Origin of the sequence: Pseudonocardia halophobica, assembly GCF_050948485.1 — a bacterium.
Lineage (GTDB): Bacteria > Actinomycetota > Actinomycetes > Mycobacteriales > Pseudonocardiaceae > Pseudonocardia > Pseudonocardia halophobica.
In genome coordinates this window covers 2,271,827-2,380,885 of sequence record NZ_CP192046.1, presented here as the reverse complement: position 1 = coordinate 2,380,885, position 109,059 = coordinate 2,271,827, and the positions used below count along the sequence as shown (strand labels likewise).

General features: G+C 75.2%; 117 protein-coding genes, 1 tRNA gene, 2 pseudogenes and 1 riboswitch (2 of these 121 only partly in view). Of the genes and pseudogenes, 51 read left to right on the top strand and 69 right to left on the bottom strand.

All coding sequences use genetic code 11. From position 1 onward, the window contains the following. On the bottom strand, positions 1-277 hold the 5' portion of the coding sequence (locus ACQP04_RS11475; protein ID WP_433507032.1) for a MarR family winged helix-turn-helix transcriptional regulator. 167 nt of this gene lie to the left of the window's left edge; only the first 277 of its 444 coding nucleotides appear in the window; it begins with the start codon at positions 275-277; the stop codon falls past the left edge of the window. 80 nt (positions 278-357) lie between these two features. Between ACQP04_RS11475 and ACQP04_RS11470 the strand changes: the two genes are divergently transcribed. The 3 genes and pseudogenes from ACQP04_RS11470 to ACQP04_RS11460 all read left to right on the top strand — a co-directional run. Next, positions 358-984 carry an FMN-dependent NADH-azoreductase gene (locus ACQP04_RS11470; RefSeq protein WP_433507031.1) on the top strand — a complete coding sequence of 209 codons (627 nt, stop codon included), beginning with the start codon at positions 358-360 and terminating at the stop codon, positions 982-984. Between the two features lie 74 nt (positions 985-1,058). Continuing rightward, positions 1,059-1,673, top strand: coding sequence for an NAD(P)/FAD-dependent oxidoreductase (locus tag ACQP04_RS11465; protein ID WP_433507030.1), 615 nt, complete (start codon positions 1,059-1,061; stop codon positions 1,671-1,673). Beyond that, a pseudogene (locus ACQP04_RS11460) lies at positions 1,622-2,260 on the top strand (NAD(P)/FAD-dependent oxidoreductase); the annotation flags it as partial. The gene ACQP04_RS11465 and the pseudogene ACQP04_RS11460, both read left to right, overlap by 52 nt. A gap of 51 nt (positions 2,261-2,311) precedes the next feature. On the opposite strand, the gene ACQP04_RS11455 reads toward ACQP04_RS11460, so the two are convergent. Further along, positions 2,312-3,547, bottom strand: coding sequence for an MFS transporter (locus tag ACQP04_RS11455; RefSeq protein WP_433507029.1), 1,236 nt, complete (start codon positions 3,545-3,547; stop codon positions 2,312-2,314). Positions 3,548-3,614: 67 nt separating this feature from the next. On the opposite strand from ACQP04_RS11455, the gene ACQP04_RS11450 reads away from it, so the two are divergent. From ACQP04_RS11450 to ACQP04_RS11430, 5 genes are all read left to right on the top strand, one after another. Continuing rightward, positions 3,615-4,532: a LysR family transcriptional regulator gene (locus tag ACQP04_RS11450; protein WP_433507028.1), complete on the top strand. Its 918-nt coding sequence runs from the start codon at positions 3,615-3,617 to the stop codon at positions 4,530-4,532. Between the two features lie 95 nt (positions 4,533-4,627). Next, positions 4,628-5,665 carry a DctP family TRAP transporter solute-binding subunit gene (locus ACQP04_RS11445; RefSeq protein ID WP_433507027.1) on the top strand — a complete coding sequence of 346 codons (1,038 nt, stop codon included), beginning with the start codon at positions 4,628-4,630 and terminating at the stop codon, positions 5,663-5,665. Then, positions 5,665-6,267 carry a TRAP transporter small permease gene (locus tag ACQP04_RS11440; RefSeq protein ID WP_433507026.1) on the top strand — a complete coding sequence of 201 codons (603 nt, stop codon included), beginning with the start codon at positions 5,665-5,667 and terminating at the stop codon, positions 6,265-6,267. The genes ACQP04_RS11445 and ACQP04_RS11440 overlap by 1 nt, the downstream gene beginning before the upstream one ends. Further along, positions 6,264-7,547, top strand: coding sequence for a TRAP transporter large permease (locus tag ACQP04_RS11435; RefSeq protein WP_433507025.1), 1,284 nt, complete (start codon positions 6,264-6,266; stop codon positions 7,545-7,547). Before ACQP04_RS11440 ends, ACQP04_RS11435 begins: the two co-directional genes overlap by 4 nt. 13 nt (positions 7,548-7,560) lie before the next feature. Then, complete coding sequence (locus tag ACQP04_RS11430) at positions 7,561-8,313, top strand: helical backbone metal receptor (RefSeq protein ID WP_433507024.1); 753 nt, start codon at positions 7,561-7,563, stop codon at positions 8,311-8,313. Here ACQP04_RS11430 and ACQP04_RS11425 read toward each other — a convergent pair. Continuing rightward, positions 8,310-9,770 (bottom strand): AMP-binding protein, encoded by a 1,461-nt coding sequence (locus ACQP04_RS11425; RefSeq protein WP_433507023.1) that lies wholly within the window; start codon positions 9,768-9,770, stop codon positions 8,310-8,312. The two genes, ACQP04_RS11430 and ACQP04_RS11425, sit on opposite strands and share 4 nt — an antisense overlap. A gap of 349 nt (positions 9,771-10,119) precedes the next feature. Between ACQP04_RS11425 and ACQP04_RS11420 the strand changes: the two genes are divergently transcribed. Beyond that, positions 10,120-10,536 (top strand): ester cyclase, encoded by a 417-nt coding sequence (locus tag ACQP04_RS11420; protein ID WP_433507022.1) that lies wholly within the window; start codon positions 10,120-10,122, stop codon positions 10,534-10,536. A gap of 69 nt (positions 10,537-10,605) precedes the next feature. On the opposite strand, the gene ACQP04_RS11415 is transcribed toward ACQP04_RS11420, so the two are convergent. The 3 genes from ACQP04_RS11415 to ACQP04_RS11405 are packed head-to-tail and all read right to left on the bottom strand — an operon-like array spanning position 10,606 to position 15,224. Beyond that, positions 10,606-12,198: a GMC family oxidoreductase gene (locus tag ACQP04_RS11415; RefSeq protein ID WP_433507021.1), complete on the bottom strand. Its 1,593-nt coding sequence runs from the start codon at positions 12,196-12,198 to the stop codon at positions 10,606-10,608. Beyond that, on the bottom strand, positions 12,195-13,733 hold the full coding sequence (locus tag ACQP04_RS11410; RefSeq protein WP_433507020.1) for an APC family permease: 1,539 nt from the start codon (positions 13,731-13,733) through the stop codon (positions 12,195-12,197). Before ACQP04_RS11410 ends, ACQP04_RS11415 begins: the two co-directional genes overlap by 4 nt. An 18-nt stretch (positions 13,734-13,751) precedes the next feature. Beyond that, entirely contained in the window at positions 13,752-15,224 is a 1,473-nt protein-coding gene (locus ACQP04_RS11405) for an aldehyde dehydrogenase family protein (protein WP_433507019.1), read from the bottom strand. A gap of 70 nt (positions 15,225-15,294) precedes the next feature. Here ACQP04_RS11405 and ACQP04_RS11400 point away from each other — a divergent pair, with 70 nt between their 5' ends. Genes ACQP04_RS11400 through ACQP04_RS11390 form a run of 3 tightly spaced genes read left to right on the top strand, consistent with a single transcriptional unit; the run spans position 15,295 to position 16,744 of the window. Further along, the gene (locus tag ACQP04_RS11400) at positions 15,295-16,086 is read left to right on the top strand and encodes an IclR family transcriptional regulator (protein WP_433507018.1); all 792 of its coding nucleotides are present in this window, start codon (positions 15,295-15,297) and stop codon (positions 16,084-16,086) included. 14 nt (positions 16,087-16,100) lie between these two features. Next, positions 16,101-16,370, top strand: coding sequence for a ribbon-helix-helix protein, CopG family (locus tag ACQP04_RS11395; protein WP_433507017.1), 270 nt, complete (start codon positions 16,101-16,103; stop codon positions 16,368-16,370). After that, a complete protein-coding gene (locus ACQP04_RS11390; RefSeq protein ID WP_433507016.1) occupies positions 16,358-16,744 on the top strand; it encodes a PIN domain-containing protein in 387 nt (128 codons plus the stop codon). Before ACQP04_RS11395 ends, ACQP04_RS11390 begins: the two co-directional genes overlap by 13 nt. A gap of 45 nt (positions 16,745-16,789) precedes the next feature. On the opposite strand, the gene ACQP04_RS11385 is transcribed toward ACQP04_RS11390, so the two are convergent. The 3 genes and pseudogenes from ACQP04_RS11385 to ACQP04_RS11375 form a co-directional block, all read right to left on the bottom strand. Beyond that, on the bottom strand, positions 16,790-17,959 hold the full coding sequence (locus ACQP04_RS11385) for an aromatic ring-hydroxylating oxygenase subunit alpha (RefSeq protein ID WP_433507015.1): 1,170 nt from the start codon (positions 17,957-17,959) through the stop codon (positions 16,790-16,792). Further along, positions 17,956-20,364: pseudogene (locus ACQP04_RS11380) on the bottom strand (GcvT family protein). The gene ACQP04_RS11385 and the pseudogene ACQP04_RS11380 overlap by 4 nt, the downstream one beginning before the upstream one ends. Further along, positions 20,361-20,720 carry a bifunctional 3-phenylpropionate/cinnamic acid dioxygenase ferredoxin subunit gene (locus ACQP04_RS11375; RefSeq protein ID WP_433507014.1) on the bottom strand — a complete coding sequence of 120 codons (360 nt, stop codon included), beginning with the start codon at positions 20,718-20,720 and terminating at the stop codon, positions 20,361-20,363. The pseudogene ACQP04_RS11380 and the gene ACQP04_RS11375 overlap by 4 nt, the downstream one beginning before the upstream one ends. A 794-nt stretch (positions 20,721-21,514) precedes the next feature. On the opposite strand from ACQP04_RS11375, the gene ACQP04_RS11370 reads away from it, so the two are divergent. Both ACQP04_RS11370 and ACQP04_RS11365 read left to right on the top strand, forming a co-directional pair. Then, positions 21,515-22,012: an NADPH-dependent FMN reductase gene (locus ACQP04_RS11370; protein ID WP_433507013.1), complete on the top strand. Its 498-nt coding sequence runs from the start codon at positions 21,515-21,517 to the stop codon at positions 22,010-22,012. Continuing rightward, the gene (locus ACQP04_RS11365) at positions 22,009-22,383 is read left to right on the top strand and encodes a hypothetical protein (protein WP_433507012.1); all 375 of its coding nucleotides are present in this window, start codon (positions 22,009-22,011) and stop codon (positions 22,381-22,383) included. The genes ACQP04_RS11370 and ACQP04_RS11365 overlap by 4 nt, the downstream gene beginning before the upstream one ends. Here ACQP04_RS11365 and ACQP04_RS11360 read toward each other — a convergent pair. Beyond that, entirely contained in the window at positions 22,367-23,044 is a 678-nt protein-coding gene (locus ACQP04_RS11360; RefSeq protein ID WP_433507011.1) for a pentapeptide repeat-containing protein, read from the bottom strand. The genes ACQP04_RS11365 and ACQP04_RS11360 overlap by 17 nt on opposite strands. A gap of 1,701 nt (positions 23,045-24,745) precedes the next feature. On the opposite strand from ACQP04_RS11360, the gene ACQP04_RS11355 reads away from it, so the two are divergent. Further along, positions 24,746-25,162 carry an ester cyclase gene (locus ACQP04_RS11355; protein ID WP_433507010.1) on the top strand — a complete coding sequence of 139 codons (417 nt, stop codon included), beginning with the start codon at positions 24,746-24,748 and terminating at the stop codon, positions 25,160-25,162. Positions 25,163-25,259: 97 nt separating this feature from the next. Here the strand turns inward: ACQP04_RS11355 and ACQP04_RS11350 are convergent, their stop codons facing one another. From ACQP04_RS11350 to ACQP04_RS11340, 3 genes are all read right to left on the bottom strand, one after another. Next, the gene (locus tag ACQP04_RS11350; protein WP_433507009.1) at positions 25,260-25,541 is read right to left on the bottom strand and encodes a hypothetical protein; all 282 of its coding nucleotides are present in this window, start codon (positions 25,539-25,541) and stop codon (positions 25,260-25,262) included. A 63-nt stretch (positions 25,542-25,604) separates the two neighbouring features. After that, positions 25,605-26,897: a D-arabinono-1,4-lactone oxidase gene (locus ACQP04_RS11345; protein WP_433507008.1), complete on the bottom strand. Its 1,293-nt coding sequence runs from the start codon at positions 26,895-26,897 to the stop codon at positions 25,605-25,607. Between the two features lie 7 nt (positions 26,898-26,904). After that, complete coding sequence (locus ACQP04_RS11340) at positions 26,905-28,512, bottom strand: peptide chain release factor 3 (RefSeq protein WP_433508346.1); 1,608 nt, start codon at positions 28,510-28,512, stop codon at positions 26,905-26,907. Between the two features lie 169 nt (positions 28,513-28,681). Between ACQP04_RS11340 and ACQP04_RS11335 the strand changes: the two genes are divergently transcribed. Further along, positions 28,682-31,288, top strand: a complete 2,607-nt coding sequence (locus tag ACQP04_RS11335; protein WP_433507007.1) for an ATP-binding protein — start codon at positions 28,682-28,684, stop codon at positions 31,286-31,288. Here the strand turns inward: ACQP04_RS11335 and ACQP04_RS11330 are convergent. Both ACQP04_RS11330 and ACQP04_RS11325 read right to left on the bottom strand, forming a co-directional pair. Next, positions 31,237-32,433: an LLM class flavin-dependent oxidoreductase gene (locus ACQP04_RS11330; RefSeq protein WP_433507006.1), complete on the bottom strand. Its 1,197-nt coding sequence runs from the start codon at positions 32,431-32,433 to the stop codon at positions 31,237-31,239. The two genes, ACQP04_RS11335 and ACQP04_RS11330, sit on opposite strands and share 52 nt — an antisense overlap. A gap of 26 nt (positions 32,434-32,459) precedes the next feature. After that, positions 32,460-35,048, bottom strand: a complete 2,589-nt coding sequence (locus ACQP04_RS11325; RefSeq protein ID WP_433507005.1) for an ATP-binding protein — start codon at positions 35,046-35,048, stop codon at positions 32,460-32,462. A gap of 203 nt (positions 35,049-35,251) precedes the next feature. On the opposite strand from ACQP04_RS11325, the gene ACQP04_RS11320 reads away from it, so the two are divergent. Both ACQP04_RS11320 and ACQP04_RS11315 read left to right on the top strand, forming a co-directional pair. After that, the gene (locus tag ACQP04_RS11320; protein ID WP_433507004.1) at positions 35,252-35,716 is read left to right on the top strand and encodes a VOC family protein; all 465 of its coding nucleotides are present in this window, start codon (positions 35,252-35,254) and stop codon (positions 35,714-35,716) included. A 129-nt stretch (positions 35,717-35,845) separates the two neighbouring features. Then, positions 35,846-37,090, top strand: coding sequence for an MFS transporter (locus ACQP04_RS11315; RefSeq protein ID WP_433507003.1), 1,245 nt, complete (start codon positions 35,846-35,848; stop codon positions 37,088-37,090). Positions 37,091-37,095: 5 nt separating this feature from the next. On the opposite strand, the gene ACQP04_RS11310 is transcribed toward ACQP04_RS11315, so the two are convergent. After that, positions 37,096-37,944: a uroporphyrinogen-III synthase gene (locus ACQP04_RS11310; protein ID WP_433507002.1), complete on the bottom strand. Its 849-nt coding sequence runs from the start codon at positions 37,942-37,944 to the stop codon at positions 37,096-37,098. Between the two features lie 112 nt (positions 37,945-38,056). On the opposite strand from ACQP04_RS11310, the gene ACQP04_RS11305 reads away from it, so the two are divergent. The 5 genes from ACQP04_RS11305 (at position 38,057) to ACQP04_RS11285 (ending at position 42,329) form a co-directional block, all read left to right on the top strand. Further along, complete coding sequence (locus tag ACQP04_RS11305; protein ID WP_433507001.1) at positions 38,057-38,275, top strand: hypothetical protein; 219 nt, start codon at positions 38,057-38,059, stop codon at positions 38,273-38,275. 66 nt (positions 38,276-38,341) lie between these two features. Beyond that, a complete protein-coding gene (locus ACQP04_RS11300) occupies positions 38,342-39,712 on the top strand; it encodes a cytochrome P450 (protein WP_433507000.1) in 1,371 nt (456 codons plus the stop codon). 42 nt (positions 39,713-39,754) lie between these two features. Next, entirely contained in the window at positions 39,755-40,192 is a 438-nt protein-coding gene (locus tag ACQP04_RS11295; RefSeq protein WP_433506999.1) for a phage holin family protein, read from the top strand. Continuing rightward, positions 40,189-40,590 (top strand): DUF3618 domain-containing protein, encoded by a 402-nt coding sequence (locus ACQP04_RS11290; protein WP_433506998.1) that lies wholly within the window; start codon positions 40,189-40,191, stop codon positions 40,588-40,590. The genes ACQP04_RS11295 and ACQP04_RS11290 overlap by 4 nt, the downstream gene beginning before the upstream one ends. A gap of 395 nt (positions 40,591-40,985) precedes the next feature. After that, on the top strand, positions 40,986-42,329 hold the full coding sequence (locus ACQP04_RS11285) for a DUF222 domain-containing protein (RefSeq protein WP_433506997.1): 1,344 nt from the start codon (positions 40,986-40,988) through the stop codon (positions 42,327-42,329). A 447-nt stretch (positions 42,330-42,776) separates the two neighbouring features. Here the strand turns inward: ACQP04_RS11285 and ACQP04_RS11280 are convergent, their stop codons facing one another. Both ACQP04_RS11280 and ACQP04_RS11275 read right to left on the bottom strand, forming a co-directional pair. Next, a complete protein-coding gene (locus ACQP04_RS11280) occupies positions 42,777-42,944 on the bottom strand; it encodes a hypothetical protein (RefSeq protein ID WP_433506996.1) in 168 nt (55 codons plus the stop codon). Further along, a complete protein-coding gene (locus ACQP04_RS11275; RefSeq protein WP_433506995.1) occupies positions 42,941-44,056 on the bottom strand; it encodes a glycosyltransferase family 9 protein in 1,116 nt (371 codons plus the stop codon). Before ACQP04_RS11275 ends, ACQP04_RS11280 begins: the two co-directional genes overlap by 4 nt. Positions 44,057-44,204: 148 nt before the next feature. Here ACQP04_RS11275 and ACQP04_RS11270 point away from each other — a divergent pair, with 148 nt between their 5' ends. Together ACQP04_RS11270 and ACQP04_RS11265 are read left to right on the top strand one after the other, a co-directional pair. Then, on the top strand, positions 44,205-45,320 hold the full coding sequence (locus ACQP04_RS11270; protein WP_433506994.1) for a glycosyltransferase: 1,116 nt from the start codon (positions 44,205-44,207) through the stop codon (positions 45,318-45,320). Continuing rightward, positions 45,313-46,269, top strand: coding sequence for a glycosyltransferase family 9 protein (locus ACQP04_RS11265; protein ID WP_433506993.1), 957 nt, complete (start codon positions 45,313-45,315; stop codon positions 46,267-46,269). Before ACQP04_RS11270 ends, ACQP04_RS11265 begins: the two co-directional genes overlap by 8 nt. On the opposite strand, the gene ACQP04_RS11260 is transcribed toward ACQP04_RS11265, so the two are convergent. Together ACQP04_RS11260 and ACQP04_RS11255 are read right to left on the bottom strand one after the other, a co-directional pair. Continuing rightward, a complete protein-coding gene (locus tag ACQP04_RS11260) occupies positions 46,259-47,119 on the bottom strand; it encodes a glycosyltransferase (protein WP_433506992.1) in 861 nt (286 codons plus the stop codon). The genes ACQP04_RS11265 and ACQP04_RS11260 overlap by 11 nt on opposite strands. Next, positions 47,116-47,709, bottom strand: a complete 594-nt coding sequence (locus tag ACQP04_RS11255; RefSeq protein WP_433506991.1) for an alcohol dehydrogenase catalytic domain-containing protein — start codon at positions 47,707-47,709, stop codon at positions 47,116-47,118. Before ACQP04_RS11255 ends, ACQP04_RS11260 begins: the two co-directional genes overlap by 4 nt. 171 nt (positions 47,710-47,880) lie before the next feature. Here ACQP04_RS11255 and ACQP04_RS11250 point away from each other — a divergent pair, with 171 nt between their 5' ends. The 7 genes from ACQP04_RS11250 to ACQP04_RS11220 all read left to right on the top strand — a co-directional run bounded on the left by ACQP04_RS11250 (position 47,881) and on the right by ACQP04_RS11220 (position 53,435). Beyond that, entirely contained in the window at positions 47,881-48,612 is a 732-nt protein-coding gene (locus ACQP04_RS11250; RefSeq protein ID WP_433506990.1) for a PIG-L family deacetylase, read from the top strand. Positions 48,613-48,674: 62 nt separating this feature from the next. Next, positions 48,675-49,676 (top strand): SDR family NAD(P)-dependent oxidoreductase, encoded by a 1,002-nt coding sequence (locus ACQP04_RS11245; protein ID WP_433506989.1) that lies wholly within the window; start codon positions 48,675-48,677, stop codon positions 49,674-49,676. Continuing rightward, complete coding sequence (surE, locus tag ACQP04_RS11240; RefSeq protein ID WP_433506988.1) at positions 49,673-50,473, top strand: 5'/3'-nucleotidase SurE; 801 nt, start codon at positions 49,673-49,675, stop codon at positions 50,471-50,473. Before ACQP04_RS11245 ends, surE begins: the two co-directional genes overlap by 4 nt. Then, positions 50,470-50,850 (top strand): TraR/DksA family transcriptional regulator, encoded by a 381-nt coding sequence (locus tag ACQP04_RS11235; protein ID WP_433506987.1) that lies wholly within the window; start codon positions 50,470-50,472, stop codon positions 50,848-50,850. The genes surE and ACQP04_RS11235 overlap by 4 nt, the downstream gene beginning before the upstream one ends. Before the next feature lie 95 nt (positions 50,851-50,945). After that, a complete protein-coding gene (locus ACQP04_RS11230) occupies positions 50,946-51,890 on the top strand; it encodes a 1-phosphofructokinase family hexose kinase (protein WP_433506986.1) in 945 nt (314 codons plus the stop codon). Positions 51,891-52,239: 349 nt separating this feature from the next. After that, on the top strand, positions 52,240-53,214 hold the full coding sequence (locus ACQP04_RS11225; RefSeq protein WP_433506985.1) for a glycosyltransferase family 9 protein: 975 nt from the start codon (positions 52,240-52,242) through the stop codon (positions 53,212-53,214). Beyond that, entirely contained in the window at positions 53,211-53,435 is a 225-nt protein-coding gene (locus tag ACQP04_RS11220; protein WP_433506984.1) for a hypothetical protein, read from the top strand. Before ACQP04_RS11225 ends, ACQP04_RS11220 begins: the two co-directional genes overlap by 4 nt. 371 nt (positions 53,436-53,806) lie before the next feature. Here ACQP04_RS11220 and ACQP04_RS11215 read toward each other — a convergent pair whose 3' ends face one another. The 8 genes from ACQP04_RS11215 to ACQP04_RS11180 are packed head-to-tail and all read right to left on the bottom strand — an operon-like array spanning position 53,807 to position 61,480. Beyond that, positions 53,807-54,736: a bifunctional heptose 7-phosphate kinase/heptose 1-phosphate adenyltransferase gene (locus ACQP04_RS11215; RefSeq protein WP_433506983.1), complete on the bottom strand. Its 930-nt coding sequence runs from the start codon at positions 54,734-54,736 to the stop codon at positions 53,807-53,809. Then, a complete protein-coding gene (locus ACQP04_RS11210) occupies positions 54,733-56,241 on the bottom strand; it encodes a PfkB family carbohydrate kinase (protein WP_433506982.1) in 1,509 nt (502 codons plus the stop codon). The genes ACQP04_RS11215 and ACQP04_RS11210 overlap by 4 nt, the downstream gene beginning before the upstream one ends. Then, positions 56,232-56,999: an SDR family oxidoreductase gene (locus tag ACQP04_RS11205; protein WP_081924685.1), complete on the bottom strand. Its 768-nt coding sequence runs from the start codon at positions 56,997-56,999 to the stop codon at positions 56,232-56,234. The genes ACQP04_RS11210 and ACQP04_RS11205 overlap by 10 nt, the downstream gene beginning before the upstream one ends. Next, positions 56,996-57,676, bottom strand: coding sequence for a D-sedoheptulose-7-phosphate isomerase (locus ACQP04_RS11200; protein ID WP_433506981.1), 681 nt, complete (start codon positions 57,674-57,676; stop codon positions 56,996-56,998). Before ACQP04_RS11200 ends, ACQP04_RS11205 begins: the two co-directional genes overlap by 4 nt. Further along, a complete protein-coding gene (locus tag ACQP04_RS11195) occupies positions 57,676-58,911 on the bottom strand; it encodes a glycosyltransferase (RefSeq protein WP_433506980.1) in 1,236 nt (411 codons plus the stop codon). Before ACQP04_RS11195 ends, ACQP04_RS11200 begins: the two co-directional genes overlap by 1 nt. A gap of 3 nt (positions 58,912-58,914) precedes the next feature. Continuing rightward, positions 58,915-59,901, bottom strand: a complete 987-nt coding sequence (locus tag ACQP04_RS11190; protein ID WP_433506979.1) for a glycosyltransferase — start codon at positions 59,899-59,901, stop codon at positions 58,915-58,917. Further along, positions 59,898-60,935: a glycosyltransferase family 9 protein gene (locus tag ACQP04_RS11185; RefSeq protein WP_433506978.1), complete on the bottom strand. Its 1,038-nt coding sequence runs from the start codon at positions 60,933-60,935 to the stop codon at positions 59,898-59,900. The genes ACQP04_RS11190 and ACQP04_RS11185 overlap by 4 nt, the downstream gene beginning before the upstream one ends. Next, on the bottom strand, positions 60,932-61,480 hold the full coding sequence (locus ACQP04_RS11180; RefSeq protein WP_433506977.1) for a D-glycero-alpha-D-manno-heptose-1,7-bisphosphate 7-phosphatase: 549 nt from the start codon (positions 61,478-61,480) through the stop codon (positions 60,932-60,934). Before ACQP04_RS11180 ends, ACQP04_RS11185 begins: the two co-directional genes overlap by 4 nt. Positions 61,481-61,603: 123 nt before the next feature. Here ACQP04_RS11180 and ACQP04_RS11175 point away from each other — a divergent pair, with 123 nt between their 5' ends. Then, the gene (locus tag ACQP04_RS11175; RefSeq protein ID WP_037052739.1) at positions 61,604-61,834 is read left to right on the top strand and encodes a hypothetical protein; all 231 of its coding nucleotides are present in this window, start codon (positions 61,604-61,606) and stop codon (positions 61,832-61,834) included. Between the two features lies 1 nt (position 61,835). Here the strand turns inward: ACQP04_RS11175 and ACQP04_RS11170 are convergent, their stop codons facing one another. Genes ACQP04_RS11170 through ACQP04_RS11160 form a run of 3 tightly spaced genes read right to left on the bottom strand, consistent with a single transcriptional unit; the run spans position 61,836 to position 63,287 of the window. After that, complete coding sequence (locus ACQP04_RS11170; RefSeq protein ID WP_433506976.1) at positions 61,836-62,822, bottom strand: hypothetical protein; 987 nt, start codon at positions 62,820-62,822, stop codon at positions 61,836-61,838. Between the two features lie 40 nt (positions 62,823-62,862). Further along, complete coding sequence (locus tag ACQP04_RS11165; protein ID WP_433506975.1) at positions 62,863-63,030, bottom strand: hypothetical protein; 168 nt, start codon at positions 63,028-63,030, stop codon at positions 62,863-62,865. A 17-nt stretch (positions 63,031-63,047) separates the two neighbouring features. Further along, positions 63,048-63,287: an acyl carrier protein gene (locus tag ACQP04_RS11160; RefSeq protein ID WP_433506974.1), complete on the bottom strand. Its 240-nt coding sequence runs from the start codon at positions 63,285-63,287 to the stop codon at positions 63,048-63,050. A gap of 421 nt (positions 63,288-63,708) precedes the next feature. Between ACQP04_RS11160 and ACQP04_RS11155 the strand changes: the two genes are divergently transcribed. Continuing rightward, positions 63,709-64,254: a dihydrofolate reductase family protein gene (locus ACQP04_RS11155; RefSeq protein WP_433506973.1), complete on the top strand. Its 546-nt coding sequence runs from the start codon at positions 63,709-63,711 to the stop codon at positions 64,252-64,254. Between the two features lie 21 nt (positions 64,255-64,275). Here the strand turns inward: ACQP04_RS11155 and ACQP04_RS11150 are convergent, their stop codons facing one another. Together ACQP04_RS11150 and ACQP04_RS11145 are read right to left on the bottom strand one after the other, a co-directional pair. Beyond that, the gene (locus ACQP04_RS11150) at positions 64,276-64,539 is read right to left on the bottom strand and encodes a hypothetical protein (protein WP_037052748.1); all 264 of its coding nucleotides are present in this window, start codon (positions 64,537-64,539) and stop codon (positions 64,276-64,278) included. Positions 64,540-64,654: 115 nt separating this feature from the next. Beyond that, entirely contained in the window at positions 64,655-65,263 is a 609-nt protein-coding gene (locus ACQP04_RS11145; protein ID WP_433506972.1) for an alpha/beta fold hydrolase, read from the bottom strand. A 218-nt stretch (positions 65,264-65,481) separates the two neighbouring features. On the opposite strand from ACQP04_RS11145, the gene ACQP04_RS11140 reads away from it, so the two are divergent. From ACQP04_RS11140 to ACQP04_RS11130, 3 genes are all read left to right on the top strand, one after another. After that, entirely contained in the window at positions 65,482-65,745 is a 264-nt protein-coding gene (locus tag ACQP04_RS11140; RefSeq protein ID WP_433506971.1) for a hypothetical protein, read from the top strand. Between the two features lie 114 nt (positions 65,746-65,859). Continuing rightward, on the top strand, positions 65,860-67,200 hold the full coding sequence (locus ACQP04_RS11135) for a cytochrome P450 (protein WP_433506970.1): 1,341 nt from the start codon (positions 65,860-65,862) through the stop codon (positions 67,198-67,200). Positions 67,201-67,297: 97 nt separating this feature from the next. Further along, entirely contained in the window at positions 67,298-67,999 is a 702-nt protein-coding gene (locus ACQP04_RS11130) for a TetR/AcrR family transcriptional regulator (protein WP_433506969.1), read from the top strand. Positions 68,000-68,018: 19 nt separating this feature from the next. Here the strand turns inward: ACQP04_RS11130 and ACQP04_RS11125 are convergent, their stop codons facing one another. The 9 genes from ACQP04_RS11125 to ACQP04_RS11085 form a co-directional block, all read right to left on the bottom strand. After that, entirely contained in the window at positions 68,019-68,342 is a 324-nt protein-coding gene (locus ACQP04_RS11125; RefSeq protein ID WP_433506968.1) for an STAS domain-containing protein, read from the bottom strand. Between the two features lie 227 nt (positions 68,343-68,569). Then, positions 68,570-68,866 carry a hypothetical protein gene (locus tag ACQP04_RS11120; protein ID WP_433506967.1) on the bottom strand — a complete coding sequence of 99 codons (297 nt, stop codon included), beginning with the start codon at positions 68,864-68,866 and terminating at the stop codon, positions 68,570-68,572. 67 nt (positions 68,867-68,933) lie between these two features. Next, positions 68,934-69,602, bottom strand: coding sequence for a hypothetical protein (locus ACQP04_RS11115; RefSeq protein ID WP_433506966.1), 669 nt, complete (start codon positions 69,600-69,602; stop codon positions 68,934-68,936). Positions 69,603-69,738: 136 nt separating this feature from the next. Next, the gene (locus ACQP04_RS11110; protein WP_433506965.1) at positions 69,739-70,032 is read right to left on the bottom strand and encodes a DUF3040 domain-containing protein; all 294 of its coding nucleotides are present in this window, start codon (positions 70,030-70,032) and stop codon (positions 69,739-69,741) included. 192 nt (positions 70,033-70,224) lie between these two features. After that, positions 70,225-70,289: riboswitch (Fluoride riboswitch) on the bottom strand. 192 nt (positions 70,290-70,481) lie between these two features. Further along, entirely contained in the window at positions 70,482-70,700 is a 219-nt protein-coding gene (locus tag ACQP04_RS11105) for a hypothetical protein (RefSeq protein ID WP_433506964.1), read from the bottom strand. Positions 70,701-70,921: 221 nt separating this feature from the next. Continuing rightward, the gene (locus ACQP04_RS11100) at positions 70,922-71,161 is read right to left on the bottom strand and encodes a DUF6186 family protein (RefSeq protein WP_037052787.1); all 240 of its coding nucleotides are present in this window, start codon (positions 71,159-71,161) and stop codon (positions 70,922-70,924) included. Next, positions 71,158-71,598 (bottom strand): hypothetical protein, encoded by a 441-nt coding sequence (locus ACQP04_RS11095; RefSeq protein ID WP_433506963.1) that lies wholly within the window; start codon positions 71,596-71,598, stop codon positions 71,158-71,160. The genes ACQP04_RS11100 and ACQP04_RS11095 overlap by 4 nt, the downstream gene beginning before the upstream one ends. A gap of 56 nt (positions 71,599-71,654) precedes the next feature. Beyond that, complete coding sequence (locus ACQP04_RS11090) at positions 71,655-72,656, bottom strand: MerR family transcriptional regulator (protein ID WP_433506962.1); 1,002 nt, start codon at positions 72,654-72,656, stop codon at positions 71,655-71,657. Beyond that, positions 72,650-73,330, bottom strand: a complete 681-nt coding sequence (locus tag ACQP04_RS11085; protein ID WP_433506961.1) for a HEAT repeat domain-containing protein — start codon at positions 73,328-73,330, stop codon at positions 72,650-72,652. The genes ACQP04_RS11090 and ACQP04_RS11085 overlap by 7 nt, the downstream gene beginning before the upstream one ends. A gap of 113 nt (positions 73,331-73,443) precedes the next feature. Between ACQP04_RS11085 and cmtR the strand changes: the two genes are divergently transcribed. Next, positions 73,444-73,797: a Cd(II)/Pb(II)-sensing metalloregulatory transcriptional regulator CmtR gene (gene cmtR / locus ACQP04_RS11080; protein ID WP_037052797.1), complete on the top strand. Its 354-nt coding sequence runs from the start codon at positions 73,444-73,446 to the stop codon at positions 73,795-73,797. Continuing rightward, on the top strand, positions 73,794-74,483 hold the full coding sequence (locus ACQP04_RS11075; RefSeq protein WP_433506960.1) for a cation transporter: 690 nt from the start codon (positions 73,794-73,796) through the stop codon (positions 74,481-74,483). The genes cmtR and ACQP04_RS11075 overlap by 4 nt, the downstream gene beginning before the upstream one ends. Positions 74,484-74,510: 27 nt before the next feature. Here the strand turns inward: ACQP04_RS11075 and ACQP04_RS11070 are convergent, their stop codons facing one another. After that, complete coding sequence (locus ACQP04_RS11070; protein ID WP_433506959.1) at positions 74,511-75,845, bottom strand: MFS transporter; 1,335 nt, start codon at positions 75,843-75,845, stop codon at positions 74,511-74,513. Next, positions 75,842-76,510: an ArsR/SmtB family transcription factor gene (locus ACQP04_RS11065; protein WP_433506958.1), complete on the bottom strand. Its 669-nt coding sequence runs from the start codon at positions 76,508-76,510 to the stop codon at positions 75,842-75,844. The genes ACQP04_RS11070 and ACQP04_RS11065 overlap by 4 nt, the downstream gene beginning before the upstream one ends. 79 nt (positions 76,511-76,589) lie before the next feature. Here ACQP04_RS11065 and ACQP04_RS11060 point away from each other — a divergent pair, with 79 nt between their 5' ends. Both ACQP04_RS11060 and ACQP04_RS11055 read left to right on the top strand, forming a co-directional pair. Then, positions 76,590-78,020 (top strand): MBL fold metallo-hydrolase, encoded by a 1,431-nt coding sequence (locus ACQP04_RS11060; protein ID WP_433506957.1) that lies wholly within the window; start codon positions 76,590-76,592, stop codon positions 78,018-78,020. Further along, on the top strand, positions 78,020-79,315 hold the full coding sequence (locus ACQP04_RS11055; protein WP_433506956.1) for an MFS transporter: 1,296 nt from the start codon (positions 78,020-78,022) through the stop codon (positions 79,313-79,315). The genes ACQP04_RS11060 and ACQP04_RS11055 overlap by 1 nt, the downstream gene beginning before the upstream one ends. 11 nt (positions 79,316-79,326) lie before the next feature. Here the strand turns inward: ACQP04_RS11055 and ACQP04_RS11050 are convergent, their stop codons facing one another. From ACQP04_RS11050 to ACQP04_RS11010, 9 genes are all read right to left on the bottom strand, one after another. After that, on the bottom strand, positions 79,327-79,953 hold the full coding sequence (locus ACQP04_RS11050) for a maleylpyruvate isomerase family mycothiol-dependent enzyme (RefSeq protein WP_433506955.1): 627 nt from the start codon (positions 79,951-79,953) through the stop codon (positions 79,327-79,329). A 7-nt stretch (positions 79,954-79,960) separates the two neighbouring features. Then, the gene (locus tag ACQP04_RS11045; RefSeq protein ID WP_433505467.1) at positions 79,961-80,443 is read right to left on the bottom strand and encodes an SRPBCC family protein; all 483 of its coding nucleotides are present in this window, start codon (positions 80,441-80,443) and stop codon (positions 79,961-79,963) included. Then, the gene (locus ACQP04_RS11040; protein WP_433505466.1) at positions 80,440-80,790 is read right to left on the bottom strand and encodes an ArsR/SmtB family transcription factor; all 351 of its coding nucleotides are present in this window, start codon (positions 80,788-80,790) and stop codon (positions 80,440-80,442) included. The genes ACQP04_RS11045 and ACQP04_RS11040 overlap by 4 nt, the downstream gene beginning before the upstream one ends. A 159-nt stretch (positions 80,791-80,949) precedes the next feature. Beyond that, entirely contained in the window at positions 80,950-81,366 is a 417-nt protein-coding gene (locus ACQP04_RS11035; RefSeq protein WP_433506954.1) for an arsenate reductase ArsC, read from the bottom strand. Further along, on the bottom strand, positions 81,363-82,499 hold the full coding sequence (arsB, locus tag ACQP04_RS11030; RefSeq protein WP_433506953.1) for an ACR3 family arsenite efflux transporter: 1,137 nt from the start codon (positions 82,497-82,499) through the stop codon (positions 81,363-81,365). The genes ACQP04_RS11035 and arsB overlap by 4 nt, the downstream gene beginning before the upstream one ends. Continuing rightward, entirely contained in the window at positions 82,496-82,879 is a 384-nt protein-coding gene (locus ACQP04_RS11025) for an ArsR/SmtB family transcription factor (RefSeq protein ID WP_433506952.1), read from the bottom strand. Before ACQP04_RS11025 ends, arsB begins: the two co-directional genes overlap by 4 nt. Before the next feature lie 199 nt (positions 82,880-83,078). Continuing rightward, a complete protein-coding gene (arsM, locus tag ACQP04_RS11020; RefSeq protein WP_433506951.1) occupies positions 83,079-83,903 on the bottom strand; it encodes an arsenite methyltransferase in 825 nt (274 codons plus the stop codon). Positions 83,904-83,924: 21 nt separating this feature from the next. Further along, on the bottom strand, positions 83,925-85,235 hold the full coding sequence (locus ACQP04_RS11015) for an MFS transporter (protein ID WP_433506950.1): 1,311 nt from the start codon (positions 85,233-85,235) through the stop codon (positions 83,925-83,927). Positions 85,236-85,338: 103 nt separating this feature from the next. Next, positions 85,339-86,718, bottom strand: coding sequence for an FAD-dependent oxidoreductase (locus ACQP04_RS11010; RefSeq protein WP_433506949.1), 1,380 nt, complete (start codon positions 86,716-86,718; stop codon positions 85,339-85,341). 138 nt (positions 86,719-86,856) lie between these two features. Between ACQP04_RS11010 and ACQP04_RS11005 the strand changes: the two genes are divergently transcribed. After that, entirely contained in the window at positions 86,857-87,720 is an 864-nt protein-coding gene (locus ACQP04_RS11005) for a helix-turn-helix domain-containing GNAT family N-acetyltransferase (protein ID WP_433508345.1), read from the top strand. 172 nt (positions 87,721-87,892) lie between these two features. Here the strand turns inward: ACQP04_RS11005 and ACQP04_RS11000 are convergent, their stop codons facing one another. The 3 genes from ACQP04_RS11000 to ACQP04_RS10990 all read right to left on the bottom strand — a co-directional run bounded on the left by ACQP04_RS11000 (position 87,893) and on the right by ACQP04_RS10990 (position 89,372). Continuing rightward, positions 87,893-88,603 carry a hypothetical protein gene (locus tag ACQP04_RS11000; RefSeq protein WP_433506948.1) on the bottom strand — a complete coding sequence of 237 codons (711 nt, stop codon included), beginning with the start codon at positions 88,601-88,603 and terminating at the stop codon, positions 87,893-87,895. A gap of 146 nt (positions 88,604-88,749) precedes the next feature. Next, positions 88,750-89,151, bottom strand: coding sequence for a hypothetical protein (locus tag ACQP04_RS10995; RefSeq protein WP_433506947.1), 402 nt, complete (start codon positions 89,149-89,151; stop codon positions 88,750-88,752). 148 nt (positions 89,152-89,299) lie between these two features. Further along, positions 89,300-89,372, bottom strand: a tRNA-Asn gene (locus tag ACQP04_RS10990). 161 nt (positions 89,373-89,533) lie between these two features. Between ACQP04_RS10990 and ACQP04_RS10985 the strand changes: the two genes are divergently transcribed. Together ACQP04_RS10985 and ACQP04_RS10980 are read left to right on the top strand one after the other, a co-directional pair. Continuing rightward, positions 89,534-89,740 (top strand): hypothetical protein, encoded by a 207-nt coding sequence (locus tag ACQP04_RS10985; RefSeq protein WP_037043979.1) that lies wholly within the window; start codon positions 89,534-89,536, stop codon positions 89,738-89,740. 98 nt (positions 89,741-89,838) lie between these two features. Next, complete coding sequence (locus ACQP04_RS10980) at positions 89,839-90,507, top strand: AAA family ATPase (RefSeq protein WP_433506946.1); 669 nt, start codon at positions 89,839-89,841, stop codon at positions 90,505-90,507. On the opposite strand, the gene ACQP04_RS10975 is transcribed toward ACQP04_RS10980, so the two are convergent. Next, entirely contained in the window at positions 90,492-91,496 is a 1,005-nt protein-coding gene (locus tag ACQP04_RS10975) for a GlxA family transcriptional regulator (protein ID WP_433506945.1), read from the bottom strand. The genes ACQP04_RS10980 and ACQP04_RS10975 overlap by 16 nt on opposite strands. 43 nt (positions 91,497-91,539) lie before the next feature. Between ACQP04_RS10975 and ACQP04_RS10970 the strand changes: the two genes are divergently transcribed. Next, positions 91,540-92,331 carry an NAD(P)H-dependent oxidoreductase gene (locus tag ACQP04_RS10970; RefSeq protein ID WP_433506944.1) on the top strand — a complete coding sequence of 264 codons (792 nt, stop codon included), beginning with the start codon at positions 91,540-91,542 and terminating at the stop codon, positions 92,329-92,331. On the opposite strand, the gene ACQP04_RS10965 is transcribed toward ACQP04_RS10970, so the two are convergent. The 8 genes from ACQP04_RS10965 to ACQP04_RS10930 all read right to left on the bottom strand — a co-directional run bounded on the left by ACQP04_RS10965 (position 92,328) and on the right by ACQP04_RS10930 (position 100,056). Continuing rightward, positions 92,328-94,013: an EAL domain-containing protein gene (locus ACQP04_RS10965; protein ID WP_433506943.1), complete on the bottom strand. Its 1,686-nt coding sequence runs from the start codon at positions 94,011-94,013 to the stop codon at positions 92,328-92,330. The genes ACQP04_RS10970 and ACQP04_RS10965 overlap by 4 nt on opposite strands. A gap of 190 nt (positions 94,014-94,203) precedes the next feature. After that, the gene (locus ACQP04_RS10960; RefSeq protein ID WP_433506942.1) at positions 94,204-94,962 is read right to left on the bottom strand and encodes a trans-aconitate 2-methyltransferase; all 759 of its coding nucleotides are present in this window, start codon (positions 94,960-94,962) and stop codon (positions 94,204-94,206) included. Between the two features lie 61 nt (positions 94,963-95,023). Further along, a complete protein-coding gene (locus ACQP04_RS10955) occupies positions 95,024-95,476 on the bottom strand; it encodes a hypothetical protein (protein WP_433506941.1) in 453 nt (150 codons plus the stop codon). After that, a complete protein-coding gene (gene dnaG, locus ACQP04_RS10950) occupies positions 95,473-97,338 on the bottom strand; it encodes a DNA primase (RefSeq protein WP_433506940.1) in 1,866 nt (621 codons plus the stop codon). The genes ACQP04_RS10955 and dnaG overlap by 4 nt, the downstream gene beginning before the upstream one ends. Positions 97,339-97,437: 99 nt before the next feature. After that, positions 97,438-97,857, bottom strand: a complete 420-nt coding sequence (locus ACQP04_RS10945) for a hypothetical protein (RefSeq protein WP_433506939.1) — start codon at positions 97,855-97,857, stop codon at positions 97,438-97,440. Positions 97,858-97,936: 79 nt separating this feature from the next. Continuing rightward, entirely contained in the window at positions 97,937-98,377 is a 441-nt protein-coding gene (locus ACQP04_RS10940; protein ID WP_433506938.1) for a hypothetical protein, read from the bottom strand. Next, complete coding sequence (locus ACQP04_RS10935) at positions 98,374-99,120, bottom strand: SDR family oxidoreductase (RefSeq protein ID WP_433506937.1); 747 nt, start codon at positions 99,118-99,120, stop codon at positions 98,374-98,376. Before ACQP04_RS10935 ends, ACQP04_RS10940 begins: the two co-directional genes overlap by 4 nt. A gap of 15 nt (positions 99,121-99,135) precedes the next feature. Further along, the gene (locus ACQP04_RS10930) at positions 99,136-100,056 is read right to left on the bottom strand and encodes an RNA polymerase sigma-70 factor (protein ID WP_433506936.1); all 921 of its coding nucleotides are present in this window, start codon (positions 100,054-100,056) and stop codon (positions 99,136-99,138) included. 80 nt (positions 100,057-100,136) lie between these two features. On the opposite strand from ACQP04_RS10930, the gene ACQP04_RS10925 reads away from it, so the two are divergent. The 4 genes from ACQP04_RS10925 to ACQP04_RS10910 all read left to right on the top strand — a co-directional run bounded on the left by ACQP04_RS10925 (position 100,137) and on the right by ACQP04_RS10910 (position 103,589). Further along, positions 100,137-101,213 (top strand): serine hydrolase domain-containing protein, encoded by a 1,077-nt coding sequence (locus ACQP04_RS10925; RefSeq protein ID WP_433506935.1) that lies wholly within the window; start codon positions 100,137-100,139, stop codon positions 101,211-101,213. A 4-nt stretch (positions 101,214-101,217) separates the two neighbouring features. Beyond that, positions 101,218-102,096, top strand: coding sequence for an RNA polymerase sigma factor SigJ (sigJ, locus tag ACQP04_RS10920; RefSeq protein WP_433506934.1), 879 nt, complete (start codon positions 101,218-101,220; stop codon positions 102,094-102,096). A gap of 73 nt (positions 102,097-102,169) precedes the next feature. Next, on the top strand, positions 102,170-102,895 hold the full coding sequence (locus ACQP04_RS10915; protein ID WP_433506933.1) for an HNH endonuclease family protein: 726 nt from the start codon (positions 102,170-102,172) through the stop codon (positions 102,893-102,895). Between the two features lie 151 nt (positions 102,896-103,046). Beyond that, positions 103,047-103,589: a DUF732 domain-containing protein gene (locus ACQP04_RS10910; protein ID WP_433506932.1), complete on the top strand. Its 543-nt coding sequence runs from the start codon at positions 103,047-103,049 to the stop codon at positions 103,587-103,589. On the opposite strand, the gene ACQP04_RS10905 is transcribed toward ACQP04_RS10910, so the two are convergent. The 4 genes from ACQP04_RS10905 to ACQP04_RS10890 all read right to left on the bottom strand — a co-directional run bounded on the left by ACQP04_RS10905 (position 103,571) and on the right by ACQP04_RS10890 (position 107,483). After that, on the bottom strand, positions 103,571-104,161 hold the full coding sequence (locus tag ACQP04_RS10905) for a carboxymuconolactone decarboxylase family protein (protein WP_433506931.1): 591 nt from the start codon (positions 104,159-104,161) through the stop codon (positions 103,571-103,573). The genes ACQP04_RS10910 and ACQP04_RS10905 overlap by 19 nt on opposite strands. 153 nt (positions 104,162-104,314) lie before the next feature. Further along, positions 104,315-105,655 carry a deoxyguanosinetriphosphate triphosphohydrolase gene (locus tag ACQP04_RS10900; protein WP_433506930.1) on the bottom strand — a complete coding sequence of 447 codons (1,341 nt, stop codon included), beginning with the start codon at positions 105,653-105,655 and terminating at the stop codon, positions 104,315-104,317. A gap of 11 nt (positions 105,656-105,666) precedes the next feature. Then, positions 105,667-106,218 carry a YdcF family protein gene (locus ACQP04_RS10895; protein ID WP_081924007.1) on the bottom strand — a complete coding sequence of 184 codons (552 nt, stop codon included), beginning with the start codon at positions 106,216-106,218 and terminating at the stop codon, positions 105,667-105,669. A gap of 227 nt (positions 106,219-106,445) precedes the next feature. Then, the gene (locus ACQP04_RS10890; protein WP_433506929.1) at positions 106,446-107,483 is read right to left on the bottom strand and encodes an XdhC family protein; all 1,038 of its coding nucleotides are present in this window, start codon (positions 107,481-107,483) and stop codon (positions 106,446-106,448) included. A 217-nt stretch (positions 107,484-107,700) separates the two neighbouring features. Here ACQP04_RS10890 and ACQP04_RS10885 point away from each other — a divergent pair, with 217 nt between their 5' ends. Both ACQP04_RS10885 and ACQP04_RS10880 read left to right on the top strand, forming a co-directional pair. Then, positions 107,701-109,047, top strand: a complete 1,347-nt coding sequence (locus ACQP04_RS10885; protein ID WP_433506928.1) for a hemolysin family protein — start codon at positions 107,701-107,703, stop codon at positions 109,045-109,047. Continuing rightward, positions 109,044-109,059, top strand: partial view of a CNNM domain-containing protein gene (locus ACQP04_RS10880; protein WP_433506927.1) — the beginning only. The gene runs 971 nt beyond the window's last position; the window shows 16 of its 987 coding nt (coding positions 1-16); the start codon lies at positions 109,044-109,046; its stop codon lies beyond the right edge, outside the window. The genes ACQP04_RS10885 and ACQP04_RS10880 overlap by 4 nt, the downstream gene beginning before the upstream one ends.

Sequence of the window (109,059 nt, the reverse complement as noted above, 5' to 3'; positions counted from 1 at the left end):
GCCGGTCGGCCGGGTCCTGCTCGCGCACGACGAGACCCGCCCGTGCCAGTTCGTCGACGATCCGGCTCACCCGGGAGCGCGACACCACCGCCCGCTCCCCCAGCTCCTGCATCCGCAGCCGGCGCTCGGGTGCCGAGTTGAGCTCGAGCAGCACGTCGTACCAGGTCAGCGGCATGCCCTGGGCGCGTTCCAGGTCGCGTTCCAGCTCGCGGAGCACCGCCGCGTGGGTCCGCAGCAGCGCGGCCCAGGCCGCCACGCCCGCGTCGTCGGGTTCCATCCGGGCAGCATAGCTTGTGCGTGCGCACACATCGTGCTTATTATGTGCGTGCGCACACACTGCTATCGAAGGAGTTCCCCATGACCCGCCTGCTGCACGTCGCCGCCTCGCCCCGCGGTGCCGCCTCCGAGTCCCTGGCGATCGCGAGCACGTTCCTCGAGGTCTACGCCGAGACCCATCCCGACGTCGAGATCGCCCACCGCGACCTGTGGGACGGCACGCTGCCCGCCTTCGGTCCCCCGGCGGCCGAGGCCAAGATGGCCGTCTTCGCCGGGCAGCAGCCGAGCGGCGAGGGCGCCGCCGCGTGGGCGGCCGCGACCGCGGAGTTCCGCCGGTTCGACGCGGCCGACCGCTACCTGTTCAGCGTCCCGATGTGGAACGCCGGCGTGCCCTACGTGCTCAAACAGCTGGTCGACGTGATCAGCCAACCCGGCCTGGTGTTCGGCTTCGACCCGGAACGGGGGTACACCGGGCTGCTGCAGGGGAAGAAGGCCGCCGTGGTCTACACCAGCGCGGTCTACGGCCCCGGCCGCGGACCGGCCTTCGGCCGCGACTTCCAGTCCACCTTCTTCACCGACTGGCTGCACTGGGCCGGGATCGAGGAGGTCGAGGAGATCCACTTCCGCCCGAACCTCGTCACCGACGACGCCGCGACCGCCCGCGACGCCGCCCACGCGCGGGCCCGGGAGGTCGCCAAGACCTGGTGACCCCGTGAGCGAGCGGCGCTCTCGCCCACTAGGTCCGAGCGACAGCGCCGTTCGCTCATCGAGGGTGTGACGGCATGCCCCCGCCCCCCGCCGGGTGCGCGAGAGCGAGCGACTCGAAGGGGGAGTACATGGCGCGGCCGAAGGTCGTGGTGGTCGGCGGCGGGTTCGGCGGGGTCTACGCGGCCCGTCGGCTCGCCCGCGCGGACGCGGACGTCACTCTGCTCGACCGGACCACGACCTCGTTGTTCCAGCCGCTGCTCTACCAGTGCGCCACCGGACTGCTGTCCGAGGGACAGATCACGACCCCGCTGCGCACGCTCATGCGCCGGCACCGGAACGTGCGCGTGGTCCTCGGCGAGGCCTGCGATCTCGACGCGACCGAGCGGGTCCTCACCGCCCGCCGCCCGGACGACACGACCTTCGACCTGCCCTACGACCAGCTGATCGTCGCCGCGGGAATGCGCCAGTCCTACCTCGGCCACCCCGAGTTCGCGGTGCACGCGCCGGGCATGAAGACCATCGACGACGCGCTCGCCATCCGTCGCCGCGTGCCGGGGGCGTTCGAGATGGCGGAGACCCGTTCGGGCGCAACCTCACCGAGAAGGCACAGCAGGCTCTCGACCGGCTCGGCGTCGAGACGGTGTTCGGGGTGCACGTCACGGACGTCGACGAGCGCGGGGTGGTCATGACCGCGAAGAAGCCGGGGCCCGACGGCCGGCGGGAACAGCGGCGGTACGACGCGCGCACGGTGCTGTGGACCGCGGGCGTCGAGGCCGTTCCGTTCCTGCAGAACGTGGCGAAGGAGACCGGCGCGGTGCAGGACCGGCAGGGCCGGCTCCCCGTCGAGCCGGACCTCACCGTCGCGGGGCATCCGGAGATCCGCGTGGTCGGCGACGTCATGAGCCTCGACGACCTGCCCGGCGTCGCCGAGGTGGCGATGCAGTCCGGGCGGCACGCGGGCGAGGACGTCCGGCGGGTGCCGGCCGGGGAGCCGACGCGGCCGTTCCGGTACCTCGACCTCGGCAACGCGGCCTACATCTCCCGGCGGCACGCGCTGCTGGAGAAGGGTCCGGTGCGGGTCGACGGGTTCGTCGGCTGGCTGCTGTGGGGCGTGATCCACATCGCCTTCCTGGCGGGCGTGCACAACCGGTTCACCACGCTGCTGAACTGGGCGACCGCGCTCGCCGCGAACCGGCGCGGGGAGCGGGCCTACCCGCTCGGCGAGCCGACGACCGCCGAGCGCCCGTACACCGCGGAGTACGTCCGGCAGAGGTGAGCGAACGACGCTCCCGCTCGCTGCACATGAGCGAGAGCGCCGTTACCGGGATCAAGCGGGGGCGGGGATCCGGCGCAGGGTGAGGGCCAGGGCGAGCGCGCCGGCGAGCAGCACGGTGAGGTAGCCGACGACCCCGGTCCAGCCGGCGACGTCGAACACGACCCCGCCGACGGTGCCGCCGACGCTGCTGCCCGCGTAGTAGCCGAACAGGTACAGCGACGAGGCGATGCCCGGCGAACCCTCGGACAGCATCGACGAGCGGCGGCCCACCCAGCTGCTGGCCAGCGAGTGCCCGGCGAAGAACCCGACCGTGACCAGCAGCAGCCCGGCAAGGACCGTCGGCAGCCAGGCCGGCGTGGTGACCCACGCCCCGGCGACCGCGACCACGATGCCGATCCACATGACCTTCCGGCGACCGAAGCGGTCCCCGAGCCGGCCCGCCGCCGTCGACGCGTAGGACCCGGCCAGGTACCCGAGGAAGATCAGCGCGACCAGCGCCGCGGGCAGCCCGAACGGGGCGCGCAGCAGCCGGAAGCCCAGGTAGTTGTAGACGGTCACGAACGAGCCCATCAGCAGGAAGCCGATGCCGAACAGGCACAGCAGGCCCGGGTCGCGCAGGTGCCGCAGGATCGGCCCGCCGAGCTCGCCGAGACGCACCCGCGGGGCGGCCGGCGCGACCGACGGCGGCAGCAGCAGCCGGAACGCCACGGTGCAGGCCAGCGACACGAGCCCGACGGCGAGCAGCGCGAGCCGCCAGCCCGCGACGTCGGCGACCGCGCTGGCGATCAGCCGCCCGGAGAGCCCGCCGATGGTGTTGCCGGCGATGAGCATCCCGACCGCGCCGCCGAGGTGCCGCGGGGTCACCTCTCGGGTCACGTGCGACATCGCCAGCGCCGGCAGGGCGGCCAGCGCGATCCCCTGCAGCGCCCGTATCCCGACGAGCACCTCGAAGGTCGGCGCGAGCGGAGCGAGCAGGCCGAGGACCGCCGACGCGGCCAGTGCGACGGTCATCACGCGGGCGCGGCCCCAGGCCTCGGCCACCGCGGACAGCGGCACGATGGCGAGCGCGAGGGTCAGGGTGGTCGCCGACAGCGCCAGGCTGGAGGTCCCCGACGAGACGCCGAACTCGTCGGCGAGCGTGGGCAACAGCCCCTGCACGGCGTAGACCAGCACGAACGTCGCCAGCCCCGTGCACCACATCGCCAGCCCGAGGCGGCGGTAGCCCGGGCTGCCGCGCTCGTGGCCGAGTGCGGCGGACGAGGCCGGAGCAGGGGCGGTCGTTGTCATGGCTACCGACCGTACGACCAGGGCCAGCATGCGTCCAATGCATCTGGTCGGGTGCGATGATGCAGTAATGGATGAGTCGGTGGTCCTGACCGCGCTCGCACCCCGGTTGCGCTGGTTCGTCGCCGTCGGGCGGGCCGAGCACGTCACGCAGGCCGCGGACGAGCTGGGTGTGCCGCAGTCCACACTCTCGCGCGGCATCGCCCGCCTGGAGCGGGAGCTGGGGACGTCGCTGTTCGTCCGCAGCGGCCGCACGGTGCGGCTCACCCGCGAGGGCCGGCTGCTGCTGCGCTACGCCGAGCGCTCCCTCGCCGAGCTGGCCACCGGCGCCCGCGAGCTGGCCGGCGAGGTCGACAGCGTGCAGGGACGGATCACGCTGGCCTTCCTGCCCACACTGGGCACCGAGGTCGTCCCGCGGCTGGTCGGCGGGTTCCGGGCGGTGCAGCCGGGGATCCGGTTCGACCTGCTCCAGGCCCCGCACCACACGTTGCTGCAGTGGATCCGCGAGGGCGCCGCCGATCTCGCGCTCACCTCTCCCCTGCCCGAGGAGGCCGCGTTCGCCGCGGAGCCCCTCGGCGAGGAGGAGCTGCGGCTCGCGGTCCCCGCCGACCATCCGCTGGCGGAGCGCCGCGACGGGCTCCCCCTCGCCGATGCCGCGGGCGAGCGGTTCATCGGTTTCCTGCCCGGCAACGGCCTGCGCGCCGCGGTCGACCGCTGGTGCCGCGACGCGGGCTTCACGCCGCGGCTGGCGTTCGAGTCCGGGGACTCGGCGACGGTCCGGGGGTTCGTCCGGGCGGGCCTGGGGGTCGCGCTGGTGCCGGTGTCGCACCACGGGCCACCACCGGGCGTCGTGGAGCTGCCGGTGGCGAGCCCCCGCACGATCCGCGTGATCGGGCTCGTCCGATCCCGGGAGCGGCGGGCGAGCGCGCCCGCCCGGGCCTTCCGCGACTTCGTCCGCCGCCACACGCCGCTGTTCGCCAGCATTTGACACCCTTCGCACCGATTCCTACCGTCCGACCCGAATGGGCGACGGTGCCGCATTCCGGCGCCGCCCCGTCCTCGGCTCGAGGAGGGACCGGCGGTATGCGACGGCGAACGGTCTGGGCGCTCCTCGCGGTGCTGTGCGTGCTCCTCGCCGGCTGCGGGCTCCGCGGTGCCGGCCAGGCGGGCGGCAGCGACACGTACGTGCTCCGCTTCTCCCACGTGGTCACGGCCAAGACGCCGAAGGGCAAGGCGGCGCAGCGGTTCGAGGAGATCGTCGAACAGCGCTCCGGCGGCCGGATCGCGGTCGAGATCTACCCCAACTCGGAGCTGTTCGGCGACGAGGACGAGCTGCAGGCCCTCCAGTCCGGGGCGGTGCAGATGCTGGCCCCGGCCAGCGCGAAGTTCACCACGATCGCCCCCGCCCTGCAGGTCCTCGACCTGCCGTTCCTGTTCCGGGACGTCGAGGACATCCCGCGGGTCGCCTCCCCGGACACCGCCGTGGGACGCGCGATCTTCGGCAATCCCGAGCTGGCCCGCCGCGACATCGTCGTGCTCGAGCTCTGGGACAACGGGCTCAAGCAGCTGTCCTCGAACACCCGGATGACCGCGGCCGAGGACCTCGCGGGGCTCCGCTTCCGCATCCAGCCGTCGGACGTCCTGCGCGCCCAGTTCGCGGCGTGGGGCGCCCAGACCACGCCGCTCGCCTTCGCCGAGGTCTACAACGCGCTGCAGCAGGGGCTGATCGACGGCCAGGAGAACCCCTGGTCGAACATCGAGTCGCAGAACATGCACACGGTGCAGCGGTACATCACCGAGTCGGACCACGGCTACGTCGGCTACGTCCTCACGATCAACCGGCCGTTCTTCGAGGGGCTCCCGCCGGACCTGCAGCAGGTGGTCCGCGAGGCCGCCACGGAGTCCGCCCGCTACAACCGCGAGGTCGCCGCCCAGCTCAACGAGGAGGCGAAGAAGACGATCGCCGAGGCCGGCACCACGGAGATCGTGCAGCTGACCCCCGAGCAGCGGGCCGCGTTCGAGGCCTCGGTCGTGCCGAAGGTGTGGGACGAGCAGGCGGACGTCATCGGCCGGGACGTCGTCGACGAGTTGCTGGCCCAGCGGCGGGCGGGTGGTGCGTGATGGCCGCGTTCGACCGCGTCCTCACCCGGGTGGAGAACGTGCTGGCGGCCGGGTCGCTGGGGCTCGCCGCGCTGATCGCGATCGTCGCCGTGCTGCTCCGCACGATCACCGGGCAGATCCTGTTCTGGTCGGAGGAGGCCGTGATCCTCCTCGTGATCACGTCGACCTTCCTCGGCGCCGTGGTGACCCTGCGCTACGACGAGCACGTCAACGTCGACCTGGTCGCGCTGTTCCTCGGCGAGCGCGGCAAGCGGGTCCTCGCCCTGGTCGGGATCGCCGTCACGCTGGTCTACCTCGGGATCGTCGGTGCCTTCGCCTGGCTCGTCCTGGCGGAGCCGTACGCCCGGCTGACCCTGACCCCGGCGTTGAAGCTCCCCCTCTGGCTCGCGACCCTCCCGGTTCCGGTGGGGTTCACGCTGATGTTCGTGCGGGCCTGCGAGATCGCCTCCCGGATGCTCCGGGGCCGTGACCCGTATCCCGAGAAGACGGCCGAACGGGAGGCGGAGCAGGCCGCGGAGCGGGAGGCCGAGGGCGCGGCCGCGCGGGACGACGAAACGGGCCCCCGGCGCCCGGACGAGACCGACGGGGAGGCCGGCCGATGAGCGCCGCAGCGATCGCCCTGCTGGTCACCCTGCTGGTCCTGCTGCTGTCGTCGGCGCCGATCGCCGTGGCCCTCGGGCTCACGACCTTCCTCTACTTCTTCTACTTCACGACCATCCCGCTCACCCAGGTCCCGGAGACCCTGACCAACGCCCTCAACAGCTTCCCGCTCGTCGCGATCCCGTTCTTCGTGCTCGCCGCCACGATCATGAGCCGGGGCGGGATCAGCAGACGGCTCACCGAGGCCGGGCTCGCGGCGGTCGGCGGCTACCGCGGCGGCCTGGCGATGACGGCCGTGCTGTCCTGCGTCTTCTTCGCCGCGATCTCGGGCTCGAGCCCGGCCACCGTCGTCGCCGTCGGCACCCTGCTCATCCCCGCAATGATCCGGGCCGGCTACGGCCGGGACTTCTCCACCGGGCTCATCGCCACGTCCGGGTCGCTGGGCATCCTCATCCCGCCGTCCATCCCGCTGATCGTGTACGGCATCGCGACCGAGACCTCGATCGGCGACCTCTTCCTCGCCGGGATCCTGCCCGGCCTGCTCGCCGGCGCGCTGCTGCTGGCCATGGTCGTGGTCGTCTCCCGGCGGCGCGGCTACGGAACCGGGGCGACGGCCATCGACATGACCCGGGCGGAGAAGGTCCGCGCCTTCCGGGACGCGATCCTGTCGCTGCTGCTGCCGGTGTTCGTGCTGGGCGGCATCTACGGCGGCTTCTTCACCCCGACCGAGGCCGCGGCCATGGCCGTGGCCTACGCGCTGCTGGTCAGCCTGCTCGTCTACCGGGAGCTGTCGTGGCGCGACATCGGGCCGATCCTGCTGCGGTCGGCCCGGACCTCGGCGATGGTCATGTTCATCATCGCCAACGGCATCCTGTTCTCCTTCGTGCTCACCTACGAGCGCATCCCCGCCGAGGTCACCGGCGCGCTGCTCGCCCTGAACCTGCAGCCCTGGCAGTTCCTGCTGCTCGTCACCGTGCTGCTGCTGATCGTGGGCTGCTTCATGGAGACGTCGAGCGCCATCCTCATCCTCGCGCCCATCCTCTTCCCCATCGCCACCGAGCTCGGCGTGAACCCGATCCACCTCGGCATCATCATCGTGATGAACCTGGAGATCGGCATGATCACGCCGCCGCTCGGGCTGAACCTGTTCGTGGCCAGCGGGATCTCGCGGATGAGCGTGCTGCGCGTGGCGCGGGCGGCCGTGCCCAGCGCCGGGGTCCTGCTGATCGCCCTGCTGATCGTCACCTTCGTCCCGGTGATCAGCCTGGCGCTGGTGGAGTGACTAGCCTGGCCGCATGCCGACGGTGATCGACGACGAGGGCCGCGAGGTCGAGGTACCGGCGAAGGTCGAACGGATCGCGTCGATCGTGCCCTCGCTGACCGAGGCGGTCGGGGCCACGGACGTCTCGCGGCTCGTCGCCGCCACCGACTGGTGCACCCACCCGACCGACCTCGACGTGCCGCGGGTGCGCGGCACCAAGAACCCGGACGTCGAGGCGATCGTCGCCCTCGAGCCGGACCTGGTGCTGGCCAACCAGGAGGAGAACAAGCCCGGCGACCTGCAGCGGCTGCGCGACGCGGGGCTCGCCGTCTACGTCACCGACATCCGGACCGTCGACGGCGGCCTGGACTCGCTCGGCCGCATGCTCGCCGCCTGCGGGTTCGACGAGCCGGAGTGGCTCGCCGAGGCCCGCCGCCTGTGGGTCGCCCTCCCGGAGCCGGCCGAGCGGCGCCGCGCCGTGGTGCCGATCTGGCGCAGGCCGTGGATGGCCTGCGGCTCGGACACCTTCACCGGCGCGGTGCTCGCCCGGCTCGGCGTGGACAACGTCCTGGCCGACTCCCCCGAGCGCTACCCGCGGTTCGACCCGGCCGACCTGCCCGCGCACGACCTCGTGGTGCTGCCGGACGAGCCGTACCTCTTCACCGCCGACGACGGCCCCGAGGCCTTCATCACCCCGTCCGTGCTGGTCAGCGGGCGGCTGCTGACCTGGTACGGGCCGAGCCTGGTGGAGGCGGCACAGGTGCTGCCCGCGGCACTGCGCGGTTAGGAGGCCTGCGGGAGGCGGGCCTCCCGCAGGGCGCTGCGGCGGACCTTGCCGGCGTCGTCCCGCAGAGGGTCGGCGGTGAGCTCGACGGTCCGCGGCACCTTGTACGGGGCGAGCCGGCCGCGCACGAACTCGCGCAGCTCCTCCCCCGTGACGTCGCCGTCGTGGTTGCCGCCGACCTGCACGATCCCGTGGACCACGCTGCCGTAGTCCTCGTCCGGGAGCCCGATCACGGCGGCCGAGAGCACCGCGGGGTGCTCGCACAGCGCGGACTCGACCTCGGCCGGGTACACGTTGGCCCCGCCGACCAGGATCATGTCGGTCTGCCGGTCGGCGAGGAAGAGGTAGCCGTCGGCGTCGAAGGAGCCCATGTCCCCCAACGACTCCCACCCGTCGCGCTCGCGCGCCTCGGCGCCGATGTACCGGTAGGTCGTCGCCTCCCCGTCCGGCCGCATCCAGATCTCGCCGACCTCGCCCGGCGGCAGCTCGCGGAAGTCCTCGCCGCGCACGCTCATCCGGCCGCGCTGCACGCGCCCGACCGAGCCCGGGCGCTCCAGCCACTCCCGGCCGTCGATCATGCAGTTGGCCTGCGCCTCGGTCCCCGAGTACAGCTCGATCACCGTCTCCGGTGTCCTCACCCAGTCCAACCAGCCCCGCTTCACGTGCGGCGGGCAGGGCGCGCCGACATGCAGCACGGTCCGCAGCGACGACAGGTCCGCCGCCTCGCGGACCGCCGTGGGCAGCCGCAGCATCCGGCCCATCATCGTGGGCACCACGTAGAGCCAGGTCGCGCGGTGCCGGGCCACGAGGTCGAGCGCGCGGGCGGCGTCGAACCGTCCCATGAGGACGACGTGGTGCCCCTGCAGCAGCGCCATCAGCGAGAACATGTACGGCGCGTTGTGGTAGAGCGGCGCGGTCGACAGGAACACCCCGTCCCGGTCGATCCGCAGCAGCGGGGCGCGCGCGAGCACGGCCTCCACGCTCGCCACCTGCCCCGCCACGATCAGCTTGGGGCGGCCGGTGCTGCCCCCCGAGGTGGGCGCCTTCCACGAGGGTCCGACGACGTCGGGCAGCGGCGTCGCGTCGCCGGTCGCGAGGTCCTCGTCGCCGGTCAGCCAGGGCCGGCCGTCGCCCGGGTCGAGGCCCACGACCAGCGCCGGGTCCGCGATGTCCACCAGCGCGGTGAGCTCCGCGGGCGGCAGCCGGTGGGACAGCGGCTGCGGCACCGCGCCGAGCTTCCACGCGGCCAGCGAGCACTCGACGTGCCGGATCCCGTTGGGCAGCGCGATCGAGACGAAGTCGCCGTACCCGACCCCGAGCTCGGCGAACCGGCGGGCCAGCCGGGTGGAGCGCTCGTCGAGCTCGCGGCGGGTCACTGCGCCGTGCTCGTCGGTCAACGCGGGGCGGTCCGGCCCGGCGGCGGCGAGCTCGCGCAGGCGGACGGCGAGGGCCGTGCTCATGCGCGGGCCTCCCCCACCGCGGGGCCGGTGACCGGTTCGCCGGGGGGCGTCCCGGTGAGAGCGTCGGCGCGGGAGTTCGCCGGGTAGCGCATGTGGGGCCGGAGAGCGTGAGCAGACATCTCCGCGAGCATCGCCCACCGCCTCGTGTGCGGCAAGGTCGCCGAGGGCGTGCCGAACCCCGACCACACTGCCGACCCGCGTCCCCTTCCGGTACCGATCGTGCCGCGACGCCCTCCTCGGGGCTTCCGCCCCGCCCGATCGGCCGGCCGGCACAGTCCGTCGGCCCTGTCGGCCGCCGGCGCAGGGTCCCTAGCGTGGGCGCCCCGTCCGGATCCCAGAGGAGGCGACGATGGACCTGAGGAAGACGTTCGACCGCCTGACCGACGCCTGGAACGCCCACGACGTAGACGGGTTCGTGGCTCCGTTCGCCGAGGACTGCGAGCTCACGCTGCCCGGTTTCGATGCCAAGGGCCGCCAGGGACTGCGCGACTTCTGGGCCGAGAACGAGAAGGCCTTCCCCGACAACCAGGTCGTCGTGCACCGCACCTACGTGGACGGCGACACGGTCGTCGAGGAGTCGCTGTTCCGGGGGACGAACACCGGACCGCTGGGCAACCCCGACGGCACGGAGACCCCGCCGACCGGCGCCCGCATCGAGGTCCCGTTCGCGGCCGTCTACACGGTCCGGGGCCACGAGATCGTCCGTGTCCGGATGTACTGGGACCAGCTGGACATGCTGGCCCAGCTCGGCCTGCTGCCGGAGTAGAGGGTCGTGCCGCGCGCCGCCGAGGAGCCCAGTGGGCCACCGCGGGCTCCCCCACGGCGCGCGGCGGCCCTACCGGCTCGCCTTCAGCAGGTCGGCGCACTTCTCGCCGACCATCATCGTGGTGATGTTGGGGTTGATCGCGGGCAGGAAGGGCAGCACCGACGCGTCGGCCACCCGCAGGTTCTCCACCCCGCGCACCCGCAGCTGCGGGTCCAGCGGCGCCTTCGGGTCCGTCGCGGGACCCATCTTCACCGTGCACGCCGGGTGGTAGACGGTGTTGTGCGTCTTGACGATGTAGTCCTCGATCTCGTCGTCCCGCACCGCCTCCGGCCCCGGTGCCAGCTCCCGCGCCACCCACTCCTTCAGCGCCGGCTGCTCGGCGACGCGCCGGGCCAGCCGGATCCCCTCCGTCATGACCCGCATGTCGTGGCCCTCCGGGTCCGTGAAGTACCGCGGGTCCACGCGGGCGCGGTCGCGGAAGTCCCGGCTGCGCAGCCGCACCGTGCCCCGCGACCGGCCGCGGGTGACGTTCGGGGTGAGGCAGAAGCCGTTGTCCGTGGTCGGGTAGCCCCAGCGCACGGTGTTCAGGTCGAACGGCACCGACCCGTAGTGCATCATCAGGTCCGGCCGGTCCAGCCCCGGCTGCGTGCAGTGGAACAGCCCGATCTCCCACCACTGCGTGGAGCGCTCGACCATCGGCCGCGCGGCGTCCCACATGACCAGGCCCTCGACGTGGTCGTCGAGGTTGGCCCCGACGCCCGGGGCGTCGACCAGGACCTCCACGCCGAAGTCCCGCAGGTGCTCGGCGGGCCCGATCCCGGAGAGCATCAGCAGCTTCGGGGTGTCGATCGCGCCGGTGGAGAGGATCACCTCGCGGTTCGCGCGCACGACCTGGCGCCCGGGCCCGATGCCGCGCTGGTACTCGACGCCCGTCGCGCGCGTGCCGTCGAACAGGACCCGCGAGGCCCACGAGTCGGTGCGGACCACCAGGTTCGGGCGTGTGCCCATGACCGGGTGCAGGTAGCTGACCGACGCGGACGACCGGGTGCCGTCCGGGAACGAGTTGATCTGGAAGAAGCCGGCGCCCTCGGTGATCGTGACGCCCTCGTTGAACCGCACGGTCGGCATCCCGACGGCCGCGCACGCCTCGAGCACCGCGACGCCGCACGGGTCGTCCGGCGGGACCTGCATGAGGTTCACCGGGCCGGAGCGGCCGTGGCCCTCCCACGGGCCGTCGTTCGTCTCCAGCCGGCGGATCAGCGGCCAGCACTCGTCGGCCGACCAGCCGTCACAGCCCAGGGACGCCCACTCGTCGAGGTCCTCGCGCGGGGTCCAGAACGCGATGCAGGAGTTGTGCGAGGAGCAGCCGCCGAGCACCCGGGCGCGGGCGTGCCGCAGGAAGGAGTTGCCGTTCTCCTGGGGTTCGACGAGGTAGTCCCAGTCGTAGCCGGAGTCGAGGAGGTACATCCAGTCCTCGAGGCGCAGGATCGCCGGGTCCCCGACGTCGGACGGGCCCGCCTCCAGCAGGCACACCGTGACCGACGGATCCTCGGACAGCCGGGCCGCGAGCGCGCAGCCCGCGGAACCGCCCCCCACGACCACGTAGTCGAACGTGTCGCCGTCGGCGGTGCCCGGCGCCTCCCCGATGTGCGCTCCCGTCACGGCAGCTCCCCCTCCATCTGCTCCATCTGCCGGGCCATGTGCTCGGGCAGCGTGCCGAGCCGGTGGCGACCCTTGAGCCGGAACCACAGCAGCCCGATCAGCGCCACCGCGCCGATGAAGATGAACGCGATCCAGCGCAGGACGCCCTCGCCGTAGACGTCCGCGCGCGGCCAGGCCAGGTTCAGCGCCATCGCCGCGCCCCAGAGCACGGCCAGGATGTTGATCGGCAGCCCCAGCCTGCCGAGCGAGAAGTAGCCGCTCGTGGCCGCCTCGGGCCCCGGCCACTGCCCGCGGAGCCGCTTGAGCAGCATCGGTCCCGTGACCAGCAGGTACGCCAGGTAGATCATGATGATCGCGACGCTCGTGACGGCCGTGAAGATCGCCGGCGAGCCGATGTTGACCACCAGGATCAGCACGGACGCGACGCCGATCAGGACCGCCGGGACGACCGGCGTCTTGCGCTTCGGGTCGATCTTGGCCAGGCGCGCGCCGCCCGGCAGCGCGTTGTCGCGGGCCATGGCGAACATCAGCCGGATCGCCGCGGTGTGGACCGCGAGTGCGCAGACGGTGATCGCGATGATGATCGTGACGAGGAAGATCTTGCCCAGGGTCGTGCCCAGTGCCTGGATGACGATCAGCTGCAGGCCGCCGCTGCTCTCGCCCAGCGCGGGATCGGCCAGGTTGGGTGCCGCGAGGATGCCGAACAGCAGGATGAGGCCGCCGATGACGAAGGAGGCGATCACCGCGCGCAGGATCGCCGTGGGCGCCGTGCGCCGCGGGTCGACGGTCTCCTCCCCCAGCGAGCTGGCGGTGTCGAAGCCGTACATCACGTATGCGCTGGCGAGCGAGGCGACGAGGAACGCCGCGAAGTAGCCGCCCGGCAGGCCCGCGCCGATCCCGTTCGTGTCGAGCAGCACCGACGGCGGGTTGACGATGTTGACGCCCAGCAGGATCACCAGGAGCACGGCCGCGATCAGCTCGATGAACACGCCGGTGCTGTTGATCCGCGCCATCAGCTTCACGCCGAACGCGTTCACCAGCGTGGTGAAGAGGATGAGGATCGCACCCCAGATCACCGCGCTGACCGCGAAGTCGGTGGCCCCGGTGCCGTCGCCCACGAGCTGGAAGCCGGACCAGATCTGCGGCAGCGTGACCTGGTAGGCCAGCACCACGGCGGTCAGGGTGACCACGGAGGCGGTGAACATCATCCAGCCGGCGAGCCACGACGTCGTCGGACCGGCCAGGCGCTTGGACCAGTTGTAGACCGAGCCGGCCACGGGGTAGCGGCCCGCGAGCTCGGCGAAGCACAGCGCCACCATGATCTGGCCGGCGAACACCATCGGCCAGGACCACCAGTACATCGGGCCGCCGAACCCGAAGCCGAAGTAGAACAGCTGGAAGGTGCCGGTGAGGATCGAGATGTAGCTGACGCCGGCGGCGAAGCTGGCGAACTTGCCGATGCTGCGGTCGAGCGACTGGCTGTAGCCGAACTCGGAGAGTCCGTGGTCGTGCTGCTCGTTCTCGGTGGTGCTCACACAGGCCTCCGACGAGGATCAGCCCTTGAACCACCCCTGCGGCGCGGGGGCGGTGTTGTGCCACACGTGCTTGGCCTCCTGGTACTCGTGGAGGCCGGCGTGCCCGAGCTCGCGGCCGTTGCCGGACCGCTTCATCCCGCCCCACTCCGCACCGGGCACGTACGGGTGGTAGTCGTTGATCCACACGGTGCCGTGCCGCAACGCCGAGGCGACCCGGTGCGCGCGGCCCATGTCCCGGGTGAACACCGCACCGGCCAGGCCGTACTCGGTGTCGTTGCCCAGCTCGATCGCCTGCTCCTCGGTGCTGAAGCGCTCTACCGTGAGGATCGGCCCGAAGGTCTCCTCCCGGATCACCCGCATGTCGCGGGTGACGTCGGTGATCACCGTGGGCAGGTAGAAGAAGCCCTTGGCCAGCGCGGGGTCGTCCGGGCGGGCGCCGCCGCACACCACCGTCGCGCCCTCCTCCCGCGCCGCGGCCACGAAGCCCTCGATCTTGGCCCGGTGCGCCTCGGACACCAGCGGCCCGACCTCGACGCCCTCCTCCAGACCGTTGCCCAGCCGGATCCGGCCGGCGCGCCGGGCGATCTCGGCGACCAGGTCGTCGTGCAGGGAGTCCTCCACGATCAGCCGCGCCCCCGCCGAGCACACCTGCCCGGAGTGCAGGAACACCGCGAGCATCGCGTAGTCCACGGCCAGCTCGAAGTCGGTGTCGGCGAAGACGATGTTCGGGTTCTTGCCGCCGAGCTCCACGGCGGTGCGCTTGATCGTCTCGGCCGAGGCGCGGATGATCGCGCGGCCGGTGGCGAGGCCGCCGGTGAAGCTGACCATGTCGACGTCGGGGTGGCCCGTCAGCGGGGCGCCGACGGTGGGCCCGTCGCCCAGCACGATGTTGACGACGCCGGCCGGGACCCCGGCCTCCTCGCACAGCTTCACGAGGTGGATCGAGGTGAGCGGGGTGACCTCGCTGGGCTTGATGACCATCGTGTTGCCCGCCGCGAGCGCGGGCGCGACCTTCCACGACAGCTGCAGCAGCGGGTAGTTCCACGGCGTGACCAGCGCGCACACGCCGACCGGCTCGTGCACCACCCGGCTGACGACGGCCGGGATCCCCGTCTCGACCAGGCGTCCGGCGTCCTTGTCGGCCAGGTCGGCGTAGAAGCGGAAGACCGCGGTGACGTCGTCGACGTCGATCCGGCTCTCGGGCAGCGTCTTGCCGGTGTCGAGGGTCTCGGTGTGCGCGATCTCCTCCTTGTCGCGCACGAGGAGGTCGGCGATGCGGCGGAGCAGTGCGCCGCGCTCAGGGGCCTCGGTGGTCCGCCAGGGCCCCGCGGTGTCGTCGAAGGCCCGGCGCGCGGCGGCCACCGCACGGTCCACATCGGCCGCCGAGGCCTGGTCCACCGACCGCACCGCCGAGGCGTCGAAGGGGTTCACCACCTGGGCGGAACCACCCGACCCGGAGGTCCACCCGCCGTCGACGAAGAGGTCTGGCACGGCGGTGAGAGTGCTCCGATCACCCTGCATGGTCAAGCAGATCGGGCGACACGACGACTATAGTTCCGCCATGAGCAACACGGAGCGCCCGCGCGACGGGGGCGTGCAGTCCGTGGACCGCGCCATCACCGTCCTCGAGATCCTGGCCCGCCGCGGGGAGGCCGGGGTCAGCGAGGTGGCCGCCGAGCTCGACGTCCACAAGTCCACCGCCTTCCGACTGCTCGGTGCGCTGGAGGACCGGGGACTCGTCGAGCAGGCCACGGACCGCGGCAAGTACACCCTCGGGTTCGGACTGATCCCGCTGGCCGGCGCCGTCTCCGGGCGGCTCGACGTCACGCGGCTGGGCCGGGAGGCCTGCGAGCGGCTGGCCCAGGAGTTCGGCGAGACCGTCAACATCGCCGTGCTGCAGGACCGGCACGCCGTCAACGTGCACCAGGCCCGCGGCCCCTCGACCGTGCTGACCTACAACTGGATCGGCCGCATCACCCCGTTGCACTGCACGTCCAGCGGCAAGGCGCTGATCGCCTGGCTCGAGCCCGCCGACCTGAACCCGCTGCTCAAGGACGTGCTCGACCATCCGGAGCGGTTCACGGAGAGCACCCTGACCACCCGCGACGAGGTGGTCGCCGACCTGGGGCGGGTCCGGGCGACGGGGTACGCGGTCGTCGTCGAGGAGTACGAGATCGGGCTCAACGCCGTGGCCGCGCCCATCCGGGACCAGACCGGCGGGGTCGCCGCGGCGCTGTCCCTCTCCGGCCCGGCCTACCGCCTCCCGCCGGAGCGCCTCGAGGACCTCGCCCCGACGGTCGTCACCGCCGCCCGGGACATCAGCCGCAGGTTGGGCTGGTGGGACCAGGAGTGATGTAGCCTTACATCATGCACCGCACCCAGGTCCTGCTCGAGGACGAGCAGTACCTGCGCCTGCGCGAGGAGTCGGCGCGCACCGGCCGGTCCATCGGCGACCTCGTGCGCGATGCGGTGGAGAAGCGGTACGGCACGTCGCGGGCGGCCCTGCGCGCCGCTCTCGACGGGGCGTTCGGCGCGGCGGACGAGGGCGAGTTCGACGACCTGGCCGGCGAGGAGTACGTCGAGCGCGCCCGGGGTGCCTGGGCCGATCGCGACGCCCGGCTGGGGTGGACCCGCTGATCCTGCTCGACACGTCCGTACTGGTCGACCTGCTGCGCGGCCACGAAGGCTGCCGGACGGCGCTCGACCGCGCCTACGACGAGGGCGCGCAGCTCGCCGCGGCCACGCTGACGAAGGTCGAGCTGCTGCGCGGCATGCGCAGCCCGGAGAAGGCCGCGCTCCGCGGGCTGCTCGACGCCCTGCTGCTCGTCCCGCTCGACGACGCCGTGGCCGAGCGGGCCGGTGCCTACGCCCGCCGGTACCGGGCGTCGCACCGCGGCGTCGACGTCCCGGACTTCATCGTCGCGGCCACGGCCGCCCACCTCGACGCATCCTTGTGGACCCGGAACGTGAAGCACTTCCCGATGTTCGAGGGCCTCACCGCGCCGTACTGAGCGCGGTCGGTGGCGCTCCGGCACCACCGGCCGCACACGGGCGGGTCAGCGCAGGCGGTCCTGCACCCAGTGGTGGAACTCTGCGATGTGGTGCTCGCTGGGGACCAGCGCGCCGCCGTGGGCGTAGACGCGGCTGGACATCGCGGGCTGGGTGCGCTCGCAGGCGGCGAAGTCCTGCTCGTTGACCCGGTGGAACAGCTCCACGGAACGGTCCAGGTCCACACCGGACTCCACGACTTCCGGCAGGAACAGCCAGTCGCACTCGACCAGCGTGCGGTCCGCCGCGAGCGGGGTCATCCGGTGCACGATGACGTGGTCGGGCACGAGGTTCACGAACACGCCCGGGCGGATTGTGATGGCGTAGTACTTCCGGTCCTGGTCCTCGGCGATCCCGGGGATGCGGGCGTGCCCGGCCGAGCCGTCGACCGTGAAGCCCTGCACCTGCTCGCCGAACTCGGCGCCGTGCCCCACGTAGTACTGCGCGGCGTACCCTTCGGCGAACTCCGGGAGCACCTCGGTGAGCTCCGGGTGGATCGTCGCGCAGTGGTAGCACTCCATGAAGTTCTCGACGATCAGCTTCCAGTTCGCCTGCACGTCGTAGCTGATCCGTCGAGCGAGCTTCAGGTTCTCCACGCCGTAGTGGTCGATCGACTCGACGTCGCCGAGCCGGGTGATCACCGCGCCGATCACCTCGTCCTCGAACGACGGCGGCTGCTCGGCCACGCAGACCCAGACATGGCCGAGCCACTCCCGGACCGCGACGGGCGCGAGGCCGTTGGCGAACCGGTCGACGTCCGGCATCTGCGTGAGGTTCGGGGCGGCGATCAGCTTGCCGGTGAGGTCGTAGGTCCAGGCGTGGTACGGGCACTGCAGCTTGTTCCGCACCTGCCCCGCGGGCTCGACGCACAGCTGCGCGCCGCGGTGCCGGCAGACATTGAAGAAGGCGCGGATCTGCTCGTCCCGCCCCTTCACGACGACGACGGACTCCCGCCCCACCTGCACCGTGCGGTACGCGCCGGGGGCGTCGAGGTCCGCGGCGAGGGCCACGCACACCCACCCCGCCTCGACGATGCGCGCCTGCTCGGCCGCGAAGATCGCGGGATCGGTGTACCAGTGCCCCGGGAGGGTGGGCACGAGGCTGCCGGCGGCGGAGCTCGCAGAGCTCGCGGGGCCGACCGTCGGGGCGGTGACCGGGGGTTGCTCGAGTGCGGTCATGGGCGGAGGCGCTTCCCCTCGGGGTCGAACAGGGGCTCGGCGGCGACGATGCCGGGCAGGCGGGCACCGAAGTACTCGACGGCCACCGGGGTGCCCGGGGCGGCGAGGTCGGCCGGCAGCCAGGCGTAGGCGATGCCGGCGTCGATCGTCGGCCCGTAGGCCGCGCTGGTGACGTACCCGACGGCCGTGTCGCCGGAGTAGACCGGCTCTGCGCCCATGACGACGTCTTCCGGGTCGTCCATCACGACGGGGACCAGCCGGCGGCGCGGCTCGGCCGACACCGCCGCGGCACCCGGGTACTCCCCCGGCTTGACGGCGAACGCGAGCCCGGCCTCGGCGGGCAGGTCCTCGCTGGTCATGTCCACGCCGCTGGCCCGGTAGCCCTTCTCCAGCCGCAGGCTCGTGAACGCGTGCCGGCCCGCGGCGACCATGCCGTGCTCGGCGCCGGCGGCCCACAGCGCGTCCCAGAGCGCCAGGCCCTGGTCGGCGGAGGTGTAGAGCTCCCAGCCCAGCTCGCCGACGTAGGACACGCGCAGGGCGAGCACCGGGACCGCGCCGATGTGGATCTTCTTCGCGCGGAAGTAGCCGAAGGAGAGGTCGTCGGCGCTCACCGACGAGAGGACGTCGAGGGCCCGCGGTCCCCAGAGCCCGACGCCGCAGGTCCCGGCGGTGACGTCCCGGACCGCGACGCCCGCGGGCGCGAGCCGGCGCAGCCGGTCGACGTCCACCTCGCCGTTGGCGCCGACCTGGAAGAGCTCCTCGCCCAGGCGGGTCACGGTGAGGTCGGACAGCACGCCGCCGGTCGCGGTCAGCATCAGGGTGTAGACGACCCGGCCCACGGCGACGTCGACCTTGTTACTGGTCAGGCCGTCGAGGAAGGCGCAGGCGCCGGGCCCGGAGACCTCGACGCGGGTCAGCGGGGTCATGTCGTAGAGACCCACCCGGTCCCGCGTCGCGAGCGCCTCGGCCCCCGCCACCGGCGACCAGTGCCGCGCGGCCCAGCCCTCGCGGGTGGGGATCCGGCCGACCTCGGGCAGGTCCGCGTTGGACTCGAACCACAGCGGCCGCTCCCACCCGCCGATCTCGGTGAACACCGCGCCGAGCTCCTGCTGGCGCAGGTGGAAGGGGCTGGTGCGCATCGGGCGCGGCCCGGCCGGCGGGTCCAGCGGGTGGAGGATGTCGTAGACCTCGGCGAAGTTGCGGGACGCACGCTGCTCCACGTACGCCGGGCTCCGCTGCGCCTCGGTGAAGCGGTTGAGGTCGCAGGCGTGGACGTCGAGCGACGGGTGCCCGTCGACGAGCCACTCCGCCAGCGCCCGGGCGACGCCGCAGGAGTGCGTGACCCACACGGCCTCGGCGACCCAGTAGCCCTGCAGGTCGGGGTGCTCGCCGAGCAGCGGCATGCCGTCGGCGGTGAAGGAGAACACGCCGTTGAACCCGTGCTCGATCTCGACGCCCTCCAGCGCGGGCAGCAGCGCCTGCGCGTCGGCGTAGGCCGGCGCCCAGTCCTCCGGCGTGAAGTCGAACGACGACGGCATCTCGGTGTGCGTCGGCAGGTTCGCCGGGTCGACCGGGATCGGCCGGTGGGCGTAGGAGCCGATGCCGAGGCGCTCGCCGTGCTCGCGGAAGTACAGGTCGCGGTCCTGGTGGCGCAGGATCGGCGCGACGGCCTCCCGCGTCCCCCGGTCGCGCAGCCCCGGCACCGGCGCGGTGCGGGCGTACTGGTGCGCCATCGGCAGCAGCGGGGTGGGCAGGTCGACCAGCGCGCCGGTCAGCGGACCCCAGAACCCGGTGCACTGCACGACGACGTCGGCCGGGAAGGTGTCCTGTTCGGTCCGGACGCCGGTCACCCGGCCCTTGTCGCGGAGGACCTCCACGACCCGCTGCTCGCCGAGGAACCGCGCGCCGCGGGCGATCGCCCGCCGGGCCTGGGCCTCGACCGCCCGGGGAGCCTTGGCCAGGCCGTCCGTCGGGATGTGCAGGCCGGCCAGCACGCGGTCGGCCGGCACCAGCGGGTGCAGCGCCGCGCACTCGTCCGGCCCGACGAGCGCCGACTCCACGCCCACCGAGCTCAGGAACCCGTGCCGGCGCCACAGCTCGTCGACGCGCGCGGGTTCGGTCGCGACCTCCAGGCCGCCGACCGGGTTGAAGCACCACCGGCCGTCGAGGTCGAGGGAGCTCATCTTCTCGACGGTGTACGTCGCGAACCGTGCGAGGGTGCGCGAGGGGCTCGCCTGGAACACCAGCCCGGGCGCGTGCGAGGAGGACCCCCCGGGCAGGGACAGGGCGCCCCGGTCCAGCACGGTGACGTCCGTCTAGCCCCGCTCGGTCAGCTCGTCGGCCACGGCGGCCCCGACGACGCCGGAGCCGATCACCACGACGCGGGGAGAGGTCGTGCCGCTCATGAGGCCACGTACCGGCGCGCGCCCGCGGGCAGGTGCGGGATCTTCTCCGAGAGCTTGACGTACACCGCCCCGTCCTCGATCACCACGGTGTGCGTGCGGACCGGGTACCGGGCGACGAGCCCGTCGGCCTCGCCCGTGCGCAGGTCGAAGATCGCCGCGTGCAGCGGGCACTCGACGGCGCAGTCCTCCACGAACCCGTCGGCGAGGGAGGCGTCGGCGTGGGTGCAGGTGTCGTCGACGGCGAAGAGCTCGCCGTCGTCGGTGTGGAAGAGGGCGACGGGCGGACTTCCGGGGAGGTCCGTGAGTCGCAGGGCGGCGCCGCGCGGGAGATCGGCGAGCTGGCAGGCGTAGTTCATGTGCCGCGTCCTCGAAGGCCGGTGTGACAGGCTCTGTGCGTACTGCGGAACACGCAGCATCACGCGCAACACGTTGAGGCCAGGCGCCACCCACTGTCAAGGTGAGGAGGACAACCGGTAACAGGATGCCCGGAATTGATCCGGGGCGGAAAAGAGCCGGTAACAGGCACTACGCCGGACGGCCGCGCAACACCGGGTGGCGGGGGTGGCCGGCGGTCTCGAGGACACCGGCGGTGTGAGGGGTTCCGCGTTCGGGGGCGCGGGAGTGGCTTCCGCGCTCGGGGGGCGCGGAGCGGAGCCGGGTTCCGCGTTCGGGGGCGCGGGAGGAGTTCCGGGCTCGGGGGGCGCGGGGGACCGGCCGGGTGGGCCCGCCCGACCGTCGAGGGGCCGGGCGGGCGGCCGCGGTCAGCGGGCGCGGCGGCCCCGGTTCCAGCCGCCCAGGATGCCCAGGGCGTCGAGGAGGCCGGCGCTGAACTTGCCGAGTGCGCGTCCGAGGTTCTTCACGTGCGTCTCCCGAGATGCGTGCGGACTGGGGGCGGACACCCAGACGGTCTCAAAAGGGTGACGGCCGTGCACGCCTGGGGGCCACGGGTGGGTGAAGGTCGTGACCCGGGGTCCCCGGAACGACACCGCTGGTCCCCGGCCGTGCCGCGGGCGAGCGCGCCTTCGGGCGGGGTGCCGGGACGGTGCGGCCCGCTGCGGTGGACGTACGCCACGGATCGGTGGGCGGCGCGGAGGGGGGCCGGGATGGGATGCTGGCCCCCGACCCCCGGAGATCGAGAGCAGGAGCGCACGTGACCGTCACCGTCGTCGTCGGCAACCCGAAGCCCGCCAGCCGCACCCTCCAGGCCGGCAGCGCGCTGGCCGAGAAGCTCACCGGCGCCGCGCCCGACCACGTGATCGACCTCGTCGAGCTGGGCCCGGGCCTGCTCGGCTGGGGTGACGAGGCCGTGGCGGCCGCCGTCAAGACGGTGCAGGAGTCCTCCCTGGTCGTGTTCGCCAGTCCGACCTTCAAGGCGACCTACACCGGGCTGCTCAAGCTCTTCCTGGACCAGTTCGCGGGCGGCACCGGGCTGCAGGACGTCGTGGCCGTGCCGCTGATGCTGGGCGCCGGGCCGGGCCACGCGATGGCGCCCGACCTGACCCTCAAGCCGGTGCTCTCCGAGCTGGGCGGCACCTGCGCACTCCCGGGCCTCTACCTCATCGACGCGACCTGGTCCGAGGCGCCGGAGCTCGACGCCTACGCCGAGCGCTGGAAGCCGGTGGCCACCGCCCTGATGGCCCTGCGGTGACCGGACCGGCCGATCCCGCGGTGACCGCCCTGCGCGAGCTCGGCTCGCAGCTCGACCGCACGCTCGACGACCTCGCCGAGGCCCGCCGGCGCGTCGACCAGCTCGAGCGACTGCGCGCCGACGGCATGAGCTGGCACGAAATCGTCACGCAGGAGGAGCGGCCGCTCGTCGTCGAGGCGGTCACCCGCGCGCTCGACGACCTCGGCAGCGTCGGCGGGCGGTTCCGCCGCGAGGAGGCGCGGGCGCTGCACCGCGAGGAGGTGTCGATCACCCGGATCGGCAAGCTGTTCGGGGTGAGCCGGCAGCGGGTGTCGGCGATCCTGCAGGAGCCGCTGCGCCCGCGGGGCGGGGGCGTCAGCGCCGGTCGGTGATCTCGACGCCCAGCGCCGCGAGGAGCAGGGCCCCGACCGGCACGAGCTGGTCGGGGCCGATCCGGCAGCCGCGCAGGGCGAGCGGACCGCGCAGGTCGTCGACCGTCGAGCCGTGCAGGTCCGTGCCGGCCAGCCGGGCGTCCTCCAGCGAGGCCTCGCCGAGGTCGCAGCGCAGGAACGCGCAGTCCTGGGCCGTGAAGCGGTAGAGGTCGGCGCCGCGCAGGGAGGTGTCCTCGACGTGCAGGAACGCGCCCTTCGCCATCCGGAGCCGGGCCAGGTCGGCGCGGCAGCCGGAGATCCGGACGTCGTTCAGTCCGGCGCCGTTCAGCTCGGTGCCGGTGAACCGGCAGTCCGTGAAGGTCACGCGCGTGAACACGGCGTCGTCGAGCACCGCGCCGGAGAAGTCGCAGCGGTGGAACTCGGTGTCGCGGCAGTGCAGCCCGCTGAGCGTCCGGCCGGCGAGATCGGCCCCGGAGAACCGGCACTCGTGCAGCCGCAGATCCGCGACGTGCTCCGGGAAGAGCACGTCCGGCCCCGCCTCGACCCCGTCCCACAGCTCCCCGTCCTCGGGCGCCCCGGTCGCCGGGTCGTACGACGACGGCAGGTCGGGCGGGTCCGGGTGGGTCTTGGTCGTGCGGGTCGTGCGGGTACGGCGAGCCACGTCGCGACGCTACCGGGCCCCTCGCACGGACCGGGCGCCCCCGGCTGCAGGTCCGGCTGAGCGGATCTGCTCTCCGCTGTCACCCCCCGCGGCGCCCACACCCCCGCGGGGTCTGCCCACCCCGCGGGACGTGGCCCACCCCGCGGGTCGCGCACCCCCCGCGGGTCGCGGCACAGCCCGCGGGTCGCGGCCCACCCCGCAGGTCGCGGCACCCCCCGCGGGTCGCGGCGCCCCCCGCGGGTCGCGGCGCCCCCGGCGGGTCGCGGCAGACCCCGCGGTCGCCTCACACCGCGCGGGTCGCGCCACACCCCGCGGGTCGCGCCACACCCCGCGGGTCGGCGCTCACCCGCTGGGACCGGCCCTCGCCCGGTTCAGCGCGCACACCCGCTCGGGCTCCCTCACACACCCGCGACTAGCACGGCACACCCCGTCGACGGGGTGTGCGCCGCCCGGGCAGGCGTGGGAGGCGACGAAACCCGCGACCGCGTGCGGGCCCGGAGCGGCAGCGACACCGCGTGCTGGCCCTGGGAGCGGCAGCGACTTCATTTGGTCCCGGCACCCGCGCTCTCACATCCGCCGAGGCGTCGCACAGGCCGTCGACAGGGTGTGCGGCGACTGCCACGGGTGTGAAGCCGCCCCCGAGCGAGGAAGGCGACACACCCCGTCGACGGCCTGTGCGACGCCCGGGCAGGTGTGGGAGGCGACGGAACCCTTGGCCTGCGTGCTGGCCCCGGGACCGGCCGCGACCTCAGGCGGCGCCGGGACCCGCGCTCTCACAACCGTCGTGACGCCGCACAACCGGTCGACGGGGTGTGCGGCGACCGCCGTGGGTGTGAAGCCGCGCCCGAGCGGATGTGGAGCGCCCGAGCGGGTGTAGATGGCGACCTGGCGGGTGTGCGCGCCCTCCGGGCCGAGCGCGAGCCGCGGCCCGACGGCCGCCCCGCGAATGCGCTGGCATCGTGGGTCGATCCGACACACCCGCTCGGGCTGCTTCCACACGCGCTGCGGCGCGCCACATCCGCCCGGGCTCCCTTTCACATCCGCAAGTAGCGCGGCACACCCCGTCGACGGGGTGTGCGACGCCCGGGCGGGTGTGAGAGCCGGCGGGAGTCGGGACCGCCTACCTGAACTCCGGACGGCGACAGCGGCATCCGGGCAGGAGTGGCCTCCGACGGGACGCGGTACCGGCGCTTTCACAGCCGGTGTGTCGCCCCGCAACCGGTCGAGAGGGTGTGGGGCGAAAGCTGCGGGTGTGGGGAGCCCGCTCCGGCGGGTGTGCGCCATCCTCCGTCCATCCGACGCAATTCGAGGCGTCCGGCCGCGGGCGACGCGCGTCATGCCGCACGTCGCGTGCGACCCGACCGGCTCCTTGACCGCCTCGACCGGCGCGAGGACGGTGGACGGCCCGGCGGGCCACCGGCCGGCGACCACGGCCCGGGGGACCCACCATCCCGCACCACGACTCCACCGCCTCGCTCCACCACACGCCCCACCGCCGCGCGACCCACCACCGCACGACCCACCCCCGCACGACCACCGCCGCACGGCCCACCACCGCACGACCACCGCCGCACGACCCACAGCCGCACGGCTCCGGCGCACGGCTCCGGCGCACGGCTCCGGCGCACGGGCTCCACCATCCGGCTCCACGATCACGGCCCCACCGCCCGCGCCCCACCCCCCGACCCACAGGGAGTGTTCATGTCCTCGCAGACCGGCTTCTTCTCCCGCTTCGGCGACGTGTGGTGCACGGGGAAGGTCGACGTCGTCGACGAGCTCTTCCCCGCCGATGTCGCCTACCACCTCCCGCCCTTCCCCGACATGGACCGGGAGGGCCTGAAGCAGCTCATCACCGGCTTCCACCAGGCGTTCCCGGACTTCTCGCTGACCATCCACGAGGAGACGCGGGACGGCGACACGACCACCGCCCGGTGGAGCTGCACCGCGACCTTCACCGGTGCGTCGCCGTTGCTGCCGTTGGCACCCACCGGGCTCGCCACGGAGGGCTCCGGAGCGCACGTCATCCACTGGTACCGCGACACGCCGATCGAGGTGTGGCACTTCGGGGACTGGCTCGGCTGGCTGCAGCGCTGCGGCGTGATGCCGCCGCTCGGGTAGCCCTTCAGCGAGCGAACCGTCAGCGAGGAAAGCCCTCAGCGAGAGAACCGTCAGCGAGGAAAGCCCCCAGCGAGAGAGCCGTCAGCGAGGGAAGCCCTCAGCGGCGGCCGGCGGTGCGGCGGTGGCGGAGAACCGCGAGCGGCCGGACGAGCAGGGCGGCGACGCAGAGGCCCAGCACGAGGGCGGCCGGGGCGCCGGCCGGGACGGCGGCGAGGAGGCCGGCGGCGAGCACGACCATCACCGCCGCGGCGACCACCGCGAGCCGGACGGAGGGCTCGGCGACGCGGCGCCGCACCCGTCGGACGGGGCGGGCGGACGGTGCCAGGCAGGCCCGGCGGAGCACCCGGAACTCCCGGACCGCCGGCCTCGCGTTAGCCATGTCTAACTGCTACCCCTCGGCACCCCTACAAAACAAGGGAAATCTCAATTTCGGACGCACGCCTCACGCGCCGGGAACCCCCAGCACACGGTCCAGATGGGCGTTGCGGAAGCGGCCCTCGGGGTCGAGCCGGTCCCGGAGGGCGACGAAGGCGTCGAAACCGGGATAGAGCGGGCGCAGCTCGGCGGCCGTGCGGCTGTGCAGCTTGCCCCAGTGCGGCCGGCCGGCGAGCGCCGTCATGACCGACTCGACGGCCCCGAAGTACGCCTCGTGCGGCCGGCCCCGCGGGACGTGCACGGCGAGGTAGGCGGTGTCGCGGCCCGACGCCGTGGACAGCGGGACGTCGTCGGCCGCGGTGACCCGCACCTCCACCGGCACCGTCACGTCCCCACCGTGTCGCGCCGCGGCGGCCCGCAGCCCGGCGAACGCCTCCCCCAGCGCCTCGCGCGGCACCGCGTACTCCATCTCGAGGAAGCGCACGCGCCGCGGGCTGCAGAACACGCGGTAGGAACGGTCGACGTACTCCGGTGCGGCCATCCGCCCCGCCATCAGCCGGTTCAGCCGGGGCACCAGCGTCGGGACCCGCGCGCCCAGCCCGCAGACGGCCGCGAACCCGGCGTTGCCGAGCAGCTCGTCGCCGACCCACTCGGTGGCCCGCCCGCGTCGGGGCCCGTCCGCCACCGTGCGGTTGTTCCGCTTCAGCACGGCGAGCTCGGTGTGCGGGAACCAGTAGAACTCGACGTGGTCGTTCGCGGCGGCGAGCTCGTCCAGGTCGTCGAGGACCTCGGCCAGCGGCAGCGCCCGCTCCACGGCGTGCAGCCGGAACGCGGGCACGGTCTCCAGGGTCACCGCGGTGAGCACGCCCAGCGCGCCCAGCCCGACGCGGGCGGCGTGGAGGACCTCCGGGTTCTCGTCCGGCGTGCAGCGCAGCACCGACCCGTCGGCCAGGACCATCTCCAGGCCCCGGACCTGCGCGGCGATGCCCCGGTACGTCGAGCCGGTGCCGTGCGTGCCGGTGGAGATCGCACCCGAGATCGTCTGCGCGTCGATGTCGCCCAGGTTCGGCAGCGCCCGGCCCTGCTCCCAGAGCAGCGCGTTGAGCGCGCGCAACGTCATGCCGGCGGGCACGGTCGCGAGGTGGCCGTCGAGCGTCAGCCCGGGACCGGTAGGCGGCCGCACCGCGACGCCGTCGGGCACGCCGATCCCGGTGAACGAGTGGCCGCTGCCCAGCGCCTTGACCCGCAGCCCCTCCCGCGCGGCGGCCTTGACGGCCGAGGCGAGCTCGCCGGCGTCGTGCGCCTCGACGACCCGGACGGGCCGGGTCCGCTGGTTGCCCGCCCAGTTCCGCCAGGTCACGACGCGCTCAGTCGACGGTGCCGGCGAGCAGCGGCTCGAACCTGACGTCCGGGAACTTCCGGATCACGACGTCCATCCGCCACTTGTTGCTGAACACCGCCAGCCGCACCCCGTCGCTGCGCACGAGCACCTCGCACTCGGACTGGCGGGCCAGCGCGATCTCGCCCTCCTCGTCCGTGACCCGGGCGACCTGGTAGGGCAGGTGCTCGAGGGTGATCGGGGCGGAGAACTCGGACGCCATCCGGGCGGCCACGACGTCGAACTGCAGGGGTCCGACGGCGGCGAGCACCGGAGCCTGGTCGCCGCGGCGGTCGGACCGCAGCACCTGGATCACGCCCTCGCCGTCGAGCTGCTCGATGCCGCGGCGGAACTGCTTGCTCTTGCCGGCGTCGGCGCAGCGGGCGACCGAGAAGTGCTCGGGCGCGAAGCTGGGGATGGCCGGGTAGTGCACCGGGTCGGCGGCGTAGAGGGTGTCGCCGGGGCGCAGGGCGTTGGCGTTGACCAGGCCCACGATGTCGCCGGGGAACGCCTCCTCGACGGTGGTGCGCTGGTTGCCGAACACGGACTGCGCGTACTTCGTGGCGAACGGCTTGCCGGTGGCGGCGTGGGTGAGCACCATGCCGCGCTCGAACCGGCCGGAGTGGATCCGCAGGAACGCCATCCGGTCCCGGTGCGCCTTGTCCATGCCCGCCTGGACCTTGAAGACCAGCCCGGCCAGCGGGGCGTCGAGCGCGCGCGGACGGCCCTCGGCGTCCTCGCGCTCCGACGGCGGCGGGGCCAGCTCGACCAGCGCGTCGAGCAGCCGGGCGACGCCGATGTTCGACAGCGCCGCGCCGAACAGGACCGGGGTGGCGGTGCCGGCCAGGAAGTCCTTCTCGTCGAACTGCGCGCCGATCTCGTCGAGCAGGGCCAGCTCGTCCTGCGCGGTCGACCAGAACTGCGGCTCCTCGGCCGCGATCACCTCGGCGGGCACCGCCTCGGCCGCGGCCCGGGTGGCCCCGCCGGCGGCGCGGGTGAAGCGGGTGAACTCGCCGGTGGCGACCTCGATCAGCCCGCGCAGCTCCCCCGCGACGCCGAGCGGCCAGGTGACGGGCATCGGCCGCAGCCCGATCGTCTGCTCCACCTCGTCGAGCAGCTCGAGGGCCTCGCGGCCGGGCCGGTCCCACTTGTTCACGAAGGTGAGGACGGGGATCTTGCGCGAGCGGCAGACGTCGAACAGCTTCAACGTCTGCGGTTCGAGGCCCTTCGCGGCGTCGAGCAGCATGACCGCGGCGTCGACGGCCGCGAGCACGCGGTAGGTGTCCTCGGAGAAGTCGCCGTGGCCCGGGGTGTCGAGCAGGTTGATCACGGCGCCGCCGTACTCGAACTGCAGCACCGCACTGGACACCGAGATGCCGCGCTGGCGCTCCATCTCCATCCAGTCCGAGGTGACGCCCTTGCGGCCGGACTTGCCGTGCACCGCGCCGGCCGAGTCGATGACCTCGGCGTGCAGCGCGAGCGCCTCGGTGAGCGTGGACTTGCCGGCGTCGGGGTGGCTGATGACCGCGAACGACCGCCGCCGCCCGGCCTCCGCGAGCACGTCGCCCGCCACCCGCTCGGCCGATCCGACCTGCACCACCTGCGCACTCCCTCCGCCGCGGCCCCGTGGCACGCGTCGTGATCCAGCGTAACCACCGGTCGGGGGTGCCCGGCGGCTGCGGGTGCCGGGCGGATCGTGTCGTCGCGCACCCGTCGGTCCCCCGCGGGTCTTCCGCTCCGGTCGTCCGGGCTGTCACGATCGCCGGGTGGGGACGCTCCTCGAGCGCGCGGCGGAGCTCGAGGCGCTGGAGGAGGCGGTCGCGGGGGCGGCCTCCGGCGCCGGCTCGGTCGTGCTCGTGGCCGGCGAGGCCGGCATCGGCAAGACCAGCCTGGTCCGTGCGTTCGCGGCCCGGGTCTCCGCGCGCGCCCGGGTGCTGGCCGGGGCCTGCGACGACCTGTTCTCCCCGCGTCCGCTCGGCCCGCTGCGGGACGCGGCGCGACACCCCGGCGCGGGTCCGCTCGCCGCGGCGGCGCGGACGGGCGACCGGGAGGCCGTGATGGGGGCCGTCGTCGAGGAGCTGGCCGGGCCGGGCCCGCCGACGGTGCTGGTGGTCGAGGACGTGCACTGGGCGGACGAGGGGACCCTCGACGTGCTGCGGCACGCCGGGCGCCGGGTGCCCGACCTGCCCGCGGTGCTCGTCCTCACCTACCGCGACGGCGAGGCACCGCCGGGCCACGCCCTGCCGACCCTGCTCGGCGCACTCACCGGGCCGGCGGTCCGCCGCCTGACCCCGCGGCCGCTGTCGCCGGCGGCCGTGGCGCGGCTCAGCGCGGGCACGGGCGCCGACCCGGCGGCGCTGCACCGCTCCACCGGCGGCAACCCCTTCTTCCTCACCGAGGTGATCGCGTCCGGGACCCCGGCGGACACCCCGCCCGCCACGGTCGTCGACGCCGTGCTGGCCCGGATCCGGACGCTCGACGACCCCGCCCGGGAGGCCCTGGACCGGCTCGCCGTGGTGCCCGGGGAGGTCGAGCTGTCGCTGGCCAGGGCGGTGGTCGACGACCTCACGGTGGTCGCCGAGGCGGAGCGCCGCGGGATCCTCGAGGTCCGTCCGACGGCCGTCGCGTTCCGTCACGAGCTGGCCCGCCGGGCCGTCGAGGACGCCCAGCCGGTGCTGGGCCGCATGCGGCACCACGCCCGGGTAGTCGCCGCGCTGCTCGCCGCGCCCGGGCCCGACCTCGTGCGCGTCGTGCACCACGCGGTGGCCGCGGGCGACGAGCGCGCCGTGGCCGAGCACGGCCCGGAGGCGGCCGCGCAGGCCTGCCGGGCCGGGGCGCAGACGGAGGGCGCGCGGCTCTACGCGGAGGTGCTGCGCGTCGCGCACCTGCTCGACGAGCCGACCCGGATGGCCGTGCAGGACGCCTACTCGTGGGCCCTGTTCCACGCCGGCGCCGGGGAGGGGGTGCGGGCGGCGGCCGAGGCCGTCCGGCTGCGCGAGGACGGCGATCCCCGGGCGCTCGCGCACGCGCTGGCCGTCCTGTCCGTACAGCAGTGGTCGGACCAGCAGCCGGCCGCGGCCCTGGAATCGGCGACGCGGGCGGCCGGGCTCACCGAGGCCGGCGACAGCCCGGAACGGGTCTTCGCCCTCACCCACCTGGGCACCCTGCTGGTCAACCTGGACCGGGAGGCCGAGGCGCTCCCGCCGCTGGAGGAGGCGGTCGCCGTGGCGCGGCGGGCGGACGGGCGCACACCGCCGGTGCCGCTGGTGTTCCGCGGCCGGGCGCGGATGGCGCTCGGCGACGAGGACGGGTACGCCGAGGCGCGCCGCGGCCTCGCCCTCGCCCGGGGGGCGGGCGACCAGGACGCCGCGATGATGGGCTACCTCAACACCGCGATCGCGCTGTGGCAACGGGGCCGGTACGACGAGATGGACGCGCTGCTGGCCGAGCGGGAGGAGTTCGGGCGCGGCCGGGACTTCCCGTTCTTCGACCACTCCTGCCGCTCCTACCGGTTGCGGCTGCGGGCCCTGCGGGGCGAGTGGGACGCGGCGGAGGCCGGGTACCGGGCGATCCTGGAGCGGTCCGGCGGCCGCGGGGTGCTGCTGCGCTACTGCCTGCCCGGGCTCGCCCTGCTCGCCGTCCGTCGCGGCGACGACGACGCCCCGCGGCTGCTGGCCGACGCCCTCGCCTACGCCGAGGACTCCGGCAGCGCCTTCCAACTGCTCCCGGTGCTCGCCGCGGCCCTGGAGCACGCCTGGCTCACCGGCCGGCCCGCCCCGGCGCACGTCGCCGCCGCTCGCGACCTCCTCGCCCGCACCGACCGGCCGGGCCGGGAGCGGGAACGCGCCGAGGTGCTGCGCGCCCTCGCCCGGCTGGGCGAGCCCGTCGTCCCCTTCCGGGGCTGCCCGCCCGAGACCCTGGCCGCCCTGCGCGGGGACCGGCTCGAGGCCGCGGAGGGCTGGGCGGCGATCGGCGCGCCCTACGAGCGGGCGCTGGAGCTGGCCGCGACGGGGGACCCCGCGCGGGCGGCCGAGGCGCTCGAGATCCTCGACGGCCTCGGCGCCCGACCGGCGGCGGCGCGGGTGCGCGGCGCGCTGCGCGAGCTCGGGGTGCGGCAGGTCCGGCGGGGCGCGCGGGCGGCGACCCGGGCGCACCCGGCCGGGCTGACCCCGCGCCAGGCCGAGATCCTCGCGCTGGTCGCCGAGGGCCGCACCAACACCGAGATCGCCGAACGGCTCGTGCTCTCGATCCGCACCGTCGACCACCACGTCTCGGCCGTCCTCGCCAAGCTCGGGGTCGGGAGCCGCCGCGAGGCCGCCGACTACGTGGCCGCCGCCCGCGCCGGCGCGGATCCCGACGCCGACGCGAGCTGATCCGCCGCGTGCCGGGCCGTCGCCGCGGCGATGGCGTCGGCGTGCCGGCGGTCGAGCTCCCCGTGCCGCGACCGGGCGTGCCGCGCGGCCTCGACCAGGCGCGCGCCCGTCCCCTGGAAGCGGGGCACGACGTACCGGGCGAACAGCTCGTAGCTGCGGGTCGTCGCCGCGGGGCGCGCCCACTCGTGGTGCATCAGCAGATAGGTGCCGAACCCGCCGGACTGCTCCTGCAGCCGCTCGATCTGCGCGATCGCGTCGTCCGGGGTGCCGATCACACCGAGTCCGGTCTCGTTGACCCACGCCAGGCGCTCGTCGAAGGTCGTGCCGACCGCGCGGAAATGCGGCGCGGCCAGGACGTCCTGCGTGTAGTCGGCCCAGTCGTCGAGCCCGAAGCGGACGTCCTCGACGGCCTGCTCGCGCGTCTCCGCCAGGTGCATGGGCCCCACCAGCCGCCACCGGTCGCGCCGCGGCGGCCGGCCGTACCGCGCGCCCTGCTCCTCCATCACGTCCCAGTGCCGGGCCAGCGCGTCGAACCCGGCCCTGGTCGTCGCCCCGAGGGACAGCAGCCCGAGGCCGTGCCGCGCCGCTACCCGGGCCCCGGTCGGCGAGGCGACCGCGGCGGCCGCGACCTCGAGCCCGTCACCGTACGGGGCGAGCTGACTGCGGGCGTCGACGAGCGAGTAGCGGCGCGTGCGGTGGCTGACGGTCTCGCCCCGCAACAGCCGGACCAGCACGGCGACGTCCTCCTCGAAGGCCTCGCGCTGGTCCTCCGGGGCTATCCCGATCATGGTGGCGTCGGTCGGCAGGGCGCCGGGACCGACCCCGAGCAGGAACCGGCCGCGGGCCAGGTGGTCGAGGAACAGCGCGCGGTCGGCCGTCCACAGCGGGTTGTGGTAAGGCAGCGAGACGACGCCGGTGCCGAGCCGCAGGTGCCGCGTCCGGTGCAGGGCGTGCGCGATGAACAGGAACGGGTCGGGGATCAGCTCGCTGCCGCAGGAGTGGTGCTCGCCGATCCACGCCTCGTCGAAGCCGAGCCGGTCGACGAGCTCCAGGACGTCGAGGTCGGCGGCGTAGGCGGCGGTCGGGTTCTGCCCGGCGGGGCAGTGGTACGGGGCGAGGAACAGGCCGAACGACGTGCGGGACACGGGGTTCTCCCTCCGGGTCGGGGTGGTCAGCGGCCGGCGGGGGCGGGTTCCGCGGCGGCCTGCCGCGCCAGGCGCGCGGCCGCCCGCCGGCTCGGCACGCCGAGCTTCTGCAGGATCGCCGAGACGTGGTGGTCGACGGTTCGCACGGACACCACGAGCCGGGCGGCGATCTCGGCGTTGGTCAGGCCCTCCCCCAGCAGCTCGAGCACCTCGCCCTGGCGGGCGGTCAGGCCGGCGGGGTGCGCCCGGGTGTCCGGGCGGGGCCCGCGGGGCACCCGGTCGACGCCCAGGTCGCGCAGCCGGGTGCGGACGAGCCGGGCGGCGGGTCCGGCGCCGAGCTCGTCGAGCACGGTGAGGGCCTCCAGCGTCGGCCCGGGCTCGCCCGACTCGGCGAGCTCGAGCGCCCGCTCGTACGGGTCGCCGATGCGGGCCCACTCCTCCGCGGCGCCGTGCCGGTCGCCGCGCAGGCCGAGCTGGTGCTCGGGGCGGGCGCCGGCGTGGTCGAGCGTGAGCCCGCACCGCCGGGCGTAGCGGAGGACCTCGCCGCGCTGCCGTTCGACGCCCGGCCGGTCCAGCCGCCGCAGCAGCAGCGCGACCCGCTCCTGCTCGGCCCCCGGATCGCCGGCGAGCCACGCCCGCTCCAGCAACGCCAGGCCGGCCGGCACCAGCACCGGCAGGATGTCGGTGCGCTCGGCCAGCGCCCAGGCCCGCTCGAGCAGCCCCTCGGCCTCCGGGTCGCCGCGCCGCACGAGCAGCCGCCCCAGGTGCGGCAGCGTCTCCCGGTGCAGGATGCCCGCCTGCGGCGCCGCCTCCAGCAGCTCGCGGAACCCCTCCTCCGCCTCGTCCCAGCGGCCCTCCTGGGCGCGCAGCTGGCAGAGGTGCGCCTCCAGCGTGTAGCCGTGGGCCCGCAGCTCGATGCCCGACGTCCGCGCGGCACCCAGCTCGGCGTACCGGCGGACCGCGTCGTCACGGCCGAGCCGGCGGGCGGACTTGACCAGGGCCGTGTAGCCCAGCGCCACGAACTCGCGCTGGTCCTCGGCCGACGCGTCGGCCACCCCCCGCTCGAGCAGGTCGAGGCCTGCGGGATCGCCGAGGAACGCGGTCGCGAGGCCGCGGTAGATCGCGCGGACGGAGGCCAGGGGGCCGGACCCGCCCAGCGCGTCGAGCTCCGCGAGCCCCTCCCGCTCGCGGTCGGCCAGGACCAGCAGGAAACCGCGGTAGGACCGGGCGAGCTCGACCACCTCCGCGTCGTCGGCGGCGCGGGCGACCTGCACGGCCTCCTCGATCGTCGCCGCCGCTCCTGCGACGTCGGCCGCGAGGTAGCGGTGCCACGCGAGGCCGACGAGGGCGCGGGCCAGCGGCGCGGCGTCGTCGAGCCCGCGCCGCAGGGCGACCGCCTCCTCGGAGAGCGCGACGGCCTCGTCGAACCGCAGCGCGTTGTACAGCTCCCAGGCGTGCTCCTCGGTGACCGCCGCCCGCTCCTCCGCGCCGAGCAGCCCGGCGTAGGGGCGCAGCTGCTCGTAACGGGACAGCGCCTGCTGGTGGGCGCCCGCCCGGGCGGCCCGGCGCGCCGCGTCCGGGCCGTGGGCGGCGACGGCGCCGGCGTCGCCGCAGAGCACGGCGTGGTGGAGGATCCGCGCCTCGTCCCGCGGTTCCTGCGCGAGCAGCGCGGCCAGGACCGCGGCACCCAGGCCGAGCCGGCGGGCCCCGGGCAGCACGTCGGCGACGGCCATCCGGGACAGGTCGTGCCGGAAGTCCAGCCCGCCGTCCGCGAGCTCGACGATCCCGCGCCGCTCGGCCGGCTCGGCGTCGCTCGCCCAGTCCGGGTGGACGGCGTCGAGCAGGGCCCGGTCGACGCGCGCGGGGACGACCGCGAGCAGGTCGAGCAACGTGCGGGTGCGCTCGGGCAGCGTCGCCACGCGCTCCAGGACGACGTCGCGGACCGAGGCGGGCACGCCCTCGTCCTCGGCCGCGAGCATCTCGGTCACGAAGAACGGATTGCCCTTGGTCACGGCGTGCAGCCGCAGGCCGAGGCCCGACCCGCCGGCCAGTGCGGACACCGCCCGGGCCGAGAGCGGGGCCAGGGCAAGCCGGAGCCCGCCGGGCGGCCGGACCAGCGCGAGCAGCCGGCGCAGCGGTGAGCCGGGCAGCACCTCGTCGTCGCGGCAGGTCAGGACCACGAGCGCGGGCAGGGTCTCGACGCGGCGGGCGAGGAAGGCCAGCGCGTCGACGGTCGCCTCGTCGGCCCAGTGCACGTCCTCGATCACGAGCACGGTGGTGGGGACCGAGACCTCGGCCAGCAGGAGGTCGCGCACCTCGTCCGCGGAGCCCGCGGCCAGCGCGGCGGCCAGGTCCGTCCGCGCCTGCCGCGCGACGTCGTGGAACGGGCCGTGCTCGCGGGCCGTCAGCAGGTGGTCGCACGAGCCGTGCAGGACGCGCACGGCCCCGTCGGCGGCCGCCGCGGCCGTGAAGGCCCGCACCAGGCTCGTCTTGCCGATGCCCGCCTCGCCTGCCACGAGCACCACGCGGCCCTCGCCGCCCTGCGCGTCGTTCAGGGCCGTGCGCAGCGTCGCCAGCGCCGCCTCGCGTTCGAGCAGGTCCCGCCGTCCCACCACCGTGCCTCCCCCGCATCGCCGCCGGGCACCGAGTCTCGCAGCGGGGCGGCGGACCGGACATGGGTGACCGACCACCTAGGTACCGCCCACAGGTGCCCATCTCCCGCCGCTACGCAGAACTCCGTATGGAGCCGGGGCGGTCGCCGGACCACGGTCACCTCGTGGCCGCGACGGGGCGGCCCGCCCGGGTGAGGAGCACCGCCATGACCGACACCGCACCAGCCGACACCGCACCGTCCGGCTCCGCACGGCCCGCCCTCGGCGGCTTCCACCACTTCTCCGCGACGGTGAACGACGTGGAGGACAGCGCGGCCTGGTACGAGCGTGTCCTGGGCCTGCAGCGGATCCCGGCCTCGTTCCCGCACGCCGACGAGGCCCGCTCCGGCTACGGCGTGGTCCTCCTCGACGCGCAGAGCGGGGTCATCCTGGGTCTGCATCATCACGAGGGCCACGAGCGCGCCCCCGCGGACGAACGGCGGACCGGCCTGGACCACATCGCCTTCGCGGTGCCGGAGCGGGCCGACCTCGACCGCTGGGCCGAGTGGCTCGACGGGCTCGGGATCGCGCACCGCGGGGTCGTGGACGAGACCGATCCCATGCCGTACTCCGTGCTGGTCTTCCGCGATCCGGACAACATCCAGCTCGAGCTCGCCCACATGCCCGGCTGACGCGCGACCGCGGCCGAGATGGGTGGCCGTCGCGCCGGGATGGGTGGCCGGCACCGATGAGCCGCGGCACCCCGGCGCCCGATCCTCGTCCCGGGGCCGCCACCGGGGAGGCCACGGGAGGGCGGGGCCATGACGACGACCACCATCACGGCGACGCGGACGCACGAGGCCGGGCTCGCCCGCGTGCAGCGGCGCACCCTGGCCGTGCTGGTCGCGGCGCAGGTCGTCGGCGGGGCGGCGGTGAGCACCGGGGTCGCGATCGCGGCGCTGACCGCGGCCCGGCTGTCGGGCTCCGACGTGGTCGGGGGCCTCGCGCTGACCTGCACGGTGCTGGGCGCGGCGCTGGCCGCGGTGCCGCTCGCCCGGACGGCGTCGTGTCTCGGGCGGCGCGCCGCGCTCGTCGGCGGCTGGGCGACGGCGACCGTCGGCGCCGCGGGCGGGGCGCTCGCGGTGGTCCTCGGGAGCTGGCCGCTGCTGCTGCTGGCGTGCGTGCCGTTCGGGACGGGGACTGCGACCGGCCTGGCCGCCCGGTTCGCGGGCACCGACCTCGCCGCCCCGGACCGGCGGGCCCGCGCGCTCGCCGTGGTCCTCGCGGCGACGACCGTCGGCGCCGTCGGCGGGCCGCTCCTCGCCGCTCCGGCGCAGCGCGCGGCCGCCGCGGCCGGCCTGGTCCCCGGCGCCGGGCCCTACCTGCTCTGCACGGTGCTGTTCGCGTCGGCCGCGACCACCGTCGCCGCCGGCCTGCGCCCGGATCCGCTGCGGCTCGCCCGCACGCACCACCGTGCCGCGGAACCGGGGCCCGAGGAGCCGGGGGCGGGTGCGCCGATCGCGCCCCTCTCCCTGGCCCTCGCCGTGGTGGTCGTCGCCCAGCTGGTGATGATCGCCGTGATGTCGATGGCGCCCGTCCACCTGGAGCACGGCGGCGCCGGGCTGGGGGTCGTGGGGCTCGCGATCGGCGCGCACTCGGCCGGGATGTACGCCCTGAGCCCGGTCTTCGGCTGGGCCACGGACCGGTTCGGTCGGCTCCCCGTTCTCGCGATCGGGGCGGGCCTGCTGGTGGCCGCCGGCGTCGTCGCAGGCACGGCCGAACCGCACGACCACCTCCGCCTGACGGCCGGGCTCGTGCTGCTCGGGCTCGGCTGGTCCGCGGCGCTGGTCGCCGGGTCGGCGCTGCTCGTCGACGCGGTGCCGCCGGCCGATCGGCCGAGGTGGCAGGGCCGGGCGGACATCGTGGTGAACCTCAGCGGCGCGCTCGGCGGGTCGGTCGCGGGCCTCACCGTGGCCGCGACCTCGTACGAGGTGCTGGCCCTGGGCTGCGCCGGGCTGGCGGGCGGGGTCCTGCTCGCCGTGCTGCGCCGGGCCCGCCCCGCCTGACGTCGTCAGGCCCGGGCGGCCACCGCGGCCTCGAGCGCGCGGACCATCGGCCCGAGCCGGGCGCGCTCGGGCTGGACGGTGGGCACGCCGTGGGCCTCCAGCGGGGCCGCGGTCACCGGCCCGACGCAGACCACGAGGGTGCGCCGCAGAGCCCCGACCACCTGCTCCCGCAGGTCCCGCTCGTCGGCCCGGCGCAGCAGGCCGCCCACCGCGGGCGCGCTGGTGAAGGTCACGGCGTCGAGCCCGCCCGCCAGCAGCCGGTCGGTGAGGTGGTCCACGGGGCCGAGGTCCGCGGGCAGCTCCCAGCGGTACACCGGCACGGTGACGACCTCGGCGCCGGCGGCCGACAGCGCGTCGACCAGGTCGGTCAGCGGGTCCCCGTGCAGCTGCAGGGCGATGCGCAGGCCGGCGACCCCGCGGTCCAGCAGGTGCTCCAGCACCTCGGCGGACGACTCGGTGGCCGGGGACCAGGCGTCGGTCAGGCCCGCGCCGCGGATCGCCCCGCGCGCCTTCGGCCCGCGGGCCAGGATCTCCGCGCGGCCCAGGGCCGCGACCAGCTCCTCCCGCAACCCCCACCGCTCGGCCGCGGCCAGCCAGCCACGGAACCCGACCCCGGTCGTCGCCACGACGACGTCCGGCGGCGCCGCGAGCAGCCCCCGGGTGACGTCGACGATCCGCTCGTCGTCCTCGACCTGGACGATCCGCACCGCCGCGCCGTGCAGCACGCGGGCGCCGCGCCGCTCGAGGAGCCCGGCGAGCTCCTCCGCCTTGCGCTCGGCCGTCACCCCGACGGTGAGGCCGTGCAGGGGCGCGGCCTGCGGGGAGGCCGTGTCCGTTCCCGACGCTGCTGCCATCGGAGCATGGTGACGGGCCGGGGGCCCCGACGACGAATCGGGCACCGCATCGTCACGCGACGGTCACACCGGCGCCGCGAGTGGATATCCGCGCGTCGGGTAGCACCCCCGTATGAGCCGTGACGAGGACCCGCGCCCCGAGCGGGTGCGCACCCTGCACGACACGACGACCGAGGAGCGGTCGCCGGCCGCACCGCCCGGGTCGGAGCCCGACGACCAGGCCGAGGGCGTGGAGCCCATGGCCGAGGTGCCGGGCGGCCCGCAGGTCGACGTGCCCGCCGCGCAGGGCCACATGCCCGAGGACGACTCCACCGAACGGGGCCGCGGCTGACGGTCCGGCCGTCCCGAAGTGCCCCGGGCCACGTGAGAACGGCGGGGCACCGGGTACGGGCCTGCCATGACCACGCAGCAGACCCCGCTCGACAGCCCGCTCGGCCGCACCGGCGAGCCCGGCCTGCCGCTCGCCTCCGGCCGCGACACCCTGCGCGTCGCGGGGGCGATCCTGCCGATCGTGGCGCAGGGGGTGATCGCGCGGCGCCGCAGCGTCGTCGCGCTGGCCGGCAAGCTCGACACCGACGGCCGCGGCGTCCGGACAATGCAGGACCTCGCGACCCGCTACGGGTCCGGCCCGGTGCGGCTGCGGCTGCCCGCGCGGCGGGCCGCGCTCGTGCTCGACGGCGAGGGCGTCCGGCGGGTGCTCGACGGGACGCCGGACCCCTTCGCACCGGACACCTGGGAGAAGCGCAAGGCGCTCGGCCAGTTCCAGCCGCACGGCGTGCTCGTCTCGCACGGCGAGGTCCGCGCCGAGCGGCGCCGGTTCAACGAGGCCGTCCTCGACAGCGGCCACCCGCTGCACCACAACGCCTCGGTGATGGCCCGCGCCGTCGCCCAGGAGGCCGAGCAGCTCGGCCGCGAGGTCGACCGCAGCGGCGAGCTGGACTGGGACGCCTTCATCCGCGCCTGGTGGCGGGTCGTGCGCCGGGTCGTGCTCGGCGACGGCGCCCGGGACGACCACGACCTCACCGACCAACTGACCCGGCTGCGCAACGCCGGCAACTGGTCCTTCCTGCTGCCGCGGCAGCGGGCCCGCCGGGAGCGGTTCCGCGACCGGGTGCGCGCGCACCTGGAGCGCGCCGAGCCCGGCAGCCTGGCCGAGATGATCGCCCGCACCCCGGCCGACCCCGAGGTCGATCCCGTCGACCAGGTGCCGCAGTGGCTCTTCGCCTACGACCCCGCGGGTGCGGCGGCGCTGCGGGCCCTGGCCGCGCTCGTCGCCCACCCCGCGGAGCTCGCCGCGGCCCGCGAGGAGATCCACGACCGCGACCTCGCCCTGCCGCAGGACCTGCCCCGGCTGCGTGCCGCCGTCCTCGAGTCGGTGCGGCTGTGGCCGACGACGCCGTTGCTGCTGCGCGAGACCACCCGTTCGGTCCGGTGGGACGACGGCGAGCTGGCGGGGCGGACGGTGTTGATCATCCCGACCTGGTTCCTGCACCGCGACGGCCGCACGCGTGCCGACGCGAACCGCTTCGACCCCCAGCAGTGGCTCGACGGCGCCGCGCAGGAGGACCCGGCCCTGGTCCCGTTCAGCGCCGGTCCGGGCCGCTGCCCCGGCCGTGAGCTGGTCCTGTTCACGACGTCGTTGTTCCTGGCGCACCTGCTGCGCGGCCGGGAGCTGGAGCTCGCGGTCCCGGAGCTGGACCCGCAGGCGCCGTTGCCGGCCGGGGTGGACCCCTTCGCCGTGCGACTGCGGGTGCGACCGACCGGGTGACCTGCGGTGTGTACCGCCGGGCGCCGGGGGTAGCCGAGGGCCATGACCAGCTCACTCCATCCAGACCAGCGGGGCGGGCCCGCCCGACCGGACCCGGCCGAGCTGTCCACCGCCGACCTCCTCCGGCAGCTGTCCGACCAGGTCCGGACCCTCGTCACCGACGAGGTCCAGCTGGCGAAGGCGGAGGTGACGGCCAAGGGCAAGGCGGTCGGCATCGGGGCCGGGCTGGCCGGCGCGGGCACGATGCTCGCGCTCGCCGGCGGTCTGGCGTTCGTCGCCGCCGCGATCGCCGCGCTGGCCCTCGTGCTGCCGGTGTGGGCGTCGGCGCTGATCGTCGGCGCGGTGCTCGTGGCGCTCGGCGGCGTGCTCGCGCTCGTGGCCAAGAAGGAGATCAGCCGGGCGACCCCGCCGCTGCCCGAGCAGGCCATCGACAGCACCAAGAAGGACGTCGAGACGATCAAGCGGGAGGTCCACCGGTGAGCGACCCGACCCCCGAGGAGCTGCGGGACCGGATCGCCGCCGAGCGCGCCGAGCTCGGCCGCACGGCCTCGGCGCTGGCGGACCGCGTCGACGTCGGCTCCCGGGCCCGCGCCGCCCGCGACCAGGCGACCGACCAGGTCAAAGCAGGTGTCGGGCAGGCGACCGAGCAGGTCAAGGCGGGCGTGGGCCAGGCGACCGAGCAGCTCAAGGCGGGTGTCGGTCAGGCGCAGGTGGTCGGGCGCGAGGTCCTGACCCGGACCGCCGGGACGGCGAAGCAGGCCGTGGGCAGCCTCGACTCGGCGCTCGGGGGCCGGGACCGCACGTCGGCCGTGGCCGCCGGAGCCGGAGCCGCCCTCCTCGCCGTGCTCCTGGTCGTGCTGCGCAGGCGGCGGCGGTGAGGGTGTCGTCCGGGACGGGATGAGGGGCGCGGTCCGTGGGGATCGCGCCCCTTCGTCTGTGCGGGGCATGGGCGCGGTGTGGGGCTGCGTGGCGCGTTCGGGGTCGACGGTCGGGCGGTCGGGTGCTCGCATCCGGCCGGGTGTGCAACGACGGCAGCGTCGACTGCACTGCCGACTTCGATCATCTCGACCTCGGCGGCGGCGGTCCTGTTCCCGCGACATCTGCGGGGGCCGCTGTCGGCATGACGGCGGCGAGGTGGAGGCCCCGCCGCGGCATTGCTCGGCCACCCAGGTCATCTGAGCTTGTTCGTGGGGAGCGGTGAGGGAGACGCGACGAGCGGTCGAGGCTCTGCGACACCTGCTCGTGGCGCGCCTCCAGTCGCGCCGAATGGCCGTTGAGCTGCGACGATGAGCCACGATTCGAACATAGGTTCGAGTATGATCAGGGCATGGACGCAGGGCCCGTCGGCACCGCGCGCGACCGCCTCCAGCAGGCCATCGCGCAGCTGACCGACGCCTGCGGCCCGGCCGCCTCCGCGGACGAGGTCATCGACGTGCTGCGCGTCTGCGAGGAAGCCCGGCGCGCCCTCGATCGAGCCGTGGTCGACGCGACCGCGGACCTGCAGCGCCGCGGCACCTTCGCCGAGCGCGGGTACCGCTCGCCCACCCGCGCGCTGTCCGATCTGCTCGGCTGGGAGCGCTTCGAAGCCCGCCGCCGCGTGCTCGCCGCGGAGCACGTCTGTGAGCAGATCGGGCTCGACGGGACGCCCCTGCCGGCCCGGCTGCCCGCGACCGCAACCCTGTTCGCCTCCGGCGCGGCCGGGCTGCGGCACGTCGAGGTCATCGCCCGGCTGCTCGACAGCGGCCCCGCCCGCCGGCTCCCGCCCGAGACCTGGGCCGGCGCCGAAGTCCAGCTCGCCGCCAAAGCCGGGATCTACACGCCCTCCGAGCTGCACACCTGGGGCACCCAACTGATCGAGATCCTCGACCACGACGGCGCCGAACCCGACGATTCGCCGCCCGCGCAGCTCAACGAACTGCGGCTCTCCCGCTTCCGCACCCGCCCCGGCGGCAAACTCACCGGCCGCTTCGACGACGCCGCCCTGTTCGACGCCATCGCCACCACCGTCGACGCCGGCGTCGCACCCCGGGACGCCGACGATCAGCGCTCTTCGGCTGAACGCCAGGCCGAGGCGCTGGCCGAAGTGTGTGCCCAGGTGCTCTCCCGCGGTCGGCTGCCCGAGACCGGCGGCCGCCGCCCGCAGATGACCGTCACCGTCCGACTGGAGGACCTGGAGCGCCGCACCGCGAGCGCAGCGCTGGAATTCGGCGGCCAACTCGCCCCACAAACCCTGCGCCAACTCGCCTGCGATGCCGCCGTCATCCCGGTCGTGCTCGACGGCGTCGGAGTTCCGCTCGACGTCGGCCGCATTTCCCGCACCATTCCAGATGGCCTGCGCCGCGCGGTCACCGTCCGCGACGGCGGCTGCGCGTTCCCCGGCTGCGACCGCCCACCCTCCTGGTGCGAAATCCAACACGTGCGCGAATGGCAACACGGCGGCCCGACCAGCCTGGGCAACCTGGTGATGCTCTGCACCGTCCACCACCGGCTCATCCACCACTCCCACTGGGAAGTCCGGATGACCGACGGCCTGCCCGAGTTCCTCCCACCGAGCTGGATCGACCACACCAGAACACCCCGACGACGACCACCACCCGTCCTGACGCCAGTGGGATGAACCGGGAGCGCGAGGCCTCAACGAGGGGCTACCTGTGCTGCCCGAAGATCGTTGGTGCTCGCGTGAGCGGGGCCGCTCACACAGCGGACCGCTGCGGACCGAGCAACGCCTGAGCCCTGTCGAGCTCGCTGCCGGTGCCACCCTTCACCGCCAACCAGATCCAGCGTGCTGCCGACGCAGCCGCGCAGGCGCTCGGTCGGCCTCGTCCGACGCAGAGGTGAGACCAGTGCCGTGGCGAGTCCGCAGCGGGTGCAGGGCCCGGGAGCCCACATCACCGCACCACGTCCCGCTCCCGACACAGCGAAGGGGCGCGATCCGATGTGGATCACGCCCCTTCCGGCGCGGACCGGCTCAGCGCCGATTGCTCGCTCCGCACGCTCCGCTCAGCGCCGATTGCTCGCTCCGCAAGCCCCGCTCAGCGCCGATGCGTGCCTCTGCACGCTCCGCTCAGCGGTCGGCGTCGACCTGGCGCCGCTCGTGCTCGGTGCGGGCCTCGAGCTCGTCGTCGTCGACCGGGTGCGGCGTCTTGGCGTGCTCGCGGCGGTCCGGGTGGACCTGCTCCTCGGGGACCATGACGTCGCGCACCTCGGGCTCGTTCTCTCGGGGAGTGCTCATGCGACAGGGATTCCCACTGCGCTGATTTCCACACCGGACGACGTGCCGGCGAGGTCGAGTGCGGCGGCCACGACCTCGGACGGCGGCACGTCGAGGCACTCCAGCGCGAAGGGGCAGCGGAACTGGCGGCACGGGCTGCACGAGACCGGGCGGCCGAGGACGGCGGCGGGCACCGACCGCGGCCGGTACTGGTCGACGTCCTCGGTGCCGGCGAACAGCACGGTCACCGGGGTGCCGACGGCGTCGGCGAGGTGCATGCCGCCGCTGTTGTTGGTCACGGCGACGGCGGCGCCGTCGAGCAGGCCGGCCAGGCCCGGCACGTCGAGCGTCCCGGCCAGCGGGAACACCCCGGGCAGGCCGTCGGCGATCGAGCGGACCAGGTCCTCCTCCGCCGCCGGCCCGGAGACGACGACCGGGAGCCGGCTCCCCAACCCGGCCGCGACCTCGCGGAACCCGAGGTACCGGCGGGACGGGCAGGAGGCGCCGGGCAGCAGCACGGCGTACGGGCCCGACGGCGGCCCGAGCCCGGCGAGCGCCGCCCGCGCCTGGCTGCGGCCCGCCGCGGGGACGGCGGCGTGCAGGGTGCGAGCGGCCGCGGGGATACCGAGCCGCCCGAGCAGGTGGAGGGCCCGGTCGACCTGGTGGAGGCCGTCGTCGGGCGCGGGGACCCAGTGCGTGAGCGCGGTCCCGCCGAACTCCTTCGACAGTCCGGCCCGGATCGGGATGCCCGCCCGCCGGCAGACCTCCGCGGCGGGCCACGGGGACTGCGAGAACGAGGTCAGCAGCACCGCGGCGTCGTAGGCGCGGTCCGCGAGCTCGGCGACCAGGTCGGCGTCCGGGTCCCGGTCCTCGCCGGTCGGACCGTCGATCTGCTGCCAGGACATGCGCGCGACCACGGCGTCGTCGATCTCGGGCAGCAGGGTGGCGGCGCCTGCGCCGCCGGGCGAGGCGAGCAGGTCGATCCGGGCGTGCGGGGCCGCGTCCCGCAGGGCGGCGAGGGCGGGGCCGGTGAGCAGCACGTCGCCCAGGTTGTCCGGCCGCACGACCAGGATCCGGCGCAGCGCCGGCCAGCTCACGGGGGCGCCCGCCAGGGCCGCCGGATGCTCGAACACGATCAGGTGTGTTCCCGCCCTGCCGCCGATCAACCCCCTGTCGATCAACCCCCTGTCGATCAACCCCCTGTCGATCAACCCCGCTGCCGATCGACCCTCCGCGCCGTTTCGCGCCCTGCTCCCCGGGAACCGTCCACAGGTGATCGTGATGGTGCAGGGCGGAGCCGACCCCGCCCGCGACGGCGTGGCCGACTACACCGCCCACCTCGTCGAGACGCTGCGGGAGTCCGGCGAGCACGTCGAGCCCGTGAGCGTGGCCGGGTCGCCGGCGAGTGTCGCCCGCGCGGCGAGGCGGATCCGCGCGCTCGGGCCGGACGTGGTGCACGTGCAGTTCGCACCCTCGGCCTTCGGCTTCTCCCCCTGGCCGGGCCTGCTGCCCGACCTGGTCCGCGCCCCCGTCGTGACGACGGTGCACGAGTACGGCTGGTGGGCCTCCCCGTCCTGGGTGCCCGACCGGGTGTGGCGCGCGGTGGAGCGCCGCGGCGTCGACCGCGAGACCTGGCGGCTCGTCCCCCGCAGCGCCGCCGTGCTCACCACGAACGCGGGCCACGAGCGAACCCTGCGCGAACGCATGCGAGTCGAGCCGGTGCTCGTGCCGCTGGCGCCGAACGTGCCGGACCTCGGGCCGGCGCCCCGCACCGGGACGCGCCGCCGGCTCGGGGTGCCGGACGACGCCGAGGTCGTCGCCTTCTTCGGGTTCGTCCACCCCGTCAAGGGCATCCGGTACCTGGCCGAGGCACTCGCGCGGCTGCGCGCCGAGGGCCGGGACCGGCTGCACCTGCTCGTCGTCGGCGGGTTCACCTCGCTGGCCCTGCCCGAGGACGAGGCGCAGGCCTTCCGGTCCGAGCTGCTCGGCCAGATCGAGGCGGCGGGCGTCGCGGAGCACGTCACGGTGACCGGGCACCTGCCCGAGAAGGAGGTCTCGGCCGCGCTGCACGCCGCCGACCTCGCTGCGTTCCCGCTCACCGCCGGCGCCACGACCAAGAGCGGCGCGCTGCTGTCCGCCTTCGCGCACGGCCTGCCGACGGTCGTCACCCGCGCCGACCCGCCCGATCCCGAGCTGGTCGACGGAGAGACCGTGGTGGTCGCCCCGACCGTCCGCGACGGTGCCGCCCTCGCCGACGCCCTCCGCCGGCTGCTCGACGACCCGGCCCTGCGGCTGCGCGTGGCCGCCGGCGGGGAGGCGGTCGGCGCCGCGCGGAGCTGGGAGCGGATCGCGGAGCTCCACCGGAAGATCTACGCCGAGGTCCGTGCGGGTGCCTGACGACATCCTGGTCATCGACCTGCTCGGCGGGCTGGGCGACCTGGTCATGGCGCTGCCCGTGGTGCACGGGCTGGCCGAGCGGTTCCCCGGGGCCGCGCTGCGCGTGCTGACCCACGATCCCGGCGTCACCCTGCTCGACTCCGACCCCGCGGTGGCCGAGGTGCTGCGCGCGGAGAAGGGGCGGGAGCGGGAGGCGGTCGAGGCGGCGCTGGAGAACACCGACCTCGTCGTCAGCACCACCCGGCTGCACGGGATCCCGGACCTGGTCGAGGAGCGCGGGATCCCGGGCGTCACGAACCTGTGGCGCTCCCCGCCGCACGACGAGCCGGTCTCCCGCCGCTACGTGCGGATCCTCGCCGAGGAGGGGCTGGTCGGGCCGGAGTACCGGCCGCCGCGGATCCACCTGACCGACGCCGAGATCCACGCGGCCAGCGCCGACCTGCCGGCAGGCGTGCCCGTCGTGCTCGTACCGGGCGCCGGGATGGCGGTGAAGCTGTGGCCCCACTGGGCCGCGCTCGTCGACCTGCTGGACGACCTCCCGGTGGTGGCCGTCGGCCCCGGCAGCCCCGTGCCGGGGCTTCCGCCGACGGACCTGCGCGGCCTCGCCGCCCGGTTCGCCGCCGTCGCCCGACGCGGCGGGGTCGTGGTGGGCGGGGACACCGGTCCGGCGCGCGTTGCGGCGGCGGTCGGCGCGCGGACCGTCGGCCTGTTCGGTCCCACCCTCGCCGCCCGCTACGGGCTCGACGACCCGGCCACGAACCTGCAGGGCCTGCCGGAGTGCCCGCACCGGCGTCCCACCGCCATCACCGAGCAGGTGTGCTGGTGGGAGGCCCGGTGCCCGCTCACCACCACCGGAGGGCCGGCCTGCATGGCCGACATCCCCCCGGAGGCGGTCGCGGCCGCCGTGCGTGCGCTGCTGGTCCTCCGATATCCGGTGTTCAGCCCCTGAGCACACCGTCGGCGGTCACCGGGCGGTCCGGGATCGTGGTGTCCGACTCCAGGTGCACGGCGCCCGACGGCAGGATCCCGGCCCCGCCGAACTTCGCCATGACCCGCTGTTCGGCCACGACGTCCTCGCCCACGGCCTCCTCCGGCACGTCCCGCCAGAAGTCGAAGCCGCCGACCGCCACGAGCGCCTCGCGGTCGTAGAGCACGCAGCCCGCCACCCAGGCGATCTTGTAGGCGAGCCACCGCTCGCCCGGCCGGAGGTGCCGGCGGGCCAGGTGGATCGGGGTGGCGGCGTTGTGCAGCCGCCAGCGCTCCCACTCCGGGGTGTCCGGGTGCAGTGTCTCCGGGACCGGCGCGCCCTCCCAGCGTTCGAACGGCTCCTGCTCGGCGGGCCGCTCGTCGTCGAGGTGCGACAGCCCCTGCATGGCAGCGCCGACCATGCCGCAGCCCAGCTCGGTGATCGCCTCGTGCAACAGCGCGATCGTGCCGGGCGCGAGCCAGACGTCGTCGTCGAGGAAGAGCACGTACCGCGCGGTCGAGGCGCCCAGGAGCGCGGCACGGTGCTCGACGACGCCGCGGCGGGGCAGGTGCCGTCGGGTGCGGACCCGGTGCCCCCGCAGCTCCAGGACCCGGATCATCGCCTGCGCGGGATCGGTCTCGTACGAGGCGGCGGCGTCGGACTGGTCCGAGACCACGACGTCGAAGGGATGGTCCTGGGCCGCGAGGCCGGCCAGCGTGGTGGCCAGCTCCACCGGACGGTTGCGGGTGGGCACCAGCACCTCGACGGCCGCCGCCCCGGGCTCCTCCCCCGGCCCGGCCTCGATCCCGCCGGGGATCGTCGGGCCGGTCACGCCGCGGGGTCCACGACGACACCCGCGGCGTCGATCACCTGGTCCGCGCCGATCCCGCCGGTCAGCTCGCGGATCGCCTCGACCGGGTCCTCGGCGGTGTAGCCGACGGGCTCGACGTGCTGGCGGCGCGCCCTCTCCAGCCGGCTCGTCACGCCGTCGACCACGATCACGCGGGTGGCGCCGAGGTTGCGGGCGCTCGCGATCGACAGCCGGCCGGTCGGCTCGGGCCCGCCGAAGAACGACGTGCCGGCGAGCGGGCCGTTCGGGTTGGCGGCGTCGCACTGCGAGGTGTAGCCGGCGCGGCAGTAGGAGCAGCGCCCGCAGCAGATCGTCGACGGGATCACCACGCGGTCGCCCGGCCGGAACGCCCGCACGCCCGCGCCCACCTCCTCCACGACGCCGACGCCCTCGTGCCCCAGCACGGTGCCCGGGCGCATCCCGGGCATCGTCCCGCGGATCATGTGCAGGTCGGTGCCGCAGATGACGCTGACGGTCAGCCGGACCACGGCGTCGCCGGGATCGCGCGGCGTGGGGTCGGGCACGTCGGACAGGGCGATGTCGCCGGGCCCGTTCCACACGACGGCCTTCATGCTCGTCCACCTCTCGGGTCGGGTCGTTCGGGCCGCGGCTACCCGGTCGAGGCCGACGCATGCCGTCCGGCGCGGGCCCGGCCGGGTGCATGCCCGGCGGTGGACCGGGTAACCGCGAAGCCATGACGGTGCAGGTCGTGAGGCGTGTCGCGGGGGGACGGTGAGATCGTCGTGGCGGGTCCCTGCGATCCCTGGCTCGTGGCCGTCGCGGCCCGCGGCCGGTTCACCGGCGCGCCCGCCCTCCCGGTCCCGGACGTCCGGCGTTGCGTGGTCGCGACCGCCCACCTCCACGAGGAGCTCTGCGCCGCGGGCGGGCTGATGGCGACGCTGGCCGAGGCGGGCTGCGCGGTCGAGGCCCTCGCCGTGACGGACGGCGACGGCGGCCCTGAGCGCCCCGGCGCCCACTCCCGCGAGCGCGCGGGGGACCGGCGCGACCGGCCGTCGATCGCCCGCGGCTACACCGCGCTGGGCCTCGACCCGCTGCGCCGCTACCGGCTCGGCCTGCCCGCCCCGTTGCCCGCCCCGCGGCCCGCGCCGGACGACGGCCTCGACGCCGGGGCGGACGTCGCGGCCGCCCTGGCCGACCTGGTCCGTCCGGACCCGGAGGGCACGCTGCTCGTCGCGCCGTGGGAGCAGGACGGCCACCCGGACCACGACCTGGTGGGCACGGTGGCCGCCCGCGTCGCCCGGGAGCACCGCGTCCGGCTGCTGCGGTACATGCTCGAACCGTGGCGCGACGACGGCACACCCTCCGGCATCGCGCTCCTTCCCCGGCAGGCGGTGCGGCGGTTCCGGCTCTCCGGCGGGGTGCTGCAACGCAAGGACCGGGCCGTCGCCGACCTCGCCGCGGGACGCGCGGACACCGGGGCCGGCTGTGCCGAGGCGGAGCTGTTCCTGGTGTGACAGCGGAGCGGATGTGAGCCGCGCCGGGGTGTCGGCGGCGCCGGGCCGGGCACCCCTCCCCCATGGCCACCCCCGACGCACCGGTCCGCCCGGTCGCCCTCGTCACCGGCGCCAGCCGCGGCCTGGGCTACCTGATCGCCCGCGAGCTCGCCGACCGCGGCCACGACCTGCTGCTCTGCGCCCGGGACGCCGACGGGCTGCAGCCCGCCCGTGCCGACCTCGAGGCCCGCGGCGCGCGGGTCGTGACGGTGGCAGCGGACGTCGGCAGGCCCGAGGCCGCCCGCGAGCTCGTCGGCACCGCCGAGCGCGAGTTCGGCCGGCTCGACGTGCTCGTCGCCAACGCCGGCATCATCCAGGTCGGGCCCCAGGCGGACCTGCGCGAGGAGGACTACGAGCAGGCCATGGACGTCATGTTCTGGGGGCTGGCCCGACCCGCGCTGGAGGCGCTGCCGGTGCTGGCCCGCACCAATGGCCGCATCCTCGCCGTGACGTCGATCGGCGGGAAGCTGCCCGCCCCCCACCTGCTGCCGTACGGGGCGGCCAAGCACGCCGCCGTCGGGTTCGCGGAGGGCTTGCGGCTGGAGGCCGGCCGGCAGGGCGTCTCGGTGACCGTCGGGGTGCCCGGGCTGATGCGGACCGGTTCCTCGCGCAACGCGCTGGTGACCGGGAAGGCGCAGGCGGAGCGGTCCTGGTTCACGGTCGGCGCCTCCCTGCCGCTGGTGTCGATGGACGCCGAGCGGGCCGCCCGCCGCCTGGTCCGCGCCACCCTGCGCGGGACGCCGGAGATCATCCTGACGCCGCTGGCCAACATCGGGTCGCGGGTGCACGCCCTCGCGCCCTCGACGACGTTGCGGCTGCTCACCGCCGTCGAACGGCTGCTGCCCGGGCCGGTCGGCACCGGCCGACCGCCCCGCCCCGCCTACACCGCGCCGCTGCCCGGCTGGCTGCGCCGGCTGACCGGGCTGGACAAGGCGGCCGCCGAGCGCTGGCACGAGCACACCGACCCCGCCCCCGACCCGGGGCCCGGTGTCGGTCCCGAGCAGGCGGGTACTACCGGACGATGACGCGCACCCGTGCCCTCGTGACCAACGACGACGGCATCGACTCCCCCGGCCTGGCCGTGCTGGCCGAGGCCGCGAGCGAGGCCGGGCTCGACGTCGTGATCGCCGCCCCCGAGCACCAGTTCTCCGGCGCCAGCGCCTCCATCACCGCCGTCCAGGAGGACGGCCGGACAGTGGTGCGGGAGGTGGAGAGCCCGTCCGGGCTGCCCGCGTACGCCGTGCGGGCGGCGCCCGCGCACATCGTGGTCGCCGGCCTGCAGGGCTGGTTCGACCCCGCACCCGACCTGATCCTCTCGGGGATCAACCGGGGCGGGAACGTCGGACGCGCGGTGCTGCACTCCGGCACGGTCGGTGCCGCCCTCACCGCCGGCCTGCACGACCGGCGCGGCCTGGCCGTGTCGCTCAACGTCGCGCTCGGCGCCGAGGAGGAGGAGCACTGGGAGGCCGTGACCGGGTACCTCCCGCGGGTGCTGGAGCTGCTGCTCGACAGCCCGCTCGGGACCACGCTCTCGCTCAACGTGCCCGACCGGCCCGTCGAGGAGCACCGCGAGCTGCGGCTCGCCCCGCTCGACCCGCGCGGTGTCGTGCAGACCCTGGTCGAGGACGCCGACGGCCAGGGCCTGCTGCTGCGCGAGGCCGAGACCGGCGAACGCGCCGAGCCGGACAGCGACCGCGCCCTGCTGGACGCCGGCCACCCCACTCTGACCGCCCTGCGCGGCCTGTGCGAGGACCCCGATCTGCTCGTGCCCGAGCGCCTCGCCCACTCCGCGCGCCTGACCGACGAGAGGACGCACGCATGAACACCACGCAGGCCCGCGAGAAACTGACCGCCGAGCTCGAGCGGCTCGACCACGAGGCCGGCGCGGAGGCCCGCGACCAGGAGGAGCAGCGGGACTCCGACGAGCTGTCGGGCGGCATGGACTTCGGCGACCGCGGCTCGCGGGAGACCGAGGCGATGGAGGACGACCTGGCGTTGAGCACCCTGCGGATGCAGCGCGCCGAGGTCGTCGCCGCCCTGGAGCGGATCGAGGCCGGCGAGTACGGCCGCTGCGCCGTGTGCGGCAAGGAGATCGACGACGAGCGGCTGGAGGCCCGGCCGGAGACCGACAAGTGCCGCGACCACGCGGACACCAGGTCGCCGAGCCGGCCGGGGAGCGTGCCGCGCGTCGACACGTGAGAACCCGTCGGCCGCCCGAGGCCCCTGAGGGCTAGGGCGGTTCCTGACGACGGTCGGCCGGAGTAGGGGCACGGACGGGCGGGTACGAGACCGGTATGTCGGATTCGTGCCCGCCCGTCGTGGTGTTCGCCCCTTCCCCCATCATCACCGTCACCATCGAGGACCGCGCCGGACAGCCCGAGCTGCACGTCCACGCGGGCGGGCAGGGCGTCTGGCAGGCGCGCATGCTCGCCGCCCTCGGGGCGCCGGTGCGACTGTGCGCCGGGTTGGGCGGGGAGACCGGCCGGCTGCTGGAGCGGATGATCGCCGTCGACGGCGTGGAGCTGCGGTTCGTCGAGACCGCGGCGCGCAACGGCGGGTACGTGCACGACCGGCGGGAGCCCGACGACGAGGGCCGGATCGAGATCGCCGCCGAGCTCCCGGCCCCGCTGGACCGGCACGAGCTCGACGGCCTCTACGAGCTCACCCTCGCCGAGGGGCTGCAGGCCGGGACGGTGCTGCTGTCCGGTCCGCAGTCCGAGACCGTCGTGCCGACCCGGCTGTACCAGCGGCTGGCCGGGGACTTGCGCGCCAACGGGGTGCGGGTCGTCGCCGACCTGGCCGGAGAGCGGATGGAGGCGGTCGTCGAGGCCGGTGTCGACCTGCTCAAGGTCAGCGACGAGGAGCTGGTGGTGCACTCGCGGGCCGAGTCCACCGAGGTCGACGACGTGGTGCCGGCGATGCGGCAGCTGCTGAAGGACGGGGCGCAGGCCGTCGTGGTGAGCCGGGCGGGCGAGCCCGCGCTCGCCCTCGACGGCGAGTCCGACACCATCCTCACCATCACCCCGCCGCCGGTCCAGGCCAACGACCCGCGCGGCGCGGGTGACTCGCAGACCGCCGGGATGACGGCACGGCTCGCGGCGGGCGGGTCGTGGGAGGAGGTGCTGAAGGTCGGTGCGGCCTGCGGCGCGCTCAACGTCGTCCGGCACGGCCTCGGCACCGGCGGCGCCGAGGCGGTGCATGTCCTGGCCGACCGCGTCCACCTCGTCCCCCTGAAGTAGCGCGGCACACCCCGCCCCCGCGAGTCGGGAGTTCCGGCACCGCGAGTCGCGAGTTCCGGCACCGCGAGTCGCGAGATCCAGCACCGCGAGTCGCGAGTTCCGGCACCGCGAGTCGCGAGTTCCGGCACCGCGAGTCGCGAGTTCCGGCACCGCGAGTCGCGAGTTCCGGCAGCGCGAGTCGGCAGATTCAGCACCGCGAGTTGCGAGTTGCAGCACTGCGGGCCTCGCCCCGCACTCCCGCGAGACGGCAGATTCAGGCGACCGAGCCGGCGATTCCGGGAGATCGGCAGCGGGGTGTTCGCTCCGGTCGGGCACGGTTGGTGGCGCGGTCAGCGGGTAGTCGATCTCCGTGGCGGCCCCCGTCCTGCTCGCGCTGCGGGCGTTGAACCTCGGTGACCTGCTGACCGTCGTGCCCGCGCTGCGGGCGTTGCGGCGGCACCACCCGGACCACCGGATCGTGCTGGCCACCGCAGAAGTCCTGGAGCCGCTCGCCGCGCTGACCGGCGCCGTCGACGAGCTGCTGCCCGCCCCGGCGCCCGACGCGCTCCCCTTCCCCGGACAGGTCGACGTCGCCGTGAACCTGCACGGCGCGGGCCCGCAGAGCCATCGCGCCCTTGACGCCCTGCACCCTCGTCGTCGCATCGGCCTGGGCCGCCCCGAGCTGGGCTGGCCCGGGCCGCCGGCCGAGGAGCTCGACACGCTGCACGAGCGGGTCCGCTGGTGCACGATGCTCGCTCACCACGGCATCCCGGCCGACCCCGCAGACCTCCGCCTCCCCGCGCCGCACGGCGTCGCTCCCGGGCCCGGACGTCCCGTCGTCGTCCATCCCGGCGCAGCCTTCGGTGCCAAGTGCTGGCCGGTCGACCGTTTCGCGGCCCTGGCCCACCGACTCGCTCCGCTCGGACCCGTCGTCGTGACGGGCGGTCCGCAGGAGCGGTCCCTCGCCGAGCGGGTCGCGGCGGCCGCCGACCTGTCCGACGACCGTGTCCTCGCCGGGCGCACCTCGATCTCCGAGCTCGCGGCCCTGGTCGCCGGTGCGGCGCTCGTCGTCAGCGGGGACACCGGGATCGCGCACCTCGCGGCGGCGTTCGGGCGGCCTTCGGTCGTGCTGTTCGGGCCGGTCGGGCCGGAGCGCTGGGGCCCGCCCGCAGGTCCGCACCGCGCGCTCACGCATGCAGAGGTCCGGCGCGGCGACCCGTTCGCCGACGACCCGGACCCGGCCCTGCTCGCGATCGGCGTGGACGAGGTGGAGGCGGCCTGCCTCGACGTCACCGCGTCCGACGAGTGTGTCGAACCCGCCGCCACGGGTACGAAGGCCTCATGAACGAGCCGAACCGCGAGAGCCGTGACGACGTGACCCGGCCCGACATGATCGCCCACGACGAGATCGCGACCGACCCCGCCGCGGACCTCGAGGACGTGAACGACCGCGGCACCGGTCTCGACGACGAGGAGATCGACCCGAACACCGAGGCCGACCCCTACGACGTGCTGGAGCAGCACCGCGAGGTCCCGGTCGACGACGACGAGGCGCCACGCGACTGACCTGTCTCGAGGGCGATCTCCTCGGAGGCGACATGCGGCCGAAGGCGGTCCCGGCCGGCGATCACGACCCGAGGTCCTGCTCGCGGAGGCGCCTGGCGCGACCCGCCCTTGGCCAGAGCCCGACTCGCGCTGCCAGAACTCCCGACTCGCGCTACCAGAACTCCCGACTCGCGCTACCAGAACTCCCGACTCGCGCTACCAGAACTCCCGACTCGCGCTACCAGAACTCCCGACTCGCGCTGCCGGAACTCCCGACTCGCGGTGCCAGAACTCCCGACTCGCGCTGCCGGAACTGCCGACTCGCGGAAAGCCCAGCTCACCCCGGGTCGTGAGTGCGAAGTGCCCCTCTAGCGGCACTTCGCACTCACGGGTCAGGAGGCGCGTTCGGATACGGTCGTCGGCGACACCTGCGTCCACCGCCCGTCGATGCAGCGGACGGTCGCGGCACCACCGGCCTCGACGAACCGCCCGGCCGCCTCGACGGCACGTTCCACCGCTATGTGTAAGGACGCCCCGCCGGCGAGGGCGGCGGCGAGCCGGCCCGCGAAGGCGTCCCCCGCACCGCAGGGGTCGCCGCCCGTCACGTCCAGGGCGGGCACCGCAACCCGGTCCGACGCGGTCACCAGGACCGCGCCCCGCTCGCCCCGCGTCACGACGACGGCACGGCTCTCCCGCCGTCGCCGCAGCTCCGCGGCACAACCCACCGGGTCCCCGCCCGGCAGCCCGAGCGCGCCCGCGGCCTCCTTGGCGTTCGGTGTCATGATCACGCCGGGCACCGGGTCGGAGCCCTTGGGGTGCGGGTCCCACACCACCGGCGTCCCGGCCGCCACGGCGTCGGCGAGCATCCGGCGCACCTGGGGATCGGCCGTGACGCCGCGGCCGTAGTCCGAGACCAGCACCGCGCCCGCCCCGTCGAGCGCCCGGCTCAGACCGGTGCGGACCGTCTCGCCGAACTCCTCGGCCGGGCGGCCGCTGCCCGTGTCCGTGCGCAGCAACGGGCCTTCGGCGGAGTGCCACCGGCACTTGACCGGCGTCCCGCCCGTCGCGGGCCCGGTGATCAGGTCGAGCGCCGGTGTGAGCAGCCCGCGCACCCGCTCGCCGTCCTCCGCGAGGGCCGTGACGAGGGTCGTCCGCACCCCGGACCCGGCCAGCAGCGACGCCGCCAGCCCGGCCCCGCCCGGCCGCGCCACCTCGCCGGTGACGTCGAGGACGGGGACGGGGGCGTCCGGGCAGAGCCGCTCGACCTCGCCGTGCACGTCGACGTCGAGCAGCACGTCCCCGACGACCACCACGGAGCTCATCGCCCCGCCCCCTCGGCCGCCCGCGCCACGATGGCGCTGGTGGAGTGGTCGGCGAGGTAGCCGAGGATCCGGACCTCCCCGCCGAGGCGCTCCACGACCGGCGTCTCCGGCAGCATCTCCGGGGTGTAGTCGCCGCCCTTGCAGTAGACGTCCGGCCGCACGAGGTCGAGCAGCTCGACCGGGCTGTCGGTGTCGAACGAGGTCACCAGGTCGACCGCGGCCAGCGCACCGATCACCCCGGCACGGTCCTCGAGCGGGTTCACCGGGCGCGTCGGACCCTTGAGCCGGCTCACGCAGTCGTCGCTGTTCAGGGCCACGACCAGCACGTCCCCGAGCTCGGCGGCCTCCCGCAGGTAGGCCACGTGCCCGCGGTGCAGCACGTCGAAGCAGCCGTTGGTGAACACGATCCGGTGCCCGGCCGCCCGGTGCTCGGCCAGCACCGTCAGCAGGTCCCGGTGCGACAGCACGCTGCCCGGGTCCCCGGCGGCGAGCCGGCTGGTGAGCGCCGCGGCCGTGCACACCGCGGTCCCCGGCAGCGTCACGACGACGTCGGCGGCGGTCTGCGCCAGCGACAGCGCCTCCTCCCGCGGCGTCCCCGACGCGACGGCGGCGGTCCACGCCGCGGCGAACACGTCGCCGGCCCCGCAGGCGCCCGACGGCGGTGCGTGCTCCCCCGCCGGCCGCCGCAGCGGCGTGCCGTCCGCGGGGAGCCGCACGGACCCGTCGACGTCCAGGGTGAGCAGCACCTCCGACGCACCGGTGGCCGCGCGCAGGGCCGGCGCGTGCTCCAACCCCCACGCGAGCCGGTCGTACTCGGGCAGGTCGACGCCGAGCACGGCGGCGGCCTCCTCGACGCTCGGGGTGACGGCGTCGGGCCGCAGCTCGGCCCACGGCGCGAGGTCGTGCGCGTCGACGACCAGCAGCGGGATGCGCCCCCGCGCCCGGGCGATCCGCCGCCGGACCGAGGGCGAGAGTGCGCCGAGCCCGTAGTCGGCGACCAGCACCGCGTCGGGCCCGTCGGCCAGCGCCGCGGTGGTCTGGTCGGCGAGCGCGCGGACGGTCACGCTGCCGGGCAGGCCCGGCGGCACCACGTCGTAGCGGGCCACGGGCTGCCCGGGCGGGTCGCCGGCGACGATGCGGCGCTTGGCCGCGGTCGCGCGGGCCGGGTCGAGCACGCACCGGCCCGTGCGGACGCCGGCCTCGGCCAGGGCCGAGCGCAGCGTGCGGCCGTCCGGGTCGTCGCCGACCGTGCAGACGATCTCGACGTCGGCGCCCAGCGCGGCCAGCGCCACGGCGGCGTTGCCCGCCCCGCCGGGGGCGACCTCCTCGGACGACGGTTCGACGACCGGGACGGGCCCGTCGCGGGCGACCCGGCGGGCGCTGCCGCGCACCCAGCCGTCGAGTACGACGTCGCCCAGCACGAGCACCCGGGGCCGCCGGTCGGGGATGCGTGCGGCCGCGGCCACGGAGGCGACCGGGGCGCACGCCACGGGGATCAGGGCCACGAGGGCTCCTCGGACTGGCACACCACCAGCTCGCGGACCTCGCACCCCTCGGGGCGGGTCAGCGCGAACAGGACGGTGGCGGCGACGTTGCGCGGGTCGTTGAGCTTGGCGTCCGGACCGGGCCGGTACTGCTCGGTGCGGCCGTCGAAGAACGCGGTGTTCATGCCGCCCGGCACGAGCGTCGTGAGCCCGACCTCGCCGGCCAGCTCCGCCGCCAGCGCGCGGCTCATCCCGAGCACGCCGAACTTGGAGGCGCAGTAGGCCGAGGCGTCGGACAGGGCGCGCAGGCCGAGCGTCGAGGCGACCGTGACGATCCGCCCGCGGCGCTCCTTCAGGCTCGGCAGCGCGGCCCGGATGACCGCGGCGGTACCGAGCAGGTTGACCTTGATCACGCGTTCCCAGTCCTCGGCGGACACGTCGTCGATCCGGCCGCAGGCGTCGGTCCCCGCACAGGTGACGACGCCGTCGACGCCGCCGGCCCGCTCGACGAGCCCGCGCACGGCCTCCTCGGCGGCGCGGGTGTCGGCGAGGTCGGCGAGCGCGTGGGCGGCGTCGGCGGCCTCGGTCAGGCCGGGTGTCGGGTCGACGCGGTCGACGAGCAGCGGTGTGCCGCCCGCCGTGGCGACGGCCTCGGCGACGGCCCGGCCGAGGCCGGAGGCGGCGCCGGTGACGAGCACCGTGCCGAGCGGACGGGACGTGGGGAGCCCGGGCTCGGCGGCGGGCGTGGTGTGGGGTGCCGTGGTGTCGGTCAGTGTCATGCGGGTCTCCTCACGGTCGTCGGGACGATCGTCGGGTCGAGGGCGGGTGCCCGGTGGTGGGCCCGGTGCCGGGCCACCAGCCCGGCCGGGACACCCGGCGCGGCGGGCAGCTGCGCCTCGAGGGCCCGGCAGAGCATGTGCACCGCGGCGAGGTGCGACTCCTGCACCGTCGCGGTGTCACCCGGCAGGCAGACGGCGTCGGTGGCGCGGCCGGCCAGGGGGTTCGGGCCGGGCCCGGTGAGGGCCCAGCAGTCCATGTCGAGCTCGCGGGCGGCGTCGGCCGCCGCGAGCAGGTTGGGGCTGCGGCCGCTGGTGGACAGCAGCAGCAGGACGTCTCCGGGGCGGCCGTGCGCGCGGACCTGCCGCGCGAACACCTCCTCGTAGCCGTAGTCGTTGCCGATCGCGGTCATCGACGAGGTGTCGGCGTGCAGGGCGATCGCGGAGAGCGCCTGCCGCTCGCCGTCGAACCGGCCGACCAGCTCCGCGGTGAGGTGCTGGGCCTCCGCCGCGCTGCCGCCGTTGCCGGCCGCGAGCAGGCGTCCGCCGCCCGGCAGCAGCCCGGCGAGCGTGGCACCCCAGCACACCAGCGTCGGCGCCGCGGCGCGCAGGGCGGGCAGGGCGGCCTCCAGCCGGTCGACGTGCCCGCCCAGGACCTGGTGAGGAGTCACGTCGGCCATCACCGCACCCCCGTCCGCGCCTCGCGCGACACCGGCGCCCCGGCCTGGCGGCCGGCGATCGCCTCGCGGTAGGCCGCCGCCGTGGACCCGGCGACCTTCGCCCAGGTGTAGCGGGACAGCACCCGGCGACGCCCGGCGGCGCCGAAGTCGGCCACCGCCTGCGGGTCCTCCAGCAGCGCTCCCAGCGCCGCGCCCAGCGCCTTCGGGTCCCGCGGCGGGACCAGCAGCCCGGTCTCGCCGTCGACGACCGTGTCCTTCATGCCGCCGACCGCCGTCGCGACGACGGGCCGGCCGCAGGACATGGCCTCCAGCGGGACGATGCCGAAGGGCTCGTACCAGGGCGCGCACACGACGGCGTCGGCCGAGCGGATCAACGCCGGCACGTCGGGCCGCCGGACGGCGCCGAGGAAGCGCACCCGGCCGGCGACCCGCATCCGGCGGGCCAGCTCGCGCAGCCGGTTCAGCTCCGGGTCGGTCATCAGGTCCACCCCGGCGGGCGGCCCGCCGGCGACGACGAGCTCGGTGTCGGGGACGTCGCGCAGCGCCTCGACGACCTCGTCGACGCCCTTGCGCCGCACCACCCGGCCGAGCGCGAGCAGCCGCTTCCTGCGACCGCGCCGCGGCGTCGGGCCTTCCGGACCGAACTCCTCGGGATCCACCCCGCACGGCACCACGGAGATGCGGCGGCGGTTGGCGCCCAGGCGCAGCAGCTCGAAGAGTTCGTCCTCACAGGACGCGGTGAGCCGGTCCGCGGTGCGCACCAACGTCTCCTCGGCCGCGATGCGGCCGGACGGGCTGGTGTCGTCCGCGCCCTGCTCGCGCTTCTTGACGTGTCCGAGCGCGTGGAAGGTCTGCACCAGCGGCAGGCCGAGCATGCCGGCCGCACCCCGCGCGGCCAGCCCGGACATCCAGAAGTGCGCGTGGACGACGTCCGGCGGATCGGCCCGCCAGGCCCGCTCCAGTTGCTGGGCCAGCAGCGGGACGAAGGGCACGAGGTCGTCCTTCGGCACGGGCCGCGCGGGGCCCGCGGTGACGTGCCGGACGCGGACCCCCGGTCCGAACGCGACCACCTCCGGCAGGTCCGGGTCGTCCCGGCGGGTGTGGACGGTGACGTCGTGCCCCGCCCGGCCGAGCGCCAGGCTCAGCTCCCGGACGTGCACGTTCTGCCCTCCCGAGTCGGGTCCGCCGGGCTCGGCGAGAGGGCTGGCGTGTTCGGACACCATGGCGATCCGCATGGGTCAGCTCCTTCCGGTGAGAGCGGGTCTCGGGGCGGGGGCGGTGTCGGTGACGCGGGCGAGCACGCCCTCCCAGTCGTGCAGGAAGCGCTCCACGCCGAAGCGGGCGAGCGCGGCCTCGCGCGCCGCCCGGCCGGCGGCCGCGGCCGCCTCCGGGTCGGCGACGAGCTCGGTGAGCCCACGACGCAGGCGGCGCAGGTCGGTGGAACACACGCCGGCGGCCGGGGGCACCCGTTCCGGCGCCTCGGTGGTGCCGACGACCACCACCGGCATCCCGAGCATCATCGCCTCGATCAGCGACAGCCCGAGCGAGGTCCAGCGTGCGGTGTGCAGGTAGACGCGGCGGCGGGCCAGTTCGGTGTGCATCCGGTGCTGGGGCAGGTCGCCGCAGCTCCGGACACCCGGTAGGTCGAGGTCGTCCGTACCGATGCCGAAGACGTCGACGGGAACGTCGGCCGCCAACCGGGCGACGATGTCAGTGCCCGTGATCCTGTTGCGCCGCAAGGGTTCGTTGATGCAGGTCGCCGCCGAGGCCAGGTCACCCGTGTACCGGTGCCCGGGGTCGAGGACACCGTGCTCCACCACCGTCGTCGGTGTGCTCCCCGCGTCCCACATCAACGCGTTGAAGTGCGTGACGTGCACGAGCAGCAGGTCGTCGCGATCGGCCATCGGGTGCCGCGTGGTCGCCGCACCCTCGCGCGGGGCGTTGTGCTCCAGGTAGATCGCCGGCAGGTCGCGACCGGGCACCCGGCCCAGCCACTCCGCGGCCAGCTCGAGCTCCTCCGGCCGCTGCGCCACGACCAGGTCCACGTCGGACTCCGCGAGCTCGGCGGGCGAGCACTCCACAGCGGACGCCGGCCAGTCCCAGGCCGCGGGCCGCCCGCCGCCCCAGGGCCCGCGCTCGGGCAGGGTCGGCAGGAGGTAGCGGTGCGCGCCCTGGACGAACGCCGTCGTCCAGGAGCCGTGCACGTGCCAGATCAGGATGTTCACGCGGGGATCTCCTCCGTGAGGGGTCCGAGGGGAACGGCGGGGTGGGTGAGGCGCCGGACGGCCGCGACGACGTCGTCGGGCCGGACGGAGGCGAGACAGGGGTGGCCGGCGACGGGGCACTCGCGCGCCCGGGAGTCCCGGCACGGGGCGTCCTGGTCGCCGAGCAGGACCTGCGGGACCCGGTAGGGCCGCCAGCGCACGGCGGGGACGACCGGCGCGAACAGCGAGACCACCGGGGTGCCCACGGCGGCGGCGAGGTGGGCCGCCGCGGTGTTGCCGACGACGACCGCCTGCGCCCCCGCGAGCACCGCCGCCAGCTCGGCCATCGACGTGCGTCCGCCCAGGTCGAGGGCGTGGTCGCCGGCGACCTGCGCGGTCAGGTCGCGCTCGCCGGGCCCGCCGGTCACCGCCACGCGCCACCCCTCGCCGGCCAGCAGCCGCACGGCCTCGGCGGCGTGCCCGGCCGGCCACCGTCGGGCGTCGACCGCGGCTCCCGGGTGCACCACCACGTCCGCCGGGGCCTCCGGGAGCGGGGACGGCAGCCGGACGTCCAGCCGGCCGTCGTCGCCGGGCGGGAGGGGGTAGCCGGCGGCCGCGGCGATCGCGCGCATCCGTTCGGGTTCGGGCTGGTCCTCGTCGAGAGTCTCGCCCGGCCGCAGCCGGACGTCGAGCAGCGCGCCCGGGTAGTCCAGCGAGGCGCCGGTGATCCGCGGCACGCCCGCCATCCGCAGCACCAGGGCGAGCGGCAGCGGCGACTGGTGGAAGGACGTGAGCACGACGGCCTCGTCGAAGCCGGTCAGGTCGTCGGTCAGCGCGTCGATCTCGCCGCGCCGCACCGGCGGCGGGTCGCCCAGCACCCACGGACAGGCCCACACGCGGACCTCGGCGACCCCCGGCAGGAGCCGGGCCGCCTCCTCCCCCGCGGGCCCGACCAGCATCGTGACCCGCGCCGAGCGCGCGATCGACCGCACCGCGGGCCCGGCGAGGAGCACGTCCCCCGCGCCGTCGAGCCTCGCGACGAGCACCTTCCTCACGCGGCGGCCCCGAACGGTCCGTACATCAGGTGGTCGACGGCCCTGACCAGGTCGGGGGCGACGACGGGCGCCGCCTGGATCTCCTCGACGCGGGTCACCGGCGTCGGGACCAGCACGGCGATGGCGCCGGCGGCGTGGGCCGCCCCGACGTCGGCGCCGATGTCGCCGATCACGGCGACGCGGCACGCCGGCACGCCCAGCTCGGCGGCCGCGGCGAGCACCATGCCGGGAGCGGGCTTGCGGCAGGCGCAGCCGTCCCCGGGCGCGTGCGGGCACACCTGCCAGGTGGCGAAGGGCCCGAGCTGCCGTTCGACCTCCCGGTTGACGGCGTCGACGTCCGACCGGCGCAACAGGCCGCGCCCGATGCCGGACTGGTTGGACACGACGCCGACCGGGATCCCCGAGGCGCGCAGCATGCCCAGCGCCCGGCGGGCACCGGGCATGGGCCGCACCGCGGCGGGGTCGTCGCAGTACGGCACGTCCACCACGAGCGTCCCGTCGCGATCGAAGAGGACCGCGGCGGGCGGTGTCCAAGCCGGAGTCATGGTGGACGAATCACCGCTGGGGTTCGGAGCAAACTCCTCGGCGCGGACTACTACTCTCCGTAGTTCCCGTGACACCGAGTGACGGCCCTGGTTCGTGACCGGGGTCACGGGTATCCGCCGGGGATGTTCGAGAAGCTGCGGTCCCTGTTCGGTCGTCCGCCCACCGCCGAGGACGACGTGCGCCCCGATCCGGCCACCGCCCGGACCCGCGAGACCGGCGGCCGGCCCACCCAGCGGGGCGACGCCGCGACGACGACCGGGACCGGCACGACCGAGGACTTCGTCGGCCGCCCGGCCGGTCAGGACGAGGGGATGGCCGGCGAGTCCGGCGCCGAGGCCCGCCGGGACGGGTAGCTCAGCGCGTCATCTGCGCGGCGGTGTCGGGTGACCGACGGCGGGCGCCGAACCAGGCCAGCGCGGCGGCGAGCACGTCCTCGGCGATCGCGCCCGGCCGGTCGGAGCCGAGGCGGCGCGCGGCGGCGGTGCGGGCGCGCGCGCCGAGCACCGCGGCGCCGGCCGCCCCCGCCAGGCCGACGAGCCCGGGCAGGGCGGGGTCCTCGCCGTCGCGCCGGGCCATGGCGGCGGCGCTCGTGACGCCCAGGGTGAGGCGCGGGGCCAGGCCCGGGGCCGCGAGCCGGCTGGGTACGGCGGGGTGCTTGTCGGCCGCGGCCTCCCCCGCTGCCAGCAGGCCGGCCAGCGTCGTGCCGGCACGCCCGCCGATCCGTCCGGCGACGCCGGTGTCCCCGGTGCGTGAGGTGAAGGCCAGCGCGGCCGTCCCCGCCGTGCTGCGGGAACCGGTCGCCGCGCCGAGCGCGGCGGCGCGGAGCAGCGTCGACGGACGTGCGGGCGGGGCCGCCGAGGGCGAGTCGGGCGAACCGCGCTCGAGCCGGACGAGGGCGGCGTGCGTGGCCACCCCGTAGGCGAGGTGCGGGAGCGCGTCGGCCGTCCAGTCGGCGGCCGACCAGGTGCGGGGGTCCGAGACCCGGGTGAGGGCGAGCGGACCGTCCGTGGCGATCATGGCCGCCGCGCCGAGCAGCGGGCCGCCGACCACGGTGGGCAGCCGCAGCCCGGCCGCCCGCAACCCGCCGGCGACGGCGCCGACGACCAGTCCGGTCGCGGAACCGGCCAGCGGGCCCAGGGCGGCGAGCCGGTTGCGCCGCTCGGACGGCCCGCCGGGCACCTCCACCCCGGCCCGGTCCGCGACGGCCGCCACCAGCTGCTCGGGAGCCCGGCTCGCCGGCCGCGCCCGCAGCACCGCGTCGGCGCCGCTGACGACGTTGAGGGCGGTAGTGCCCGCCGCCCCGGCCGTCACCCCGTTGAGGAGTCCTCTCGTGAACTTCACCGGCCGGGAGTACCCGCCGCCCGGACCCCGAACCCGGCCCCTACCCGGCCTCGGCCTGCGCGGCCCCCGCCCGCTCGTGCGTGGCCAGGGCGACCGCCACCGCGCGCTCGGCGTCGTGCAGCAGGGCGCCGCTGACCAGGCTCAGCCGGGTCCCCGGTGCGGCGAGGCCGTCGAGCACGCCCGCGGCGGGCGGCTCGACGGCGGTCACCTCGAGCGCTCAACCCGTCAGGCCGTGCTCCCCGTGTCCTCCTTCGCCGAGAGCTCGCGCAGGAACTCGTGGCAGCGGGCGGCGCGGCGGGAGTCCTCCGCCATGACCTCCTCGAAGAAGGACGCGAGGTCGTCGTACCCGGCGTTGCGGGCGTCGCGGACGTACTGGCCGTAGTCGTGCCCGGCCTTGAGCGCGTGGTACTGCACGGACACGAGGTCGTACATCACATCGCTGAAGCCGGTCTCCCCGGTCGCCATGGCGGTCACCTCCGGTCGTCGGATCGTGCGGACCGGGGGCACGTACCCGCAGGGACGGGCTCGAACCTCGGTGGGGCGCACTCGATCCGGGGCCGGGACGGAGGAGCCCCGCGGGCGCGGATCGCGCCGCGGGGCTCCTCGTGCGCCGGGAGCACCACCTCCCGCCGCGCGGGGCGCCCACCACGGCTGTCCAGCGCCCGCGGGTCCTGTGCCCCCGCAGCGGCCGGTCAAACCCACCGCCCGGCCCCGGGATGCCGCGGCCGTGCGGTCGACGCGTCGTTCCCCGGTAGCGCCCGGACACCCCGCCGCGATCCTTCCGGCGGACGACCGATGAGATCGGGACCGGACGGCGGTCCACCGCCCGACGACAGCGACGGCCCGGGCGAGCGCCCGGGTACCGCCCGAGACACAGGAGGACGCCATGGCGCGCATCAAGGTCCACGAGTTCACCACCCTCGACGGCGTGATCGGCGCACCGATGTGGACGATGGACTACGGGTTCACCGACGAGCTGGGCGCGGAGATCGGCGGCTTCATGAGCTCGTGCACGGCGATCCTGCTGGGCCGCACCACCTTCGAGGAGTTCGCGCCCGCCTGGTCCGGCCGCACCGCCGAGGACGACCCGGGAGCCCCGTTCTTCAACGAGTCCCCCAAGTACGTCGTGTCCGGCACGCTGCAGACCGCGGACTGGAACAACTCCACGATCATCGGCAAGTACGACCCGGAGACCATCCGCGACCTCAAGGCGCGGGTCGACGGCGACCTCTACGTCAGCGGCAGCGGCACCCTCGTGAAGGCCCTGCTCGACGACGGCCTGCTCGACGAGCTGCACCTGTTCGTCTATCCCGTCGCCGTCGGCGAGGGCCCGCGGCTGTTCCCCGAGGGCGGTCCGCGGCGGGCGCTGGCCCTGGCCGGCAGCAGGGGCCTGGACAACGGCGTGGTGCACCTGACCTACACCCCTGCCTGACCTACACCCCGGCCGCAGGCCTCAGCCCTGGCGGCCGAGCTCGACGAACCGGAGCACCAGGGCGAGCTGCGAGCGGTAGTCGACGGTGTGCGGCGCCCGCTCGTGGCGGCGCCACAGGGTGTTCAGCTCCTCGCGGGTGAGCGAGTCGGCCTTCTCCACGACCGCCCGCACCTCGGTGTCGTCGACCGGCCTGCCGCGGAGCACGGCGAAGCCGCGCACGAGCGCCGCACGGTCGGGATCCACCCGGTGCGGCGGGCGCGACGACTCGACGGGCCCGGCGTCCACGACGGCGAGGCTAGGCCGGGGGTCCGACGAAAACGGCCGTTCGAGCGTCTCCCGGCCCCGCGGGTGGGGACGAGCCGGCCGTGGGCGGAGGGGGCGCGCCACGCCCGGCCCGAGGTCAGGGCCGGTCGAGGAACGCCTCCACCACCTCGTTGAACGCGGCCGGGTTCTGCAGGAACGGGAAGTGCGAGCTCGCGACCTCGCGCGGGAAGACGTGCAGCTCGGCGCCGGGCACGTTCTCGGCGATGTAGCGCTGGGAGGCCGGGTCGACGTGGCTGCCCTCGCAGCCGATCACGAGGGTGGGGCGGTCGAGGCGGGGCAGGACGTCCCGCCAGTCCTGGGCGCAGTGGTCCCACAGCAGCGGGACGCCGGCGTGCGGCGGCGTCAGCCTGATCTGCTCCTCGACGAACGGCCGAGGAGCTCCCCGCGGTGGCGCATCGGGACGCACAGCCGCGCGCAGGCCCAGGTCCGGCCGCTCCGGCACGGCGCCCGCCCGGGACCACCGGGCGACCCCCTGGTCCAGGACGTGCCGCGCGACGTCCGCCCCGGCGTCGCGCTGCAGGAGGGCGCGGACGCGCACCTCGTCCTCGTCGCCGAAGTGCCGGCTCGTGACGAGCATCCGCACCACCGGGTCGTTCACCACCACCGAGCGGCCCAGCTCGTCGGCCAGCTCGTCGACCACGGCCTGCAGGTCCGCGCCGGCCCGGCGTCCCCCGGTCTCCGCCATCCGCTCCGACGTCCTCCTCGGCCCGCCCCCGTCGGGCGTCAGGATGCCCGACGGGGGCGCGCGGCGGGCGCCGGCCACACCCCCTCGACTCGAACTGTTGTTCGAACTTCTGCTACCGTCGTGGTGCGCGCGGCGGCCGGGGTAGGGGAAGTACCCCGGCCGCCGCGCCCCCGTCCGGAGCGGGCACGGGGACGACGCGGACGGACGCGGAGGCGCACATGGGCGGCCGGAGCCGGTACGACCGGGAGACCACCGTCGACGACCAGGTCCTCGCCGAGGCCGAGGCGTACTCGACCGTCGCCGAGCTGCTCGACGACTACCGGGACGAGGTGATCGGCGACCGGACCGTGGCCACCCAGGTCGGCAACGTGCTGCACAGCGCAGCGATCGAGCTGCGGGCGGGCCGGGCACTGCCGATCGGGGTGCGACGGGCCGTGCGCGGGCTGGCGAATGCGCTGCGGGAGTCGATGGACCCGCGATGAGGCGCCGAACCTGAGTGCACGCTGTGCATCGCTGCACAGCGTGCACGTTCGTGGGTAGCCTGGAGCCACCCGGACGACGGGTGCCCGCCGTCGGCACCCGGGAACAGGACGCGCATGAGTGCCCCGAGCGAGCAGGACGCCACCACCGCCACCGATACGGACACCGCCACCACCGCTCCCGCGGAGAACTCGCCCGCCGCGGGCACCCGGGTGCTGCCCGCCGACCTGCTGGAGCGGCGTACCGAGTGCCCCTTCGACCCCGCTCCCGGCCTGGAGAGCCGCCGCGGGCAGGGCGCGGTACAGCCGTTGCCGCTGCTCAACGGGGTCCGGGCCTGGCTGGTCACCGGCTTCGAGGAGGCCCGCGCGGTGCTGGCGGACCGCCGGTTCAGCTCGGACCGGGTCCGCTATCGCGAGGCCACCCAGATGCCGCCCGAGGAGGCCGCCGCGCAGGCCGCCGCGATCGAGCGCGGTGAGCCGGTGTGCCCCGCCCCGATCGAGGCCCGCACGGACGGGATGTTCGTCTTCATGGACCCGCCGGAGCACACGCGGCTGCGGCGGCTGCTCACCGGCCAGTTCACGGTGCGCCGGATGAAGGCCCTGGAGGAGCGGATCACCGAGATCGCCGTCGAGCACATCGAGGCGATGAAGGCGGCCGGCACCGAGGCCGATCTCGTCCCCGCCTACGCGCTGCCGCTGCCGTCGCTGGTGATCTGCGAGCTGCTCGGCGTCGACTACGCCGACCGGGCCCGGTTCCAGGAGAACACCGCCGTCGCCCTGAACTCCCACTCGACGCCGGAGGAGCGGGCCCGTGCCGGCGGGGAGCTCTACACGTTCATCTCCGGGCTCGTCGCGGCCAAGCGGGCGACCCCGGCGGACGACATCCTCTCCGGCCTGGTCCACGAGGCCGACCCGCCGCTCACGGACGCCCAGCTGATCGACGTCGCCCTCGTCCTCCTCGGCGCCGGGCACGAGACCACCGCGAACATGCTGGCCCTGGGCACGTTCGCCCTGCTGGAGAACCCGGACCAGCTCGCGGCCCTGCGCGCCGACCCGGGGCTGATCGACGCCGCGGTCGAGGAGCTGCTGCGGTACCTGAGCATCATCCAGCTCGGTGTCAGCCGGATCGCCACCGAGGCCGTGACGGTCGGCGGCGTCGAGATCCCGGCCGGGGCGACCGTCGTCGTCGCCACCCCGGAGGTCAACCGCGACACCCGGCACTGGACGGACCCGGACCGGCTCGACCTGGGCCGCGAGCGCGCGCCGCACCTGGCGTTCGGCCACGGCATCCATCAGTGCCTGGGCCAGCAGCTGGCCCGCATCGAGATGCGCGTGGGGTTCGCCGAGCTGGTCACGCGGCTGCCGGACCTGCGGCTCGCCGCGACGGCCGCCGAGGTGCCGCTGCGCAACGACATGCTGATCTTCGGCGTGCACTCGCTGCCGGTGACCTGGGCCTGACGGCGGGGTGATCGACCGGCCGGGCCGCGCCCGGCGGTCGTCATAATCGGGCGGCCACGACGACGGGCCACGACGACCGGGCCACGGGAGGGACGTGATGGCAGGGACGGCACCACCCACTTCCCCCGTCGCGCCCGCGCTCCCGGAGGTCGGCCGCCGGGAGCGCAAGAAGCTCGCCACCCGCGCCGCGGTGCGGGACGCGGCGCTGCGGCTCGCCGTCCGGCACGGCGTCGAGAACATCACCGTGGAGCAGATCGCGACCGAGGCCGACATCGCGTTGCGTACCTTCTTCAACCACTATTCCAGCAAGGAGGAGGCGGTCGTCGCGGCGGCGGCCGCCGGGGCGGAGGCGCTCGTCGCCGAGTTCCGGGCCCGTCCGGCCGCGGAGTCGGTGCTGCAGGCGCTGCGCGAGGCGGTCCTCGTGGTGATGGACCGGCACGACGCGGCGGGTCGCGACCACCTCCGCGCGCTGCGGCTCATGCGGGAGAGCCCCTCACTGGTGCCGCAGCAGATGGCGGTGCTCACGGCGCAGGAGCAGTCGCTCGCCCGTGCCGTCGCCGACCGCGTCGGCGTGCCGTGGGCGGACGGCGGACCGCGGCCGATCTACCCGCAGCTGTGCGCGGCCGCGACGCTGGCGGCGCTGCGGGTCGTCCTCGAACGCTGGCTCGACCACGCGTCCGACCCCGACCCCGAGCACGACGACCCCGACCACGCCCCACCCCTCGCCGTGCTGCGGCACGAGGTCGACGAGGCCCTGGCCCACCTGGCGACAGGGTTGGACGGGGTGCGGCCGGGCTGACCCGAGGGCCCGCGTCGCCTCAGCACGTCGCGCCGGTCTCCGCCAGCGAGTCGACGATCTCGAACCCGTTGACGAGGACGAGCACCCGCCGGACCGTCCCCGAGTCCGGCGACACCACCAGCTGCATCCGGTGCCGACGGGCGGCCAGCCGCATCTGCAGCCGGGCCAGGCAGCGCACCCCGCACGCCGCGAGGAACCCCACACCGGTCAGGTCGATGATCACGCGTTCGATCCCGGGCTCGGCCGTCACCCGCATCACCACGCGGTCGAGTTCCGGGCAGTTGGCCAGGTCGACCTCGCCCTCGATGGCCACCACGACGACGTCGGAGCACGGGCGACGCACCGTCAGCAGCAGACCCCCCGGCAAGGACTTCTCACACGCGTTCACGGCGCTCCCCCGCACTCTCGCGCCCGCCGCGGCCCCGACGAGGTCCGGCAAGGGGGGTGAGTGTCGTCCCGGGCCGGACCCGCCCGCAACGGCCATCCGAGGCAGCCCGCCTGGTCAGCGGCGCATTCGGGTGGTTGCGCCACCCCGGTGGGCGACACCTCGGCTCCTCGTCCCGTGCCGCCCTATGTCGACCGGTCGTCGGCGCCGCCGGTCCGGCCGTACCTCGACCAGCGCAGGGCTTCCTCACGTTCACGACGCGCCGACTCGCGGGCGTGCTCGGCGAGACCCCGGAGCCGGTCGGCGTCGCCGGGCCGCACCTCGGCCGCGTGGTCCAGGGTGGACGCGACGGCGTCCTCGATGCTCGCCCGCTGCGCGGCGAGGGCCGCCACCTGCGCCGCGACGCGTTCGCCCTCCGCCCGCAGCCGGGCCGTCTGCCGTCTCAGCGACTCGCCCCTGTCCACCTGCTCGTCGCAGTGCATCCGAACCTCCTCCGTTCCTCGTGGGGTGTGCCGTGCGCCCGACCGGCACCCCGATCATCGACCTCGGTCAGGGCGCCCGCCGGATCCGGCGCGCCCGCACGCGGGCCAGCACGTCCGTGCTCCGCGCGATCTGGTGCCGGCTGCCCCGCACCGCCTGCGAGACGGCGGCGGCGGTCACGACCGTCCGGTCGCGGGCCTCCTCGGTCCGGCGGTGCACGGCATCGGCCTCCGCCCGGTAGTCGAGCTGCTCGCGCTCCAGCGCGGCCTGCTCCCGGTCCGCCGCGGCGTCCTCGCGGTCCTCCGCGGACTCCCGGCGGTCCCGGGCGGCGGCGTACCGGTCCCGGGCCGACGCCCGCCGGTCCCCCGCCGCGTTCCGCCGCAGCGACTCGTCCCGCGCCACGATCGTGATGGCCTCCTCGAGGAGGAGGCTGACGGCGGCGCGGTCCCGCCTCCAGGCCTCCACGGGCCCGACCGGGGCCGTGCCGTCGCGCTCCAGCCCGTCCAACGACTCCAGGAGGCTCCGGCGGAGGTCCCACAGCCGGCCGACCACCTGCTGCGACCGGCCCATCACGTCCGCGTCGCGCGTGCGGGCCCGGACGTCCCGTAGGTCTGCCTCGGCGTCGCGCTCCCGCGAGGCGTCGTCGCGCACCCCGGCGGCGTCGTCCCGGGCGCAGGCGGCGACGTCCCGCCGGTCGGCTGCGGGCCGCGGGTCGCGCCCGCCGTGCCACTCGTCCATCGCGCCGGACTCCTCACCTGCCACGTATGCGGCGGTGCCGTCGACGGTACGGCCCCGCCTACCTGCGGGCACGCGCTGGCCAGATCCGGACGCACGAATCCGGACGCCGCCCACCGGCACGCGACGCCGTGGACGCTCACCCCCGGCGGTTCCCCGATCCCCACTGCCACGGGACCCAGCAGACCAGCAGGCCGAGGGTGCCGACCGTCGTCGCCGTCGGGGCGGACATCAGCACGCCCCACGTGAGCGCGAGCAGCCCCAGGACGAACAGGACCTGGCCGATCAGCACGCCGACGCGGGTCCGGCCGGGCGGCGACCGCCGCGCCGGCCCGGCCGGGCGGGACAGCTGTGCCGCCAGGTCGGGGTCCTCGTGGGCGAGTTGTTCCGCGAGCGCGGCGAGCTCACGGCGTTGCCGGCGGGTCAGCCTCATCTCCGTCCCTCCCCGATGTCGGTCGCGGGTTCGGCTCCCCTTCGCCGGCCGGCCGTCAGGACGCGCGCGGCACCGCGGCGCCGGGGCGTGGCAGCAGGACGCGAGGCATCGGCGTAGACGCCGGCCTGCTCGGCGCGGCCTCGGGCGGAAGGGGGACGAGGTGCCGACCGCCTCATGGCGCACTCCTACCGTGATCAGGTAGGGGCCATCAGCCCGTTGCCGGGCGGTTGAGGGCGGGCTCCATCGCCGCAGGAAATCGTAGTCCCGTGGCCGGCCGCTGACCAGGTCCGCGGAGCTCGTGCCACCGGCAGTTCCCACCGCGACGTCGGTGTCGCCGACGTCGCGCGGGGGGCCGTCGGTCTCGATCCGGGCGATCCCTCTGGCCTTCGGCCGTCAGCTCGATATCTGGGCTGACCCGGGGAGATGCGGCCGCTTCGGGGACGTCGCGGTCAGTCGTCCACGAGCGGGAGCTTGAAGGCCAGGTGCCGGAGCATCCCGGACTGCGGCCGCAGCATCGGCGGGTACCGCATCTCGGTCTGTACCCAGGCGATTATGTCCCGCGCCCGCAGGCGGCTGTTCGCGGTTCCGGAGACGACGAACCCCTCCTCGTCGACCACGGTCCAGGTCCACTCGCGATCGCCGGTCCGCCGGGTCACCGTCAGCTGCACCGCGACACCCTATGCATTCGCCTCGGGAGCGGGTTCGGCGGCTACCTTGCACGCCCCTCGGAGCCGCCCGACCACACGTCTGACGACGGGGTGAGCCTGCCGCAGACCAGGGCGAACGGGGCCCAGGCGGCACGACCAGGCCCGACGACGACGAACGCGCGCAGGGACAGCCGGCGCCCAGCCTGCCCTGACCGGCCGACGGCGCGGTCCCACGCGTGCTGTCAGTGCATGTCGACGAGGTGGGGGGCCACGTGGGCGCTGCTGCGGGCCAGGAAGTGCCAGCCCACCCACCACCAGCACGCGAACAGCGCGATCCGCCCGGGGAGCGTGGTCGCGATCGCGGAGACCAGCTCGCCGAAGGTCGGCGTCGCGGTGCCGGGACGCCTCCCGGTCAGCTCGACGACGCCGGCCAGCACGACGACGGCGAGGTACGCGGCGATCGTCGCGTCCCACCCGGTCATCGCCGGGCCAGCCAGTACCCGCCGCAGATCCATGCGACGTAACCGACGAGCCGGACCGTGCGGTCGACGAACTCCGGCCCCACCAGGTAGCTGATCGTGGGGAAGCCCGGTCGGTAGCCGTGGAGCAACGCGCCGACCTCCAGCACGGAGGCGACGACGACGAGCGCGACCCACGGCGCCGCCGATCGGAGCGTGACCCGCGGGCGTCCGCCGACCCGCCCGAGGCGGCCGGACGCCGCCAACGCGACCCCGACCACGCCGATCGCCGCGGTCACGGCCGTCGACTGCCAGGTGTGCGTCGGGATCGGCGAGACGAGCACCGCGACCGGTACGGCGACCGCGAGCACGGCAGCCCGGGCGACGACCCGCGACGCACCCCGGGGAACGGCCGCGGACGAGGCAGCCGCAGGGTCGGCGGGAGAACGGCGCGGTGTCACGCCGCCACGATCCCGCTCCGCATGCCGGTGGGCCAGGCCCGGACGAACCAGGTCGATCAGGCGTCGGACCGCCGGGCCCGCAGCAGGAACGTGGCGGTGAGGGCCACGCCGCGATCGGGATCGTCGACGAGGCCGGTCAGCGTCGCCTCCGCCCGCGGTCCGGGGACGTCGGCGAGGGCCGACGCCAGTCGCCGCCGGGCCGCGCCGGTGGCGCGCGTGAGCTCGTCCGCGATCGCGCGTGCGATCTCGTCCGCCCGGCCGTGCCGGGAGGCGAGCCCGCCGAGCGCGTCCGCGGCGTCCACGTCGTCGCGTCCCTCGACGACGAGTCCGATGAGCGCGGGGACGGCGTCCGCCTCACCGCGTGCGGCGCGTACGAGCGCGGCACGTCCGCTCACCACCGGGTCGGGATGCCGGAACGCGTCGGCCAGGACGGCCGTGGCGCGCGGCGATCCGATCTTCACCAGTGCCGCCAGTGCGCGACGCCGCCGCTCGGGGACCGGTGACTCCAGGGCCTCCGCCAGGACCGGGATCGCGCTGTCCCCGGTCCGGGCGAGGGCCCAGTCGAGCGCACCGGCGACGTTCGGGTCCGCCTCCTTCAACGCCGCTTCGGCGAGGGGTACCACGTCGCGGTCCCCCTCGCCGGTGAGCGAGAGGGCGAACCGCTGACGTGCCGAGGGATCGCCCGCATCGAGCCCCCGCATCAGGCCGATGGTCCGCAGCACGTCCGACCACGCGGCCGGGTCGCTCGCCCGGACCTGCCCGAGCCGGCGCAGGAGCTCCTCCTCCCGCGCGAGGCGGTCGTGCGTGCGGGCGACCAGCTGCTCGACCATCGCGGCCGGGCTGAACGAGAGGTCTCCGAGCACGTCCGCGATGTCCTGCAGGCTCAGGCCCAACGAGCGGAGGCCCTCCACGTGGAACAGGCGGCGGACGTCGTCGTCCGAGTACTGCCGATATCCGCCCTGCGTGCGCCCGGTGGGCGACACCAGCCCGATCCGGTCGTAGTGGCGCAGCATCCGGGCGCTGATCCCGGACTGCGCGGACACCTCACCGATCAGCACCCCGCGTGCTCCCCGACGAGCGGCGCCCCGCGCAGCGCGACGACCCGGCGTGCCTCCGCGATCGCGGCATCGAACCCCTCGTCGGGATGCTGCATGAGCCGCTTCGTGGCGATCGCGTGCGCGCGCACGCCCGGGTCGCGGGCGGTCGTCGCGCGCTCGACGACGGGCAGGACGGTCTCCCCGAGGGCGACGAAGGCCCGGCTGAGGCTCCGCCGGACCTCGCCGTTCCCGCGGTCGAACTGGGTGGACAGCGTCTCGGCGAGGTCGGTCTCACGCCCCTCGGGGACGAGTCCGGCGGCGGTGCGCCATGCCGTACGGGCGACCTCGTCGTCCCCGTCCTTCAGGAGCTCGGTGGTGATCGCCGGCCAGGTCCGCGCGTCGCCGATCTTGGAGAGCGTGTGGAGCGCCTGGCTCCTCCCCTGCGGGACCTCCGACCCGAGCTCGGAGAGCAACCGCTCCACCGTGACCGAGGCGTCGTGCCGCGTGAGCGCCCAGGTCAGCATGTCGCGGACGGAGAAGTCCGGCTCGACCGCGCACCGCTCGACCAGCACCTCGACGTACTCGGGATGCGGGTGCATCCCGGCCGTGAGAGCCGCGTGCAGGCGGGCCGACGCGACGGAACTCTCCAGGGCGGACCTCAACCCGCCGCCCGCTCCCTCGTGCACTCTCGACATCTCGATCACCTCCGCCCGCGATTCAAGACCTTGTCACCGTGTCAAGGTCAAGCCCTCGCTCCGAACCCGTGCGGAGTCGTCAGACGTCAGCTCGTGCTTTTACAGTTCAGCGCATGCTGACCAGTGAGACGCGGGAGGCGGCGCTCGCCCGGGTCGGGAAGGCCCTCGCGGACCCGACCCGGTGCCGCATCCTCGTCGCCCTCCTCGACGGCGCGGGCTTCCCCGGGCAGCTGGCCGACCGGCTCGGCCTCACCCGGCCGAACGTGTCCAACCACCTGGCCTGCCTGCGCGGGTGCGGCCTGGTCACCGCCTCCTACCAGGGACGGCAGGTGCGCTACGAGATCGCCGATCCGCACCTCGCCCGTGCGCTGCACGAGCTGCTCGCGGTCGTCCTGGCCGTCGACACCGGCCCGGCCTGCCTCGACGAGGACGACCGCTCCCCCGCACCCGGGGCCGGGCAGCCGTGACCGGCCCGAGCCGATCCACGCCCGACGCCGGGAGCCCCGGCTGCACGGACGACTGCGGCACCGCTCCGGCCCGGACCGCCGGCGCGACGACGCCCGACCGTCGCGCCGTCCTGACCCGCCGGGTACGTCTGCTGGTCGCGGCGACGATCACCTACAACGTCGTCGAGGCCGTCGTCGCGATCAGCGCCGGGCACGTCGCCTCCTCCACCGCATTGATCGGCTTCGGCCTCGACTCGGTGATCGAGGTCGCCTCCGCGGCCGCCGTCGCCTGGCAGTTCTCCGGCTCGGACCCGGAGCAGCGCGAACGCGCCGCGCTGCGGGTCATCGGCCTGTCGTTCTTCGCGCTCGCCGCCTACGTCGCCGTGGAGTCGGTGCGCAGCCTGCTCGGCGCCGGCGAGCCCGAACACTCCATCGTGGGCATCGCGCTGGCGGCGCTCTCGCTGCTGGTCATGCCCCTGCTGTCCGCCGCGCAGCGCCGGGCCGGGCGCGAGCTCGGGTCGGCCAGCGCCGTCGCGGACTCCAGGCAGACCCTGCTCTGCACCTACCTGTCCGGGGTCCTGCTCGTCGGACTGCTGCTGAACAGCCTCCTCGGCTGGTCCTGGGCCGACCCGATCGCGGCACTGGTCATCGCCGCCGTCGCCGTCCGGGAAGGGCGCGAGGCCTGGAAGGGTCATCACTGCTGCTGACCCGCACCATTCGAGCGGTGCCGAGCGTCAGGCCGTCCTTCCGGCGGCGGGATCCGCGTGGCGACGGGCGCGGGAACCGGCGGCGACGATCGGGATGATCGCCAGGGCGACCACCCCTCCGGCGACGGCGAGCGCCGGGTAGCCGGCCGCGGCGACGACGAGGCCGGAGGCCAGCCCACCACCGGCTCCGGCGACGGCGATGCCGACGTCGACGCTCCCCTGCGTGGCGGCGCGCCGCTCGAGGGGCACGGCGTCGGTGATGATCGCGGTCCCGCTCACCAGGCCGAGGTTCCAGCCCAGACCCAGGAGGGCGAGCGCGAGGGCGAGCAGGACCACGGAGTCCGTGGGTGCGGCGGCGGCGAGGACACCGGCGGCCAGCAGGGTGATCGCGGACAGCGCCGCGACGGCGAGGCGGCCGTACCGGTCGACGAGCCAGCCGCTCAGCGGCGAGGGCAGGTACATGGCGGCGACGTGCACGGCGATGACGGCCCCGGCCGCGCCGACCCCGTGGCCGTGGGCGGCCATGTGCACCGGGGTCATCGTCATGATCGCGACCATCACGAGCTGGGTGAGCACCATGACCGAGGCGCCCAGGGCCACCCCGCCCGGCTCGGCGCCTCCGGCCCCCGCCGTTCCGGCTGCCTCGCGCGAGGTGGGCGACGGTCCGACGGACTCCGACGAGATCGCTGCTGCGGCGGCGCGTTCCCGGGCTAGGTGCAGCGGATCGGGGCGCAGCAGGAGGCCGAGGACGAGGGCTGCGAGGAGGTAGGCGGTGCCGGAGAGCAGGAACGGCCCGGCCAGCGGAGGGATGCCCCACGCGGTCGCGAGTCGTCCCGTCGGGGAGACCAGGTTCGGACCGAGCACCCCACCGAGGGTGGTCGCGACCAGGACGGTGCTGACCGCGCGGCCGCGCCGGGCCGGGGCGGCGAGATCGGCACCGGTGTAGCGGGCCTGCAGGTTGGTCGCGGTGCCCGCGCCGTAGACGACCAACGCCGCGAACAGCAGCGGGACGCTGTCGGCGACCGCGGCGAGGACGACCCCGGCGCTGCCTGCGGCGCCGACCGCGTAACCGGTGGTCAGGCCGGGCCGGCGGCCGAACCGCTGCGAGAGCCGACCGACCCCGGCGGCCGCCGCGGCCGAACCGACGGTGAACAGCGCGATGGGCAGCCCGGCCAGGCCGGTCGCCCCGAGCATGTCCTGGGCCAGCAGGGCGCCGACGGTGATCCCGGCCGCGAGCCCGGCGCCGCTGAGGACCTGGGCCAGGACCAGGGTGCGGAGGATGCGGCGCTGCTCCGGCGGCTCCGTCGACGCCGGGCCGTGGTCCGGGCTCCGGGTGCGATCGTGGTCCTGCCGGTCGGTCATCGACCGGGCTCGCCGACGACGGGCCGCCCGGACAGGCGCCACTCCAGGAAGCCCTCGGTCAGGCGCACCGCGCGCCGCCCGTGCGCGGCGAGCAGCCGGACCGCGTCGTGGGAGAACACGCACAGGGCGCCGCGGCAGTAGGCGACGATCTCCTGGTCGACGGGGATCTCCTCGAGCCGGTCGGCGAGCTCGCCGATCGGGATCGACACCGCGCCCGGGATGTGCCCGGCGGCGAACTCCGGTCCGGGCCGCACGTCGAGGACCACCGCCCGCCCGTCGGCGACCCGGCGCAGCAGTTCCTCGCGGGTGATCTCCTCGGTGTCGTCCGGGCCGAGATAGGCCTGGGCGGCCGGTCCGACGTCCGCGACGCGAGCCCCGGCCACCTCCCGCAGCCGCAGCCACAGTGCGGCGACGTCGTCCCCGGCCAGGGCGTACTCGATCGTCGTGCCGTGCCGGGTCGTGGTCACCAGGCCGGCCTGCTTGAGCGCCTGCAGGTGCGCCGAGGCCGTCGTCAGGCCCAGCCGCGCGGTCGCGGCGAGGTCGGCGACGCTGCGCGGGCCCTGGGCGAGCAGGTCCAGCAGCTCCAGGCGCTTGCCGTGCCCCAGCGCCTTCCCGACCCGGGCGAGGTGCGTGAACAGCGCCCCCTTCGCGGTCTCGTCCGACACCGGCCTCAACTCCTCCACAACTCCATGGATTACTGTAACATCGCTGCCCCGGTCGGTCCGGCGGAGAAGGTGGGAAGCGATGGTCACGCCGACGGAGGTCCGCGTCCACGCCGTGGTCGACGAGGGGCTGGGCAACTCCAGCTACCTGCTCGACCTGGGCGACGGGGCGGCGCTGGTGGTCGACCCTCCGCGGGATCTGCGCGCGGTGCACAGGCGGGCCCGCGCCGAGGGGCTGCGGATCCGGTTCGTCGCGGACACCCACCTGCACGCCGACTTCCTCTCCGGCGCGGTACAGCTCGCACACGACGAGGGGGCGACCGTGCTGGCCTCGGCCGCCGGCGCCCGGCGGTTCCCGCACCGCGGGCTGCACGACGGCGACGAGGTCGACCTCGGCGGGCTGCGGCTGACCGCGCTGGCCACCCCGGGACACACCGACGAGCACGTGTCCTTCCTGATCTCCGACGGCGCCGCTCCGGCCGGGGTGTTCACCGGCGGGTCGCTGATCGTCGGCTCGGCCGCGCGGCCCGATCTGCTCGGCCCGAACCGCACCGACGAGCTCGCCCGCGCCCAGTTCGCGTCGCTGCGCCGGCTCGCCGCCCTGCCCGCGGCGACGACCGTGTGGCCCACGCACGGCGCCGGGTCGTTCTGCTCGGCCCCGCCCGGGGTGCAACGCACCTCGACGATCGGCCGTGAGCTGGCCACGAACCCGCTGCTCCGCCTGGACGAGGAGCAGGGCTTCGTCGAGGCCCTGCTCGGATCGTTGGGCAGTTACCCCGACTACTTCCGCCGGCTGGGCGAGATCAACCGGCAGGGCCCGGCCGTCCTCGACACGGAGCGCGCCGGCACCCTCCCCGCCTTGTCCGCGTCGGCGGTCCGGCGCCTGCGCGCGGAGGGCGCGACGCTCGTCGACGTCCGTCCGGTCGTCGAGTACGCCGCGGCACACATCCCGGGCTCCCTGTCCGACGCGCTCCGCGCCCAGTTCGCCACGTGGCTGGGCTGGGTCGTTCCCGCCGACAGCGACATCGTCGTCGTCCGCAACCCGGAGCAGGACCCGGCCGACATCGTCTGGCCCGCCCTCGCAATCGGCATGGAACGGATCGTCGGGGAGCTGGCCGGGGGGCTCGACGCCTGGACCGCCGCCGGGTACGACATCGCCGCCACCCGCGTCCTGCGCTCGGAGCAGCTCGACCCCGCGGGCCTGCGCGTCCTCGACGTCCGGCAGACCTCCGAGTACCTCGCCGGGCACCTGCCGGGCGCCGGACACCTCGAGCTCGGTTCACTCACCGGCCGAGTCTGTGAGCTCGTTCCCGCCCCGACCGCGGTGATGTGCGGGCACGGCGAACGCGCCGCCACCGCGGCGAGTCTCCTCGAGTCCGCCGGGCACCGGGATCTCGCCGTCGTCGTCGGCGGTGCCCAGGACTGGGCCGACGCCGGCGGGGGTGCACTGGTCACCGGACCCCGAGCCGAACCCGTCACCGACTCCGCTCCCGCCCAGGAGGAGGCGCGCTGATGCGCGGGTCCACGAGGGCCGGGCCCGTACCGGTCCGGCTCGGGCTGCGCGAGAACCTCGGCCAGTTCACGCTGCTCGCCCTGGTCAACCTCCTCGTCGGAGGCATGGTCGGCCTCGAACGCACGGTCACCCCGCTGGTGGGGGCGCAGATCTTCGGGCTCGGCGATCTCACCGTCGCCCTGTTCGTCATGGCCTTCGGCGTGACGAAGGCGGTGACCAACCTCGTCGGCGGCGCGGTCGTCGGCCGGTACACCCGCAAGAAGGTCCTCGTCGCCGGCTGGATCGTCGGCCTGCCGGTGCCGTTCCTGCTCGCCTTCGCCCCGAACTGGGGTTGGGTGATCGCCGCGAACGTCCTGCTCGGCGTGAACCAGGGCCTCACCTGGTCGATGACGGTCAACATGAAGATCGACCTGGTCGGGCCGGCCCGCCGCGGCCTGGCCCTCGGGATCAACGAGACCGCCGGCTATCTGGGCGTCGCCGTCACCGCGCTGGCGACCGGCTACCTCGCCACCACCTACGGGCTGCAGCCCGCGCCCGAGCTCCTCGGCGCCGCCTACGCGATCGCCGGGCTCGCCCTCACGGTGACGCTCGTCCGCGACACCAGCGCCCACGCCAGGCTGGAGGCCGAGCAGCACCACGCACACCGGCGTTCCGACGAGCAGGACCCCGGCGGCCGCTCCGGGGCGACCGCCGCCCCGGGCCTCGGTACGATGTTCGCCGAGCTCACCTGGCGCGACCGGAACCTGACCTCGATCAGCCAGGCCGGTCTGGTCAACAACCTCAACGACGGCCTGACCTGGGTCCTGCTCCCCGTCCTGCTCGTCCAGGCCGGGGTCTCGGTGGGCGGGGTCGGCGTCATCAAGGCCCTCTACCCGTTCATGTGGGCCGTGGGCATGCTGGGCACCGGCCCCCTCGCCGACCGGGTCGGCCGCAAGATCCCCGTCGTCGCCGGGATGGCGATCCAGGCCGTCGGACTGCTGATCATCGTGCTCGGTCTGTCCCGGGCCTTCCTCGCCGGGATGGTCGGCTCGTTCCTGCTCGGGGTGGGCACCGCGCTCGTCTATCCCGCCCTGCTCGCCGCGATCAGCGACGGCGTCCACCCGGCCGCGCGCGCGGCCGCCCTCGGCGGCTACCGCTTCTGGCGTGACATCGGCTATGCCGTCGGAGCCCTCGTCGGCGGCGTCACCGCTGCCCTGGCCTCCCTCGAAGCCGCCGTCCTGGTCGCGGCCGGGCTCACCGCCGCGTCCGCGGTGTGGAGCCGGCTGGCCATGCGCAGCGACCGTCACCGCAGGTGAGCACGGTGCCGTCAGTCGCCGATGCGGCCGGCGAGCTCGGGTAGCCCGGGCCCGGACAGCTCGGGAGTGATGCCGCGGCGGCCGGCGAGCGCCATGAGCAGGGCCTCCCCGGGCCCGGTGACCTCCGGCCCCTCGCCGGTGGTCCAGTCGAGGTCGGTCGCGGTCAGGGTCAGCCCGCGGATGCGCTTCCTCGCCCGGATCGGCGGTGCGGTCCTGGCGTAGTCGAGGACGACCTCGAGCCGCTCGGCCGGGATGGAGCGGGGCAGGCCGAGGGGGCGCCGGACGTCCTGCTGGTGGATCATGCCGTCGGTCAGGGCGATCCGGCCGCCGAAGCCGGCGGTCAGCCCCCTGGGCTGCAGGTTGTGCTTCGCCAGGGCGATCAGCTCGTCCGGGCCGCGGTCGGCGTAGGCGGCGACCCCGATCTCGTTCGCCCGTCCCGGTCCGCCGCGCAGGAACCGCCCGACCAGCTGGGGGCGGCTGAGCTCGTCGTAGCTGAACATGTGCGCCACCACCTCGCGGACGCACCACTCGCTGCACAGCGTCGGGGCCTCCCACTGCTCCGGGGTGAGCGCGACCAGCAGGTCGACCAGTTCGCCGCGCTCCTCGCGGGCCATCGCCATCGTGTCCACGGTGTCCATCGCGGCGTCAGTCCTGCTCGGCGACGGTCTTGGCGTACCCGTCGAGCAGCAGCGCCCAGCCGCCGCCGCCGTTGATCGCGTCGTTGATCGCCTGCCCGCCGTCGAGCCGTTCGAAGTGGCGGTGCTCGACCTCGACGACGCAGTCCCCCGGCCCGGCCGCGGTGAACCGGGCCTCGATCTCGCTCGCCTTCTCCGGGTCGGGGTCGAACCGCCAGGAGCCGTTGATCTGCCAGGTGAGCACCAGCCGGTGCGGCGGCTCCCAGACCAGCACCCGTCCCCAGTCGCACTCGCTGCCGTCGACGCCGCGCTCGAACCAGCGCCCGCCCACACCCGGCTCGAGGACGACTTCCGCCAGCTCGGCCTGCCCGATGTGGTACTGGTGCGGCCACCAGGCGTTCACCGAGCCGGTGAACACCTCGAACGCCCGCTCGACCGGGACCGCGAGACCGACCGTGCCCGTGATGGGCGGGATCGGGGCCGTGCCGCTCATGGATGCTCCTCGACGTCCTCGGGCCGGGACTCCGGGCCCGGCGTGGTGGCCTCGGCGGTCTTCTGGAAGTCGGTCAGCGCGGCGCTCCAGACCCCGTCCAGCCACGTCCGCAACGCGCCGACGCCCTCGGGGTTGAGCCGGTGGATGCGCCGCGTCCCCTCGGCGCGGCTGACCACCAGCCCGCCCTCGCGCAGCACCCGCAGGTGCTGGGACACCGCCGGCCTGCTGATCGGCAGCTCGTCGGCCAGCTCCTGCACCGAACTGGGCCGGCGCGCGAGCAGCTCGAAGATGGCGCGCCGGCTGGGGTCGCCGAGGAGCCCCAGCCCCGCATCTCCGTAAGCCGACACAAACGGTAAGCATAGACGCACGGAGCTGGTCGTCAAGCCCGTGGACGCGACCCGGTCCCCGGCCAGTTGGCGCATGAGCCGGCGGTCATCTGGGACCGACCGCCGTCGTGCACGCACACGAACAGCACCGACGGCCGGGAAGAGCCGAGTCGGCGTCGCTCATGGCTGGGCGGGTTGGGCGGTCAACTCGGTGATGAGGTCGCGGACGCGGCGGTCGATCTCGTCGCGGATGGGACGAATCTCGGCGGCGGTCTTGCCGGCGGGGTCGGTGAGGTCCCAGTCGAGGTAGCGCTTGCCGGGATGGACCGGGCAGGCGTCGCCGCAGCCCATGGTGATGACGACGTCGGCGGCGCGGACCACGTCGTCGGTCAGGGGCTTGGGGAACTCCTGGGACAGGTCGAGCCCGACTTCGCTCATGACCTCGCGGACGGCGGGGTTGATGGTGTCGGCGGGGGCGGAGCCGGCGGAGCGGACGTTGACCGCGCCGTGGGCGTGGTGGTGCAGCAGGGCGGCGGCCATCTGGGAGCGGCCGGCGTTGTGCACGCAGACGAAGAGGACTTCGGGGACGGTCTTCACGATGACTCCTTGGGCCTGCGCGAGGGCGTGAGCCGGTCGGTGGCGAACCACCGGCGTCGGCGGGCGGCGAGCGAGACGTAGACCAGGGCGACGAGGACGGGCACCTCGATCAGCGGGCCGACGACCCCGGCGAGGGCCTGGCCGGAGGTGACCCCGAAGGTCGCGACGGCCACGGCGATGGCGAGCTCGAAGTTGTTGCCGGCCGCGGTGAACGCCAGGGTCGCGGAGCGCTCGTAGCCCAGGCCGACGGCCTTGGCCAGGGCGAGGGAGCCGAACCACATGATCGCGAAGTAGGCCAGCAGCGGCAGCGCGATCCGCGCGACGTCGAGGGGCCGGGAGGCGATGGCGTCGCCCTGCAGGGCGAACAGGATGACGATGGTGAACAGCAGGCCGTAGAGCGCGAACGGCCCGATTCGCGGGATGAGCTTCTCCTCGTACCAGGGGCGACCCTTGGCCTTCTCCCCGAACCGTCGGGTCAGGTACCCGGCGACCAGTGGGATGCCGAGGAAGATCAGCACGGACCTGGCGATCCGCCAGGCGGAGACGTCGAGGTCGGTCTGGGGCAGGCCGAGCCAGCCGGGCAGGACCGAGAGGTAGAACCAGCCGAGGCCGGCGAAGGCGATCACCTGGAAGATCGAGTTGATCGCGACGAGGACGGCCGCGGCCTCGCGGTCGCCGCAGGCGAGGTCGTTCCAGATGACGACCATGGCGATGCAGCGGGCGAGCCCGACGATGACCAGCCCGGTGCGGTACTCGGGCAGGTCCGGGAGCAGCAGCCAGGCCAGGGCGAACATCAGCGCCGGCCCGAGGAGCCAGTTGAGGACCAGCGAGGCGATGAGCAGGCGGCGGTCGCCGGTGACGGTGCCGAGGCGGTCGTAGCGGACCTTGGCCAGCACCGGGTACATCATGATCAGCAGCCCGAGGGCGATGGGCAGGGAGATGCCGTCGATGGCGATGGCGTTCAGCGCCGGGCCGAGGCCCGGGATGGTGCGGCCGGCGAGCAGGCCCAGGGCCATCGCGGCGAGGATCCAGACCGGCAGGAACCGGTCGAGCGTCGAGAGCCGCTTCGCGACCGGGGCTTCGGCCGGGTCGGTCGTGGTGGTGTCGCGGGCGCTGCCGGGGGTGGCGCTCATGCGGGCAGTCCACCGTCGTCGGGGGCGCAGGTGCTGGCCAGGGGCGTGCCGAGGGGGACCAGGACGTCGGCGAGTTGGCCGATGACCTCGGGGCGGGCGCGGTAGTAGACCCAGGTGCCGCGTCGTTCGCTGGTCACCAGGCCGGCGGTGCGCAGCACCTTGAGGTGGTGGCTGATCGTCGGTCCGGTCAGCTCGAACGCGCCGCTGATGTCGCACACGCAGGCTTCCCCGCCCTCGTGGGCGGCGATCAGCGACAGCAGTCGCAGCCGCACCGGGTCGCCGAGGGCTTTGAACGCGGCCGCCAACTCGACGGCCTCCTCGGCGTCGAGGGCCTGGCTGGTGGCCGTGGAGGACACCAGGAGCGGGAGCGGTTTCGACACTCGTCTATCTTCACGAGTGTCGAATCCGCTCGGCAAGCGAACAGCGTGTGAACTTCGACGCTCGTCGAAGCCGCCGCCCGAGGCCAGCTCGCCCGTTCCGGTCTCAGTCGCAGAAGCAGGCCCGTCCGGTGCGGCGCAGGCCAGCAACGTCGGACGGTTCGCCGGGTGTCGCCGGGTATCCGTGTCGGCGCCGGGGCGGTCACGTCGGATCGCCCGGTACGCGGCCGCGGACGATGGCGGACACGGCGTGCAGGTGGACGCGGTGGGTCTCGATGATCTCGACGTCGACGAACCCCGCCCCGTGCAGGGCACGGGTGAAGTCGTCGCGGGTCAGAGCGCCGGCGATGCAGCCGGTCCACTGCTGCGGGTCGTCGCGGGTGGCCTGGTCGATGTCGGGGTCGGCGATGACGTCGGAGACGGCGAGGCGTCCGCCCGGGCGGAGCACGCGGGCCGCCTCGGCCAGGACGACGGTCTTGTCCGCGGCCAGGTTGATCACGCAGTTGGAGATGACGACGTCGACCGAGCTGTCGGGCAGCGGGATCTGCTCGAGGTAGCCCTGCAGGAACTCCACAGTGGCGACCCCTGCTTCGGTGGCGTTGCGGCGGGCGAGATCGAGCATCTCCGGGGTCATGTCCAGTCCGATCACCCGGCCTTCGGGTCCGACCCGGCGCGCGGAGATCAGGACGTCGGTGCCGGCGCCGGAACCGAGGTCGAGCACCGTCTCCCCCGGGTGCAGCTCGGCGACCGCGGTCGGCACGCCACAGCCCAGCGACGCGGAGACCGCCGTGGCGGGGGCCCCGGCCGCCTCGTCGCCGTAGAGGACGCCCCCGAACACGGCGTCGGCTGCGGTCGTGCCGCAGGTGCTGGTGCCGCAGCTGGTCGCCTCGACCTGCCGGGCCTGGTCGGCCTCGCCTGCGGCGGAGCGGCGCGCGGCGGCGGCGTAGTGCTCCCGGACGCGGTCCCGGATGCCCGGGTCGGTGGCGCTGTCGGGCGCGCCGGCGGGTGTGGTGGTGTTCTGGGACATGGCGGCACCTCCTGGTCGGGATCAGCGGTGATCCACCTCGTCCGGGCCGGCTTCGGATGCGGGTGGCCTCGTGGACGAGACGTCGGAGTGTCGGGGCCCGGAGGGGGCAGAGCCCCTGCGGCGGGGAACGGTGCCGACGGCGAGGAGCGCAGCCAGGCCGGCAACGGCGGCGAGCAGGACGAACACGACGGGGTAGCCGCCGAGCGCGACGGCCAGGGCGGCCCCGGCCCACGGTGCGAGCGCGGTGGCGATCATCGACGGGGCGGAGACCAGCCCGTTGAGCCGTCCGTAGTGGGCCGCGCCCCAGCGGTCACTGACCGCGGTGGCCTGCAGCAGGGTGAAGATCCCGCGGGCGGCCCCGGCGAGCATCGCCGCGGCGATGAGCAGGAACTCGGGCCCGGGCAACAGCCCGAGCAGCAGCGTCGCCCCGGCGGAGAGCGCGAGGATCACCACGGCGCGCATTCGCACCGTCAACGCTGTGGCCAGGCGGCCGTAGCCGAGCCGGCCGAGGACCTGGCCGAGCCCGCCGAGCCCGAGTGCCCAGGCCGCGTCGGAGGTCGACAGGCCGCGCTCGATCAGCAGCGGCACCTGGTTGACCACGACCGCGAACGCGGCGAACGTGCCCAGCGCGATCGCCGGCACCAGCAGCAGGAACGCCCGGCTGCGCACGACGTCGCCCGGGGCGTGTGTGTCGGTGTGGTGCTCGGCGTGGTCGGGGTCGGGCCACGGGCCGCGCAACCCGAACAGGTGGGCCGGGATGGTGAGCGCGGCGAGGATGACCGCGAGGACCAGGTAGGTGTGTCGCCAGCCCAGCGCGCCGAGCAACGCCGCGGTGAGCGGTGCGAAGATCGTGCTGGACAGCCCGGCCAGCAGGGTCAGGGCGGTCAGCGCACGCACCCGCCGCGGCCCCCACCAGCGGGTCAGGGCGGCGAACGCGGGCGGGTAGAGGGTGCCGGCCATCGCGACCCCGGCCAGCACCCACGCGGCGAAGAACAGCGGCAGGTTCGGTGCGAGCGCGATCCCCACCACCGCCGGGACGCCCAGGATCGAGCCGGCGGTCATGACCGGGCGGGGTCCGATCCGATCAAGCCGGCGCCCGGCCGGGATCCCCACCAGGGCCGAGACGACCAGCCCGGCTGAGAACCCGGCGGTGATCGTCGAGACCGACCAACCGGTGTCGGCGGCGATGGAGGGAGCCAGGACGGGGAAGGCGTAGTAGAGCACGCCCCAGCTGACGATCTGGGTCACGCACAGCACGACCAGCACCCGGCGCAACCCCCCGGTGCTCAGGTTCTGGCTCGGCCTGTCCGCATGCGTGTCCGAGTTCGGCACCGTTGCTCCTCCTCGCCCCCGGCGCCCGCCACCACCGCCGGAGGACGGCCAGGCGTCGGGCGGGCGCTCCGCGTCGACGGTCGACGTCGACCGCCCTCGATCGCTACCGTGCGCCGAGGGTGACCTCGACCGGGCCGGTCGATGCCCCGCAGCAACCACCGTCACTGCCACTGGCCCCGGCGTCGGCATCGGGATCGTCGAACACTCCGGCCCCGCCGCACACCCCCGTCTCGGGCAGCACCAGCTCCACCCGCTCGGCGGCCTCGTGGTCCCCGGCGATCGCGGCGACGACGGAGCGGACCTGCTCGTAGCCGGTCAGCGCGAGGAAGGTGGGGGCGCGCCCGTAGCTCTTCATCCCGACGAGGAACACGCCCGGCTCGGGCTGGGCGAGCTCGCGGGCCCCGTGCGGGTAGACGGTGCCGCAGGAGTGCACGTTCGGGTCGATCAGTGGCGCCAGTGCCCGTGGGGACTGCAGGGTCGGGTCGAGGTCGAGACGGACCTCCGAGAGCCACGACAGGTCCGGGCGGAACCCGGTCAGCACGACCACCTCGGCGATCGGGTCGAGCCGGCGGCCGTCCTCGCCGACCAGGACGACCCCGTTCTCGGCGGACTCGACGGCGGTGGTGCGGAACCCGGTGACGGTGCTGATGTGCCCGGCCTCGGCCGCGGCGGCGGCCCGCCTGCCCAGCGCCCCGCGGGCGGGCAGCTGGTCGGTGTCCCCACCACCGAAGGTGTTGCCGATCTGCCCGCGCCGCAGCAGCCACGTCACGTGCGTGCCCGGCTCGGCCTCGGCCAGCTCGGCGAAGGCCACCAGCGCGGTCAGCGCCGAGTGCCCGCTACCGGCCACCGCCACCCGCTTGCCCGCATACCTGGCCCGCACCGCAGGGTCGGTCAGATCGGGCACCTGGTAGGCGATCCGCTCAGCGGCAGCCTTCTCCCCGATCGCCGGCAGCCCGTCGCCGCCGAGCGGATTGGGGCTCTGCCAGGTCCCGGAGGCGTCGATGACCGCGCGGGCGGTGATCCGCTGCTCTCCCTCCGGGGTCTCGACGTGCACGCTCAGCGGCTCGCCCTCACGGCCGGCGTCGACGACCAGGTCCCGCCCGCGCCGAGCCACCCCGACCACCCGAGAGCGATAGCGCACCGCCTCGCCGAGGACATCGGCCAGGGGCTGCAGGTAGCGCTCCGCCCACTCCCGGCCGGTCGGGTAGGAGTCCGGCTCCGGGGACTGCCAGCCGGTCGGGGCCAGCAGCTTCTCCCCCGCCGGATCGACCAGCTCCGCCCACCGGGAGAACAGCCTCACGTGATGCCACTGCCGCACACTCGCCCCTGCCCGCTCCCCCGCCTCGAGTACGACCGGGGTCAGTCCCCGCTCGACCAGGTGCGCCGCGGCGGCCAGTCCCGCCGGCCCCGCCCCCACGACGACCACCGGCAGCCCCGTCGCCGCTGCCTGTCCTGCCGGTCCTGCCTGTTCTGGCTCGCTCATGACACCCTCCATCGACGAACTTCGATGCTTGGCGTCGGACTGTATCGACGGACGTCGATTGACGCAACCATCGATGTGGGTCGATACTCTGGCGTCATGAGCGCGAGCGTGTCCTCCACGGCCCCGGTGACCCCGGGCATGGTGCTGCCCCTGTCGGACGTGTCGAACCCGGTGGCCGCGACACAGCTGTCCCCGCACGACGCGGCCACCTACGCCGACTGGTTCGCCTGCCTCGCCGAGCCCACCCGGGTGCGCCTCCTGCACGCCGTTGCGGTCGCCGGGCACGAGATCACGGTCGGGGAACTGACCGAGCAACTCGGGATCAGCCAGTCCACCTGCAGCCACCACCTGCGCAAGCTCGCCGACGTCGGCTTCGTGGCCATGCGCAAGGAGAAGACCGCCACCCTGGTCTCGGTCAATCCCGCCTGCTGCACGGGCCTACCGCACGCCGCCGACGCGGTGATGGGGATGCTCGGCCCGCGCCCGTGCTGCCCCACCGACCTGCCCGTCCACGTCACCGTCCGCCCCATGCAGGCCGGCGACTGGGCCGCGGTGCGGCGGATCTACGCCGAGGGCATCGCCACCGGCGACGCCACCTTCGAGACCGAGGTGCCGGAGCGGCGCGAGCTCGACCGCAAGTGGCTGCCCCAGCACCGCTGGGTCGCCGAACTCGACGGCCAGGTCGTCGGCTGGACCACCCTCGCCCCGGTCTCCACGCGCCCGGTCTACGCCGGCGTGGCCGAGTCCTCGATCTACGTCGCCGAGGGCCTGCGCGGCCGCGGCATCGGCAAAGCGCTGATCCACAAGCAGGTCACCGCCGCCGACGCTGCCGGGCTCTGGACCCTGCAGACCGCGATCTTCCCCGAGAACCGCGCCTCCATCGCCCTGCACCAGTCCGCCGGTTACCGCACCCTCGGCCTGCGCGAACGCATCGGCCGGCACCACGGCATCTGGCGCGACACCGTCTTCCTCGAACGCCGTCGCGCCACCGACCCCGCCTGACCCACATCCTTCTCCGACCGACCCGACGCCGCGTGGCCGGCGGACCATCGACACCTGCCCGGCGCACCTGAACCACGGGTAGGGCAACACTGTCGCCAGCCCGGATCGAACATGCACTCGGCGTGTTGCGTCCCGAGCATTCGCCGACCGGTAGCTGTCTCACACACCTGACTCACCGCTCGCGCAGAGCCTTGTTCCGCTCGGTCAGGGTGGCAAGGAGGCGCCGACTCGCGCTGATGCGCTCACGCGTCTCGGCCAGGACACGACCGACGACGTCGGCGTGTCGTGCGTACGATGCTCGGCTCTTCTCCGCCTGTTGCCGGACGAAAGGGAGATCGAGGCGGAAGTCGATCCGCTCCCGGTCGATCGCCGCCTCTTCGCGATCGGCTGCCGATCTGTCCCGGTCCTCCGCCGACGACCTCCTGTCCTCGGCGGCGGCCAACCGATCTCGCGAGGACGCCCGCCGGTCACCGGCTGCGGCGCCCAGGACGGCCGCCTGTCTGGTGAGGACGGCGATGATCTCGTCGAGCAGAGCCTCCAGCGCGTTCCTGTCCTCGAGCGCCCGACGAGGGTCCTGCTCGCCCTCAGGGGATGTCCCCTCGGATTCCAGAGGCAGGTGCCGAGCGGGGGCCACACCGTCGATCCGGTCGAGCCGGTCGAGGATCTCGGCACGCAGCGCTGACAGCCGCTCGGTCAGCTGATGCAGCTGGGCGGCCATCCGGGCATCCCGGCGCCGGGCCAGCTGATCCCGCGCCCCGGCGTCGCCGTCGCGAACAGCGGAGTCTTCGTCGCGATGCTCGGCAACCTCGTCGCGACCGGTCGCGATCGCGTCCCGCCGGTAGGCGTCCGGGCGTGGGTCTCGCAGCTCGTCCGGTTCAGCCATGGCGTCTGCTCCTTCGGCACGAATCCGAAGACTCCCGGCGCGGTCCACGGTAGTGGACGACTCCATCGTGGTGCACGGTTGAGCGGGCAGTGACCGGTCACCGCGGTCCCGCGCGAAGAACATGCGGCCGCCGGCCCTCGACAGGGCTACTCCTCGACAGCTGCTTCCTGCATCTCGTCGGCCGCGGCGTGGTCCTCCCGGGCCGCCCGACGATGGGCCGCGCTGCGGTCGGCTCGACCGTGCTCGTCGTGCACCTCGGCCACGTGCTCGTGCACGGCTGCGGACTCCTCGTGGCGCTCCGCCGCCCGCTGGTGCGCGTCCGCGGCCTTCTCGTGCGCCCGCTCGGCATGCGCTTGCGCTTCCGCCGCCTGCTCGGCCGTGGAGCCGTGGCCTTGCCCAACCCGATGCTCGATCTCGGCCCGCCGTTCCTTCAACTGGTCGATGCGCTCGTCGATCTCGTCCCTGCGACGCCGCAAGGCTGCCGCCAGATCGTCCGGCTCCTCGACGGAGTCTGACGACCGGGCGCTGTGGTCGGGGTCGGACGTCACACGGACAGCGAACGCCGCGCGCCACTCGCCTGCAACCGCTGGCACTTCGGACCCGCCCCACGCCCGTGGCCGAATGCTGAACGCCGCTCGATCGTGGGGGCGCGATCGTGAAAAAAAGGCCGGATCAGGCCTGTGAGCTGGGGAGAAGCTCCTCCGACTGGACTCGAACCAGTAACCCTGCGATTAACAGTCGCATGCTCTGCCAATTGAGCTACGGAGGACCGCCGGCCTGCGAGCGGGATCCGCTCGCTGACAGGGGAAACCCTACAACACCCGTTCCGGCGCCCCCGCACCCCCCTCCCCCGCCCTGGGCAGCGTCGGTCCGGGGCTCTGGGGCAGGATGGCGGGGCAGGCGATCACGACCGTCCCCCGTGGAGGCGACATGCTCAAGTTCCTGCTGGGTGCCGCGGTCGGCTACGTGCTGGGCGCGAAGGCCGGTCACGAGCGCTACGAACAGCTGCACCGCACCTACCAACGCGTCGCCGACCACCCCGCGGTCCAGGGCGCGGCCGGGGTGGTCCGGGCCCGCGTCGAGCAGGTCGTGAAGGGCGGCACGCACGACCCCGGCTCGAACGGGTCGGCGCGCTGAGCCGAGCCCGCCCCCCGCGCGGGGCGGGGCTGTACCTGCGGCGCGTCGAGGTCGACGAGCCCGAGGCGGGCTGGGGCCACTACCCGTTCGCCCTGCCCGTGGTCGCCGCCCTGCGCGGACGACGGTTGGAGTTCGGCCCGGGCGTCACGTTCCTGGTGGGCGAGAACGGGTCCGGCAAGTCGACGCTCGTCGAGGCCATCGCCGTCGCCGCCGGCTTCAACGCCGAGGGCGGTTCGCGGAACTTCGCCTTCGCCACCCGGGCGAGCGAGTCCTCGCTGGGCGGCTCGCTGCGGATCGGACGGGCGCCGGGCAAGGAGCGCTCGTCGTTCTTCCTGCGCGCCGAGTCGTACTACAACGTCGCCACGGAGCTCGAGCGCCTCGATCGTGAGCCGGGAGGCGCGCCCCTCCTACCTGCGTACGGCGGCGTCTCCCCGCACGAGCGCTCGCACGGCCAGTCCTTCCTCGACCTGCTGACCCACCGCTTCCGCCCGCGCGGCCTCTACCTGCTCGACGAGCCCGAGGCCGCCCTGTCCACGAACGGCCAGCTGGCGGCGCTCGCCCGCATCCAGGACCTGACCACGCAGGGCTCGCAGTTCCTGATCGCCACCCACTCGCCGATCCTCCTCGCGCTCCCCGGCGCGCGGATCCTCGAGATCGGCGACGACGGCGGCCTGCGCACCGTCCCCTACGACTACGCCCTGCCCGTCCGCACCACCCGGGACTTCCTCGCCGATCCCGCGCGGACCCTGCGTCACCTGCTCGGCTGAGCCACCCGGCTGCGGAAGGTCCGCCGGTACGCCGTCGGCGAGACGCCCAGCTCCGCCTGCAGGTGCAGCCGCATCGAGCCGGCCGTGCCGAACCCGGCCCGCTCCGCGACGTCGTCGACGGACAGGTCGCTCTCCTCCAGCAGCGTGCACGCCCGCTCGATGCGCTGCCGCGTGAGCCACTGCCCCGGTGAGGTGCCCATCTCGTCCCGGAAGCGGCGGGTGAAGGTGCGGGTGCTGGTGGACTCGCGCGCCGCGAGCTCCCGCAGCGTGACGGGCCGGTGCAGGTTGTCCAACGCCCACGACCGCGCCCGGGCCGTCGACGACACCGCGGGCTCGGGCACCGGGCGTCGGAGGTACTGGGCCTGCCCGCCGTCCCGGTGCGGCGGGACGACGGTGCCGCGCGCGACCTCGTTGGCCACCGCGGCGCCGTGGTCGGTGCGGATCATGTGCAGGCAGAGGTCGATCCCGGCCGCCTCGCCGGCCGACGTGAGCACGCCCCCGGAGTCGGTGTAGAGGACGTCGGGATCGAGGTCCACCTGGGGATGCAGCTCGCGGAACCGGGCGGCGCACTTCCAGTGGGTGGTGGCCGGGCGCCCGTCGAGCAGCCCGGCCGCGGCCAGCACGAACGAGCCCGTGCAGATCGACGCGATCCGCGTGCCGGTCCGGATCCGGGCCAGCGCCTCGGCGAGCCCCGCGGGCGGCGGCGCGGGCTCGTAGTCGAGGTCCGACGCCGGGACGATCACGGTGTCGGCGGTGTCGAGCACCTCCGGCCCGTGCTCCACCAGGACGGGGAAGTCGGCGTCCGTGCGGACCGGCCCCGGGACGAGCGTGCAGGTCACGACCTCGTAGAGCGGCCGGCCGGCGGTGTCGCGGGCCTGCCCGAAGAGCCGGTGGACGATCCCGAGCTCCATGGGCAGCAGCCCGTCGCGCACGAGGACCGCCACGATGTGCCGCCGAGTCATGGCCCGATCCTCGCACATACTGTCCATCGAGCCACTCGTCCGACGGGCACGCGGGGCCGACGATCGGGACATGGACGTTCTGTGGGTGGTCGCGCATCCGGAGCCGCGCTCGTTGACCGGCGTGCTGGCCGCGGAGGGCCGCGCGGCGCTGGAGGAGCAGGGAGACCGGGTCGAGGTGTCGGACCTGTACACGATGCGCTGGGACCCGGTGCTGAGCCGGGAGGACTACGGGCTCCGCGCGGACGAGCGGCTGTTCGTCTCCGCCGAGTCCCGGCGGGCGCACGACGCCGGGACGCTGCCGTCGGAGATCCGCGCCGAGCAGGAGAAGCTGCGCCGGGCCGACGCGCTGGTGCTGCAGTTCCCGCTGTGGTGGTTCGGGATGCCCGCGATCCTCAAGGGCTGGGTGGACCGGGTGTTCGTCGACGGCTTCGCCTACGGCGTGCGCGGCCCCGACGGGCGCACCCGCCGCTACGGCGACGGCGTGCTCGCCGGGAAACGCGCCCTCGTCGTCACGACGACCGGGGGCCCGGACTCGGCGTTCGGGCCGCGCGGGATCAACGGACACGCCGAGGAGCTGCTGTTCCCGCTGCTGCACGGCACGCTCTTCTACGCCGGCGCCACGGTCCTGCCGCCGCTGCTCGTCCCCGGCGCGGACCGGTTCACCGAGGCCGACCGGCTCCGCGCCGGCGCGGCCCTGCGCGAGCGGCTCGCCGGCCTCGGGACCGACGCCCCGCTCCCCTTCCGCCCGCAGCACGGCGGGGACTACGACGAGCACCTGGTGCTCCGCCCGCACCTCGCCCCCGGGCAGGCGGGGCTGTCGGTGCACACCGCCGACATCCCCGAGGTCCGAGCGGCGGGCTAACCGGCGAGCGGGCGGGGCGGCTCCCCCGCGGCGGCGGACACCGCGGCGTCCGGGCCGAGCCGGCGGGCCTGCTCGCGGAGCCGGCCCAGCTCGCGGGCGACGTCGGCCGCGCCGGTCGGCAGGCCGGGCGGCTGACGCAGCCAGGCCGTCGCGACCCGCGGCGCCCGGTGCGCGGCGAGCGCGGCGCGCAGGGCGGCGTCGAGCGCGGGCGGCGCGCCGAGATCGGTGACGATCACGAGGTCGTCGCCCGTCCCGTGCGCGGCGCTGCTCCCCGCGAACCGGGGCAGGACGTCGGTCACCGCGCGGGCCACCCGCCGCAACGCGTCGACGACGGCGTCGAACCCGCCGTGCAGGGTCAGCGCGGCCAGATCGGCGGTGACCAGCCCGATCCCGGCGCCCTGCCCCGCGAGCAGCCGCTGCTCGAGAGCCTCGGTCAGCGCGGGCACGCCGGGCAGGCCCGTGACCGGGTGCAGGGCGAGCGCCCGGTCGTACTCGAGCGCCGCGACCGCGCGGAGCAGGTCGCCGATCCGCTCGACGCCGCGGCAGCGCCCGTACCCGTCGACGAGCGCGATGTCGTCGTGGGCGCGGCGGGGGTCGCCGAGCTGCAGCGCCTCGCGCGGTTCCGCGTCGAGCGGCAGCACCCGCGCGGGGTCGGCGAGGTCGCGGACCGGCCGCTCGGCGTGCAGGGCGTAGCCGAACCGGGCGGAGACGGCGAGCAGGAAGCGGGTGCGTTCCAGCATCGCGACCGGCCGCTCCGACGCCGTGGTCAGCACGATGCCCGCGAGCTCCGGCGAGTCCTGGAACAGGGCACGGGCCTCGGCGCCGGTCGCGGTGTCGCGCAGCATCACGGCCGGGCGGGCGAAGTCGCCCAGCACGGGCCCGACGGGATCGGCGCGGGCCGGGCGCACGTGCGGCGTCGGGGCGGGCAGCGGGGCCGCGAGCCGGTCGACCGGCCGGCGGCCCGGCGCGCCCAGGAGCGGACCGCAGCCGCGGCGGACACCGTGCCGGCGGAAGGCCTCCAGGTCGGCCGCGGTCGCGATCCCGGCGGCGACCAGCTCGGCGCCGGTGCGTCGGCACAACCGCGCCACGGCGTCGAGCACGACCTGACCGCCGGGGTCGGCGTCGACTGCGCCGGCGAGCTCCGGGTCGAGGGCGACGACGTCGGGCGCGAGCCGGGCGATCAGCGCGAGCGGGTGGTCGGCCGGCCCGACCTCCCCCACCCCGATGCGGTGGCCGCGGGACCGCAGCACGCGGAGGCCGGCTTCCACGTCCGCGTCGGCCGGGTTGCCGATCGGGGCGGCGATCCGGACCACGACGTCCCGCGGGGCGAAGCCCGCGTCGCGGACGGCGGTGTGCAGCGCGGCGAGCGCTCCGCCGTCGTCGGCCACGGTGTCCGTCAGCAGCGTGACGTGCAGGGGGACGCCGAGGCCGTATCCGCCGGCCCGCCGGATCCCGGCGGCCGCGGCGCCGACGTCGAGGGCGGCGCGGCGGTCCGTGCGGGCGGCCGCCGCGACCACCCCGGCCATCGCCCCGTCCCGCGGCCGCGGCACCGCCTCGACGGCCACCACCGCGCCGGTGGCCAGGTCCGCGATCGGCGCGAACAGGGGGCGGATGCCGTCCGCCCGGCTGTACGAGGCGGCCCACGCCGCGGGGTCGTCGGGCCCGTCCTGCGCGATCGTCATGCCGTCCCCTCCACCGCTCGGGCGACCGGTCGCGGTGCCGCCCCGGTCGCGGGCGCCGCGACCGTCCCCGATGGACGGAACGGGGGCCGGGCCGTCCCCCTCCCGGTGGGTGGCCGGGAGGTGAACGGACGGAGATCACATCAGGCGGGCTGTTCTGGTTCACCCGGGACACAGCGTTCGGACAGGGCCTTCAGGCCTTGTGCGCCACGGCGAAGAGGCGGCGGAAGGGGAACCAGGTGGTGCCGTCGGCGGAGGCCGGGTAGGCCGCGCGCAGGCGCGGGGCCAGCCGGTCCGCGAACCGGGCGTACTCCGCCTCCCCCAGCGCGTCGCGCACGGGACGCAGTGCGGTGCCGCTGATCCAGTGCAGCACCGGGTCCTCGCCGGTGAGGCGCTGAAGGTAGGTCGTCTCCCAGACGTCGGCGGCCGCGCCGGTCGCCGCGAGGAGCTCGGCGTACTCCGCCGGCTCGGCCACGGCGGCCTCACCGCGCAGGACGATCGGCTGCTCCCACTCCGCGGCGAGCTCGCGCACCAGCGCGTGCGAGGGGGCCTCGAAGTTGCCCGGGACCTGCATCGCGAACGTGGCCCCCGCCGGCAGCGCCTCGATCCACCGCGGGATCAGCGCGGTGTGGCTCGGCACCCACTGCAGCACCGCGTTGCTGACCACGAGGTCCGTGTCGGGCGCGGGCGTCCAGTCCTCGGCGGCCTGCAGCCGGGCGTCGACGCCCGAGGCGCGGGCCGCCTCGACCATGTCCGGGGACGAGTCGAGTGCCTCGACGACGGCGCCGGGCCACCGCGCGGTCAGCACCGGGGTGAGGTGGCCGGGGCCGCAGCCGAGGTCGACCACCCGGCGCGGGTCGGTCGTGCGCACCCGGGCCAGCAGGTCGTGGAAGGGGCGGGCGCGGTGGTCGTCGAAGTCGAGGTAGAGGGCGGGGTCCCAGGTCGTCACCATGCGTCCTCCCAGGTCGGCTGGGGTCGTGAGTGCGAGCGGCCGCTCCAGGGGCGGTAGGCACTCACGGGTCGGGGTGGATCTGCCGGATCGTGCCGTCGCGACCGGGGACGTGGCGTTCGAGCACCCAGGCCTCGCGGCCGTCGGGCATCGTGGCGCGCTCGCGGGACACGATCGAACCGGTGACGCGCTGGTGCACCGCCTGCGGCACCTTGCCGGGCTCGCCGAGCGGGAAGCGCCGGGGCGGCCCGTCGTGCAGCAGGAACGCCTTGCCGAGGTCCTCCTGCGTGGCCACGACGAAGGTCATCGCGCCGTCCGCCCAGCTCGCCTTGCTGACCAGGTGCCAGCCGACCCGCTCCGGCTCGCCGGGGAACCACACGCCCAGGTTGGTGACGACGAGGTGCCCGCCGCCGCGCACGACGTCGGCGACCGCGACCACGTTCTCCTCCGGGTCGAGCGGGCCGGCGAACCCCTCGGGCAGGTCCTCCTTGCCGAGCAGCCGCCGGAGCAGGTTCACCGGTGGGCCCCGGACGCCTGCTCGCGCAGCGCGATCTTGTACTGCTCGAGCGGCACGAGGTCGCCGAACAGCTCGTTGTAGAGCTCCGGGTCCTCGGTCGGGTTGGTGCGCTGCAGCCGGGACTTCACCTCGGCGATCTGCGCCTCGACCAGCGCGAGCTTGACGCCGGCGAGCACGCTGCCCACGTAGCGGGCCTCGTCGCCGAGCTTGCGCGGCAGCTCCAGCGGCTCCACCGCCAGCTCGCTGAGCAGCTTCCGCTCCTCGGGACCGCACTCGGCGGTGACCGCCTCGATCCACGCCGGGCCCTCGATGCCCGCGCACACCCCGCCCGCCTTCTGGATCGCGACGTGCACGGCGGCGAACGCGGGATGGGTGAAGACCTGCTCGGGCAGCTCGTCGTAGGCCGGGCCGGCGACGGCGGGGATCTGCAGCGCCGCCTTGACCGCCTCGCGCTGCAGGTGCAGGCGCGGGTCGTCCCGGCGCGGGGCGGCGACCGGCTCCGGACGACGGCCGCGCGGCCGCTCGGGGGCGACCCCGGCCTCCTCGCGCACCCGCCGCACGACCATCGCGATGTCGTCCCAGCCGGTCCAGCCCGCGAGCCGGCGCGCGTACTCGTCCCGCAGGTCCTCGCGCTTGATCTTGGCGACGACCGGGACCGCCCGCTGCAGCGCCTGGATGCGGCCCTCGGCCTTGTCCAGGTCGTGCTCGCGCAGGATCTGGCGGATCGCGAACTCGAACAGCGGCTCGCGGCGGGCGACGAGATCACGGACGGCGGTGTCGCCGTGCGCCTGGCGCAGCTCGCAGGGGTCCTGCCCGTCCGGCGCGATGCAGACGAAGGTCTGCGCGGCGAAGGACTGGTCGCCGTCGAAGGCCTTCAGCGCGGCGGCCTGACCCGCCGCGTCGCCGTCGAACGTGTAGATGACCTCGCCACGGTCGAACGAGTCGTCCCCCAGCAGGCGGCGCAGCACGGTGATGTGCTCGGTGCCGAAGGCGGTGCCGCAGGAGGCGACGGCGGTGGGCACGCCGGCGAGGTGCATCGCCATCACGTCCGTGTAGCCCTCGACCACCACGACCTGCCGGCGCTTGGCGATCTCGCGCTTGGCGAGGTCGAGCCCGAAGAGCACGTGCGTCTTGCGGTAGACCGGGGTCTCGGAGGTGTTGAGGTACTTGGCCTCGATGCCGTCGTCGTCGAACAGGCGGCGGGCGCCGAAGCCCACGACGTCGCCACCCAGGTCCCGGATCGGCCACAGCAGCCGGCGGTGGAACCGGTCGATCGGACCGCGCCGGCCCTCCTTCGACAGGCCCGCCTTCATCAGCTCGTCGAGCGAGAAGCCCTGGGCCAGCAGGTGCTTCGTGAGGGTGTCCCAGCCGGCGGGCGCGTAGCCGCAGCCGAACTGCTCGGCGGCGGTCGCGCCGAACCCGCGGGTGGTGAGGAACTGCATGGCCTGCGCACCCTCGGGGGTGCGCAGCTGGGCCGCGTAGAACTCGGCGGCCTTCTTGTTCGCCTCGAGCAGCCGGGTGCGGGTGCCGCGGTCGCGCTGGACGCTCGAGCCGCCGCCCTCGTAGGTGAGCCGCACGCCCACCTTGTCCGCCAGCCGCTCGACGGCCTCGACGAACCCGATGTGCTCCATCTTCATGACGAAGTCGATCGCGCTGCCGCCCTCGCCGCAGCCGAAGCAGTGGAACGTGCCGTGGGTGGGCCGGACGTTGAACGACGGCGTCTTCTCGTCGTGGAAGGGGCACAGGCCCTTCAGCGAGCCCGCGCCGGCCCGGCGGAGCGCGACGTACTCGCCGACGACCTCCTCGATCCGGGTGCGGTCGCGGACCTCCGCGATGTCGCTGTCCCGGATGCGGCCTGCCACGCCCCCGAGTCTAGGCGCGCGCCCGCCCCGCGGTCCCGCAGGTCGCCGGACGGGCGCGGGGAGCCGCGGTGCGGGCGGCGGCAGGCTCGGCGGGCGGGCTCAGCTGAAGCGGGAGACCGGGCGCTGGAGCGGGACGACCGGGGCGAGGGCGGTGCGCTGGAACGGCAGGCTGATCTCGCGCGCGGCGCCCCGGAGGGTCAGCGTGCCGCGGGCCTGCTCGGGGGCCTCGGCGGGCTCGGCGTCGGCCGGGCCGCCCTGGGCGGGCACCTCCATCCGCGCCGGGGCACCGCCGCTCTCCTCGGGCGCCACGACCGGCTCGACCGGAGCGGTACCGACGGACGCGGCGATCGGGGCCGCGGCGGGCAGCGTGCCCACCGCACCGCCGGGGAGCCGCCGCTTCCGCGGGCCGACCAGGTCGACCATGAGCGGCGCGCCGGCGACCAGGAGCAGCACGGCGATCGCGGCGGCGGCACCGAGCGCGGTCAGCGTGTCGGCGAGGGGTCCGGCGGAGAAGCTCATGCCTTCGAATCTCCGCCCGGACCCTGGGCGTTACATCACTCGGCCCTGAGAATTCGTGAAGAATGCTCCGGCATTCGGACTAGTGTGCGACACGCCGTCGCGACACGCCCACCAGCACCGCCACGCCCACGCCGACCTGCAGCACGAACCCGATCGTCTGGGCCACGGCGTCGACGGTCGGGAAGCCGTGCAGGTGCAGGCTGTGGAACACCGCGTGCGGCACGGTCGCGGTGAGGAACGCCAGCAGCACGACGACCGTGAGCCGCCGCTCCGGCCGCAGGGCCGCCCCGACCAGGGCGACGGTGAGGGCCAGGCTCAGCGCCCCGACGTCGCGCACCAGGTGCTCGTTGTACGGCGGGAGCATCGCCACCCACGGATGCCCCGGCGCCGGGAAGCCGGAGTAGAACCCCGCGGGCGCGAGCAGCGCCCACGCCCCCACGACCACCTCGGTGAACGCGAGGAACCACAGCCCGGCGCGCACGGCCGCCCCTCCGACCGCGGCGACCTGGAGCTCGCTCATCGGGCCACCCCCACACCCTGCAGGTACTGCGCGAAGGTGATCCGGCCGTCGGCGTGCTCGGGCACCAGGTTCGCCCCGTCCCGCACCGCGGCCGCGAGCCGGCCGGGCACGGGCACGGTCACGACCCGGCGCCTCCGGCCGCGGGCCTCGAGCCAGGCCCGTGCGAGGTCGTCGAACGTCCGTACCTCCGGGCCGCCCAGGTCCGCGACGCGTCCGGCAGGTTCCCCGGTGGCGAGCGCGCAGAGCCGGTCGGCGACGTCCCGCACGTCGACCGGCTGGAACGCCACCCCGCGCGGCACCGCCAGCATCCCCGGCACCCGGCCGAGCACGCCCAGCATCGCCGCGACGAGGTCGTGGAACTGCGTGGCCCGCAGGATCGTGTGCGGCAGGCCCGACCCGGCGAGCAACCGCTCCACCGCGAGCTTCTCCCGGTAGTAGCCGAGCGGGATGCGGTCGATCCCCACGATCGAGATGAAGACGAGGTGCGGCGCCCCGTTCCGCAGCGCCGCCTCGACCAGCCGCGCCGAGGTCTCGCCGTCCTTGCGCCCGGTCGCGCAGTGCACCACCACGTCGCAGCCCCGGACGGCGGCGTCGATCCCCTCGCCCGTCGCGAGGTCGCCCACCGCGTGCCCTTCACCGGGCCTGCGGCTGAGCACCCGCGTCGGCCGTCCGGCCGCCCGCAGCCGCTCCACCAGGACCCTGCCGAGGGTGCCCGTCCCCCCGGTCACCAGCGTGTCCGCCATGTCGGACTCCTTCCGTCAGGAGGAGTGACCGGGCAGCGCCCCCGAACGTGACAGCTGCCCGGCGAGGAAGGCGAGCTTGTCGGGGTTCAGCACGAACCGCAGCCCCGTGACCTGCGCTCCGGTCCGCTCGACGGCCAGCACGGAGGTCAGCTCGCCATCGCGGAGGGCGAGCAGCGCGGGCTCCCCGTTGACCTCGGCGACCCTTCCGACCAGCCCGGTCGTGAACCTCGCGAACACCCCCGCCAGGAACCGCGCGACCTCGGCCCGCCCGCGCACCGGCCGGCGGGCGGCGCTGACCCGGCCCCCGCCGTCCGACCAGGCGGCGACGTCGGCCGCGAGCAGGGCCTCCAGCTCGGCGATCTCGCCCTCGCGGGCCGCCGCCAGGAACCGCTCGACGAGCGCGCCCCACGCCGCCGGGTCGGCCTCGGGCGGGTCCGTGGGCGCCTCGGCGAGGTGCCGCCGGGCGCGGGTGTGCAGCTGGCGGGAGTGCGCCTCGGAGACGTCGAGGATCGCCGCGACCTCCGCGTGCGTGTGCCCGAAGGCCTCCCGCAGGACGTACACCGCGCGCTCCAGCGGGGACAACCGCTCCAGCGTCACCAGCAGCGCGAGCGACACCGACTCCCGCTGCGCCGCGGTCTCCGCCGGCCCCACGGCCGGGTCGGTGGTGAGGATCGGCTCCGGCAGCCAGGGCCCGACGTAGGTCTCGCGACGCGCCCGTGCCGAGGTCAGCCGGGTCAGGCAGAGGCGGGTCAGCGCCGTGGTCAACCAGGCTCCGGGACTCGCGATCTCCCCGTGGTCGGCGCCCGACCAGCGCAGCCACGCGTCCTGGACCGCGTCCTCGGCGTCCTGCGCGGAGCCGAGCAGGCGGTACGCGAGCCCGAACAGGCGCGGCCGGTGATCCTCGAAGGCCGCCACCGGATCCGTCGCCGTGCTCATGTCGAGAAGACTGCCATCGCTCCGACCGATGACCGAGCGGGGCGGGAACGGTCCTCCCCCTGGAGCCGAGAGGAGCGGGTATGACCGACGTGCAGGAGATCGTGGCGGAGCAGGCGGCCGAGCTGGTGCGGTCCGGCGGCGAGCGCGGGCTGCAGGTGGCCGCGCACGTCGGCGGGCGGCCGGTGGTCGACGTGGCCGCGGGCGTCGCGGACCCCGCGACCGGGCGGGCGGTCGAGCCCGGGACGCTGTTCTACAACTGGTCCGTCGGCAAGGGCGCCACCGCCACGCTGGTCCACCGCCTGGTCGACGCCGGCACCCTCGGCTACGACACCCGGGTCGTCGAGGTGTGGCCGGAGTTCGCGGCCCACGGCAAGGGCGGGGTCACCGTGCGGCAGGCCCTCGACCACAGCGCCGGCGTCCCCGGCCTGCCCGCGGGCGTGACCGTCGACGACGTCTGCGACTGGTCCCGCATGGTCACCGCGCTGGAGGAGGCGGAGCCGTGGTGGGAGCCGGGCACCGCCGTCGGCTACCACGCCTACACCTTCGGCTTCCTGAACGGCGAGATCGCCCGGCGGGCGAGCGGGCGCGAGCTCTCCGACCTGCTCGCGGACCTCACGGACGTCCTCGGCTTCCCCGGCGAGATCCGGTTCGGCATGCCGGACCCGTCCGGGCTGGCCGTGCTCGAGGACGCGCCGATGCCGGAGATGAGCGGGTCCACCCTGCCCGAGGAGATGCTGCGGGCGGTGCCGATGGCGCTGTTCCCGACCGCGGCGCTCGGCTCCGACCCACGGGTCCTCGCGGCCGACATCCCGGCCGGGGCCAAGGTGTCCGCGCGGGCGCTCGCCCGGATGTACGCGGGCTGGCTCGACGGCACCGTGGTCTCCCGCGACCGGGCCCCGGCGGCGTACACCGAGTCGTCGTCGGGGACGGACCAGGTGTACGGCAACCCGAGCCGGTGGGGCCTGGGCTTCGGCCTGGGCCTGCCGTGGGACCAGGAAGGCGCGCCGCGGGTGTTCGGCATGGCGGGCGCGGGCGGCACCTGGGCCGGCGCCGACCCGGACCGCGGCCTCGCCGTGGCCGTCACGCGGAACGTGATGAGCATGGACTTCGAGACCGTCCGGGTACTGGTCACGACAGTGCTCGACGCGGTCCGATAGGCGGGTGGACTTCGAGGAGCTGCGGCCGCACCTCCTGCGCGTCGGGTACCGGATCACCGGCAGCCTGGCCGACGCCGAGGACGCCGTGCAGGAGGCCTGGCTGCGCTGGTCCGCCCACGAGGCGGAGGTGCGGGACCCGCGGGCCTGGCTGACGACCGTGGTCGGCCGGATCTGCCTGGACCGGCTGACGTCGGCGGCCGCCCGGCGGGAGACGTACGTCGGGCCGTGGCTGCCCGAGCCGCTGGTGACCGCACCCGACGACGAGGGCCCGCTCGCCGCCGTCGTCCGCGGGGAGGACGTGCGGCTGGCCGCCCTGCTGCTCCTCGAGCGGCTCACCCCGGCCCAGCGGGTCGCGCTCGTCCTGCACGACGCCCTGGGCGAGGCCCACGCGGAGATCGCCGCCGTGCTGGGCTGCAGCGAGGCGGCGGCGCGGCAGCACGCCGCGCGGGCCCGGCGGATCGTGGCCGCGGCGGGACCGCTCCCAGCCCGGGTGCCGGCCGCGGCCGAGGAGAAGGTGCTCGCCGCGTTCGCCGACGCCCTCGCCCGCGCGGACCGGCAGGCGCTGCTCGGGGTCCTGCACCCGGACGTCGTGCTCACCAGCGACGGCGGCGGCGCGGTGCGGACGGCGCTGCGGCCGGTCGTCGGGGCCGAGCCGATGGTCCGGCTCCTGGCCGGCCTGCTGCGGCAGTACGGCGCCGACCTCGACCCGACCGGCTGGATCCCGGTGCGGGTCAACGGCGAGCCCGGGTTCGCGACCCCCGGCTCGCCGCGCGTGGCGGCCTCGGCGACGGCGATCACGGTCGTCCTCGACGAGGCGGGCGAGCCCCGCATCGCGGCGGCCCGGCAGGTGATGAACCCGGCGAAGCTGCGCGTGTGGTGGTGACACGTGTAGCAGTGATGCAGTCGTCACGGCGTGTCACCGCGGCGCCCCGGCCGCGGGACGGCAGGATCGTCCGGTGCACGGCGCCCGGATCCTCACCGCAGTCCTTCTCGTCCTCCTGACGGTGACCGGGTGTGGCACCCTCGCCGACCGGTACACACCCTTCACCGCCCCGGCCGCGGCCCCGACCGGCACCGCCGCACAGGCCCTGGAGAAGCTCGCCGTGAAGGGGCGGGCCCCGAAGACCGGGTACGCCCGCGACCAGTTCGGCCCGAGCTGGTCCGACGTCGACCGCAACGGCTGCGACCAGCGCAACGACGTCCTCGCCCGGGACATGACCGGCGAGACCTTCAAGCCCGGCACGCACGACTGCATCGTGCTCACGGGCACGCTCGCGGACCCGTACACGGGGAAGACGATCACCTTCACGCGCGGCCAGGGCACGAGCGAGGCCGTGCAGATCGACCACGTCGTCGCCCTGTCCGACGCCTGGCAGAAGGGCGCGCAGCAGCTCGACGCCGACACCCGCAAGCGCCTCGGCAACGACCCGCTCAACCTCCTCGCCGTCGACGGACCCACCAACAACCGCAAGAGCGACGGCGACGCCGCGACCTGGCTGCCGCCGAACCGCGCCTACCGTTGCGACTACGTCGCCCGGCAGATCGCGGTGAAGGCCAAGTACGACCTGTGGGTCACCCGGGCCGAGCACGACGCCATCTCCGGCATCCTCGCCGGGTGCCCCGGTCAGCCGATCCCGGTGGACGACACCGTGCCCGGCACGGTTCACTCCTCCGGGGCGTAAGGCCCGGCCCCCGGAGTGCGATGAACCGGGAGACGGGGCGTCACGGCAGTCAGGGGGAACAGTGTCCGATCGGGGGGCCGGGTACGGGGACGGGCAGGGGCACACGGTGCCGCGGCAGCGCGGGCCGGGGGGCGCCCCGCCGGGATCCCCCGTGCCCGCGGGCGCCCCGGGGCGTCACGCCGCCGCCGGTCCCCGGCACGCCGTGCCGCAGGTCCCCGCGCCCCGCGACCCCTCCGCCGGCCACCGGGTCGGCCCCTCCGCCCCGCCGCCCGGCTACGGGGTGCCGGGGTACGGGCCGCAGCCCTACACCCCGCCGCTCCCGCCCGCGCCGGCCTCCCGCGTGCCGCGCTGGGTGCTGCCGGCCGCGCTGGTCGCCGTGATCCTCGGCGCCGGGGCCGCGATCGGCGGCATCTCCGCGGCCGCCCTCGCGGCGGGCGTCGGCGAGACGTCGACCGTCGCCGCCGGCACCGGCACCGGCGACCGTGCCTTCCTGGCCGCCGTGTCGACCCGGCCCGCTCTGGCCGAGGTCCCGCCGGACACCCTGATCGAGCTGGGCCACGGCGTCTGCTCGTCCCTCGAGGGCGGGGCGAGCCGGGGCGACCTGGTCTCCGCGGCCGTGTCGGCCGGCTTCGGCACCCGCGACGCCCAGGTGCTGGTCGACGCCGCCCGCACGAGCTACTGTCCCGGCGCCTGAGCCACCCGCGGCCCGCCGAGCCGCACCCGGCACGCCGCGTCGAACCCCTGGTCGACGATGCCCAGCGCGTGGTTCCCCCGCGCCCGCTGGTTCTCGACGGCGATCGCCTGGGTCAGCTCGAGCAGCCCGGCCCGGCCGAACTCCCGCTCCAGCTCCGCGACCTGCGCGTCGGTGACGGTGGGCGGGGTGGCCGTCATCGCGTCGGCGTAGGCCACCGCGAGGCGCTCGGCCGGGCTGTAGAGCGGGTCGGTGGCGTAGTCGTCGATGCGGGCAAGGCGGTCGACGTCGAGCCCGTCGAGTCGCTGCAGCATGGTGCCGAAGTCGACGCACCACGAGCAGCCGACGACCGTCGCGGTCCGGTACACCGCGAGCTCGCGGACCCGCGCGGGCAGCACCCGGGCGGCGCGCTCGTAGGCCAGCTCGGACACCAGCGCCGACCAGAACAGCCCGCGGTGGTGCCGGGCCACCGCGAACGGCTCCGGGACCGCGCCGAACCTCCGGCGGGCCAGGCGGTAGACCAGCCGGCCGAACACACCGGCCTCGGCCTCGGGAACGGCGGGGATGCGTGCCATGTCGTCCTCCTCGGGTCGGGTACCGGGAGGACGACGGCGCCGCGGCCTCCGTGACGCGCTGTGTCCCGGGTCACGCCCACCCCGTGAGTGGCAACTGCCCCTGGAGCGGCAATTCCCGCTCACGACCCCTGCTGACCAGGCCGGGCGAGCCGGTCAGCGCCGGCACAACCGGCGGTGCCAGGCGAGCGCGCCGGCGTCCGTCAGCACCGCGATCTGGTCGACGACGACCCGCAGCCGGGCGGCGTCGTCGCCGGCCGCGGCCCACTCCCCCGCCCGCACCGGGTCGAGGGTGCCGGGGGCACCAGCCAGCAGCGCCTCCCCCAGCTCCTTCAGCAGCTCCCGCTGCCGCGCCTGCATCCGCAGCCGGTCGGGGTCGCTCATCACGTACCGCAACGCGACGGCCTTGAGCAGCGCCACCTCCGCGGCCGCCTCGGGGGGCACCACGAGATCCGCGGTGTAGCGGAGCACCGGGCCGTCGCCGTGGGCGTCGAGCGTGGCGTCCGTGGCCGCGCGGACGAACCGCCCGACGAGCTCGCTGGTCAGCCGCTTGAGCGCGGCGTGCGCGACGGCGGGTGCGGTCGCGGTGTCGAAGCCCTTCACCGCGTCGACGACGGGCAGCCGGGCGAGCTCCGCGGCCGCGACCTCGCACGCGGCCGGATCGGCGCCGAAGTGCGTGCTCGCCAGGAGCGCGAGCACGGCCCGCTCCTCGGGCGCGGCCAGCGCGGCCAGGTCGATCCGGCCGGAGAGTATCCCGTCCTCGACGTCGTGCACGGAGTAGGCGACGTCGTCGGACCAGTCCATGACCTGGGCCTCGACGCAGCGCCGGGGCATGGAGACGGAGCCCGTGGGGTCGACCGTCGGGTCCGGAGCGCCCTCGCGGACCCAGTCGAACACCGCGCCGTCCTCGTCGTAGGCGCCGAACTTCCGCTCCGCGCCACGCCGCCGCCAGGGGTACTTGCAGCTGGCGTCGAGGGTCGCGCGGGTGAGGTTGAGGCCGCCGGGGTGCTCGCCGGTGTCGTCGACGAGGGCCACCTTGGGCTCGAGCCGGGTGAGGATCCGCAGGGTCTGGGCGTTGCCCTCGAACCCGCCGCAGGCCGCGCCGAACTCGTCGAGCGCGCGTTCGCCGTTGTGCCCGAAGGGCGGGTGCCCGATGTCGTGCGCGAGCCCGGCGGTGTCGACGACGTCCGGGTCGCAGCCGAGCTCCTCGGCGATCCCGCGGCCGATCTGCGCGACCTCCAGCGAATGGGTCAGCCGGGTGCGCGGGATGCCGGTGATCTCGGCGGCCTCGCCCGGCCCCACCACCTGCGTCTTTCCCGCGAGCCGGCGCAGCGCCGCGGAGTGCAGCACCCGGGCGCGGTCGCGGGAGAAGGGCGAGCGCTTCTCCGGGCGGTGGTGCTCGCCGAGCCCGGACCCCTTGGGCGGCTCGGGGAGCAGCCGGGCGCGGTCGTGGTCGTCGTACCCCTCCCGGGCCGGCGCGGGGACCGTCGCGGTCATGGTCGGCGCCCTCAGCCGAGCCCGGTGTTCTCGGTCTCGGCCGAGGCGTGGGTGAGGCGGTAGTACAGCAGCGCGGCGGTCTCGCGGAGGATGTAGCGCGCCTGCGTCTCCCGCGTCTGCACGACGGGCCCGCTGCGGGTCGGCGAGGTCCAGGCCTCCAGCCCCGAGTCGCGGGCCATGGTGCGGGCGCGCAGCGAGTGCCACGGGTCGCTGACGATCAGGGCGCTGCTCCACCCGTCCCGGCTCGCCCGCGCCGCGACGGCCTTGAGGCTGCCCAGGGTGTCCGCGCCCTCGGCGACCGTGGTGATGGCGCCGGCCGGGACGCCGTTGCGCTCCAGGTACCGCGTGCCGGCCTCGGCCTCGGTGTACTCGTCCCCGGCGCGGTTGCCACCGACCGTGACGATCCGCGGGGCGAGCCCCTCCTGGTACAGCGCGACCGCGTGCCGCAGCCGGGCGGCCAGGATCGGGCTCGGCTCGCCGTCGTACTGCGCCGCCCCGAGGACGACGACGGCGTCGACCGGCCGGTCCCCGTCCACCCGGGCGGTCTGCCAGACCCGGAACATGGTGCCGCCCAGGATGATCGCGGCGGTGAGCAGCGTGCCGACCACCAGCCGGGCGGCCCAGGTCAGCCCGGTGCGGGTGCGGGGTGTCGGGGTGGTGGGCGGGTCGTCCGTGTCGCCCGCGCCGGGACGCCCGGGCCCGCGCACGTGCCGGAGCCGGACGGTCTCCGGCTCGCGGACACCCCGGCCGGCACCCCGGACAGCACCGCGCCGGTGCCCGCTCGGTGCGCTCACCCCCCGATCTTCCCCTCCGACGTGCCCAACGCGCGGGCGGCGCGCCCGGAGCGGGCCGCGATGACCTCGGCGACGATCGAGACGGCGGTCTCGGCCGGGGTGCGGGCGCCGAGGTCCAGCCCGACCGGGCCGTGGATCGCGGCCAGCTCCTCCTCGGTGACGCCGGCCCGCAGCAGCCGCTCGCGGCGGGCGGCCTGGGTGCGGCGGGAGCCGAGCGCGCCGAGGAAGCCCCGGCCACGACGGATGCCGTCGATCAGCACGGCGTCGAAGCGCGGGGCGTGGTCGAGCAGCACGACGACGTCGGCCTCGGTGAAGGCGGACACCGCGGCCCGGGCCTCGTCGAGCCCGGTGACGGTGCGGCCGGCCCAGCCGATCAGCGCGGCCTGCGCGAGCAGCGCCTCGCCGATCGCGCCCGAGCCCACGACCAGCACGGACGGCACGGGGACCCACAGGTCGAGGAGGATCTCGGTGTCGCCGACGGTGCGGCGGTCGGTCACGGTGGCGCCGCGGCGCAGCAGCTCCCGCGCGGCCGCCGTGGCCTCGTCGTCGAGCCCCGGGGTGCCGTCCTCGAGGGTGCCGTGCACCTCCTCGAGGTCCGGGCCGGTGAGCACGAGCGCGGCCTCACCGTCGATCGTCGAGACCAGCGCGGCCGGGCGGGCGTCCTCGAGCGCGGCACCCAGAGGATCGGCGAGGGCTGCGGGCAGCGGGTGGCCGAGCAGCGTCGCGCCGCCCGCGCACGCCAGCCCCGCCTGCAGCGCCGCGCTCTCCGCGACGTGCGCGGTACGGGTCTGCGGGAGCCCGGCCGCGGCGCCGGCGAGCGGGACCGCCGAGTCGTCGAGCGCGCCGAGGTAGAGCAGCCCGGCGGTCTCGCCGTCCGCGGTGCCGGCCAGCAGCTGGCCGGACTCGACGGTGCCGAACCCGTGCCGGTCCAGGACCCGCACGACGCCGACCGTCCCGGTGCCGCCCGCGGCCCAGCGGCGCAGCGCGGCCCCCAGCTCGCGACGGGGATCGGTGGACGGGGCGGGAGCGGTCACGAGCGCCAGGGTAGCCACCGCGGCCGCCCGCCGAGGGCCGGGCCGGGGCCCGATCGGGGGTGCGGGGATGCGCTGCGGGAACCGGCACGGGATCATCGCCGTTGTCCGGGAAACGGACCGACCTCCCACCGACTCGTCACGGAGCCATGGACCCCTCCTGTAGTACCGGCACCGTCCCCCACGGACGGACGTTCCCCTCCCCCGCCGGAGCGGTCGCATGACGATCCTCGGCATCCTCCTCGGCGTGCTGGTCGTCGTGGGCATCACCGCCCTGACCGGCTTCTTCGTCGCCCAGGAGTTCGCGTACATGGCCGTCGACCGGTCGCGGCTCAAGGCCCGCGCGGCCGAGGGCGACGCGGGCGCCGAGCGCGCCCTCACGGTCACCCGGCGCACCTCCTTCATGCTCTCCGGCGCGCAGTTGGGCATCACCGTCACGGGCCTGCTGGTCGGTTACGTCGCCGAGCCGCTGATCGGCGAGGGCGTCGGCGAACTGCTCGGCGGCGCCGGCTGGGCCGTCGCGCTCGGCACGGTCGTCGCCCTGCTGCTCTCGACCGTCGTGCAGATGGTCTTCGGCGAGCTGTTCCCGAAGAACCTCGCGATCGCCCGGCCCGAGCCCGTCGCCCGCCGGCTGGCGCTGCCCACCACCATGTACCTGGCCGCGTTCGGCTGGATCGTGCGGGTGTTCGACGCCGCCTCGAACCTGCTGCTCAAGGCGTTGCGCATCGAGCCGGTGCACGACGTCGAGCACGCGGCCACGCCGCGGGACCTCGAGGCGATCATCGACGAGTCCCGCGACAGCGGCGACCTGCGCCCCGACCTGTCGACGATGCTCGACCGCGTCCTCGACTTCACCGACCGGCCCGCGCGGGCGGCGATGATCCCGCGGCCGCGCGTCACGTCGGTGCAGGCGGACCTGCTGGTGCCCGAGCTCGCCGAGGCCATGGCGGCGGGGCACTCCCGCTACCCGGTGCTCGACGAGACCGGCGAGGAGGTCGTCGGCGTCGTCTGCCTGCGGGACCTGCTCGCCCTCGAGGGCCGCGACACCTCGGCCCTGCGGGTCGCGGAGGTCATGCGCCCGGCCGTCGTGGTCCCGGCGTCCCTGCCGCTGCCCGCGGTCGTCGCCGCGCTGCGCGAGGCGGGCGACGAGTTCGCCTCCGTCGTCGACGAGTACGGCGGTCTGGCCGGCGTGATCACGCTGGAGGACATCGCCGAGGAGCTCGTCGGCGAGATCACGGACGAGCACGACCCGGCGCTCGCCGACCGCCCGGTCGACGCGCCGGACGGCTGGGTCGTCCCCGGCACCATGCACGTCGACGAGGTCGGCCGGCTGATCGACGCCGACCTGCCCGAGGGCGACTACCAGACCGTCGGCGGCCTGGTGATCGCCGAGCTGCAGCGGCTGCCCGAGCCCGGCGACGTCGTCAGCGTGCGGCTGCCGCGCGGTGCCGACTCCGACGAGCCCGACCGGGACCTGCGGATCGAGGTCCGCGAGGTCGCCCGCCGGGTGCCCGAGCAGGTCCGGGTGCGGGTCGTGGAGACCGCTCCGGTGGAGGTGGAGCGATGAGCGCCGTGTCGA

Excerpts from the sequence above, each read along its gene's own strand:
- ACQP04_RS11470 (WP_433507031.1), top strand. The coding sequence starts at position 358 with ATGACCCGCCTGCTGCACGTCGCCGCCTCGCCCCGCGGTGCCGCCTCC.
- ACQP04_RS11465 (WP_433507030.1), top strand. The coding sequence starts at position 1,059 with ATGCCCCCGCCCCCCGCCGGGTGCGCGAGAGCGAGCGACTCGAAGGGG.
- ACQP04_RS11455 (WP_433507029.1), bottom strand. The coding sequence starts at position 3,547 with ATGACAACGACCGCCCCTGCTCCGGCCTCGTCCGCCGCACTCGGCCAC.
- ACQP04_RS11450 (WP_433507028.1), top strand. The coding sequence starts at position 3,615 with ATGGATGAGTCGGTGGTCCTGACCGCGCTCGCACCCCGGTTGCGCTGG.
- ACQP04_RS11445 (WP_433507027.1), top strand. The coding sequence starts at position 4,628 with ATGCGACGGCGAACGGTCTGGGCGCTCCTCGCGGTGCTGTGCGTGCTC.
- ACQP04_RS11440 (WP_433507026.1), top strand. The coding sequence starts at position 5,665 with ATGGCCGCGTTCGACCGCGTCCTCACCCGGGTGGAGAACGTGCTGGCG.
- ACQP04_RS11435 (WP_433507025.1), top strand. The coding sequence starts at position 6,264 with ATGAGCGCCGCAGCGATCGCCCTGCTGGTCACCCTGCTGGTCCTGCTG.
- ACQP04_RS11430 (WP_433507024.1), top strand. The coding sequence starts at position 7,561 with ATGCCGACGGTGATCGACGACGAGGGCCGCGAGGTCGAGGTACCGGCG.
- ACQP04_RS11425 (WP_433507023.1), bottom strand. The coding sequence starts at position 9,770 with ATGAGCACGGCCCTCGCCGTCCGCCTGCGCGAGCTCGCCGCCGCCGGG.
- ACQP04_RS11420 (WP_433507022.1), top strand. The coding sequence starts at position 10,120 with ATGGACCTGAGGAAGACGTTCGACCGCCTGACCGACGCCTGGAACGCC.
- ACQP04_RS11400 (WP_433507018.1), top strand. The coding sequence starts at position 15,295 with ATGAGCAACACGGAGCGCCCGCGCGACGGGGGCGTGCAGTCCGTGGAC.
- ACQP04_RS11395 (WP_433507017.1), top strand. The coding sequence starts at position 16,101 with ATGCACCGCACCCAGGTCCTGCTCGAGGACGAGCAGTACCTGCGCCTG.
- ACQP04_RS11385 (WP_433507015.1), bottom strand. The coding sequence starts at position 17,959 with ATGACCGCACTCGAGCAACCCCCGGTCACCGCCCCGACGGTCGGCCCC.
- ACQP04_RS11375 (WP_433507014.1), bottom strand. The coding sequence starts at position 20,720 with ATGAACTACGCCTGCCAGCTCGCCGATCTCCCGCGCGGCGCCGCCCTG.
- ACQP04_RS11355 (WP_433507010.1), top strand. The coding sequence starts at position 24,746 with ATGTCCTCGCAGACCGGCTTCTTCTCCCGCTTCGGCGACGTGTGGTGC.
- ACQP04_RS11350 (WP_433507009.1), bottom strand. The coding sequence starts at position 25,541 with ATGGCTAACGCGAGGCCGGCGGTCCGGGAGTTCCGGGTGCTCCGCCGG.
- ACQP04_RS11320 (WP_433507004.1), top strand. The coding sequence starts at position 35,252 with ATGACCGACACCGCACCAGCCGACACCGCACCGTCCGGCTCCGCACGG.
- ACQP04_RS11315 (WP_433507003.1), top strand. The coding sequence starts at position 35,846 with ATGACGACGACCACCATCACGGCGACGCGGACGCACGAGGCCGGGCTC.
- ACQP04_RS11310 (WP_433507002.1), bottom strand. The coding sequence starts at position 37,944 with ATGGCAGCAGCGTCGGGAACGGACACGGCCTCCCCGCAGGCCGCGCCC.
- ACQP04_RS11305 (WP_433507001.1), top strand. The coding sequence starts at position 38,057 with ATGAGCCGTGACGAGGACCCGCGCCCCGAGCGGGTGCGCACCCTGCAC.
- ACQP04_RS11300 (WP_433507000.1), top strand. The coding sequence starts at position 38,342 with ATGACCACGCAGCAGACCCCGCTCGACAGCCCGCTCGGCCGCACCGGC.
- ACQP04_RS11295 (WP_433506999.1), top strand. The coding sequence starts at position 39,755 with ATGACCAGCTCACTCCATCCAGACCAGCGGGGCGGGCCCGCCCGACCG.
- ACQP04_RS11280 (WP_433506996.1), bottom strand. The coding sequence starts at position 42,944 with ATGAGCACTCCCCGAGAGAACGAGCCCGAGGTGCGCGACGTCATGGTC.
- ACQP04_RS11270 (WP_433506994.1), top strand. The coding sequence starts at position 44,205 with ATGGTGCAGGGCGGAGCCGACCCCGCCCGCGACGGCGTGGCCGACTAC.
- ACQP04_RS11255 (WP_433506991.1), bottom strand. The coding sequence starts at position 47,709 with ATGAAGGCCGTCGTGTGGAACGGGCCCGGCGACATCGCCCTGTCCGAC.
- ACQP04_RS11245 (WP_433506989.1), top strand. The coding sequence starts at position 48,675 with ATGGCCACCCCCGACGCACCGGTCCGCCCGGTCGCCCTCGTCACCGGC.
- surE (WP_433506988.1), top strand. The coding sequence starts at position 49,673 with ATGACGCGCACCCGTGCCCTCGTGACCAACGACGACGGCATCGACTCC.
- ACQP04_RS11235 (WP_433506987.1), top strand. The coding sequence starts at position 50,470 with ATGAACACCACGCAGGCCCGCGAGAAACTGACCGCCGAGCTCGAGCGG.
- ACQP04_RS11230 (WP_433506986.1), top strand. The coding sequence starts at position 50,946 with ATGTCGGATTCGTGCCCGCCCGTCGTGGTGTTCGCCCCTTCCCCCATC.
- ACQP04_RS11220 (WP_433506984.1), top strand. The coding sequence starts at position 53,211 with ATGAACGAGCCGAACCGCGAGAGCCGTGACGACGTGACCCGGCCCGAC.
- ACQP04_RS11215 (WP_433506983.1), bottom strand. The coding sequence starts at position 54,736 with ATGAGCTCCGTGGTGGTCGTCGGGGACGTGCTGCTCGACGTCGACGTG.
- ACQP04_RS11205 (WP_081924685.1), bottom strand. The coding sequence starts at position 56,999 with ATGACACTGACCGACACCACGGCACCCCACACCACGCCCGCCGCCGAG.
- ACQP04_RS11200 (WP_433506981.1), bottom strand. The coding sequence starts at position 57,676 with ATGGCCGACGTGACTCCTCACCAGGTCCTGGGCGGGCACGTCGACCGG.
- ACQP04_RS11195 (WP_433506980.1), bottom strand. The coding sequence starts at position 58,911 with ATGCGGATCGCCATGGTGTCCGAACACGCCAGCCCTCTCGCCGAGCCC.
- ACQP04_RS11180 (WP_433506977.1), bottom strand. The coding sequence starts at position 61,480 with ATGACTCCGGCTTGGACACCGCCCGCCGCGGTCCTCTTCGATCGCGAC.
- ACQP04_RS11175 (WP_037052739.1), top strand. The coding sequence starts at position 61,604 with ATGTTCGAGAAGCTGCGGTCCCTGTTCGGTCGTCCGCCCACCGCCGAG.
- ACQP04_RS11160 (WP_433506974.1), bottom strand. The coding sequence starts at position 63,287 with ATGGCGACCGGGGAGACCGGCTTCAGCGATGTGATGTACGACCTCGTG.
- ACQP04_RS11155 (WP_433506973.1), top strand. The coding sequence starts at position 63,709 with ATGGCGCGCATCAAGGTCCACGAGTTCACCACCCTCGACGGCGTGATC.
- ACQP04_RS11145 (WP_433506972.1), bottom strand. The coding sequence starts at position 65,263 with ATGGCGGAGACCGGGGGACGCCGGGCCGGCGCGGACCTGCAGGCCGTG.
- ACQP04_RS11140 (WP_433506971.1), top strand. The coding sequence starts at position 65,482 with ATGGGCGGCCGGAGCCGGTACGACCGGGAGACCACCGTCGACGACCAG.
- ACQP04_RS11135 (WP_433506970.1), top strand. The coding sequence starts at position 65,860 with ATGAGTGCCCCGAGCGAGCAGGACGCCACCACCGCCACCGATACGGAC.
- ACQP04_RS11130 (WP_433506969.1), top strand. The coding sequence starts at position 67,298 with ATGGCAGGGACGGCACCACCCACTTCCCCCGTCGCGCCCGCGCTCCCG.
- ACQP04_RS11120 (WP_433506967.1), bottom strand. The coding sequence starts at position 68,866 with ATGCACTGCGACGAGCAGGTGGACAGGGGCGAGTCGCTGAGACGGCAG.
- ACQP04_RS11115 (WP_433506966.1), bottom strand. The coding sequence starts at position 69,602 with ATGGACGAGTGGCACGGCGGGCGCGACCCGCGGCCCGCAGCCGACCGG.
- ACQP04_RS11110 (WP_433506965.1), bottom strand. The coding sequence starts at position 70,032 with ATGAGGCTGACCCGCCGGCAACGCCGTGAGCTCGCCGCGCTCGCGGAA.
- ACQP04_RS11100 (WP_037052787.1), bottom strand. The coding sequence starts at position 71,161 with ATGACCGGGTGGGACGCGACGATCGCCGCGTACCTCGCCGTCGTCGTG.
- ACQP04_RS11085 (WP_433506961.1), bottom strand. The coding sequence starts at position 73,330 with ATGTCGAGAGTGCACGAGGGAGCGGGCGGCGGGTTGAGGTCCGCCCTG.
- cmtR (WP_037052797.1), top strand. The coding sequence starts at position 73,444 with ATGCTGACCAGTGAGACGCGGGAGGCGGCGCTCGCCCGGGTCGGGAAG.
- ACQP04_RS11070 (WP_433506959.1), bottom strand. The coding sequence starts at position 75,845 with ATGACCGACCGGCAGGACCACGATCGCACCCGGAGCCCGGACCACGGC.
- ACQP04_RS11060 (WP_433506957.1), top strand. The coding sequence starts at position 76,590 with ATGGTCACGCCGACGGAGGTCCGCGTCCACGCCGTGGTCGACGAGGGG.
- ACQP04_RS11055 (WP_433506956.1), top strand. The coding sequence starts at position 78,020 with ATGCGCGGGTCCACGAGGGCCGGGCCCGTACCGGTCCGGCTCGGGCTG.
- ACQP04_RS11050 (WP_433506955.1), bottom strand. The coding sequence starts at position 79,953 with ATGGACACCGTGGACACGATGGCGATGGCCCGCGAGGAGCGCGGCGAA.
- ACQP04_RS11045 (WP_433505467.1), bottom strand. The coding sequence starts at position 80,443 with ATGAGCGGCACGGCCCCGATCCCGCCCATCACGGGCACGGTCGGTCTC.
- arsB (WP_433506953.1), bottom strand. The coding sequence starts at position 82,499 with ATGAGCGCCACCCCCGGCAGCGCCCGCGACACCACCACGACCGACCCG.
- arsM (WP_433506951.1), bottom strand. The coding sequence starts at position 83,903 with ATGTCCCAGAACACCACCACACCCGCCGGCGCGCCCGACAGCGCCACC.
- ACQP04_RS11010 (WP_433506949.1), bottom strand. The coding sequence starts at position 86,718 with ATGAGCGAGCCAGAACAGGCAGGACCGGCAGGACAGGCAGCGGCGACG.
- ACQP04_RS11005 (WP_433508345.1), top strand. The coding sequence starts at position 86,857 with ATGGTGCTGCCCCTGTCGGACGTGTCGAACCCGGTGGCCGCGACACAG.
- ACQP04_RS11000 (WP_433506948.1), bottom strand. The coding sequence starts at position 88,603 with ATGGCTGAACCGGACGAGCTGCGAGACCCACGCCCGGACGCCTACCGG.
- ACQP04_RS10985 (WP_037043979.1), top strand. The coding sequence starts at position 89,534 with ATGCTCAAGTTCCTGCTGGGTGCCGCGGTCGGCTACGTGCTGGGCGCG.
- ACQP04_RS10975 (WP_433506945.1), bottom strand. The coding sequence starts at position 91,496 with ATGGACAGTATGTGCGAGGATCGGGCCATGACTCGGCGGCACATCGTG.
- ACQP04_RS10970 (WP_433506944.1), top strand. The coding sequence starts at position 91,540 with ATGGACGTTCTGTGGGTGGTCGCGCATCCGGAGCCGCGCTCGTTGACC.
- ACQP04_RS10965 (WP_433506943.1), bottom strand. The coding sequence starts at position 94,013 with ATGACGATCGCGCAGGACGGGCCCGACGACCCCGCGGCGTGGGCCGCC.
- ACQP04_RS10960 (WP_433506942.1), bottom strand. The coding sequence starts at position 94,962 with ATGGTGACGACCTGGGACCCCGCCCTCTACCTCGACTTCGACGACCAC.
- ACQP04_RS10945 (WP_433506939.1), bottom strand. The coding sequence starts at position 97,857 with ATGAGCTTCTCCGCCGGACCCCTCGCCGACACGCTGACCGCGCTCGGT.
- ACQP04_RS10940 (WP_433506938.1), bottom strand. The coding sequence starts at position 98,377 with ATGAGCGAGCTCCAGGTCGCCGCGGTCGGAGGGGCGGCCGTGCGCGCC.
- ACQP04_RS10935 (WP_433506937.1), bottom strand. The coding sequence starts at position 99,120 with ATGGCGGACACGCTGGTGACCGGGGGGACGGGCACCCTCGGCAGGGTC.
- ACQP04_RS10930 (WP_433506936.1), bottom strand. The coding sequence starts at position 100,056 with ATGAGCACGGCGACGGATCCGGTGGCGGCCTTCGAGGATCACCGGCCG.
- ACQP04_RS10925 (WP_433506935.1), top strand. The coding sequence starts at position 100,137 with ATGACCGACGTGCAGGAGATCGTGGCGGAGCAGGCGGCCGAGCTGGTG.
- ACQP04_RS10905 (WP_433506931.1), bottom strand. The coding sequence starts at position 104,161 with ATGGCACGCATCCCCGCCGTTCCCGAGGCCGAGGCCGGTGTGTTCGGC.
- ACQP04_RS10900 (WP_433506930.1), bottom strand. The coding sequence starts at position 105,655 with ATGACCGCGACGGTCCCCGCGCCGGCCCGGGAGGGGTACGACGACCAC.
- ACQP04_RS10895 (WP_081924007.1), bottom strand. The coding sequence starts at position 106,218 with ATGTTCCGGGTCTGGCAGACCGCCCGGGTGGACGGGGACCGGCCGGTC.
- ACQP04_RS10885 (WP_433506928.1), top strand. The coding sequence starts at position 107,701 with ATGACGATCCTCGGCATCCTCCTCGGCGTGCTGGTCGTCGTGGGCATC.